This is a genomic window from Clostridium sp. AM27-31LB (assembly GCF_003480745.1).
Classification (GTDB): domain Bacteria; phylum Bacillota; class Clostridia; order Lachnospirales; family Lachnospiraceae; genus Butyribacter; species Butyribacter intestini.
Map to the genome: position 1 here is coordinate 2,964 of NZ_QUJS01000002.1, position 115,343 is coordinate 118,306.

Below are 115,343 nucleotides of genomic sequence, written 5' to 3' on the forward strand. Positions count from 1 at the left end.
ACTGAAAGTCAAGAAGATGAGGTATAGAAATGCTGAAAACTTAATAAATTCGGATTTGTTGAATTAAGAAAATCGGGATTTATATATAATATGGATAAAATCGAAAATTACAGTGCAAAACATTAAATGAAATTAGCCTATTTTTGATTCGTTGATGTAGGTGTATTTTGATTAAATGTAAATAATTTTATAATTTGATATTATATAATTATGGTCAAAAATTAAATATAATGTATATTAGTACAAATTTTTCGTAGTAAAAATACTGAAATTATACTATTTATGATATGCACAAATTTAAAATAACAAAGGAGAAATATGATGGATTATTCAATTTCAATTGGAATAGGAAAATATTTAAATTTGGAATCTACTAAATATGCATGTGAAGATGCAGAAGAATTTCATAAAATTATGCAAGAAGTATATGATGTAAAGAATAGATTTATACTTAAGAATGAGAAAGCTACTGTTGCACAGATACAAGATATGATACAGAAAGTCGTAAAAAGTATGAAGGAAGGGGATAGATTGTTCTTTTACTTTGCTGGTCATGGAATTTCTTTTTATGATGAACCACGATTATCCTGCTATGATTCTTTAGAAGATGTATCAGCTAGTTATAATACATGGTATAGCTTAAGGAATTTGTTGAAAGAAATAGAGAGAGCAAGGATTAATGCTCTTGTATTTGTTGATGCGTGTGAAAGTACTATTTCTTATAAACGTGGAGTTACTGCGCTTGAATCTGAATATATGACTGTTTTTTCGGCGGCAAATTCTAATGAAGAAGCTATGGCAGAAGATGAATTCGGTCATGGAGTATGGAGTCATTATTTATTTTCTGCATTGAAGGGTACAAAAGAGGCATTAGATAAAAACATATTGACATGCACATCTTTACAAAATTTTTTATATGAAATGGTAATAGAGTATTATGAAAAGAAGAATGGATATCATAAACAGACTCCCTATGTATGGGGAAAAATGGTTAGCAATATAGAAATTAAAAATTTTAATGGCTATAAACGGAATAATAATATAAAAATTTCGGATGTTTATTTTGGCATTATTGATGCAGATAATGAATACAAAAAAGACAAAGAGGTATTTATAAATAATTTTTATGACTTAAATAATGCAGTGAAGAAAATTGAGGAACAAGCTAATATACAATATATACTTGGGAAAAAAGGAACTGGGAAAACTTATATTGGTCGCTATCTAGAGGCGAAAAATCCGAGAGAAATAAAATATTTATCATTTAATAAATTCAAATATAAGGCATTTGCAGCATTGGCAAAGGATGGAAAAGGATATGAACCGTTTATGTCTATTTGGCAATATGTAATTTTATCGTTTTTTATGGAATATATAGGAAATGAAGAGAAAAGTGATTTTATAAAAAATTATTTAAAAGAATTATTTGGTTTTAAAGTTACTTTGCAACAAATATTAGATAAGCGATTTAAAAGAGGAATACAAATAGAAAATATTCGGGTGAAAGAATATTTTCCGAAGGATAAAGTAAATTATGAAGTAGAAAGTATAGTCGAATCATTTAAATATATAATTGAACAAGAAAATATGCAACCTCATCAATTGATAATTGATGGATTGGATGAGAAGATGAATGAACATTCTAAATATAAGGAAATAATAAATGCTCTTATTTGGTCGATTCAGGAATTAAATGATTATTTTTTTGAAAATGAAATACAATGTAAATGTATATTATTACTTCGACGGGATGTTTTTGATTATGTTTCAGGTGCTAATATAAATAAAATTGTTACAGGTAGCTCAGTTACTTTAAATTGGATTAATGAATCAAATGAAAAAGATACCTATCCACTATATGATTTTATAAATATTAGGCTTCAGAACAGCATAGGAAAAGAGATTACTTTAAAAGATATTCTTCCAAAATCAATTTCAACAAAGAGTGGAGAATTTTATAATCCGTGGAGTTGGTTGTTAAATTTTACAACATATAAGCCAAGAGATGTCGTGGCATTTTTGGATTTTTGTGTTGTTCATTGCCATAAGGGAGAAAAGGTTTTAACAGAAACAATTTTGTGGAATGCAACGAAAGATTATTCAGAATATTTTTACAAAGAATTGCAAGATGAACTATATGGTTTTTTTACGGACAAACAAATATTCTATTTATTTGATGAAGTGTTTCCTAAAATGGATATGAGATGGATTGATTATCAAGAGTTAATGGGATATATAAATAGAAAAGAATTATTTATGGATATGGACAGTGATCGTATATTGGATCGGTTATATTCAGTGGGGGTGCTAGGAGTAAGATTGGATTCGGGACATGAACATTGGTCATATAGAAGTAAAGTAAATTTGACAGAGTTTTATAAAACTGCAAAGTTTAAGCTTCATCAAGGATTGTGGAAAAAGCTTTCCATTTGGTAATGTAATGTTCAACTATAAATGTTTTATTTTGTATAGGGACTGTAAAAACTTTATTAGGAAAACAGAGGTGCGGTGAAAATATTTCCTAAAATTTTATTTTAACAATCTGATCAGGAGACGGAGAGGAAGTTGTAAGAATATGGCGATGATGATAGAATGATAATGGTGATGCAATATATAGCGAAAAATTGAAATTTGCGGAGGATATTGATATGAAGTACAAATATATGAGAATTCAAGGAAGAGAAGATTCTTATGTTACTAAGTACCCAAAAGGTGTGTTTAGCCTTTGCTGGAATTTGATTAGGGATAATATATTGAAAGAAACAGAAAAAGAGTTGTTTATTTCTATTGATGAATGGTTTAAGGTAAATCTTCCAGAACCAGAGCCTTGTATTAATCACGAAAAAGTAATAACATTTTTTAAATGTGAAAGTACAGAAGAAATGCTTTCTAAACTTGAACCAGCAATAGCATTATTGGATAAGTACGAAAAAGCGTATGATGTGGTTTATACAAATTTTGTTGGAACAATTGTTTATGAAGATAATTGGCAGGTGGCAGTCAAAGTAGAAAATGGCAAAATGGTATAAGTGAGCGACAAATTCCAGTTTGTTGGCATGAAGAACATTTACAGTAAAATTAGATACATAAAACACATATTATTATAAAAAGGATAAAGAGCTATATGTTCTTTATCCTTTTCATATTTTTAAGGAAGTCAAGAAGATGGAAAAATCAGAAGGACAGGAATGGATAATTGAAATGATAAATAATATTTTGATTGAAGTATTGTCTAGCATGGCGGAGCAGGAGAGATTAACAATCAGAAAGCGTCAAAGGCAGGGGATTGATGCAGCAAAGAAGAAAGGAAAACATCTAGGCAGACCATTCATTCAGAAACCGAGTAATTATAGTCAGATAATGGAAATGTGGAAAGCAAATGAAATCACAACTATAGAAGCCAGCAGGCGGTTAGGAGTGTCAAAGACCACATTTTATCAGATGTTAAAAAGAGATGAAGCTAAGTGTACAAAAAAGTAAAGTCATATTTGAGCATGTGCAAAAATAAGACAGTGACTTTTTTGTACATTTTTTGTGTGCAGATTAACCTATACAAAAAGATATACCTTTTTGAATGGTAATAGGGAGGAAAACGAAATGGATGAATTTAAATTTAATGTGGAGACTACAGTAATAGGAACAGCAGACGGAAAAGAAGTATTTGAGGTACGCAAGCAATATAATATAGAGGGGAAATCAGCGATAATATAAAAAGAATTTGTATTCTGTCAGAGAACAGATTAGTAAAAATACAAAATGCAGCTATTCTATTGAACAGGTCAAAACTATATTAAAGCTGATTAAACCAATCATTGAAAAAAGCAAGGTCGAGGAAGTAAGAACACTAATGCATTTGATGATAGAGGAAATAACGATAGATCGCAAAACAAGGTCAGTTGATACAATCAGTATCAAGTTCAACAGGCAACTAACAGAATATTTATGTTTACAGGAGGGTGCTTCGAAAGAGGCATCCTTTTTTTCTGCCTTGAAAGAGGAAGAATTGGCATTTGTGATTCGACTATGATGGAAAAAAAGCAATCAGGTAACAAGGAGATGAAGCAGGGGGATTGTGAGAATATGGTAGTAGTGTTAGAATGATAAAAGAAAATGTAAATCGATATTTGACGGAGGAAAATGCATGAGTAATTTGTATGTTTCAGATTTAGATGGGACATTATTGAGAAGTAACGAAGTAACCTCTAAATACACAAATCAAGTAATCAATTCGTTGGTGGAAAAAGGGATGATTTTTTCCTATGCTACGGCACGTTCTTTAGTTACAGCTAAAAAAGTGACCGAAGGAATAAATGCAAAAATTCCGTTGATTGTATATAACGGAGCATTTGTGATTGATAATATTACGGAAAAAATATTAATTGCTAATTATTTTGATGATTCAGTACATTTAGTACTAGAAGATTTGTTTAGTAATAATGTGTATCCCATTGTTTACGCATACATTGATAATGTGGAAAAATTTTCGTTTGTGCGAAAAATGTGTACAGAGGGTATGAATATGTTCCTCGAAAGTCGTAAAGGCGATGTTCGAACAAATGAGGTGAATTCATTGTCTGAGTTGAAAGAGGGTAATATTTTTTATATTACTTGTATTGATGAGCCAAAAAAACTTATGCCTTTGTATGATAAATATAAGGATAAATATCATTGTGTATATCAGACGGATATTTATACAAATGAACAGTGGTTAGAAATTATGCCGTTAGAAGCATCAAAATCAAATGCTATAAAGCAATTACAAAGCATGTTAAATTGTGAAAAGCTAATTGTGTTTGGTGATGGGAAAAATGATATAGACATGTTTCAAATGGCTGATAAAAGTTATGCTGTTGCAAATGCACATAATGATTTAAAACAATTTGCAACAGAGGTGATTTTGTCGAATGACGAAGATGGTGTTGCTAGATGGCTTGAAGCAAACTATAAACAATAGAAGCGGGTAAAAATTCCAATTTATTCAAGGTAATGATGTTTATTATATAGTAATTGTATGGAAGAGAAGTTGTCATGGCTTCTCTTCTAATCATTTTAGAAGAATATATAGTTTTATTGGTTTGAAATAACAGAAATAATAGGTATAAAAATAGCTTGTATTTATTGTATGATTTGTATATAATATAAGTGAAAGAGAGGTGTATATTATGACAGTAGATACAAATACAATGATTTCTATAACAGAAGCTAATCAGAATTTTTCAAAGGTTGCTCGAGTTGTTGACGAACATGGTACAGCGGTTATTCTTAAAAATAATGTGCCAAAATATCTTGTAATAGACTTTGGCAAAGCAGAACAGGAAAAAATAGCATCCACGGAGGACGTGTTTGCTATATCAGAACGCCTTATTAAGCAGAATATGGAAGCTTATGAGGTACTTGCCAAATGATAAGATTAAGCAAAGGGCAGGTCGTTTTACTTCATAAAAGGCTGATTGAGACTACTGGCGGTAGTAACGGTATTCGTGATGATGGGATGCTTGATTCAGCACTTGCTAATCCATTTCAGTCATTCGGAGATGAAGAGTTATATCCAAGTATACAAGCAAAAGCAGCACAACTTTGTTTTGGAATTGTAAAGAATCATCCTATGATTGATGGAAATAAACGCTTAGGTTCTCATGTGATGCTGGTATTTTTAGCATTAAATGGTTATGAACTTTCATACACGCAAACGGAATTGAGCGATATAATACTTGATTTAGCCTCTGGTAAAATAGGAGCAGAGGATATATTGCAATGGATTATCAGTCATCAAAAATAATGTATAAGATTATTATATATATGTAATACTCAACGGACAAATATACGATACAATAAGCATTAATATAAATATTTGCTGGCTTGGAGGTTAAAAAATGATAACAGATACATTTGATAATTTATCGGAAGAAATAATTAAGGTTAATCGTAACGATAATGCGGTTAAGGTAGATGCCTGCATTCTTACATTTTCTCATGTGATTTTAAAATATGTTTTAGAAAATTTTGAGTGTAAAAAAATTGGAGATTTATTTTCATCTAATGGAGTGAATCCTGTTTATGGATTTGAGTATAAGAATAGGTATTTTGCTGTATATATGTCTTATGTTGGAGCACCGGCATGTGTGGCAGATATAGAAGATACTATGTCGATTATTAACACAGATAAATATGTTGTTTTTGGTGGTTCGGGATGTTTGAATAAAGAGGTTGCACGTGGAAAGGTTATGGTGCCTACTGAGGTTTATCGTGATGAAGGAACTTCATATCATTATGCGCCTGCTTCAGATTATATTAAAATCCAAAATGCAGATGTAGTAGCGAAGTTTATGGAAACAGTCGGTTTGTCTTATGTGAAAGGAAAAACATGGACAACAGATGCGGTGCATAGAGAAACGAGAGCGAATTTTGAAAAACGTAAAGCCGATGGCTGCATTTCTGTCGAAATGGAATGTGCTGCTGTTCAAGCTGTATGTGATTATAGAAAACTTAATGCCTACTTCTTTTTTACTTGTGGTGATTTGTTAGATGCACCTAAATGGGATGAACAGATGAAGAAAGATCAAGTAAAGCATACACAGCATGATGCAGGACATTTTGATATTGCTCTTGAACTGGCTTACTATATTACGGAATAGAAATATTGGAAGGAAACTTTTAAAATAACATAGAGAATACAACCATAAGAATAGAATTTGATTTTTATAGTATCAAGTTCAAAAGACAACTAACAGAATATTTATGTTTACAGGAGGGTGCATCGAAAGAGGCATCCTTTTTTCTGCTTTAAAAGAGGAAAAATTGGCATTTGTGATTCGACTATGATGGAGAAAATGTAATCAAGAGATGAAAGGGGGTGCGTTGTAAGAATATGATATTTATGGTAGAATGATAATGGTAATGCAAATAGAAACTGTAAATTGGAGTATTGTTATGGAAATAAAAAAAGCTGAAATCAAAGATTTAGATGTCGTAGTTAAAATGAAAATGGAAATGTTTATAGAAGTAGGTTCAATATCTTTATTACAGGATAATGCTGAAAAAAAGATATATGAGAAATATAAAGAATTATATCAGGATGGGAAAGGTTGTCATTATTTAATATATGAAAATGATACTGTTATTGCGTGCGGAGGTGCTGTGATCAAAGAAGATGTTCCGTTTTGTTTTTTCAAAACTCCAACGTATGGCTATATAATTGATATATATTGTGTTCCGGAAAAGAGGAGAAGTGGTTATGCTTCAAAGATAATGGCGGAGCTGATTAAATGGTTGCAAAATAAAGGGGTACACAATATAAAACTAAAGCCATCATCGGCAGGACGACATTTATATGAAAAATTTGGATTTGGTGATTCAGGAGAAATGGAAACTTGGTTATAATATTTGGGGTTAATAAATAGTAAAAGAGAGTATGCAGTGAATTAAAAATTGAAATAGCAGTATAGTGAAAGTATATAGGAGAACATAATGAAGAAAGAAATAGCAGTTAAATTTGATGATTTGGAATGGCTGTATTCCCCAAATTGGGAATATTTTGATTATGGAAATTGTAAACGCCATTTGCAAGTTATTATGCCATATAGTAAAAAAGGACTTGAAAAGAAATATCCAGTTATTTTTTATATTACTGGTGCAGCATGGCACAAACAAGAAATGTATAATGATATTCCAAAACTCGTAGAGTTAGCGAAAAAGGGGGCTGCAATTGTATCAATTGAGGTTCGTGAGTCTGATATTGCAATTTTTCCAGCGCAGATAGAGGATATTAAAAATGCGATGGAGTGCGTTGTAGAAAAAATAACAAAATTTAACCTTCCGTTTGATATAAAAGAAGCTTACCTTATGGGACATTCTTCAGGGGGGCATTTAGCTATGATGGCAGTGTTACATAACGCTTGTGGAATGATTGAAATGCCGAATGTAAAAGGAGTTATTTTAGAGAGTGCATCCTCTGATATTTTGATTTGTTCCAATGAGCCATTACCACCTTGGATGTCTGTTCGCCCATCAACAGTTCTTTTGGGAATTGATAGTATTGAGGGAAATGAAGAAATTGCATATAAAGCATCATGTACATCTTTAATTAGTGAGGATATAATATTGCCACCTGTATTGATGTTTCATTGTATAAACGATCCCGTTGTTTCTGTTGAAAATAGCAGAACTTTATATGAAAAATTGGAAGAGAAAAATCACAGCGTGGAGTATTATGAGATAAAGGATTGGGACGAACATGGAGGAAATATATATTTTTCTGAAACTGTTCTAACTATTATTCAAGATTTTATAAAAAAGACTAAGTAACAGCTTGACTTACACATGTAATCCTCAATGGACAAAATTTTCTTGATTCCATTGAGGATTACTGTATTACAAAAGTAAACTACGACAAATTCCATTGAGGAATCAAACCTCACTGGATGCAAAAGTACCTGATTACGCTGAGGAATGAAAATCCGAAATGGTGTTACGGTGAACCATACCATAAATGAGGGTGCAGGACATCCGGTGGATGTCCGTTTTGCACCGACCGAAGCGGAGCGGAGACATTAAAACTTCAAAGATATAGAAAGCATAAGGAAGAGTGGCTGATTTTGCTGCTCTTTCAATCTTTTGCGCGAAGGCAAAGTGAAGATGCGTCGAGTTTGCTCGTAAGTATCTGAGCGCGCCCGCGAACCTTGTATCTTTGATGCAAGGTTGCACAGAGATGTGGTTCTGGTGTAAACAGCAATGTTTACATTGCTGTAGGAAAATAGAGCTGCGATGGAAAATGTACGAATGGATATATTTTTTGATGTGGTGAACAGAAGCAGTGGTAAGTGATTACTTGTGATATGGTTGTTTCTGGTGAGGGATTGCATCTGTTTATAGGGAGATTTTGAGGGTGCATTGAGGAAGGTAATCTGTGTTATACCAGATGATGTATGATAAGAGGGTGGGAAGGACGAAATATAGTGTCCGAAGATTAGTTTCCTCAGTGGATGGGTGAAAAATAAGTGATTGTGGGAAAGATGAATGTGTGATAGAATATGTATAAATCGGAATTTGCAGATGAGATTTTGTTTGATAATGGTTTGGGATTATTTATACTAATTTATTCATGAATTTATCAAGGGAGAAGTAAAATGCAAGAAGTTATAAACGACTTTATTATTTTAATGAAAGCAATAGGAGCATGGTTATCTAGTAATAGAGATTCAATAATATCCGGTATAGTTGCAACAGTTATTTTAGGAATAGTAGTAAGAGTTGTATCCTATGTAATAAAAAAGCCCAAAGAATTAAATGAGTTATTAAAGACAAATAATTTTAATGATTTAAATATGATAGAAGAGTTAGATAAGTTACTGCAAATTAAAGATACAATGAAAAGGAATTTCCCTGAATACTCGGATTATTTGTTAATTCAATATGGTTCCTCTGTTGATGCAAATAATCAATTGCCACAAGACTATGACTTTATTGTATTGATGTTAGGTTTTCCAAAAGAAGGAAGGAGATATTTGCATAATAAAGGGACTAACGGATTAGATGATGTATCATCAAAAGGAAATATGTTTGATGTTGATATTGTTTACAGAGATTATCTTTCATTTCTGTATGCTGCAACTGCTGGGATGCCTTATGAAAATAGTGTTATAGTAAATGGTAAACTTCTTAAGGGACATCAAGGGTATTTTTTATGGCTGAAAAATATTACACAAAACCATTTATATGATAGGGACTTTTTGATAAGAAGATTTGAAGATAAAATTACAACGGAAAAGCAAGAATTTAATAAATGTCTTTTTGAGAATGAAAAATTTGAGAATGAAAAGTATTATGTTATAAGGGCTGGATATTATTACATAACCTCATTGTTGCAACTAAAACATATAAAGAAATTTGAAAAAGTTATCTTTCAAGACGATTTAATCAAATTGTCAAAAGTAAGAATGTTTTACAAAGATTTTAAAAATGAAACTATAAAAAATAAATATAGTATGTTAGTTGAATGCCTAAAGAGAAATAGTTCAGTAAACGATATATCAATTGATGATATACAGAGTATTCTACATGAAATAGAGAATATGGAGATATGAAAAATGTTTGAAAAGATAAAGTTAAAAATGGAAAATAAACTTAATAGAGGAATTTTTTCAGAAAGTACATTAAAAACCAGTTTTTATGAAGAATTACAAAAGAATGGCTGGTGCGATATTGTAGATGATAAACCAGATAATTTAACTAAAATGGTTCAAATCAAAATAAAGAAAACAGTACGTGTATAAAGAAAAGAGGAGAGATGCATCTGCATATTCCAGTATGTAGAGCTACATAGAAAATGCAGAGTAGTTACCATACGTAAAAAACTAATAAAATTACATATAAAACTAACAAAAGACTAATATTCTGCCTCTTTTTTTCTATTTTAGGGTGTGATAATATTATCATAGACAAACGAGGCAAGAAACAGAGAAAAAACAGTTTGTAGAATTAAGAAAATTGGGAGTTGTGAAGGTATAGTATGGAATTCATAAGTAAAGAGAAGATAGTTGAATTATCAAATCCAGGAGTTGTTTCAAGACAACTATTAAATCCTGAAAATTCATCAAGTGAAAGGGTGACAATTACAGAGGTTCATCTTGAAATAGGTGCTTGCCAACCAAGACATACACATGATGCGTCAGAACAAATTTGGTATGCAACAAAAGGAACGGGTAAACTATTACTTGCAGATGAACAAGAAAAAGTGTTTACTGCTGGGGATGTTGTAAGATTTGCAGATAAAGATGTTCATGGTTTATTGAATGATGGTAATGAGGAATTTGTGTATGTATCAGTGACTGCACCACCAATAAACTTTGGATATGCATATAAGGATAAAAGATAGACAAATTCAAGTTTGTTTGTATGAAGAACATTTACAGTAAAATTAAATATTTAAAACACATATTATTATAAAGAGGATAAAGAGCTATATGTTCTTTATCCTTTTCATATTTTTAATGAAGGAGAGTGCGAGAAGTGAGTGAAATATCACAGGGAAGAATATTTGGCTATGCCAGAGTATCATCAACCGAACAAAATTTAGATAGGCAACTGGCAGAGTTAGCAAAGTATGTTCTAGAGGAAAATGTTGTTACTAATAAACAGTCAGAAAAAGGCAAAGGCAGGGGATTGATGCTGCAAAGAAGAAAGGAAAACGAAATGGACGAATTTAAATTTAATGTGGAGACTATAGTAATGGGAACGACAGACGAAAAAGAAAGAATGGAATTGAGGTGACGAGATTAGATTTGAAAATGATATTGAGAACTATATTAAACTATGATATGATTAAAAAAAGTTAAAGGAATTTTAATGTGGAAAAGGATTTTATAATGAGTGAATATCTTGAATTTCAAAGGTATGGAAGAAATAAATCGACATTAGTAAATATATATCTAGTGGGAAATATCGTAAGAAATTTGATAAGATTACGAATAATGCGGATTTAAGTAGATTATTATATTCAAAAGCAAAAATAATGTATGATTTGTATTTTGCCGATTCTTATAAAAAATTGCATGATGAGTATTTAGCTCAGTATGAAGTATTAAAAAATTGTCAGAAACTTATGATATTTATGATATCGAATTTCGAGAGGTGATTTAATATGGAACGAATTGTATATGTACAGGATGATCATTTTGAAATACCTGAAGATTTATTGAAATTATCTCATGAAGAACTTCGAGAGAGAATCAATGAAGAAAGAAAAAAAGAGATAGAAAAAAAGAAAAGACAACTTGCAAAATTGGAAAAAAGTATTAGTTAATAGTAGGAATGCTAAACGCTATTGAGAAATCAAACCTCACTGGATGCAAAAGTACTTGATTCCACTGAGGAATGAAAATCCGAAATGGCGTTACGGTGAACCATATCACAAATGAGGGATTGCATTTGTTTATAGGGAGATTTTGAAGGTGCATTGAGGAAAGTAATCTGTGTTATACCGGATGATGTATGATAAGAGAGTGAAAAGGACAAGATATAGTGTCCTGATATTAGTTTCCTCAGTGGATAGGTGAAAAATAAGTGATTGTTGGAAAGATAAATGTATGATAGAATATGTACAAATCAGAATTGACCGAGCTCTTTAGAGCGAGGGATACTTCTTGTCCGAAGGGCAAGAAGGTGTAACTGAGAAAACTTAGAGCAATCAGAATTGACCGAGCTCTTTAGAGCGAGGGATGCTTCTTGTCCGAAGGGCAAGAAGGTGTAACTGAGAAAACTTAGAGCAATCAGAATTTGTTGAATTAGTAAATCTCAAGTTTTGGAGGTATAAAGAATGATAAATTTAGTGGCACTTCCGTGCCTCTGTGTAGATGTTTTTGATGGAACGGATGAACTGCGTGCTGGTGGTGAAGCCCTCAATTTTGCAGTTCATGCATCAAAATTTGAGGAGTTCAATGTTTCGATATTGGGTGCGGTTGGGCAGGATTTCTACGCAAAATTTATTATGGATTCTATTTCTGATAAGAGAATTGATGTAAGTCATGTAAGAGTTGAAAAGGATAAAGTAACTGCAAATAATCGTACATATCTTACAGCTGACGGTGACAGATATTACAAAGATGATTCATGGACGGGCGATATTGTTGATAAAATGATATTGAATCAAGATGAATTGGATTTTATCAAAAATTCGGAGGTTGTATTTATACATTTTTGGGCAGGCTGTTTTGGACAAATTATAGATTTAAAAAAGAACAATAACTTCAGATTGGCAGTGGATTTTGTAGAATATCGTAATTTTAATGAGATGGAAAAATATGCACCATATATAGATTATTTCATGATTAGTGGAGAGGAATCAATTCTCCCGATATTTGAAGCGTTTTCAAAGAAGTATAAAGGACTATTTAATGTGTCTTTAGCTGATAAAGGAAGTGTTACATATTGTGATGGTGAAAAGTATTTTGTCAAAGCTAATGAAGTTAAAGAAGTGATTGATACTACAGGATGTGGGGATAGCTACCATGCAGGATTGGTATGCTCTCATTTGATAAAGGGGGATATTTACGAGGCTATGAGAGTTGGTACAGGATTTGCAACAGAGACGCTGTCTCATTATGGTGGATTTTAACAACTTTCGGTTTGACAAAAATATGTGTAAAGAACTAAAAATTAATTTGCAGGATACCGGATGGAAATATGATTATATTGACCGTGATAGGAATATTGCGAGAGCATATAAAAACAGCGGAGGAATATTATAATGTCAAAAGATGAATATTTAATCACAGATGTGCCTCTTAAAGCACTGACGTTTTTTGCACTGCCGATGATTCTTGGCAGTTTTTTTCAGCAAATATATAATATGGCCGACTCAGTTATCGTCGGCAGGTTTGTGGGTTCCTCAGCACTTGCAGCTGTTGGTGCTAGTGCGGCACTGACAAATGTATTTATTTGCGTGGCATTGGGGGGAGGTGTTGGTGCCGGTGTGTTTGTGAGCCGCTATTTCGGTGCCGGAGAGTACGGAAAAATGAAAACAGTCGTGTCAACATCCTTACTTAGTTTTTTGATTCTAAGTATAGTTCTTGGTGTTTTTGGCTTTTGCTTTTCCAACCCGATGATGAGGGCATTACAAACCCCTGCTGATATACTGGATGATGCAGTGTTGTATTTGCGAGTTTATTTTGTGGGATTTCCGTTTTTGTTTATGTACAATATCCTTTCAACGATGTTCAATTCCATAGGCGAATCAAAAATTCCGTTAGGACTCCTGATATTTTCATCAATCTTAAATATCGTTATGGATCTTTGGATGGTAGCCGGTCTGAGGCTTGGCGTGTTCGGTGCGGCACTTGCAACTTTGATTGCACAGGGCATTTCCGCCGTATTATCTCTTTTACTTTTTTTGAATCGGATGCGGCAATATGAGAGTAACTTTCAACTATTTGATTGGTGCGAGCTTCATTCTATGTTTAGAATAGCTGTTCCGTCAGTGCTCCAGCAGTCAACAGTGTCTATTGGTATGATGATTGTACAGGCAGTTGTAAATCCTTTTGGTACACAGGCACTTGCGGGTTATGCGGCGACGATGCGGGTAGAGAATGTTTTTTCTCTGATTTTTGTATCAATCGGCAATGCAGTTTCGCCGTATGTTTCCCAAAACCTTGGTGCAAACAAACCCCGGCGAATCAAAAAAGGCTACAAAGCTGCATTGGTATTGGATATGTGCTTTGCAGCCATTGCTTTCATCGTCATTGAAACGCTGCACACGCAAATTTCCTCGCTATTTCTTGGCAAAGATGGAACAGCCTTGGCATATCAGGTATCCGGGGATTATATGAGATGGCTTGGATATTTTTTCATTTTTATGGGGATCAAAATGGCAACTGATGGAGTTCTTCGAGGTCTTGGAATCATGCGGCCATTCCTTATTGCAAACATGGTAAACCTGGCAATCCGCCTGTCAGTTGCATTGATTTTTGCACCGCGTTTTGGTATTGCTTTTGTCTGGCTTGCTGTACCGGCCGGTTGGTTTGCAAATTTTTTAATATCATATGCAGCTCTCAGAAACTCATGGCCGACTGATAAATTGGAAACATCCCGATAATCTAAATCAAATTATCGGAATAAATTTTCAGAATTGCTAAAGCACAGGATTATTATGGCAATTGATATTATAGGAACATGGTGTATTGGAGTGCCATTGTGTCTGATTGCTGCATATGTATTTAAGTGGGGGATTGCAGGTGTGTATAGGTTACTCACAACAGAAGAAATATTCAGGCTGATTGTGTCACTGGTTATTTTTAAAAAAAGAAAATGGATGATCAGTTTATCATAGCAGAAAGTGCCGGATGAGAATTTTGATTCCGGTATTTAAATATATGTGGAAGTATGGTAGTATATAAACAGACAATGAGGGAATAGGAGGTATATATGGAGTTTGTTTTTGTTTTTTTGAATGCCGGCAACGGCTTTATGGGATTTTATGGTTTTCCGGGAATGTTTTACCGTATGGATCCTACTTATTCATTGGTTGTAATAGGTGCAGTTATATGTATGATAGCATCGGCTAATGTGAACAGATCATTTAGTAAATACAGCAGATACGGCTGCAAGAGAGGAACAACAGGTGCACAGGCGGCTGAAAAAATTCTTCACGATGCCGGTATATATGATGTGCAGATACGACATATTTCAGGTGACTTGACTGATAATTATAATCCTGGAAATAAAACACTTAATTTATCAGATAGTGTTTATGGTTCTTCGTCAATAGCAGCAGTCGGGGTTGCGGCACATGAATGTGGTCATGCAATACAACACAATGTAGGCTATATTCCTATTAAGATAAGAAGTGCGATAGTTCCGGTTGTAAACTTAGGTTCAAAACTTTCATGGCCCATTATCATACTTGGTGTGATACTAGGCTCATTTAACATGTTAAATATAGGCATTTTATTATTTGCCATGACACTTGTGTTTCAGATAGTGACACTTCCGGTAGAATTTAATGCATCTTCCCGTGCATTAAAGATACTTGATAAAAGTGGAATGTTGTATAAAGATGAAGTGAGAGGTGCAAGGAAAGTTCTCACGGCAGCAGCAATGACATATATAACGGCAACGGTATCTACACTTCTTCAACTGTTAAGACTTATTCTGCTGTTTGGAAGAAGAGATGATGATTAATGTTTAGTGATTACAATACATTTGTGTTGTAATTGGAATATCTGTAGTGGGAAAAGTGATATATGTTTATATAAGCGGGAATATGTCATGAAAGTTGGTTGACATTTCAATCATATGACTGATAATATAATATTAAGTATGTGTATATGTAGAAATAAATAATATGATAAAGATAATAGTTTAAACTAAAAATACACATAGGATTATATATTATTAAATTATGGAGGATAAAATGGACGACTCAGCTTTAAAAGGTGAATTGATAAACGGGCTTGCAGAGGCATTTAATGAGAATCATTCACAGAAACCGGAAGGTTCAAGATTTAATAAGGCGACAGGTACACTTGTGGCATCAAATACATTTGTAAATCTTGCACTTAGTTTTGTGGATGGTGACGGCTACATTAAAGGAAAGGTATATAAGTGTAGTCATGTAGAGAATGACCATGTAAGGATAATAGGGGAAAATGGCAAAGAAATACAGATAAATATAAATGATCCTGATTTTTCATTTAAGATAAATCCGAGAAAAGTAGAAAAATAGTTTTAAAACAGAAATGTACTCTCGGAATCTTCCAAATGAAGAATTTTGAGATGGATTTTTAAAATCTGCCAAAATGATTCATTTTGAGAAGATACCGAGAGTACATCAGAATAAGAATGGAGAAAAAATGGCAGAAAACAGACATAGTATAGAAGAGAGAGTTGAACTCTCTCTTTTGTATGATTTTTATGGGGCATTGCTTAAGGAAAACCAGCGTCGTATGTTTGAAGCGAGTATTCTTGATGATTACAATCTTGCTGAGATAGCCGAAGATGAAAATATCACAAGACAGGGTGTACATGATGCGATAAAAAGAGCCTGTAAACAGTTGCGTGAATATGAACAAAAGCTTGGTCTTATCGAGAAGTTTGAAAAGCAGAAAGAACTTGTAAAAAAACTTCATATCATTCTTAAAGGGATGAACATAGGTGACGAGGGTGAACTTGAGGAAGTCTATTCTATCATAGACGAGATACTCGACGAAGAATAAGAGTGTTGGCATAATTGTAACAGTTCAGCCTTTTATTTCTTACATTCATAAACCTGCCAGCGAGCTGTCAGTCGCTGCTTTGCAGCTTTTGTTTATTTCATTTCAGAAATGAAAGGCTATTCTACCATAAAAAGGTACTTAACAATACAATGAACAAGCTCATTGTATTGCCAATTATCTTTTTATGGCTGAACTGTTACCCATAATTTAAAAAATGTCAAGAAAAATACTTGACATATTTTTTTTGCTGTATTATACTGTTCAAGGTGTCAGAGAAAGTGCTGTGTGTGCAGATATTATATATTAGTATATGTTGCAGTGTTTTTATAAATAAGTATATTTGTTCAAAGGGAGGTTGTTATGGCATTCGATAGTTTAACTGAAAAATTACAAAATGTTTTTAAGAACCTTCGCAGTAAGGGAAGACTTACGGAAGAAGATGTAAAAGCAGCTTTAAAAGAAGTTAAGATGGCTCTCTTAGAGGCTGATGTAAACTTCAAGGTTGTAAAGAATTTTGTCAAGACTGTTCAGGAAAGAGCTGTCGGACAAGATGTTTTAAATAGTCTTACACCGGGACAGATGGTAGTCAAACTTGTTAATGAAGAGCTTGTAAACCTTATGGGAAGTGACACTACAGAGATAGCACTCAAGCCATCAAGTGAGATTTCAGTGATACTCATGTGTGGTTTGCAAGGTGCCGGTAAAACGACAACAACAGCAAAGATTGCAGGCAAGCTTAAGAAGAAAGGCAGGAGACCTTTGCTTGCAGCCTGTGATATATATCGTCCGGCAGCTATAGAGCAGTTGCAGAAAAATGGCGAGAAACAGGGTGTTGAAGTTTTCACTATGGGAACGAACCACAAACCTGTTGATATAGTAAAAGCGGCTATAGAGCACGCTTCTAAGAACAATCTTAATGTTGTTATTCTTGATACGGCTGGTCGTCTTCACATAGATGAAGATATGATGGCTGAACTTCAGGAGATAAAAGAAAATGTAGAGATAGATGATACTATTCTTGTGGTCGATGCCATGACAGGTCAGGACGCAGTAAATGTTGCGACTACCTTCAATGAAAAGATTGGTGTTGACGGAGTCATTCTCACAAAGCTTGACGGTGATACAAGAGGTGGTGCTGCACTTTCTATCAGAGCAGTCACAGGTAAGCCTATTCTCTATGTAGGTATGGGTGAAAAGTTATCAGATCTTGAACAGTTTTACCCTGACCGCATGGCTTCAAGAATTCTTGGAATGGGTGATGTACTTACACTTATCGAGAAAGCGGAAGCTGAGATAGATCAGGACAAGGCAAAAGAGATGGAGCGAAAGTTCCGCAAAGCTGAGTTTGATTTTAATGATTTCCTTGATCAGATGGCACAGATGAAGAAAATGGGTGGCATCCAAAGTATTTTAAGTATGCTTCCCGGAATGGGGCTGCCTGCTGATCTTGAGATAGATGACAATATCTTTAAGGGCATAGAAGCTATCATTTATTCTATGACACCTGAGGAAAGAGGAAACCCTGCTATTATAAATCCATCAAGAAAACGCCGTATCGCAAAAGGTGCAGGTGTGAATATTGCTGAGGTAAATAAACTTATGAAGCAGTATGAGCAGTCAAAGAAGATGATGAAACAGATGTCAGGAATGATGGGTGGCAAGGGAAAGAAAAAAGGTAAGTTTTCAATGCCGAAATTGCCTTTTGGTTTTTAAAAAGTTTTCAGGTTTTACATATGTGCATTGCATAAGATATGTGAAATTTGATATAGATGATTATTTCAAGGAGGTGAAAACATGGCAGTAAAGATCAGATTAAGAAGAATGGGTAAGAAGAAAGCACCTTTCTATAGAGTAGTTGTTGCTGATTCAAGAAGTCCTAGAGACGGAAAGTTCATCGAGGAGATTGGTACTTATGATCCAAATCAGGATCCTAGCGTATTCAAATTCGATGAGGAAAGTGCTAAGAAGTGGCTCGCAAATGGTGCAAAGCCAACTGAGACAGTAGGCAAGCTTTTAAAAGAGGCAGGTATCATGGAGTAATTTCCGGATATGGTGCAGGACGGACAGACAGTTTAAAGACTGTCTTTTCGTCGTTTATAAACTGATTGCCAAAAAGGAGGTTTCAGGTTTATGAAAGAATTAGTAGAAGTTCTTGCAAAATCCCTTGTTGATTATCCGGAACAGGTCACTGTTACAGAGACTGAACAGGATAATGAAATTCTCTTGGTTTTGAAGGTTGCTTCAGATGACATGGGAAAAGTTATTGGAAAACAGGGACGCATTGCAAAAGCAATACGTGCTATGGTGAAAGCAGCAGCTTCACGAACTGATAAGAAAGTTATTGTTGAGATAGAGCAGTAATCGTTGCAGTGAAAATCTATTGAGGATATAAACTGCGGCATATATATTTGCCTGTACCATCTGGGTATGGGCTTATTTTATATAGATAATTTTTATGGAAAATCATATGGAGGAAATATGACGGATTTATTCAGAGTAGGAGTTATAGCGAATACGCATGGAGTGAGGGGAGAGGTCAAGGTTTTTCCGACTACACAGGAGCCGGAGAGATTTAAAAAATTGAAAGATGTAATACTTGATACCGGAAAAGAAAAAATAGACCTTGAAGTAAAGAGTGTAAGGTTTTTTAAAAATCTTGTTATCGTGAAGTTTAAGGGAATTGATAATATAAATGATATAGAAAAATACAAAGGCTGTGACCTCTATGTCACGAGAGAAAACGCCATACCTTTAGAGGAAGGTGAGGTTTATCTTGCAGACATTATAAATTCAAAAGTAATAACTGAGGACGGCGAGGAATTTGGTGAACTTGTTGATATTTTGGAAACAGGTGCAAATCTTGTATTTGTCGTAAAACACGATGGAAAAGAGGTGCTTTTGCCGGATATACCTGACTGTGTAAAAGAAGTAGACGACAAAAATAAGGTGGTAACGGTTCATATAATGAAAGGATTACTTGATCTATGATGAATTTTCATGTGATGACATTATTTCCTGATATGATAAACAATGCGATGGCAGAAAGTATAACAGGCAGGGCAATAAAGGCAGGTCATATAACTGTAAATGCCGTAAATATAAGGGATTTTGCAGGAAATAAGCATAACAGTGTTGATGATTATCCTTATGGCGGAGGTGCAGGAATGGTTATGCAGGCGGCACCGGTTTACAGATGTTATAAGGCGATAGAAAAAGAGATTTCAAATGGAAGTGTTGCAAAAGATAAAGGCTGTTGTGGGAAGAAAGCTAATGTCAGCGGGGATTTGAAGGATATTTGTAATGCAGATACTGGAGAGAATTTAACAGATAAAAAGAAAACGAAAGTAATATATCTGTCACCACAGGGAAAAACATTTAATCAGGAAATGGCAAGAGAGTTTGCAAAAGAAGAAAATCTTATTTTCCTTTGCGGGCACTATGAGGGCATAGATGAGAGAGTTCTTGAAGAGATAGTCAGTGATTATGTTTCGATAGGAGATTATGTGCTTACGGGCGGAGAACTTCCGGCTCTTGTCATGATGGACACTATCTCAAGACTTGTTCCGAGTGTCTTAAACAATGATATGTCGGCACAGACAGAGTCATTTTCAGACAATCTTCTGGAATACCCTCAATACACAAGACCGGAAAACTGGGAGGGAAAACTTGTACCGCCAGTGCTTTTGTCCGGAAATCATAAAAAACTTGCCGAATGGTATAGGGAGCAGTCTGTTATAAGAACTGCAAAAAGGAGACCAGACCTTATAGAAAGGGCAGAGCTTACACAAAAAGAGCGAGAACTTGCCGAGAGGATAATGGCAGGAGAGGAAGAGGGTACTGATAAAAAATAAAAGGTTTTGTTTAAAGTTATATGATACAAATATTTGCACACAATGAATTTTATATTTTTTCAGATGGTGGATATATAGAATGTTAAAAGAAAAGTATTTGAATGCAGATGAAAAATTTGAGAAATTACTCTATAAAACCGGGATGGTTATCGGAGTCCTTTTAATAGCCGTACTTTGTATAATAGAGATTTTACATATAAATGTTTTACATATTGTGAAATGTTCGTTTCATACATTGACAGGACTTTACTGTCCGGGGTGTGGTGGAACGAGAGCTGTTGTATTTCTGTTAAAAGGAGATTTATTAAAATCATTTTTATATCATCCATTTGTGTTATATTGTGTTATATTTTACATATTATTTATGGCAAAGGGAACATTGGCATATATCTTCAATAACGGCATAGGGTATATGAAATTTAGGATGTGGTATGTATATGTCGGAGTTGCTTTGCTTTTAGGACAGTTTGTGGTAAAAAATTATCTTTTGATAGTTTGTGGAATTGATATACTTAAGAGTTTATGAGAATAGTGTGAGAAATCCACATATGCAAGATTTGTACTTTACTTTGCAATTTGTTTCTGAGCATAATAAATTGTTTTATAACAAGTTATGCAAGAGTGGAAATTAGTATTTTAAATATGTACTCTCGAAATTCTTCGTTTAGAAGATACCTAGAGTACATTAAATTAAGAATGGAGGAATGACTATGGAGAACGAAGAAAATAAAATTTCTTTAGAGAAAAACGATAATCAAGTAAATAATGAGACAAATGCTTCATCTTATCAGAATGAGAATTATGGGCAGCAGGAACAGCAAAATGTTGGAAATACAAATCCGTATGGCAATACGGATAATTCATGGAACAATGCAGGATACCAGGATGTAAACGGACAGGGAGCAAGCCAGAGTACATTTAGTCCGTCAGGGTTTGCGATAGCATCTCTTGTACTTGGAATTTTGTCACTTGTATGCTGCTGTTTCTGGTATGTTTCAGGTATATTTGCGGTACTTGGACTTGCATTTTCGATAATCGTTCTTGTGAAACATAAACCTGGCAGAGGTATGGCAATAGCAGGTCTTATCTGTTCGGCAATAGGACTTATCATAGCGGTGATTATGGGAATTATGGTTATCTATATCGGAATGAATATGTCTGCTGATGATTATAAGAAGATAATCGATCAGATAAATAGTATGGAGTAGGGAAAGTAAATAAAATATAAGAATAGTTGCAAATAAAATGAGCAAAATATATTTTTTGCTCATTTTTTTCTTCAGTGTTTCATATATATAATTAGATAATGTGACTATGGGTAATAGTTAAACCTGCATAACAGTCATAAAAAATATATATGGGAGCGGTATATATGGAAGAATATAGTGTATATAATGATATTTCAAAGCGTACGAACGGCGAGTTTTATCTTGGAGTCTGCGGTCCGGTCAGAACAGGAAAGTCAACATTTATAAAGAAGTTTATGGAAATGTTTGTACTTCCGGGCATCAGGGATGAAAATGACAGAAAGCGTGCAATGGATGAACTTCCTCAGTCGGCAGAGGGAAAGACTATAATGACTACTGAGCCGAAGTTTATTCCTAAAGAAGCAGTAAAGATAAACCTTTTTGAGGGAAATGATATAAAAGTCAGGATGGTTGACTGCGTCGGCTATATCGTGGAAGATGCAGGAGGACTTATGGAGGGCGAGCGTGAGCGAATGGTGATGACTCCGTGGTCGGAGGAGCCGATGCCTTTTGCAAAGGCGGCTGAGTATGGGACGAAAAAAGTGATACATGACCATTCAACGATAGGAATAGTTATAACAACCGACGGTAGTTTTGGAGATATTTCAAGACAAAGCTATAAAGCCGCAGAAGATAAAACTATTTCTGAATTAAAAAGCATAGGAAAACCATTTATAGTAATAGTAAATTCGGCAAATCCTTTTGGCGAAAAGGCGAAAGATGTGATAAATGAGATAAAAGAAAGAACCGGAGTAACTCCTGTAGCACTTAACTGTATGCAGCTTAGCCGTGAGGATGTAAGCAGGATAATGAAAAAAATTCTTGATTCATTTCCTGTAAGTCAGGTTTCGTTTTATCTGCCAAAATGGGTTGAGATGCTTAAAACAAGTCATTGGCTCAAACAGGAACTTGTGGCAAAGGTAAGGGATATTCTTGCAAAAGTAAGCTGCATAGGTGACATAAATAAGGAAAATATGCTATCAGACAGTGAATATATCAGACAGTTTGACATAAACAGTGTTGATATGACAAACGGAAATGTAAGTATCTCGGTTAAATTTGATGAGGAAAAATATTATCAGATATTGAGTGAACTTGTCGGTATGGATATTAAGGGAGAGTATGAACTTATACATATATTAAAGGAATTTGCAAAAAAAGGACAGGAGATAGAAAAGATAAGTGATTCGCTTGCCGAGGTAAAAAGGAAAGGTTACGGAGTAATAACTCCATCAGTAGAAGATATAAAGATAGACGAACCGGAACTTATACATCATGGAAATAAATTTGGTGTAAAATTAAGAGCAACAAGTCCGTCAATCCACTTAATACAGGCTGATATTGAAACGGAGATAGCACCGATAGTCGGAACAAAGGAGCAGGCGGAGGATCTTGTCAGATATATCGCAGGCGGAGAGAATATAGTTTCAGAGGACGGACAGTCAGGCATATGGGATACCAACATATTTGGAAAGACAGTACGACAGCTTGTTGAGGAGGGAATAGAATCGAAAGTAAATAAGCTGACTGACGAAAGTCAGGTAAAACTTCAGGATACGATACAAAAAGTAATAAATGACAGCAACGGCGGACTTGTATGCATTATCATATGACATAACAACGAATGCAATTTTCCAAAGAAAAGCAATGCCTGCTTGCAGGAAATTGATTTTCTGGAAAATTATATGAGTGAAACGACCAGCGAGAAAACGGAGTTTTCGAGCTGAGCATTCGTTGTTATATAAAAATAACAGTTCAGCCTTTTATTTCCTCAATTCATAAACCTGCCAGCAAGCTGTCAGTGGCAGCTAAGCAGGTATGGTTTATTTGATTTTAGAAATGAAAGGCTATTCTACCATAAAAAGATAATCAACAATACAATGAGCAAGCTCAAGTATTGTCAATTATTTTTTATGGCTGAACTGTTACATATAAAAATGCAATTTTCCAAAAACAGGTTGACAAATGTGTCAACCTGTTTTAATATATCAACTGTATTAAGAATGTTAATACAGTTGATAATGATAATACGGTTGTGGGAGACTTTGTTATCAGGAAGGATTGGGGCTATGGCAGCAGGCAAATGTTTTGCGGGATGAACATAGGCTGCAAATAAGCGTTAGAAGCGTATATGACGGGAGGTGAGAGAAAGTGATTCAGATAAATTACCGTGATTCAAGACCAATTTATGAACAGATTAAAGATGGGATAAGAAAACTTATCGTGCAAGGGATTATGCAGAATAATGAAAAGCTGCCGTCAGTCAGGGAACTGGCAACATCGCTTACTATCAACCCAAACACGATACAGAGAGCGTATAGGGAGCTGGAAGCAGAAGGTTATGTATATACAGTGAAAGGAAAGGGTTGTTTTGTGGCGGGTGTTCCGGAAGAAAACACAGCGAGGAAAAAGGAGCTTTTAAAAGAAATCGCAGATGCTTCGGAGGAACTTAAATTTATGGGGATACAAAAAGACGAGGTGATTGCTGTTATAGACAAAGCGTGGAAGATTTAAAAATCATTAGATTTATCTATAAATTATTTTGCGATATTAACATTAACAGATAGGGTGCAACAGGATTTGAAAATGATTTGATAGTTTTGTTTGTCATTTGGTGATGATAGTTAAGATGCAGCAGGCGGGATGTATGGCAGCAAAATTGCATAACAGAAATGTGTGCATAATATGTAGTGCAAAAAACAGCACGGAAATGAGGTAAATATGATAGTTGGAAAAGATGTATGTAAAAGTTTTGAGGGGTTTAAAGCTCTGGATAATGCGTCGTTTCATGTCAGAAAAGGTTCGGTATATGGGCTTGTAGGACCAAACGGTGCCGGAAAATCTACACTTATCAGACACATAACGGGTGTGTTTGAACCTGACAGCGGAAGTATAAATGTGGCAGGTGAAAATGTTTTTGAAAATTCTGTCATAAAAGAGAAAATAGCATATATTCCAGATGACATATTTTATTTTAAACAGGCAAGTCTTGATGACATGATGAAATATTATGCGGGAATTTATAAAAATTTTGACAGGGATTTATATGAAAAACTTTGTGGAGGATTTCCGGCACTTGACAGAAAGATGCGTGTCAGGAGAATGTCCAAAGGTATGCAGAAACAGTCGGCATTTTTACTTGCGGTCAGCATGAGACCGGAAATACTTGTGCTTGATGAGCCGGTTGACGGACTTGACCCGGTTATGAGAAAACAGATATGGAACATTCTCTTAAATGAGGTGACTAAGTACGGAGTGACGGTGCTTGTGTCTTCACATAACCTCAGGGAACTTGAGGATGTATGCGATTATGTGGGGATTATGAATAAGGGAAAAGTTATAATAGAGCGTTCACTCGCTGAACTTCAGGGAAGTGTATCAAAGATTCAGATAGCGTTTGCAGATGAAGTTCCTGATTTTGGAAAATATGTAAATGTAGTAAATCATTCAGTTATGGGTAAGGTTCATACACTTATTGTAAAAGGAGACTCCGAAACAGTGGAAGATAAGCTTATGGGTTTAAATCCAATACTTATGGATCTTTTGCCGCTTACGCTTGAGGAAATATTTATTTATGAGTTAGGAGGAGAAAATTATGAAGTCAAAGATATCTTATTTTAATAAGGCTGTGTTTAAAAAAGATATGACACAATTCTGGTCATTGTGGGCGGTTGAGATAGTTATATCTCTGCTAATCTTTATAATGCCTCTTATGAGCAGTGTAAATGGAATAATACGGGAATATACGGGCAATACATTAAATGCAAGAAGTGATATAAAAGAATCTCTGATATCATTTACCGCAGTATTGGCAAATCCGATATTTATATTTGTAATGGCAATAGTAGTAGCAGTAGTAGTATTTCAATATACTTTCAATTCAAGAGAAATGTATATGATACATTCATTGCCGGTCAAAAGGGAAACATTATTTATATCACATTATATTGCAGGTGTTGTTATGCTGCTGATACCGTATGTGATAGGATTTGCCGGATATATTATAGTTGGAAAGATGTATTGTGCCGGACTTACGATAAGTATGCTGCTTTTGGCATTTGAAGTGTTTGCAATGATACTGCTGTTTTATGGCATTGCTTGTATGGTAGTGATGGTAAGTGGAAATAGTATGATGTCAATATCTATTTATTGTGTATTAAATGTACTTTATATAGGATTTTATATGATGTTCATGTCGGTAAACCAGATGTTTTCATATGCAGGTAGAACTGTTGATATGGAAAACATCCTGACTGGAAGATATGCATGGCTTAGTCCAATAGTTTTTTTATATAGAAAAACAGGTTTTAAATGGACTGGTGTGAAAAGATGGTCAGACAGCACTTCTTTAAAATCGGAGATAATAAGATGGTCAGAAATATTGCCGTTTGTATGTGCATTTGCAGCAGCTATAATCATTTTTATTGTCGCTCTTTTGTTATATAAATATCGCAAATCTGAAACAGTAGGTGATATGATAGCATTTAGTTGGGGAAAACCGGTTTACAGGACGGTATTTGCGATAGCAGGAGGAATGTTTTTTGCACTTATAAGCTGGACCATATATTTTCAGCAGGGTGTTGCGGATACAATGAACGGAGAGGGTGCATATGATATTGAAAGACTTATGGATATTGTCATGCTGATGATGATATGCGTGATAATATGTTATTTTGTCAGTGAGATGATGTTAAAAAGGACATTTTTTATCTGGAAAAGTTTCAGCAGAAAAAATTTCCTGATTGTTGTCGGAGGAATGTTAATGTTTCTGGTTTTGGAGGTGACAGGTGTTATTGGCATAAAAATTCCAAAATTAAATAATATCAGTGAACTTGAAATTACATCAGAAAATAATATTTTATATACGGATAAAGATGATATAAGTAAGTTTATTAAATTGAATAAAGAAATAGAAGAAAAACGATTAAAGCCAAATGGAGATTCAACTAGCGGTGTCAGCTTTTGTTACAGATTAAAAAATGGAACTAAGAGAGAATTTTCGTATGAACTTCCGACAGGTCAGGGGACAATATCTGATAAGATAGTCCAGTGTGCAAACAGAAGTAAGCAAAAATATGAGGCGGTTTTTTCAAAGGCATATAAAGACGGAGACTATAAATTACAAAATGTAGAGGTGCAGGATTGTGATGGAAATTCTGAAAGTACAACATATGCTTCAACAGAAGAAGCAAGAGAGAAAATATATGAAGCCGTCTTAAAAGACATTGAAGAAGGAAATATAAATATATTAGATTTGTCATATCAGGGGGAGTCTGATGACAAGAGGCTGAACTTTAGGACATATGTAAATGAGAAGATGGCAGACAAATATAAAATGGGGGCTTATGAAAGAAAAAGTTTTTATGTAAATAATAAAAATCAATTTACGGAAAAAAAGATGTTAAATATAAGTTTTAAAGCAAAACACACACGGAGAGTAATAGAAGAACTGACGAATGACGGCAAGCTTAAGTTATTAGACTCAAAAGAACAATATTATGAATAATAAAAAATCCGCATGATTGTCTGGATTAAATGCAGTTATAAAGAACAGGCAGTAAAAAATATAAAATATAAAACCAATGATTTATTGACAGACTAAATTTCATAACTTATAATTATTTATTAGACTTCAACCTTTTATGGTCGGTCTGCAAACAGATATGGGTTTTGCAAAAGATTCTGACGCTATATGCGATAGCAGCTAATAGTGTTATGAGCAGGCAGTGGTGTGGATTGAGAATATCCGCTTAGTGACTCATGCAGACTGGCATAGGTTATGGAAATAGAGGGATGGTAAATGTCCCAATTTTAGCTGGAGGAATATAATCATGAAAAAATACGGTGTTAATGAACTTCGTAGAATGTACTTAGAGTTCTTCGAGAGCAAAGGTCATCTTGCAATGAAAAGCTTTTCTCTCGTTCCACACAATGATAACAGTTTATTACTTATAAATGCAGGTATGGCACCACTTAAGCCATATTTCACAGGTCAGGAGATACCGCCGAGAAGACGAGTTACAACTTGCCAGAAATGTGTCCGCACGGGTGATATTGAAAATGTAGGAAAGACGGCACGCCACCTTACATTTTTTGAAATGCTCGGAAATTTCTCTTTCGGTGATTACTTCAAGCATGAAGCTATCGCATGGTCATGGGAGTTTTTGACAAAAGTTATAGGGATGGAGCCTGACAGACTTTATCCGTCAATCTATGGCGAGGACGATGAGGCATATGCTATCTGGACAAAAGAGATAGGTGTTCCGGGGGATAGGATTACACGCTTTTACCGTGATGAAAACGGCGAGTGTGACAACTTCTGGGAGCATGGTGCAGGTCCTTGTGGTCCATGTTCAGAGATTTATTATGACAGAGGAGAGAAATATGGCTGTGGAAAACCTGATTGTAAGGTAGGTTGTGACTGTGACCGTTTCATGGAAGTATGGAACAATGTATTTACACAGTTTAATGGTGACGGACATGGTGGATATGAAGAACTTGAAAATAAGAACATAGATACAGGTATGGGACTTGAGCGTCTTGCTGTTGTAGTACAGGATGTTGATTCTGTATTTGATGTAGATACTATGAAAGCTATCAGAGATAAAATATGTGAGATGGCAGGAACGACATACCAGAAAGATGAAGCACAAGATGTTTCAATAAGACTTATTACAGACCATATCCGTTCATCGACATTTATGGTTTCGGATGGAATCATGCCGTCAAATGAGGGACGAGGTTATGTCCTCCGTCGTCTTATAAGAAGAGCGGTTCGCCACGGTCGTATGCTTGGTATAAATAAGCAGTTCATGGCAGAGCTTGCAAAGACTGTTATAAATGAGTCGAAAGACGGTTATCCTGAACTTGAGGAAAAGAAAGAATTTATATTAAATGTTCTTTCGCAGGAAGAAAACAAATTTGATAAGACTATAGACCAGGGATTAAATATTCTTAATCAGATGCAGGAGAAACTGGCAAAGTCAGGAAAGAAAGAGCTTGCAGGCGAAGATGCATTTAAATTGTATGACACTTACGGATTCCCTGTAGATCTCACAACTGAAATTCTCGAAGAAAAAGGATATACGGTTGATGAAAAAGGGTTTGAGGCTGCTATGGAAGAACAGAAGCAGAAAGCCCGCAGTGCAAGAAAGACAACAAACTATATGGGAGCAGAGGAAACTGTTTACCAGCAGCTTGATCCGGCACTTACAACAGAGTTTATTGGATATGACAGACTTGAAGCTGACGCAAAAGTTATTGCGCTTACAACGGATAGCGATGTAGTCGCAGCTTTAACAGACGGTCAGAAAGGAACTATCATTGTTGACAAGACACCATTTTATGCAACAATGGGTGGTCAGCAGGCTGATATAGGAACTATCGTATGTGCTGACAGTGAATTTAAGGTAAAAGATACAGTTAAACTTCTCGGTGGAAAAGTAGCCCATATAGGTGAAGTAGTTAAGGGAATGTTTAAAGATGGAGATACCGTTACACTTAAAGTTGATGCCGTAAATCGTGCGGCAACCTGCAAAAACCACAGTGCTACACATCTTTTACAGGAAGCACTTCGTAAGGTTTTAGGTTCTCATGTAGAGCAGGCAGGTTCATACAATGATGCAAACAGACTCAGATTTGACTTTACACATTTCTCAGCTATGACTCCTGAGGAGATAGAGAAAGTTGAAGCTATCGTAAATGAGCAGGTAGCAGCAAATCTTCCTGTAGTTACGGAAGTTATGTCGCTTGATGAAGCTAAAAAGACAGGTGCGATGGCACTCTTTGGAGAGAAATACGGTGAGAAAGTCCGTGTTGTAAAGATGGGTGATTTCAGCACAGAGCTTTGTGGTGGTACTCATGTTGCAAATACAGGAGTTATCGGATACTTTAAGATTGTGTCTGAGAGTGGTGTTGCGGCAGGAACACGCCGTATTGAAGCACTTACCGGTGACGGACTTATGAAATATTATGCTGAAATTGAAAAACAGCTTAACGAGGTAGCAAAGGCAGCAAAGGCAGAGCCGTCAAAACTCGTGAATAAAATAAATGCAATGCACGATGAGATAAAGGAACTTTCGAGCGAGAATGAAAAACTCAAAGCAAAGCTCGCAAATGATGCAGTAGGTGATGTTGACAGTCAGATAAAAGAAGTAAAGGGCATTAAAGTCCTTGCAATGGCTGTACCTGATGTAGACATGAACGGTCTTAGGAATCTCGGTGATCAGATGAAAGAAAAGATTGGAAGCGGTGTGGTAGTCCTTGCATCGGCAGTTGACGGAAAAGTCACACTCCTTGCTATGGCAACAGATGATGCAGTTAAGAAAGGGGCACATGCCGGAAATCTTATCAAGGGAATCGCAGCACTCGTCGGAGGTGGCGGCGGCGGTCGTCCGAACATGGCTCAGGCAGGTGGAAAAAATCCTGATGGAATACCGGCAGCAATCGAAAAAGTATATGAGGTTGTAGAGAGTCAGTTATAAAATAAAAATAATAAAAATGAAAAATAAAACACCATATATTCATAGGAAAAATGAATATATGGTGTTTTTGTTTATATGCTGTATGATCTTAGCAGGTGATAACAGTACCTGTCTTGCCTGAGATTCCCTCAAGAGCCGTATCAATACTTGTGATGATTGCTTTGTGTTCTTTTGATGAAGACGCAAATGAAACAGCGGCTTCAACTTTTGGAAGCATTCCGCCCTCGTTGAACTGCTTGTCAGCGATATATTTTGTCGCATCATCTACTGACATTGTGTCGAGAGCCTGTTCTTTGTCTGTGCCAAAGTTGAGGGAAACTTTTTCAACTCCGGTGAGAAGAAGAAGAACTTCTGCACCGAGTTCTTCGGCGAGACAGGCACTTGTAACATCCTTTTCTATAACGGCACTTGCACCTTTAAGTCTTGTTCCCTGCTGTAAAACAGGAATACCGCCGCCGCCTGCTGCGATAACTATCTGACCGGCATCGACAAGTGTTTTTATGGCATCTATCTCATAAATCTCCATTGGGCGTGGAGCGGCAATGATTCGCCTGAAACCTTTGCCCTCTATTTCTACGACATGGTTTCCTTTTTCTTCCTCTGCTTTAGCCTCCTCTGCTGTCATGTATCTTCCGATTTCTTTAGTAGGATATGAAAAAGCAGTGTCAAAAGGATCAACTCTTACCTGTGTGATAATTGTAGACACCGGCTTGTAGATGCCTCTGTTTAAAAGTTCTGTTCTTATTTCATTCTGGAGGTCATAACCTATGTACCCCTGACTCATGGCACTGCATATAGACATAGGAGCGACAGTGTTTGTAGGCTCAAGACGGCTGTACTCTCTCATTGCAGAATGTATCATACCGACCTGGGTACCGTTGCTGTGAGTAATGACTATATCATATTTTGCTTCCACAAGATCAGCTATAGCTGATGCAGCGTTTTTAACTGCTTCTTTCTGTTCCGGAAATGTTTTTCCAAGTGCACTGTGTCCGAGTGCTACAACAATTTTTTTTCCCATAATAAAGTCTCCAATCTTGTATTTATTTTTAATATTTTTTATTATTCAAGTGGATGTTCACAATCCGCTCTACTATTTGATCATAACACAAATCAATATTATACTATATGATTTTACCATGACGGAAAAATAAATTCAAGCAAGTAATCGCTGATGTCGAATTACAGATGTGAACGATAATATATAAGGCAGAATGTGTCATGTAAAAAGTATGATACAGTATATATAGAAATTGCAATTTGAATATACAGAGAAACTAAAATGCTTTGATATACAGTGGGGAGTATATCAAAGCATATAGCTGAAAGTATAATGTAATATGTGGCTGAAAGTATATGTTGTATAAATATTAAAAATGTGAGAAAATTTATTTTGTTATGCTACGAGCAGGCAGCAGAGAGGATTACTAATATCTGCTTGACACATAAAGCACCGTCAATAGGATTATAGGTGTTTGCAGGTGTGTGTCACAGCTGCTTTATTTGTAAATAAATATAAAAGCTTAATGTGCTCTCGGAATTTTTTGTTTTGAGAAAGTGCCGGGAGTATATCTTAAAGGAAGTGAGGAAAAAGATATGGAGTATGTAAATCCGATAATTTCAGGGTTTTATCCTGACCCAAGTATATGCAGAGTGGGTGATGATTTCTATCTTGTGAACAGTTCATTTGAGTATTTTCCGGGGATTCCGGTATTCCACAGCAAAGATTTGATAAACTGGGAGCAGACAGGTCACTGTATATCAAGACCCGGACAACTTGCATTGAGACAGGGAGTGCAAAACTGCGTTGGCATATATGCACCGACAATAAGATACCATGACGGTATTTTTTATGTTATCTCAACAAATGTTACATATGGCAGTAAGGACGAGGGAAATTTTATCGTATGGACTGATGATCCGTACGGTGAATGGTCGGACCCGGTTTTTATCGATTTACCGGGAATAGACTCTTCACTTTTCTTTGACGATGACGGAAAGGTATATTATACGGGTGCATTTGATAATGGGATTTTTATGAGCGAACTTGAATTTTCATATAAGTATGATGAAAATGGAAAAGTTGTTGATATTTCATGCAAAACGGTTTCCGAGAAAAAATTTATATGGTATGGTACAGGCGGGAATGACCCTGAAGGACCGCATCTTTATAAGATAAATGGCTGGTATTATCTGCTTATATCGGAGGGCGGTACGGAATTTTGCCATATGATAACAGTAGCAAGAAGCAGAAATATATGGGGAGAATATGAGTCGTGTCCGAGAAATCCGGTTTTTAGTAATAGGTCTACATCACTTCCAATAAAAGGAACGGGTCATATGGATATAGTCTGTGACCAATATGGTGATTGGTGGGGAGTGTGTCTTGCAAACCGTCCTATCACATATCCGTTTAAACATAATCTTGGGAGAGAAACATTTCTTGTGCCTGTAGAGTGGGATGATAAGGATTGGCCTGTTATAGGAAGAAATGGTCTGCTCGATGAGAGAATATCATCTGACAGAAAACTGCATGAAGGAGTAATGCAGAAATCTCAGACTGATGAGGGAAAACATTTTCATGATGAATTTGATGGTGATGCATTGAAAAAAGATTGGAATTTTATCTATAACACGACATCTAAATATGCGGCATTGGATAAGACAAAAGGTCTTTTATTATACGGAACAAAAGAGCCGATAATCTCAAGTGGTGAGATTGCATGGGTTGGTTACCGGCAAAAGCATCACGAGTTTATGGCAGAAACACATATTGATTTTGCCAATATGGAGGATGGCAGTGAAGCAGGCTTTACAATATATATGAACAACAAACATCACTATGAACTTTTTACATCTGTACTTGATGGAGAAAGATGGCTTATGTTCAGAAGAAGGATAGGTTCGCTTATCAGAGAGGACAGAATATCAATACTCGCCGATGACAGCATTTACATGAGACTTGAAGCGTTAAAGGGTGAAAATGGAGAAAATATTTACTGCTTTAGCTATAAGGAGAATGGAGAGTGGCTCGAAGCAGGAGAGGGTGAAGCTGATTATCTCACAACGGAAGTCGGAGGAAGATTTACGGGAAATTATATTGCACTGTATGCAAGCGGTGATGGAAAAGACTGTAGGAATGCGGTGCGGTTCGATATGTTTGATTATATAGGTGTATAGAATTTAGGTATTTATCTTTGGAAACTTTAAACTAAATAAGCCGATGCCTGCTGTACAGTAGGTAGAAGGAGCGATAATATATTTGAGAGATACTGTTTAGCAGATAAATGTCAAAAATTGTAGGATTATTACAAAAGTTTACTGCGTTTTTGAAAATGGAATATGCAATATGTCAAAAAAGTAAAAATATGCAATAAAAGTCTTTTCAAATCAAAGTTAGTGTGATATACTTCAAAACAGTTGATAAAGAAGTACAGAACAAGGGCGTTCTCAATTAAAATAATTGAGTGCGCCTTTTTTACTAGAATGAATGACATAAGCTGTACAGCAACTTATATGGTGTCCGGGTGACAGCATAGGAATGACATAATTATTCCGGACGCTTTATATAATGATGCAAGGGTCAAAATGATTTTTGTTCCAGACATCATATAAAAATAGTTTTAAGGAAAAACCTTTTGACTGTTATATGAATATTAAAATATTAATATGAAAGGAAGGTAACGAAATGGAAAATAATGTTATCGAACAGGTTTTTGGGAAAGATGTATTTAATGATGAAGTAATGCAGGCTAAACTTCCAAAAGATGTATATAAATCTTGGAAGAAAACGCTTGAGAGTGGAGCAGATCTTGATATTGAGATTGCGAATGTCGTTGCTCATGCGATGAAAGAGTGGGCACTTGAGCATGGTGCTACACATTATACACATTGGTTCCAGCCTATGACAGGTGTTACCGCTGAGAAGCATGACTCATTCCTCAGTCCTGCATCAGAGAGCAAACCTGTTCTTGAATTTTCGGGAAAGGAGCTTATTAAAGGGGAGCCGGATGCTTCTTCATTCCCATCAGGTGGTCTTCGTGCAACATTTGAAGCCAGAGGATATACAGCTTGGGATTGTACATCACCTGCATTCCTTCAGGAGGATGCAGCAGGTGTAACACTTTGTATTCCGACAGCATTTTGTTCGTACACAGGTGAGGCACTTGATAAAAAGACACCGCTTCTTCGCTCAATGGAAGCTATCAGCAAACAGGCAGTTCGTATCGTAAAGTTGTTTGGTATGGATGATGTAAAAAAGGTTTCCTGCTCGGTAGGACCTGAGCAGGAGTATTTCCTTGTTGACAGAGATAAATATTTACAGCGTAAAGACCTTATTTTTACAGGACGTACATTATTTGGTGCATCTGCTCCTAAGGGACAGGAACTTGATGACCATTACTTTGGTGCTATCAAAGAGCGTATCGCTTCATTTATGAAAGACCTTAACATAGAACTTTGGAAACTTGGAATCCTTTCTAAGACACAGCATAACGAGGTTGCTCCGGCTCAGCACGAGATGGCACCTATCTTCACAACGGCAAATATCTCAACAGACCATAACCAGCTTGTAATGGAGATTATGAAAAAAGTTGCAAAGAGACATAACCTTGAGTGTCTGCTCCATGAGAAACCATTTGCAGGAGTAAACGGTTCAGGTAAACATAACAACTGGTCAATTGTTACAGATACAGGAGTAAATCTTCTTGACCCTGGCAAGAAACCACATGAGAATAAGATATTCCTTCTCTTCCTTGCATCTATCATCAAGGCAGTAGATGAGAATGCAGAACTTCTCAGACTTTCGGCTTCAAATCCCGGAAATGATCACAGACTCGGTGCAAATGAGGCACCTCCTGCAATTATTTCTATTTTCCTCGGTGAGCAGCTTGAAGATGTTGTTGAGCAGATTGTAAGAGGTGATGTTTCATCTTCAATTCAGGGCAGCAAGCTTGATACAGGTGTTCATGTACTTCCTGTACTTAAGAAAGATGCAACAGACAGAAACCGTACATCACCATTTGCATTTACAGGAAATAAATTTGAGTTCAGAATGTTAGGTTCATCAATGTCTATCGCAGGTGCAAATTTTGTACTTAACACTATCGTTGCTGATACATTACAGCAGTTTGCAGATGAACTTGAAAAGGCTGATGATTTCAATAAAGCAGTAAAAGAGGTTATCAAGAAAGCTATTACAGAGCACCAGAGAGTTATCTTTAACGGTGACGGATATTCTGATGAGTGGGTTGCAGAAGCCGAGAAACGCGGACTTCCAAATGTTAAATCTATGGTAGAAGCTGTTCCTTATCTTGTGACAGACAAGACAGTTGAACTCTTTGAGAGACAGAATGTACTTTCAAAAGCTGAGCTTGAATCAAGAGCTGAGATTAATTATGAGAATTACTCAAAGACAATAAACATCGAGGCAAAGACAATGATAGATATGGCTGGAAAACAGTTTATTCCGGCTGTTATCTCATATGTAACAAGTCTTGCAGATTCAGTAAACACGGTGACTGCAGCTTGTGCAGCGGCAGATGTGTCAGTACAGACTGAGCTTCTTACAAAGTGTTCTTCACTTCTTGCTAAAGCACAGAAAGCTCTTGCAAATCTTGAAAAAGTTACTGCTGAGGCAGCAGAAAAAGAAGAGGGACAGGAGCAGGCATTATTCTTTAAGAATACTGTATTTGTTGCAATGGAAGAACTTCGTGCACCAATTGATGAGTTAGAGATGATAGTAGATCAGGAATTTTGGCCTGTACCATCATATGGTGATTTATTATTTGAAGTATAATAAGTAACAACTAAATTTTGCTTTCATATTAATATTTTCCCAAATATATATTAAAGACTTAAGCGGCCATTCTTTACAGGATGGTCGCTTTTGTGTCATAACAATAGCGGCTTGGCATTTGATTTATTCTTTCACTGATTAAGGCTATTCTGCCGTAAAGTAACAGTTCAGCCTCTCATTTATTACATTCGTAAACCTGCCAGCAAGCTGTCAGTCGCTGCTATGCAGCTTGTGTTTACTTCATTTCATAAATGAAAGGCTATTCTGCCCAAAAAAACAAGCCAATAATACATCGAGCAAGCTCGTGTATTATTGACTTATCTTTTTTATGGCTGAACTGTTACGTAAAAAAGACTTCCGTTGTGAATAATACTTGAATGAAGGCGTAATATTGTGTTAAAATAAAATGAATTAAACGAATTATGAAAATGTAAATATTGATAATGACTGTCTTATGATGTCAGTTGGGCAGTTTTATCAAAGTATCAGGAGGAATATCGTGTCTCAGAATGATAATGAAGAAAACGGAAGAATAACAATAAAAGAAGCATTCGGAAAATGGTTTGGTCTTTTTCTGGTGCTTATATCGGCAGCCGTAGTTTATCTGCTTATTATAAATCTTGATGATATTTTTTCGGGAATCACATATATATTCGGCATAGTAAAGCCGGTTATATATGGTGCTATCATAGCATATCTGTTAAACCCACTCACAAAGATGTATTACCGTCTTCTGTTAAAGGGTTATGAGAAGAAAGGAAAAAAGCCATCGGCAAAAACGGTCAGTGTTATTGAAAGTCTTACGATATTGTTTGCACTTCTTACCGGGGTGCTAATAATTGCGATACTCTGCTGGCTGGTGATTCCACAACTTATCACAACTGTTATCTCACTTGTTGAAACAGTTCCATCACAGGCAAATGATTATTACAATTATTTAACAGAGAAGATACAGAGTAATAAATATCTTGCATCAAGGATGCAGGATACGGCTTTAAATTTTACAAAATACATGGATAGCATCATGAACCATGATTTATTTCCTTGGCTTAAAAGTGTGCTCCTTCCAAATTTGAATTTATATGCAAAGCAGTTTGCAAACGGTGTTATAAGCTTTCTGAATGTATTATACAATCTTTTTATAGGAATGATAGTTGCTATTTATATATTAAATGGCAAGAGAGTATTTATAGCACAGGCTAAAAAGATAATATATGGTGTGTGCAAAAAAAAGACCGCAGATACACTTATTCATTATGTCCGCATATCAAATGATATGTTCAGCGGTTTTATCTTAGGAAAAATAGTTGATTCCGCTATTATTGGTATTATATGTTTTGTCCTTATGACGATTTTTAGTCTGCCATATGCTCTGCTTGTAAGTGTGATAGTAGGTGTTACCAATATCATACCGGTGTTCGGACCATATATTGGAGCTATACCTAGTGCTATGCTGATACTTCTTGTAAGTCCGGTGCAGGCATTATATTTTATTATACTTGTCGCAATACTTCAGCAGGTTGACGGAAATATCATCGGACCAGCGATACTCGGTGATTCAACAGGTCTGTCAGCATTCTGGGTGCTTTTTTCGATACTGTTCTTCGGAGGGTTCTGGGGCATAGCCGGAATGCTCATTGGTTGTCCGTTGTTTGCTGTTATATATACGATTATCAAGGATTTTGTTAATTACTGCCTTAAGAGAAGAAAGCTGTCAACTGATACGCAGACATATATAGACCTTAAAAGTATCGAGGACAGAAAAGATGGTTATGAATATATAACATATTCTCCATCAGAGCTTATGGGAAAGAAAAAGAATAAAAACAAAGAAGATAGTAAAAACAAACAAAAAATATTGTCGGACATAATCAGGAAAATGGCAAAAAAGACCACAGATATGCAATCAGACAATAAAAAGAAAAAAATGTGAAATAATGTAACAAATGAAAGGCTGAACTGTTACGAAATAATAGAAGAGTTATTTATATCGAACTTGACGAAATGCAGATTTTAATATACAATTATTTAGTTGTATTATAATTTGGCATGGTTTTTATGCTAAAACAGAAATAGAAGATGTTTCAGAAACTATTAAATAGGAACGGGGAATATTATGATAAAAAGTATGACCGGATATGGCAGACATGAAACGGTTACTGATGATTATAAGATTTTGATAGAAATAAAATCGGTAAATCACAGATATTGTGATCTGAATATTAAATTACCTAAAAAGTTTAATGCTTACGAGAATGAACTTAGAGGTATTCTTAAAGGATATGCGGCAAGAGGAAAGATAGATGCATATATTTCATATGAGGATTACTCAGAAAAAAATGTTGAGGTGAGGTATCACGATAATATTGCGGGCGGATATATGGAAGCGATTGAAAAAGCGGAAGAACTGTACAGTACAAAATTTCCCGGTGCTTCACTTAAATATCCAGCAGCAACGGATTTTTTGAAACTTCCTGAAGTTATTTCTTTAGAGACTAAAGAGGTTGAGGATGAATCACTTCAAAATGATTTAAAGGAAACTTTTGAGGAAGCTTGCAAAATGTTCAGGGAGTCAAGGGAGAGAGAAGGAGAACATTTAAAAACGGACATTCTTTCAAAGCTTGATTATATTTTGAAACTCGTCAAAAAGATAGAGGAAAGATCTCCTGAAATTCTTGCTGAGTACAGGCAGAAGATTATGACAAAAGTAGAAGAACTGCTTGGAGATAAACAGATAGATGATACAATCCTTGCCACAGAACTTACTGTTTTTGCTGATAAGGTATGTGTGGATGAGGAAACGGTAAGACTTCATAGTCATATAAAAAATATGAGAGATACTTTATCAAAAGATGAGTCGATAGGAAGAAAGCTTGACTTTCTTGCACAGGAGATGAACAGGGAAGCAAATACTATACTTTCAAAAGCAAATGATATGAAACTTTCTGCGGACGCTATAGATTTAAAGACAGAAATAGAAAAAATACGTGAGCAGATACAGAATATTGAATAGATATGAGGTGGTTTCATGCTTATAAATGTAGGATATGGTAATATCGTAAACATGGATAAGGTTGTCAGTATTGTAAGGACAGAAGCAGCACCGATAAAAAGGATGATACAGGTAGCAAAAGACAGCAATATGGCTATAGATGCCACTTGTGGCCGCAAAACCAAATGTATTCTTATAATGGACAGTGGGCATATTGTTCTGTCTGCACTTCTGCCGGATACAATAGAAAACCGTGTGAACGAAAATCAGAACAGAGAGGAGCAGAGCCAATGAGTAAAAAAGGCATTCTTGCAATAATTTCGGGATTTTCCGGGGCAGGCAAAGGAACTGTAGTAAACAGACTGTTAGAAAAAGAAAGTTATGCTGTTTCGATTTCAGCAACGACACGCAAGCCAAGAACAGGTGAAGTTGACGGACAAAATTATTTTTTTAGGACAAAAGATGAATTTGAAAAGATGATTGCAAATGATCAGCTTATAGAGTATGCTGAGTATGTAGGCAATTATTATGGAACACCTAAGGATTATGTTTTTAAGAAGCTTGATGAGGGCTTTGATGTGATACTTGAGATTGAAATGCAAGGAGCATTAAAAGTTAAAGAAAAATTTCCTGAGACAGCGTTGATATTTATCACACCGCCATCAGCAGATGAGTTGAAGAAAAGACTTGTCGGCAGAGGGACAGAAACAGCAGAGCAGATAGAAAAGCGAATGTCAAGAGCAGTTGATGAGTGTCCATATATGAATCAGTATGACTATATCGTTGTGAATGATGATCTTGATGAATGTGTTGACGAGATACACAGACTGCTTCAGTCTATACATAATGCAAAAGAAAATCAGCAGGAACTCATCAATATGATAACTGAGGATTTAAAGAAATATAAATAAATTCAAATAAATATGAAAGGAAGGAATAGTTATGTTACATCCATCTTATACAGATCTTATGAAAGTTATAAATAGTGAGGTAGAAACAGGTGAAGCTCCGGTAGTAAACAGCCGTTATTCAATCGTTCTTGCAAGTGCAAAGAGGGCACGCCAGCTTATTGCGGGAGCAGATCCACTTATTGGCATAAGGTGTCCAAAACCGCTCTCAATTGCGGTAGACGAATTATACAATTCAAAAATTAGAATTTTGAGTGAAGAAGAAGCAGCAGAGGCAGAGGCAAAAAAGCTTGCTGAGGAAGAAGAAAAAAAAGCTATGAATGAGATGACATTCTCATTTGAAGAAGAGGAAGAGGAAGAGGAAGAAGAGTAGCAGAGGTTTTAAAATGGATAATGAATACAAAAACGAAGACAGGAAAGAATCACTAAAAACTTCTGATGAACAAAAGGCTGAAGAAGAAACAGCAACAGAAGAAAGAAATGTTGATTCATATGGTGAACCCATAGAAAATCCGGAAAGTGATGAAGTGCCAAAGAAAAAGAAAGTCAGCAATGCAGTTATTGAGCTTCTTTTATATGCGGCTATAATTGTGATGTGTGTATGTGTTGTTCCAAAGTATGTTCTTCAAAGAACGATAGTTGATGGAACATCAATGATGAATACACTTAAGGATGGCGATAATCTTTTGGTAGAAAAGGTTACATACCGTTTTTCTGAACCAAAGAGATTTGATGTAATAGTGTTCTATCCTCATGGACGAGAGAGCAATGATTATTACATCAAGAGGGTCATAGGTCTTCCGGGAGAAACTATACAGATAAAAGGTAATACCATTTATATAAACGGAAAGGCCATTAAAGAAAATTATGGCAAGGATCCGATGACAGAATCAGGGATTGCAGAAGAACCGTTAAAACTGGCAAAAGATGAATTTTTTGTGCTTGGAGACAACAGAGAGATAAGCGATGACAGCAGATATCCGGATGTTGGACCGGTCAAGAAAAAGAATATTGCCGGAAGAGCGATTTTGAGAATTTCGCCATTGTCTGAGTTTGGTACATTTAAGTAATGCAATAAAAGATAAAGTATTAGATTTAAACAAGGGCAGATATTTATCTGTCCTTGTTTTGCAAATAATGTACTTTCAAAATTCTTCGTTCAGAAGATACTGAGAGAACATAATATATAAAAGGGGGATAAAATAACATGAAAAGACAGTTGAAAAAGGTAGTATGTCTTGCACTCATCACATCAATGATATTAGGGCAGAAAACTTTAAAAACAACTAAAAATGTCACAGCAAAAGAAAAAAAGGATATTAAGATTGCCATTGATGCAGGACATCAGGCAAGAGGCAACTTCGCAACGGAGCCGGTAGGACCGGGTTCAAGTACAAGAAAAGCAAAAGTGGCAGGAGGAGCAACGGGAGTTGCATCACATGTTCCTGAGTATAAACTGACGCTTGCCGTTTCAAAAAAGCTTCAGAAAGAGCTTAAAGCCAGAGGTTACAAGGTTTATATGATTAGAACAAAGAATAATGTAAATATTAGTAATAAAAAGCGTGCACAGCTTGCAAATAAGAGTGGTGCAGATATTTACATAAGAATACATGCAGATAGTTCAAACTCAAGAGCTGTTACTGGTGCGAGTGGGTTATATCCGTCAAAAGCAAACAGATATGTTTCAAAGCTTAGTGCAAAATCCAAAAAATTATCTTCATGTCTGCTCAAGTCTTATTGTAAAAAAACAAAGATACGCAACAGAGGTTTGGTTGCAAGAGATGACCTTACAGGAACAAACTGGAGCAAGATACCGGTTTCTCTTATTGAAATGGGATTTTTGAGTAATCCGTCAGAGGACAGAAAGATGCAGAAGTCAAACTTTCAGACAAAGATGGCAAAAGGAATTGCAGATGGAATCGACGCATACTTTAAATAATACAATATTAGTGTTATAAGTAAGCAGCAGAGCGGATTGTGAATAACCGCCTGACTATAATCGTATGAATTATTTAAGGTGTTGGTATGAATGGAGGAGAAAGATGGAAGGTTTAGTCAACATGATGGAGGAAACTGTATTAAAGAAGATTGATAAGTTATGGGAAACAACAGACGGATGCAAATGTCAAAAATGTAAATTAGATATAGCAGCATATGCACTTAACAGACTTCCACCCAGATATGTTCACTCACTTCAGGGAAAACTTATTCACAGGTTTAATGCATCTACGACACAATCAGATGCAGAGATAACATCCTGTGTTTATCAAGCTGTAAAAAAAGTGGAGAAAAATCCAAATCATCCTAGAGAAGAGTCTATATATACTAGATAATATTATATACATTTCAGGACGGAGTATGGTTATGTCACTGGTAGTATTACAGGGCAGACTGTAGTCCTGTCCTGTGTTATCATGGTGAAAATATATGTTGTTGGCGGTAATAAAAATATATAATTAATGAGGGGCTTGAAAAAAAACAGAAAAAATTGAAAAAAATGCTTGCATTTTGTAATTAAATGATGTATAGTATTGCTTGTCGGCACGACGGGGAAGATTAAAAGGTCATCGCCGGTAAATGATAAAAGTAAATATGGTCTGTTGGTCAAGCGGCTAAGACGTCGCCCTCTCACGGCGAAAACAGGGGTTCGATTCCCCTACAGACTGCTCCGATGTAATGTCGGTCATAAAGTATCAAATGACGGTTTGATATGTTAATATTTGACAAAAGTAAATATATGGTCTGTTGGTCAAGCGGCTAAGACGTCGCCCTCTCACGGCGAAAACAGGGGTTCGATTCCCCTACAGACTGCTTCGGTGTATATGCCGGCTGTAAAGTATCAAATGACGGTTTGATTTATGTTAATGTTTGATAAAAGTAAATATATGGTCTGTTGGTCAAGCGGCTAAGACGTCGCCCTCTCACGGCGAAAACAGGGGTTCGATTCCCCTACAGACTGCTCTGATGAAAATCAGCCCAACCCGAAAGAACTTGTAGGTCATTTATGGCTTACAGGTTTTTTGTTTATAAAACAGGAAAGAACTGCATTATTGCTGCTATGAAATTATTATAATCTGTTGTATAGCTGATTATTCTTTAAGTGTAAATAGTAACGCTGTTACGGCTTTCCTATATGGTAATGATATTAAATGGAGGGAAAACAAATGAAAGTATCAAAATTAGTTGGATTGAGATTTAAAGAAAAACCTGCTGATTGTGTCATTGACAGTCACGCACTTATGGTAAGGGGCGGCTACATGAAATATGTAGGAAACGGAATTTATTCTGAGTTCCCTACTCTTAGGAGAGTGACTGCAAAGATTGAAAATATCATTCGTGAAGAAATGAACATGATAGACGGTCAGGAAGTTTTGTTTCCGGTTGTTATGCCTGCTGAACTCTGGGAGGAGTCAGGAAGGTATGAAAGTGTAGGAAATGAGCTTGTAAGACTTAAGGATAGAAACGGCTCTAAACTTGTTCTTGGTATGACACATGAGGAAGCATCAGTTCAGCTTGTCCGTGAGTATGGACAGTCATACAACAATTATCCTTTTATGATATATCAGTTCCAGCGTAAGTTCAGGGATGAGGCAAGACCGAGAGCGGGAATGATTCGTGTTCGTGAATTTACAATGAAAGATGCCTATTCGTTCCATACATCACAGGAAGACCTTGAAAAGTATTATGATGTATGTTATCAGGCATACAACAGAATATTCCAGAGAGTTGGTGTTCCTGAAGTTGTGACTGTTGCATCTGATTCAGGTATGATGGGAGGAAATGTGTCACATGAGTATATGCTCCTTACTCCGGTAGGAGAGGACTCAATCGTTACTTGTACTGAGTGCGATTACAGAGCCAACATGGAAGCAGCAGAGAATATAATGCCGGATGAAAAGATTGGAGAAGTTTCAGAGTTAGAGTGCATTGAGACACCTGACTGCAAGACTATCGAGGATGTTTGCAAGTATCTTCACAGTTCAGTGGAGACTTCATGTAAGGCAGTTGTATATCAGAGAAATTCGGATGATACATTTGTTGTAGCGTTTGTCCGTGGTGATTATGAAGTTAATGAGACAAAACTCCGCAACATTGTCGGAGAACCAATCCATGTTGCACTGATAACGGCAGATGATCCGCTTGTTGCAGGATATATTGGACCTTATAATATATCAAAAGATGTTACGGTATATATTGATTCTTCGCTTAAAGGTGTTGAGGGCATGGTTGCCGGAGCAAATAAAGAGGGATGCCATTATAAAGGACTTAATCTTGAAAGAGATCTTGGAAAGGTTGAGTATGTTGATATTGCCAAGATAAAAGAGGGAGGAATATGTCCATGTTGTAAAAAACACTCAATAAGCATAAAGCGTGGTATTGAGGTAGGAAACATCTTCCAGCTTGGCACAAAATATACAAAATCAATGAATATGACATACACCGATGAGAATGGTGAGACAAAAAATCCTATCATGGGATGCTACGGTATCGGAGTTGGAAGACTTGCCGCATCAGTATGTGAGGCAAAGCATGATGAATATGGTCCTATTTGGCCTATATCTATTGCACCGTGGGAAGTTGAAGTATGCTGCCTTCGTGTTGATGACGAGCAGACAAAAGAAGTTGCAGACAAGCTTTATAAGGATTTACAGTCAGCCTCAGTTGAGACACTTTATGATGACAGGGATGTTCGTCCGGGTGCAATGTTCTCAGATGCAGATCTTCTCGGTGCACCGATAAGAGTTGTAGTAAGTCCTAGAAATCTCAAGGAGTCATGTGTAGAGGTAACAACGAGAGATAAGTCAGTTAAAGAAATGATTCCGGTTGATGAAGCATTTGAGTATATAAAGGGACTTAAAGAAAAGATGTTTGCAGATATAAATGCTAAAGTTGAGCCATATAAATAATTAAAGACGATAAACAGATGAAATTAATGACAGTATTTATCAATAACAATATTATTGATAAATACTGTCATTTTCTTTGTTGACTTTTATATTTTTGTACTATATGATGTAAAATAGTTAGAATAAACTAACCTAAGTGAGGGGTGCAAAAAATGAAATGATATTGCATCATATGACAAAAACATAGAAGCATGATAATAGTGTGAAAAATCCATATATGCAGAATTTTAGCGTGGAAAATCCGATTTTTCACACACAAGATTTGTGTCTGTGCACACTTGACACAAACCTGGTATGCCAAAAAATGTGTGCAGAAATGAGGATTAACATGAGTGTAGTTATAGTAGGAGGACATGACCGCATGGTCTGTAGATACAAGAAGATATGTAAGGAGCATAATTGCAAGGCAAAAGTTTTTACCCAGATGTCGGCAAGACTCAGTGAGCAGATAGGAAGTCCTGATCTTCTCATATTGTTCACAAATACGGTATCTCACAAGATGGTGAAGTGTGCGATAACTGAAGCCGAAAAATGCAATGCAGATATAGTAAGATGTCATACAAGCAGTGGAACGGCATTAAATGAGATACTTACAAATGCGTGCAATGCGTAAGAGAATGGAGTGTTACTAAATATGTAACAGTTCAGCCTTCCATTTATTACATTCATAAACCTGCCAGCAAACTGTCAGTCGCTGCTAAGCAGCTTATGTTTACCTCATATAATAAATGAAAGGCTATTCTACCATAAAAAGATAATCAACAATACAATGAGCAAGCTCAAGTATTGTCAATTATTTTTTATGGCTGAACTGTTACCTGAATATAATATTTTATAAAAACATATACTTGCCAATCAGGTGAAATTACATTATACTTAATATAGTTGTTTATAAGTTACTGTCTGTAGATTTATGGACAGTAATTTTATTTCATTGACATAGTAACAAAAGGGGAACTGATAGCACTGTAAGTGTGAACGGTAAACAAAAATTATGCTTTATATATTAAGTGATTTGCGTATGTAACATATATATGCAGTATAATATATATAGCAGTGGGATATGGAGGTAGTGAAATGTCAAATGACTATGTGATAGTTACGGATTCGACCGCAAATCTGCCGGAAGATATGATTGAAAAGTATGGACTTGAGATTCTGTCGTTAAATTATTATGTAGACGGAGAGGAATACAAAGGATACATTAAAGGTCAAAAGACTGATTTGGCACATTTTTACAGCATGATGCGTCAGAAAAAAGAAATAACCACATCTTTGGTTACGGTCGGTGATGCCATGGATATGCTTGAGGAAATAGTAAAGCAGGGAAAGGATTATCTTTATGTGGGATTTTCTTCGGGACTTAGCGGAACTTTTCAGGCAGTATCACTTGTCACGAACTCATTATCGCAGAAATATCCTGATAGAAAGCTTTATGCAGTCGATTCACTGGCGGCGGCACTCGGCGAAGGGCTTCTGGTAAAATATGTTATTGACAATAAAGAAAAGGGTATGTCGATTTCTGAAAATGCAGACTGGATAATAGCACACAGAAACAATATATGCCATTGGTTTACTGTTGATGATTTATTTTTCCTGAAGCGGGGTGGCAGGATATCTGCCACGACCGCCGTTGTAGGTACAGCATTAAGTATAAAGCCGGTTTTGCATGTTGATGATAATGGACATCTAATTCCTATGGAAAATGCCAGAGGCAGAAAAAAATCTCTTGATGCACTTGTGAAGCATATGAAAAGCAGTATTATAGTACCTGACGGTCAGTCGGTATATATAAGTCATGGAGACTGCATTGAAGATGCAGAGTATGTTGCAAAGAAAGTCAGAGAAAATTTCAATATCGGAGAAGTTGTGATCAGGATGTTAGATCCGGTTATAGCATCACATTCAGGACCCGGTACGGTGGCATTATTCTTTTATGGAGAGCACAAGTAAATTATTATACGGAGGAAACAGAAAATGAATATTTTAGTAGTAAATTGCGGAAGTTCATCACTTAAATTTCAGCTTATCGATTCAGAGACAGAGCAGGTAAGTGCATCAGGAAATTGTGAGAGAATCGGTCTTGACGGAAAGATTACATATAAGGCTCATGGAGATAAGTTTGTTACGGAGACAGATCTTCCGGAGCATGGTATTGCGATTAAGAAGGTGCTTGAACTTCTTGTAGATAAAGAGAGAGGTGTTATAAATTCACTTGATGAGATTCATGCAGTGGGACATCGTATGGTACATGGTGGCGAGAAATTTTCGTCATCAGTTGTCATAACTGAAGATGTTATCAAGGATATTGAGAGCTGTAATGATCTTGCACCACTTCATAATCCTGCAAATATATTAGGTGTGCGTGCATGTCAGGAAGCAATGCCGGGTGTGAAGCATGTTGCAGTATTTGATACAGCATTTCATCAGACAATGCCGGCAAAAGCATATTTATATGGTCTTCCAAAAGAGTATTATGAGAAATACGGAGTTCGCCGTTATGGTTTCCACGGAACAAGCCACAGTTTTGTATCAAAGAGACTTGCAGAACTTGCAGGACTTGATTATAACAATTCAAAGATGATTGTCTGCCATATCGGAAGCGGAGCAAGTATCTCAGCTATCAAAGACGGCAAATCAATCGATACAAGCATGGGAATGACACCGCTTGAGGGTCTTGTAATGGGAACGCGTTCAGGAGATATTGACCCTGCTATCATAGAGTTCATATGTCAGAAAGAAAACATTTCAGTAAGTGAGATGACAACTATCTTGAATAAAAAGTCAGGTGTGCTTGGTCTTTCAGGTGTATCAAATGACTTCAGAGATCTTGTAGACGCAAGAGAAAGCGGAAATAAAGATGCAGCAAATGCCCTTGATGTACTTGTTTACCGCATTGTAAAGTATATTGGTGCTTACTATATGGCACTTGGCGGATTAGATGCTATAGCACTTACGGCAGGAGCAGGAGAAAACAACAAAGAAGTTCGTGAGATGATCATGGAGGGAATCAGTGCACTTGGTGTAAAGATTGATGAGAAAGCAAACCAGACACGCGGAGAAGAAATACTTCTTTCAACAAAAGACAGCAAAGTACCTGTATGGATAGTTCCTACAAACGAAGAACTTGCTATTGCAAGAGAGACAGCAAGACTCGTGAAATAATAAAAAAGCAAAACCAGCGTTTTGCTCCTGGTGTTACACTGCTTTACGAGCATTTTCCTATACAGTAACAGTTCAGCCTTTCATTTCTTACATTCATAAACCTGCCAGCGAGCTGTCAGTCGCTGCTTTGCAGCTTTTGTTTATTTCATTTCAGAAATGAAAGGCTATTCTACCATAAAAAGGTACTTAACAATACGATGAACAAGCTCATTGTATTGCCAATTATCTTTTTATGGCTGAACTGTTACTAATACAATAAAAAAAGTTTGAAAATATATTGACAAATCTCCGAAAGTTAGGTATAATCGGAGGAGTGTTGTAAAGGAAAAGGCTAGGAGGTGGAATGTAATGTCTATTTGTCCAAAGAATAAATCTTCAAAATCAAGAAGAGATAAAAGAAGAGCAAATTGGAAGATGTCAGCACCAAATTTGGTAAAATGCAGCAAATGTGGAGCTTTAATGATGTCTCATAGAGTATGTAAGTCTTGCGGTTCTTACAATAAGAAAGAGATACTTGCAGAAGCAGCTGAATAATCAATTTGAGAATTTAAAATGATTTTGATTTAGAAAAATGTCTGGTTTGGCATAAAGTAAATAATTATTTTATTGAAGTATATGCTGACATCAGACACTGGATTTAACAGAGATGTACATATATTTAGAGCTATGTCATCTCTGTTTTTTTGATTTACATATGCAGACTTTCAAAATGTTTGAGTTGAAAAGTATTTTATCTTGATTTGATGTCATAGATTGATATATTGCAATGTAATTTTTGCAATCCTGCAGTCACACCTGGTCTTGTTGACAAAGTGGCAGGGCAGGTCAACATATATTAATTTGTAAGCAAACAAAATATATCGGATTGGAGAAAAATATTTAAGAATGAAAAATGTTAATAAAAAAATAATATTTTTATTGAGTTTTATAATGTTATTATGCATATTTAGCATTATTTTTGGAAAATTCATCAATGCAAAACAAGGGAATAACAAAAAAATCATTTATGTATCTCAGAAAAGAAATAAAAAATCGACAGGCAGCAAAAAATATCCGTTAGCTTCTCTGCAAAAAGCCATAGATAAAGCTGATGCGGGAACAGTAATTTATATAAGAGAGGGAAATTATAAAGGACCGTTTATATTTCGCAAATCAGGGAATAAAAAAAGAGGATATATTACAATAGCTGCATATAAAAATGAAAAAGTGAACATATCAAATAAAGATAATATAAGTGCGGCAGTATTTGATATGGGAGGACAGAGTTATATCAAAATACAAAAACTTCATATTGGAAATATTAAAGCTGAAAATGTATGCGGTATATTGATGAAAAACAGTGAAAGCAGTATTGTGATAGAAAAATGTGAGTTCAGAAATATAATTACTACAAGACCTGGAAGTATTGAAAAGCCAGGTGGTGAAGCAAATGCTGTACTATTACTTGGAGAGAAGAAAAACAGTATTCATCATGTTTATATTTTGGGAAATAAAGTGCATGATAATATAAACGGATGGTCTGAAAATATATCCGTGGCAGGTAATTGTACAAATATATATGTTCAAAACAATAAGGTTTACAATAATACGAATATTGGAATAGATTTTTACGGAAATGCAGGATATTGTAATGATTTAACAATGGACCAGCCAAGAAATTGTAAGTGTATTGACAATACGGTTTATAATTGCAAAAGTTCATTTGCAGAAAATGCCGGAATTTATATAGATGGTGCTAAAGATATTTTGGTAAAAGGAAATAAGACATTTAAAAATCACTATGGAATAGAAGTAGGCTCTGAAGAGTGGAAAAGTTATTATACAAAAGAAAATTATGTAAGAGGCATAAAAATCAGTGAGAATATCATGTATAATAATTTGTATTGTGGGCTTCGTATTGGAGGGTGGAGTAATGATAAAACTACTGGTACGGTTTATGATTGCAAAGTTATAAATAATGATTTTTCAAAAGGTAATAAAAAAGATGAAATAATACTGGCAAAATGTGACGGTATCCTGTTTAAGGATAACAGGTTTAAAAATAATTCAAAGTGCCCTGAAAATATTAAATATGATGACGGGATAAGCAGGAATAAAATAAAAAATATTGTTTTTAAATGATTATTTTTATTGTATATGAAAATGCTGTAAAATAGTGTGACACCAACGAGAATTGCGAAGCAATTCTTGGAGGGCAAAACGCTGTTTTGCCCTTTTAATAAAAAACAGCATATGTTAGCATATGCGGAAATGAGGGAAAATGCGTTTTATAATTCAAAGAGTATCAAATTCAAAAGTGACGATTGATAATGAGATAAGAGGTCAGATAGGAAAAGGTTTTATGGTGCTTATAGGTGTGGGAGAGAGTGACACGAAAGAAATTGCAGATAAGATGATACATAAAATGATAAATCTGCGTATCTTTGAGGATGAGCACGGTAAGACAAACCTTGGTTTAAAGGATGTGGATGGCAGCCTGCTGCTTATATCGCAGTTTACATTGTATGCTGACTGCAAGAGAGGAAACAGACCATCATTTGTCAAAGCGGGAGCACCTGATATGGCGAAAGAATTGTATGAATATATAATATCAAAATGCAAAGAGGAGATTGAAATAGTAGAGCAGGGAGAATTTGGTGCAGATATGAAAGTTGAACTTTTAAATGATGGTCCTTTCACCGTGCTGTTGGATAGCGATGAACTGTAGAGTAAATAGGAGAAAAAATGGATTTTAAAGTGTATGATTATCTCCCTGAGTCAGCTAAGTTTGTAAGGCAGACAGTTTTTGTTGACGAGCAGGGATTTGTGAATGAATTAGACGAAACAGATAATATTGCAACGCATATTGTTTTATATGATGAAAAAAAGCCTGCGGCAGCCTGTAGGATTTTTGCCGGTGAAAAATCAGGCGAATTTATTTTAGGCAGATTAGCTGTTATGAAAGATTACCGTGGGAAAAATATAGGAAGTATGATGCTTGCCGAAGCTGAAAAATGTGCATCTGATAAAGGCGGAAATGTTCTTATGCTTCATTCTCAGTGCAGGGCAAAAGATTTTTATGCAAAGTCAGGATATACTGAATTTGGAGAAATCGGCTATGATGAGGGTTGCCCTCATATATGGATGAAAAAGCAGTTAGGCTAGAGGATGGCTATAAGATTTTTAATGTTTCCGTACACAAATAAAGTAGAGTGTACGGGAACAATCAAGCGGATTGTGAATATCCGCTTCAAATAGCTAAAGATGAGGTGGTTTATTTGACGCAGACAACTCTCAATGATATTTATGCGATACTTTCTGAATATGATAAAAGAAAACGGGAAAACAAAAATTATAATATTTTTAAAGTCTTAGAAATTACTAACCGTGAAATTTTGATGTGTCGTGTATTGGCTGATTTTTTAAATCCAAGAGGAGAGCATGGAAAAGGTGATAAATATCTAAAGATTTTTCTGGAGAAAATACTTCACCGGGATGATTATGAAAAAATATGTGAGTCTGCATATGTTTTTAAGGAATATCCGATAGCCGGGGACAGAAGAATTGATATTGTTATTGAGTCTGTCGATGTGTTTATTCCGATAGAAGTAAAAATTTATGCCGCAGACCAGAAAGCACAGTGTTACGATTACTATATGTATGCGGCTCAAAGGGATAGTGCGGCAAAGGTGATATATCTGACAAAGTGGGGTGATATGCCGAGTAGATGCAGCATTTCTTCAGTCGATGGCAGGAATATTATTTTGCAGGAAAATATACAATGTATTTCTTTTACAAAGGATATTATAAACTTTATGGATATGATAATTGAGAGTGAAGAAGAAGTTATTATTCGTGAAACGGCACAACAGTATAAAGATGCAATAAAGGAATTTACAGTGTCTTTGGATGAGGAATTGAAAGTGGAGATTGCAAATAGATTATGTGAAAACAAGCAGAATTTTAGAAGTATGCTTGCTATAGAACAGGCGGCTGACAAAGCTAAGGCTAAGCTGATGTATAGCCTATTTGAGGAATTTGAAACCAGCTTTTTTTCAATTAAGGACAAATACAGTTTAAAAGATGAATTGAGATTTGATTGGTTTGATTATAAAACTCAGGCGGTGGAACAGTATTATGCTCAAAATGACTCTACATATCCGGGGATAAATTATGTTTTTTCTGATATTTTATTACCAAAAGGCATTGAATTATGGTTCAGAATAGAAATTGACAACAATTTATTTGCAGGGATATGCTTGTTTGATACGATTAACGGACAGGAACTTTGCATAAGTGAGCAGAATAAATTATCACAGGAGATAATAGAAACATTACATAAGTATATTAATTTCACAGAAAATAGGCATAAGGACTGGTGGGTTCAATATTGGTATCTTCCAACGGCATATGACAATACAAAACTTGCAGGAAACGAAGTGCCAAATTTTAAGGCAATGAATGAAGCTGCGGTAGCATTGGCAGATAGAGAAAACAGGAAAAAATTTGTTAAAGACTGTATGGTTGTCATTGAGAGAATACTTAACCGGATTTGCATAAAAGATAAAAATTATAAATAGCTTATATAATGTATTATAATAGTGTTATGAGCAGGCAATAGAGTTCATTACGAATATCTGCCTGACTTTATATCGTTTTTTACAATACAACTGAATATTTTAATGATAAAGTCTAATCAACAAATGATTAAGACAAAGGCGTCTGTTAGAGATAACAGGCGTCTTTTGTTTTTCTTATATAAATGGCATATATGTGTTCTTTGTATAAGAAAAAGTTTTGACACAGGATTTTTATTTCTGGATTTTTTTCAGGGGCAGAAAAGTGTATTAATGAGATTAAGGAGGTCTGATATATATGGAAAGAATAGAAAATCATCCAATCTTAGGGGAGACACCTAAGCGTAAGAAAGTCACTTTTAGTTATGACGGAAAACTTCTTGAGGGATATGAGGGTGAACCGATTGCTGCAGCGTTAAAGGCAGCGGGTGTTATGGCTCACAGATATACGGCGAAAAAACATGAGCCAAGAGGAATTTTTTGTGCAATAGGCAGGTGCACGGATTGTGTAATGATAGTTGACGGTAAACCAAATATCAGGACTTGCATTACACCTCTTGAAGCAGGAATGGTCGTGCAGACACAGTATGGTGTTTCGGCAAAACCCGATGCATAAATTATCTGGATATTATCAGGAATAAAGCTGTTGACAGATATAAAAGATATGGATAAAGATAGAATAAACGGCAAGAATATTTAAATAACAGTTGATAGTTATTTTTGAAGAAAAGTAAGTGGTGTTTTGGCACAGATAAAATTGAGCTTTTGAGTTTGGTATTGGATAAGAGATCGCAAGAAAAGAGGTAGAGTTATGAAGATAGAACGATATGACATGATAGTTATCGGTGCAGGTCCGGCTGGTTTATCGGCAGCGATAGAGGCGGCAAAGAAAGGTTTAAAACCTATTGTGTTTGATGAAAATGCAAAGCCGGGCGGACAGCTTTTTAAACAGATACATAAATTTTTCGGTTCAAAGGAACACAAAGCTAAAGTGAGAGGATTTAAGATTGGTGAGGAGCTTCTTAGTGAAGCTGAGAAATACGGTGTTGAGGTTATCTTAGATGCAACAGTCGTAGGTCTTTATCCTGAAAAGGAAGTTACGGTAAAAGTTGGCGGGAGCGTCAGGCATTATAAAGGAGATGCAGTTTTAGTCGCAACCGGAGCAAGTGAAAATATGGTCAATTTTGAAGGATGGACTAAGCCGGGGGTTATTGGTGCGGGAGCTGCACAGACAATGATGAACCTTCATCACATTAAACCGGGAAACAGGATTTTGATGCTCGGTTCGGGAAATGTCGGTCTTGTTGTAAGTTATCAGCTTTTGCAGGCGGGATGCGAGGTCGTAGCACTTGCAGATGCAGCTCCGAGAGTCGGAGGATACGGAGTTCATGCAGCTAAAATTGCAAGATGTGGCGTGCCGTTCTATCTTTCACATACTATTGTAAGAGTTGAGGGTGAAGATGCCGTCACGGGAGTAGTTATAGGTCAGGTAGGAGCTGACTGGAAGATAATACCCGGCACTGAAAAACATTTTGATGTTGACACGGTCTGCCTTGCTGTCGGTTTGTCGCCGATGTCACAGCTTTTAAAGCAGGCTGAAGTAAAGATGAATGATACTAAAGGCGGTCATGTCCCTGAGATTGACAGGTACGGTGCAACAAGTGTTCCGGGAATATATGCGGCAGGTGATGTTTCAGGCATTGAGGAAGCAAGTTCAGCAATGATAGAGGGAAGAATGTCAGGAGCTTCTATTGCGTGCTATCTCGGATATATGACGGAAGAAGAAAGAGATGCCAGAATAGAGGAACTTGAAAATCAGCTTGAAACATTAAGACAGGGTATGTTTGCTCCAAAGAACAGAGGTAAACTTGTCGAAAAGACAGATGAGGGAATTGATGTTTCTATGAATCTTTTAAATAAAGGTTTTGTGGCTGATGATGAGATAGAAAGATTTCCGGGAGTCACACACCAGAAAGGAATCCATCCGGTCATCGAGTGTACGCAGAATATTCCTTGTAATCCGTGTCAGGATGCCTGTAAGATGGGCTGCATCCGTATAGGAAAAAATATTACATCACTTCCGGCCATTGATGAGGAGAAAAAATGTATCGGTTGCGGAATGTGCGTGGCATCATGTTCAGGTCAGTCAATTTTCTTAGTTGAGGAAGATGTTGAACCGGGATTTGGAGAAGTCACAATGCCATATGAATTTTTACCTGTTCCTGAGGTTGGCGATAAGGGTATTGCACTTGGCAGGGACGGAAAAGAAGTATGTAAGGCGGAAGTCACAAAAGTGAGATGTGCACCTGTATTTGACCACACGAATCTGCTTACAATAAAAGTTCCTAACGATATGGTAATGAAAGCAAGATTTTATAAGAAAGAAGCATAAGGAGGGTTTAACTATGACAGACATTCAGGCAAAATTAAAAGAAATAGGACCATTTGTTGAGGGTGCTGACGACAACCTTCTGGTATGCCGTTGTGAAGAAGTGACTAAGGGACAGATAAGAAAAGCTGTCCATGAGGGAATATTTACATTGGAAGAAATGAGAAGATATTTGAGATCGGGAATGGGACTTTGTCAGGGGCAGACCTGTGGGAAAATGGTAAAATCAATTATTGCATCTGAACTTAAAGTAGCTCCGTCAGAGGTTGTACCTGCAAGTTCAAGAGCACCAATGAGACCGATTGAGATGTGTATATTAGCAGAGGATGGAGGTGCAAGCCATGAATAAAACAGCAGAGGTAGTTATCATAGGTGGTGGAGTAAACGGATGTGCAGCTGCTTATTATCTTGCAAAAAAAGGTGTTAAGGATGTAGTTGTACTTGAGGCGACAAACAGTATAGGACATGGAGGTTCATCAAGAAACGGCGGCGGTGTCCGTCAGTCAGGCCGTGATGTAAGAGAACTGCCATATGCAATGTATGGTATTAAAAATATGTGGCCTACATTGTCGGAGGAGCTTGGTGTAGATACTGAATATACCCAGAAAGGAAATTTGCGAATGGGTAAGACAGAAGAACATCTTAAAAAGCTCCGGACACTTGCAGACAGTGCAAAATCAGTAGGTCTTGATGTGAGAATGATAGATGAAAAAGAAGTCAAAGAGATATGTCCTTATCTTTCAGATGAAGTTATAGGAGCAAGCTGGTGTCCTACGGACGGTCATGCAAATCCTCTCACAACAACACTCGGATATTATAAGAGAGCACTTGAGATGGGAGTAAGATTTTATACTGATGCACCGGTAAAAGCATTGCAGAAAGTCAAGGGAAAAGTAAGAAAAGTAATCTTAAATGACGGCACTGTATTTGAGGGCGAAACAGTAATTCTTGTGGCAGGTTATGAAAGCAGGGAGATAGCAAGAACCATAGGCATAGATATACCAATGACAAGACTTATAGATGAATGTCTTGTGACAGAAATGCAGCCGCATATGATAGATGTAATGTTTGGCTGTGCTACGGCGGATTTTTACGGACATCAGACACATCATGGTTCATTTGTATTTGGTTCAGACTCCGGATGGGAGGTAGTAGACGAGATGGTAGACCCGTCAACAAACACGGCAGACCCGTCAAAACTTATCACAAATTCAATGACATTATCGGCAAGCTGCAGGGCGATTCAGAGTTATATACCTGCACTCAGGGACGCAAAAATAGTAAGAAGCTGGTGCGGATGGCTTGACGAAGCATTTGACGGAGTACCTTTTTTAAGTCCGGTAGAAGAAGCACCGGGACTGATACTTGCGTGCGGATTTACGGGACATGGATTTGGAACTGCACCGGCAGTCGGACTAATGCTTGCACAGATGGTAGTCGGCGAGAAAACAGTGGTTGATATAAGTGCACTTAATTATAACAGGTTTAAGCCGGTGAGATAATTTTGATAAAAATATGATTATTGTAAAAAGTAACTTACGAGTTAGGGACTTGTGGGTTACTTTTTATTTTTAAAATCATTTAACACTATTAAGAAAGTCTTACATAATAAGTGGTTGTGTGGACTTTATTTTGACTGATTTTGTTTTATAAGGATTATTATATTCATAAAATTAATGATAGAATATGGGCAAAGAGAATGATATAAAAAAGGGTGTAAATGTTATATGATAAAATAAAGAAAAACTTTGAGAACTCGAACGATTATTTCCGGTTTTCATTGATTTGTACACTGCTTTATGGTATTATACTTATCATGTTGTAATTTGATTTATACAGGTAGGTTGGATAAAATCTAATTGATGATATGATGATATTTAATATTGTGAGGTAGAGCAGATGTCGATTTCATATAACGGATTATGGAAACTGTTGATTGACAAAAACCTGAAGAAGGTTGATTTGATAGAAAGATTAGAGATTAGCAGCAGTACAATCGCAAAAATGACAAAGAACGAGGCAGTTTCTTTACGGGTACTTGAGAAAATTTGTCGGGAGCTGGACTGTGATTTCGGAGATATTATTCACTATGTGAAAGAGGAGGAGGCGTGAATGATTATGGAATACAGTGCGGGATTAACATCCAAATTGTTTTGGCTGCAGGAGGCAAGAAAGACTGCATCATATATTGCGGATGGTTTTAGCAAGTCTGAGATTAGAGCGATTGCATGGGAGGAGAATATATACCGGGTAAGAGCCGAGTATCGGGCTTACGAGGTGTTGAATGGCACATACCGCCGGGTTTCTCTGTTTTCAATGGATTTATTAAAAGTATTTTTGTCCTGCGATATTGAGACAGCGAAAGTTTTAAATTTGATTTCTATATTGATGGACAGTCGTTTGTTTTTTGAATTTATACATGAAATGTATGATGAAAAGCTTAGAATTGGGGAGACAGAAATTACAGACCGTGATTTGAATGTATTTTTTGCAAATAAGGCAATGCAGAGTGAAGTGGTTGCCGGATGGACAGATACAGCAGTAAAAAAACTTAAACAGTGTTTTTGTCGTATGATGTATGAGGCAGGCTTGCTTGAAAGCAGTGCAAAGCCTAGGATTATGAGACGGATACACATTGATTATCGAACGGAAGAATTATTGAAAAGGAATGGATTAGAAGCATATCTGAATGTAGTGAAGGGAGTGCGTTGATGGTAAAGTTATCATTGGATGAAAGGTTGAATCAGATAGAGAAGAAAATATCGGATCAGAGCTTTCTCCACAATAAAGGATTGGGAAATGAAGTCGGATATTATATATTTGATTATGATCCGAGAGAAGAACTTCATGTAAGAAATCATATACAGTATCTAAAGAAAAGAATCAATGAGAGCAGCTTGGGCTTTCAGATTATAGAACTCGATCTGTTTCACCTGATGATAGAAGTGCTAGAGGAGGAAGGTTATCTGGAAGCATTCTTTGATTTGGAAAGAGAGAATGGATTTTTTGAGATGGCAGACAGTTTAGTAGAAACATTGGGACTAGATGAGACCAATGAGCTGAATCTAATCATATCCGGAATATTGAGGGAAGATTTAACAGACAGTGTGGTATTTCTTACGGGAGTTGGCAAATGTCATCCAATCATTGCCAGTCACAATATCCTTAATAACCTGCATCAGGTACTGGATAGTGTTCCGGTGGTAATGTTTTATCCGGGTGAATATAGTGGACAGGATCTGAAGCTATTTGGAACGATGGATTCACATAATTATTATAGAGCATTACCTTTGGTGTAGAGGTGGCAGCAGTATTTTCTGAAAGGAAACAGTTTTTCGTAAAAAATAGGAGAATTAACAATGCAGATTAAAAATATGTTTGAAAAGCAGATTGACCGTGACATAAAAGGCGTTATTAAAGTAGGTCAGTCGGACGAAGAAAATATTTATCAGGAATTGGATGAGTATGTTGTTACGAAAGAGTTGTTAAAGCATTTTCGTGTTTTTTTTGAAAATTATGAAAAGGGTATAGACGGATATACAGATAAGATGGGGGTATGGATTTCCGGATTCTTTGGAAGTGGTAAATCACATTTTTTAAAGATTTTGTCCTATTTGTTAAAAAACAGCACAGTAGAAGGCAAAAGAGCCATTGAGTATTTTACCGGATGTGAGTCTGATGCAGGCATCAGACCCAAAATCGAAGATACTATGCTTATCGCAGAGATGACAAAAGCCGGAGAAACAGATTCAGATGTTGTGCTTTTTAATATTGATTCAAAGGGTTCTGCAAAAATTGGTTCCGGGAAAGAGGCTATTGTTGAAGTATTTATGAAGGTGTTCAATGAGATGCAGGGATATTGTGGTTCTGTTCCTTATCTTGCAGACTTTGAACGCCAGTTGGATGGTGAAGGCAGATTTGAGGAGTTTAAAGAAAAGTTTGAACAGATTGCCGGAGCACCATGGGAGAAGAAGAGACAGGCATTTGCCGTGATTCAGGACAAAGTTGTAAAGACACTTGTTGAAATGGATTTTATGAGTGAGGAGGCAGCACGAAACTGGTGCAAAAATGCAAAAGGCAATTATGACCTTAGTATTGAAAAGTTTGTGTCTTTGGTGCAGCAATATTGTGCAAAGAAAGGACCGAATCATCATGTGATTTTTTTAGTAGATGAGATTGGTCAGTATATTGCGGATGATACACAACTGATGCTTAATCTCCAGACAATTGTAGAAGACCTGGGAACTGCCTGCCGTGGAAAAGCATGGGTTATCGTAACAAGTCAGGAGGACATTGACTCTATCACCAAGACAAAAGGAAATGATTTTTCTAAGATTCAGGGACGATTTGATACAAGACTTTCATTATCGGCATCAAATGTGGATGAGGTTATTCGTAAGCGTGTACTTGCAAAGAATGATACAGCAGCACAGGCTCTCAGACTCCTCTATGAGCAGAAAGAGTCAATTATCAAGAATCTTATTACATTTACAGTGGATACGGCAGATAAAAAGCTGTATGCAGATAAAGCTGATTTTGCAGATTGCTATCCTTTTATTCCGTATCAGTTCAGTCTTTTAGGACAGGTGCTTACTGCCGTCAGAACACATGGTGCAAGTGGAAAACATCTGTCTGACCAGTCACGCTCTATGCTTGCATTGTTTCAGGAGTCGGCAATTAGAGTAATGGATAAAGAGGATGGAGTATTAGTCCCATTCAGCTATTTCTATAATCCATTACATAAGTTTATTGATCACCAGCATAGCCAGGTAATCTCAGATGCAGAGGATAACAGTAAACTGGATGAGTTTGATGTAGAGCTGTTGAAAGTTCTTTTTATGATTAAGTATGTCAAGGAAATCAAGGCAAATGCAGATAATCTCACTACACTTATGATTTCAAATATTGATGATGACAGAATTGAAGTTCGTTCTAAGATTGAGGAGTCATTAAAGAAACTGATTAAAGAGACGCTTGTACAGAAGAATGGTGAGATATACATTTTCCTGACAAATGAAGAGCAGGAAATCAACAATGCCATCAATAATGAGTCTGTAGAGATGGGAGAAATCATAGGAGAAGCTTCAACAGTTATATTTGAGGAAATCTATACGGAAAAAAAATATAGATATAGTAATAGATATATGTTTGCATTTAATCAGAAGGTGGATGATCGATTTTTCAAAAGTAATCAGTCTAACGATATCGGAGTGACAATTATAACACCTTATGGTGGGGATTATGCAGATTCTGCACTTCGTCTGCTCTCGGCACAGGAAAGCAGTATAATTGTGAAATTGCCAAATGACGGTACATTTCTTGATGAAATTACAGAATCAATAAAAATATATAAATTTCTTAATAAAAATGCTTCCGGTGCCAGAGGCAGCTTTGACAGCATCCGTAGGGCAAAAGAGGATGAGCGTATTGAAAAAAAGGATAGAATCAGAATCTTTATTGAGGATGCATTAAAGAATGCGGACATTTATGTAAATGGCGATAAGGCAGTCATTTCGGCTAAGGAGCCTGCGGCAAGGATCAACGAGGCACTTGGTAAGCTTGTAGCTATGAAATACAATAAGCTCACTTATATGGAGACAGCACCTGAACTGTCAGATATTAGTGCTATCTTTAAGCGTAGCGATGGTCAGATGAGTTTTCTTGGCACGAGTGATACAACACCGAATAAACTTGCATTAGAGGAGGTAGTGCAGGTAATTGGATTAAATAATGCCAGACATATGAAGACTTCTCTCAAATCATTACAGGATAAATTTGGTGCAGCACCTTATGGATTTGATACAAAAGATGTGCAGTGGCTTGTTGCAATGCTGTTCAAGCTGGGAAGGGTTTCTCTTACACTTAACAGCCGGAATCTTTCATTGCTTTCAACAAATCCTGATGAATTAGTCAGATACATTACAAAGCGTGAATATGTAGAAAAACTTTTAATTGATATTAGAGAGAGAGCGACTGACGGACAGATTCGTTCTGTCAAAGAAGTTATGAAGGATTACTTCGGATTCACGGTAACAAGCGATGATGATGATAAAATCATGAGCATTTTTAAGGATAGAGCAGAAGATAAAGTGGAAGTATATGATGACATTCTTGTAGAGTACCGAATTAATCCAAAATATCCTTGCAAGAGACTGATGGAAGATGCAAGAAACAGACTTGCAAAAATCCTTAATATAAATGAGGCAGCAGAGTTTTTTAAGACTGTAGATAAAAAGAGGGATGACTTGCTTGACGACGCAGAAGATACGGCACCTGTATTTGATTTCTTTAAGGGCGAACAGAGAAAGATTTTTGAAGAATCAGTAAAGAACCTTGCTTATTTTGAAAACAGTAAGACTTATGTAAGTGACCGGGAGCTGTTAAAAGTAGTTGAAGAGATAGAGGATGTTGTAAAGACCGGTAAGCCATTTGGTAAGATTCAGAGATTGCCGGAGTTGAACATGAAGTTTGAAGACCTTCACATGGGATTGCTTGAAAAAGAAGCTGCAATAATGGAACCGTTAGTACACGATGACTTTCTTAAAGTAAAAGAAGTATTGGATAGTAAACCTTTTGCAGAAGTGCTCCGTCACCGTATCAATCAAAGATTTGATGAAATACGGGAGAAACTTACAACATCCGGTGATATAGCTGCGATTAAGAATATCAGGCTGGAAAGCGATGCTCTTAAAATAAAGTGCCTGGATGAGATAGATGAATATGAGAGAGTGCATCAACCGGTATCAGAACCGCCTGTTACACCGGTAGTTTCCGGTAAAGAGCCGGTTAATGATGTTGAGACACCAATTAAAGTAAAGACGAAAAGACGCAAAAATATTTCCATCAGCAATGTGGCTGGGGCAAGAACATATTCGATTGAGACAGAGCAGGATATTGATAAATTCCTTGCTCAGATGAAGCAGAAACTGATGCAGGAGCTGGAAGAAGACACAATAATTACATTGAGCTAGAAGGAGGATTGTATAATGATTAAGTGTTTTACATTTGATAATTTCAAAAGCTTTGAGAAGGCTGAATTAAATCTTGAAGCACTGACAACTCTGATAGGAACAAATTCTTCTGGAAAAAGTAATGCTATAGAGGGAATTGCAATATTAGCAAAGGCAGCAACAGGAATTGAGTTAAATACAATATTGGATGGAACAAAGAGCACAGGAGCTGTAGTTCGTGGTGGCAGCCGGGGATGTGCAAGATTCAAAACCAATGCCTTTAAGCTAGGGTGCTTAATAGATTTAGATGAAACTAATGATTTACTATATGAAATAAAAATTGGAGTTGGAGATCGTATAGGAATTGAAGAAGAAGGATTATATATTGTAAAGAGTGATACATTTGGTCCAAAAACTAATAAAATATTTAAGACAAAAAAAGCGGAAACTGGTCGTGTTGAAATAAAAGTACAATATAATAACGGAATGAGAGGAAATGATCCAGATACAATTTGTACACGTTCTTCGGCAATTTTACCACAGATGGTAATTAAGATGGGAAGAAATACAAAGGAGGAAAAAACAATAATATCTTATATGGATAGAGTTATAAGTCATTTAAAGAATATTAGTATGTTAGACCCAGTTCCTTCAGTTATTCGTGATTATGTTCGTACATCAGATGTTGAACTGAGACAGAATTGCGATAATCTTTCAGCAGCATTAAATGAAATGTGCAAAGACGCATTAAAAAAGGATAGATTATTAGAATTCGTAAGAGAACTTCCAGAAAATGATGTAGAGGATATAGAATTTATCGAAACCAAGATAGGCGATGTGATTTTCGCATTGAGAGAAAGAAATCTTAATTCTACAGAGTTAGTAGATGCTCGGCAGTTATCGGATGGTACATTGCGTTGTATTGCGGTATTAACTGTAGCATTAATAGGAGAACCAGGCAGTTTGATAATGATTGAAGAGATAGATAATGGTATTCACCCGGCCTGTGTATATAAATTAATCGAACAATTAATTGCGATAGGAAAAGAAAGAAAAATCGATATTATTATTACTACTCACAATGCTACTCTTTTAAATTCATATAAAAAAGCTGAACTTTTAGGAGTTTCAGTTGTGTATCGGGATAAGGAGAGGGGAACAAGTAAAATAAAATCATTTGTTGATATTGAAGATTTTCCAGCTATGCTTGCATCAGGTGGATTGGGAAATGCAATGATTGATGATAGTTTGTTGAAATCTCTAAAGAGAACAAATGAAAAAAAAGACTATTCATGGCTGGGGGTATAGTAGATGAATATTAGATTTATAGATACATCTGTTATGATGAATTTGTTGGAAGTTCCGGGAAGATGCGCCGATTCACAGATGATAAAAGAAGAATTCAGGCAGGTATTAGATAATAAAGAGGTTCTGATTCTTCCAATAGCAACAATTATAGAAACAGGAAACCATATTGCACATATAAATAATGGAAACAGTAGACGAACTATAGCATCTAAGTTTGGAGAGTTTTTGAGGAAAACAGCAGAGGGAAAGGCTCCATGGCAGTTATATGGTATAGAATTAGACAAAGAAGGTCTCTTATATCTGGCAGACAATATAGTGGAGAATGCGATGCAACAGGTAGGTGTGGGAGATATGTCTATTATTCATGCATATGAGCAATATAAGTCTAATACTCCGGGAATTGGCAGAATAATGATATGGAGTACAGATAGACATCTGCAGGGATATATAGAGGAAAATGTATCAGAAACTACATACAGGAGACGAAGAAAATTGTAAACATAAACGATTAGTTTGGAGGATATAGCACATGAACAAAAATGCAATTAAGAAATTTGCAATAGATGCAAGAAATAAACTGATAGCATCTGTTACGGATAAAGCAGGTATGCTTGGAATCACACCGGATAATTGCAGTGAAGCAATCACAAAAGGTATTGATTTTGAAGTATATAAGACGGCAGCAGGAACAGAAGTAACACTTAACAAAAAACAGTGCGAGCAGAGAAGAAAACTGGTAGACCAGATTAATGCAAAAGGTTTTGAGGTAGTAGTGGAAGAAGTAGCATATACATGGTTTAATCGTATCTGTGCTATCCGATTTATGGAAGTTAATGACTATATGTATCCTGTAAGAGTTCGTGTGCTTTCTTCTGAAAAAAAATCCACTGTAAGTGGCTTAGTAAAGAATGAGCCAGATGTGGTGACAATGGCTCCGGATATTGACTGGGATTTCACGGATAAAGAGAGAGAAGAAATCATTGATGCCAAGATGAATAACAGGCTTGATGATTTATTCAGAATGCTGTTTATCAAGCAGTGTAATCTGCTTCATGAGGTACTACCGGGACTTTTTGAAGAGACAGAAGACTATACAGAAATGCTTCTTAACATCTCATTTACAAATGAAGATGATGTAATTCGTATGCTTGTAGATGGTATAGATGAAAAAGAATTTAATATCACTACTGTTGGTGAAGATGGCAAGGCAGCAGGACAGGTGGAAATCATCGGCTGGTTATATCAATATTATAATACAGAGCCTAAAAATAAGGCATTTGCAAAAAAAGGAAAAATCACAAAAGAGGAAGTTCCGGCAGTTACCCAGCTTTTTACTCCAGACTGGATTGTAAGATATATGGTAGAAAACAGCCTTGGTAGAATGTGGGTAGAAGGACATCCGGATGATGAACTGAAGAACAAATGGAAATATTATCTGGATGAGGCAGAGCAGGAAGAGGCTGTACAACAGGAACTTGATAAGATAAAGGCAGAATATGCGACATTAAAACCTGAAGATATAAAGCTCATTGATCCTTGTATGGGTTCCGGACATATTTTGGTGTATGCGTTTGATGTATTTATGCAGATATATGAAAATGTGGGATGGTCTCAGAGAGATGCAGCACAGAGCATTATCAAAAATAATATTTATGGACTTGATATAGATGACAGAGCAGCGCAGTTAAGCTATTTTGCAGTGCTGATGAAAGCAAGACAGTATGACAGGCGAATTCTGACGAGAGGAATAGAGCCTAATGTATATGCCGTGCAGGAGAGCAATGGCATCAATCGCAGTCAGCTTAAATATTTTGGTGAAAGACTGACAGAGGAAGAGAAACAGACCGCATTATTGCAAATGGACGGACTTCTTAATACATTAAATGATGCAAAGGAATATGGTTCTTTGCTTAATGTGGAAAGCTATGATTGGGAGCTGTTAGATAGATTTGTAGAGAGTAGCAATATTGAAGGTCAGATTTCTTTTGATACATATGGATTAGAAGAGACTGCAGAGAAGCTGAAGCGATTGATTAGAATTGGCAGGGTTATGGCGTGGAAGTATGAGGTAGTTGTTACTAATCCGCCATATGCTGGTACGAGTAATCTTAGTGCAAAAGTAAATAATTTTGTTAAGAAAAATTATCCTGATAGTAAGGCTGATTTATTTGCTGTGTTTATTGAGCGTTGCGGGGAGATGCTTAAGAAGAACGGGTATCAGGCGATGATAACACAGCATTCGTGGATGTTTTTGTCAAGTTATGAAAAGCTGCGTGTTAAGCTGCAACAAAAAACGATTATAAATATGGCACATTTAGGAGCTAGGGCTTTTGAGGAAATTGGGGGAGAGGTTGTACAGACCACGAGTTTTGTTTTTTTGAAAAAGCATGTGAATGCATACAAAGGGGTATATCAAAGGCTGATAGAGGAAAAGTCTGAGTACAGAAAAAAAGAGCGTTTTCTAAAAAAAACAAATTGCTTTTATTCTGTTCAGAGTGATTTCTTAAAGATACCAGGAAGACCTGTTGCATATTGGGTTAGCGATAAATTAATAGGAAAATTTAAGTACAAATCATTAGCAGAATATGCTGAGACAAGAAGGGGGTTACAGACTGGAAATTCACCGAGATTTGTAAGAAATTGGTATGAAGTATCTATAGATAATATGGATTTATCATTGAATGATAAATGCAAAGAATCATCAAAAAGGTGGTTTTTATTTAATAGTGGTGGATCATTTAGAAAATGGTATGGAAATATAGTTAATATAGTTAATTGGTGGCATGAGGGAGAAGATATTAAGGCAACTGGAAAAGCAATTATTCCATCTGAAGATAAGTATTTTCAAGAGATTGTTAGTTGGAATAAAATATCATCAGGAAATATTTCAGTACGATATCAACCAAGTGGTATTATTCCAGGCGATGCAAGCCCTTTTTTGCATACGATGAATAAAAATGTATTATTTTATTCAATGGCATTAATGAATAGCAAAATAGCTGGAGAAATGATTCAGGTTTTAAGTCCAACATTGAATTTTGAAGTGGGCAATATAGCAAAAATTCCTATGATTATCAAAGAGGAAGAAAAGGTATTATCATACACTAAAAAATGCATACAAATATCAAAGAATGATTGGGATTCATTTGAAACCTCATGGAATTATAAACAACATCCGTTAATATCTGTGATCTCTCAGAATAGAGCATTATTTGATGATACATCAGGCATTGATTTAGCAGAATGTTACTCATGCTGGGAAGATGAGTGCAACGAGCGTTTCAATCATCTCAAGGTCAATGAGGAGGAGTTAAATCGCATTTTTATTGATATTTACGGTTTACAAGATGAACTTACACCAGAGGTAGAAGATAAAGATGTTACAGTCCGCAAAGCAGACTTACAGCGAGATATTAAGAGCCTGATTTCTTATGCTGTTGGCTGTATGTTTGGACGCTATTCAATTTATGAAGATGGTTTGATGTATGCCGGAGGGGAATGGGATTATAACAAGTACGAAAATGCCGCATGGCGTGCTGATGGAAAAACGGAAACTCTTAAATTTTATCAGAATACTTGCTTTATGCCGGATGAAGATAATATTATTCCAATCACAGATGAAGAATATTTCTCGGATGATATTGTTTCAAGATTTTGTGAATGGATAAAGATTGTATATGGTGAGAAATCATTGGAGAAAAATCTCAATTTTATAGCAAAAGCACTTGGTAACAAAGGAAATACAAGCAGAGAAGTAATCAGAAATTATTTTTTAAATAATTTTTTTAAGGATCATTGTAATACTTATTCTGTTACGGGTTCCGGTAAGCGACCTATCTACTGGCTTTTTGATAGTGGTAAGCAAAATGGATTTAAAGCACTTATCTATATGCACCGATATGATGCTGACACAGTCGGCAGAGTGAGAACAGATTATCTTCATAAGGCACAGAAGTATGTGGAAAATGCAATGCAGAGTGCACAATATACGATTGACAATGCTAAATCTGCATCAGAAAAATCAAAAGCTACAAAAGCAGTAACAAAGTACACAAAGCAGTTTGCAGAGATGAAGATATATGATGAAGCAATTGCTCATGTTGCTAATCAGAGGATAGAGATTGATCTGGATGATGGCGTAAAGGTAAATTATGCAAAATTCCAGGGTGTGGAAGTCGCTCAGGAAGGTAAGAAAACATTGAAAGTCGATTTGTTGGCGAAGATATAGGTAATATTGTTTTAAAAGATATATAGATTAAAGGTGGTGCATATTAGACATGATAAGTCGTAACACAGATAATTTTACAGGATTTGTAATTCAAGATGAAGAGAAAATATATTTTCATGCACAGGATAAAGTGTTTAATTTTATAACAAAGGGAGTGGGTATATTTGCTGAGTTCTCAGAAAGTGTAATGAAATCGCCAGATTATTTTTTACATGGGTATTCAACGGATGGTTATCAGATTGCTTTATATACTGGGTATGATGAAAGGATAATATCGTCAAACTATAAATTACGACCAGGAATTTATCTTGTGAGTACAGCTAATTTGTGTAGCTATGATATGTCTAAAATGCAAGCAATAGAGTTTATTGGTGGAACTCTTAACAATTTGTATCAGCAACCCCAAATCGTTACAAAATATGACAAAGAAAGGAAGTACTATATTAAAACTTATCCTGAATTTAAGAAAGAGTATTCTGTAAGAATAAATGGTATTGAATGCAAGTTTATTTTGAAAAATATACCATCAAAGAATAATCCATCAATCATGAACTTGATTGCGAGATATGAATTTCCAAAGGAAATGCCTATAAAAACCATAAGACTTACCTATAATGTTTTAATGAAAATATGCAGGTTTATGACAAATAGAGAAAATGTCGGATTCGATGAGGTGTGTCTCTATCAGATTGATGACAAAACAGGTAAGTGGTTTAAATTTGCTGATGGATTCCTAGATTACCAGTATGATAAGTTTACAGAAAAGAAATATCAACAGAATATTTTATTTGATGATGTTGATGAATGCATAGCTAATTTACACTCTGTAATGTCTGCCGATACTGAGGGAAAGGCAACCTATTTATTTGATTTTTATGCAGATAACGATAAGGATTATAGCATATTGTCTAATGATAAGATTAAAAGTATATGTTCATCTATTGAATGTGAATTAGATTTTGTAACGGATCTTAAAGATGATGAAAATAATAATTTGACAGATTTAATTAAAAATGTGAAAACGGTAATTAAACAGCATAAAAAGTCAGATAAAAAATTAGAAGACAAAACTTATGATATGATTTTTAGCAGTATATCTCATTGGGGGATGGCTAATAGTAGAAAGATACATTTGCTTTATAAAAGACAAGATTATTATATGAAAATACTCAAAGAAAAAGCTCAATTATCATGTACAGAAGAAGATATTGCGACATTTGTAAAATATAGGAATGATATTACACATGGAAGATATAGGACATTAGATTCGGTGGTTGCTGAGACAGCATATACTTTGATGGCATTAGCATATTGTTGTTTCTTACTTAGAATAGGAATAAAAGACGATAAACTGAAATTTTTATTTGAAAGCAATAGAATTGCGTCTTGAGTAATTTATGAAATATTCAAGTCATAAGCAGGAGGATTTTATTATAAATGAAACAGAAAATATTAAATGAATTGAACCTTGGCGAAAATCATGAGCGAGAATGTAAGCTGGAAACGGGTGGAGCTCCTGAGAACATATGGGAAACATATTCTTCTTTTGCTAGATATTGGTGGCTACCTACTGGATATAAATATCCGATAAGTATCTGGTAGTGGTCACTTAGTATTCATCTACTGGATACTTATCACTGATTGAATAAAATAATTTGTACAGACCATCTGCACAAACTGATTAGAGGGTGAAAAATAAATGAAATTAAAAAAAATAAGAATCACAAATTATAGATGTTTCAAAGAAGCAGAGATTGACTTTGATAATCATACAACATTAATTGTCGGGAAGAATGGAGCAGGTAAGACTGCAATATTAGATGCAGTTGCAGTTGCAGTCAGTACATTTTTACTTGGAATTGATGGTGGAGTTAGCAGAAGCATTTCAAAAGATGATGCCAGATATGAGTTCCATGATCTTGATGGTACAGTTGATCCGCAGCATCAGTTTCCTGTAAGTATTGAAAGTACAGGTGACTGTCTGGACAACCATGATATGAAATGGGTGCGTTCTCTTAATTCTGAAAGTGGAAATACAACAGTCAAAGAAGCAAAAGAATTAACTAATATATCAAAGGATGTACAAAAGAGAATTATGACAGGAGACAAGTCATTAATTCTTCCGTTGATATCTTATTATGGTACAGGTCGCTTATATGCACAGAAGAAAGAGAAGAAAAACATGAAATCACTGACTGAATTTAAACGTCAGGTTGGTTATGTGGATTGTATGGTAGCGGAATCCAATGAAAAGCTGATGCTTAATTGGTTTCAGATTCAGACATTAAAAAGTCTTCAAAAGCAGCAACGGACAGGTAAGGTGGAAAAGCCTTTATTGTTGAGGACAGTTGAAGCAGCTATTTGCAAATGTTTTGAGAGAATTAGCAGCTCAAAAAATGCCAGCATCGTATTTGATCTTGATACACATAGATTGGTTTTGAATTTTGAGAGTTCAGATGGCAGTTTACAGAAATTTGCAATGGATGAAATGAGTGATGGTTATAAAAATACACTCAGCATGATTGGAGATATTGCATATCGTATGGCTGTATTGAATCCAATGCTTGGAGATAAAGTGTTAGAAGAGACATCTGGAGTTGTCGTGATTGATGAGATAGACTTACATTTGCATCCACAGTGGCAGCAGACAATTATAAGCGATTTAAATACTATTTTCCCAAAATTACAATTTATTGTCAGCTCACACGCACCGGCAGTAATTAATTCAGTTAGAAAAGAACAGATTCGCATTTTGGACAATGGAAAAATCTATATGCCGGCAGCACAAACCTATGGAAGAGATGCAAATTCTATATTAAGAGAAGTGATGAAGGTATCTGAGCGTCCAGCAGACATCAAGCGGCGTATGGACTTATTCTATGCATATATGGATGAAAATAATTATGAAGAAGCAGATAAGCTTTTGACAGAGATTGAGGCAATCGTTGGAACATCAGATCCTGATATTGCAGCAGCAAGAACATCGCTTGATTTAGAAAAGATACTGGGAGAATAGCATATGATAGTTGTGAGAAGAGGAAAAGAACCAAACAGTCTATTACAATTTCGTAAGCAGTATCCGTATGCAGAGTATGAGGATACACCGTCATATGTACTTAAGGATATTAGAGAGCAGATGTGGGAAGAACAAAAGCATTTGTGTGCATATTGTATGAGAAAAATTGACAGCCCAGGTGTAGAAAGAATTGAGCATTGCAGACCAAGACATCCGCATGATGAAGTGGAGCATGATAAGAAAGCAACTTTAGATTATAAATGGATGCTTGGTGTATGCTATGGTAACAGCCTGACTAAAGGTGTAAATCAAGAGGATACAACTTGCGATGCTCATAGAGGAAACACAGAACTTACGATAAATCCATTTGATGAATTGTCGGTCAGAAAGATAAAGTATAAAGCAGATGGAAGTATTTATTCAGATGATGCGGATATCAACAAGGATATTACAGAAACTCTGAATTTAAACTGTGAAGCGGTCTCTCTTCCCGAAACTCGTAAAAGAGTTTTGATGGAAGAAAAATGCAGAATTATGAAAAAATGCAAAGGAAAATCTCAAGATGCATTTATACATGAATTAGAGCGTACATATGAAAGTCTGGTACAGGAACGAAATTTGACACCATATTGTGGAATAATTATTTCATGGCTTGAAAGCAAATTGAAGAAATAATGATTGGACAATTACATTTTGGCTTATCGAACACTTATTAACATAGGTTGAATAAAAATAATTTGTGCAGCTCATCTGCACAAATGGACTAGAGGGTGAAACAAAAGTAAGAACGCGATTTTTCTTTGGTCAAAATAAAAAAAGGTTTTTGATAACAAACAGTTTGTCGAAATTATGGTGGTGTGGTAGACTTACATATGATGAACAAAGGAAAGATCCATTTGAATTGACAAAATATCTCATTGATGATTATGCTACTAAAATGTTGATTATATTTTCTAATAATTATATAAGTAATCATGATATTACTGTAGGACTGTTTTCAGCGTTAAAATATCTTGAAGATATCGGATATAAAATAAAAGGAAAAAACCATAGAGATGTATATTATGAAGTAACTAAGTATCTAAATGTTTTGGGTGGGACATACATATTAGCTTATTTTACATCAGAAGAATTAGAACAAAAGATTATAAAATATATGATGTCAATTAAAGGGGTAATTTGTACAGAGTAGAAATATAGTTGACGATATTATAAGTTATGTAGATAGTGTGTCATAATTAGAGATGGGAGTAAATAAATGGATTTATAAAATATACAATTGAGATTCATCTGAATAATGATGATGGCGTAAAGGTAAATTATGCAAAATTCCAGGGTGTGGAAGTCGCTCAGTAAGGTAAGAAAACATTGAAAGTTGATTTGTTGGCGAAGCTTTAATGTGAAAGGAGAACAAATATTATGAATTTACAAAACAAATTAATAAAATTATACAATGAAATTGATGAGTTAAAAAATAAAAGTAGTTCTAAAGATAGCGATTTTAAAGCATGGAGAACTGATGTACAATTATGTCTTTCTAGTCTTTATGGTGAAAAGAGCATTCAACTTAAAAATTTTAATAATCGATTATTTTCACCAATAGTAAGTGTGACAGGTACTGATCTTCATGGACCATATGTACAGGATTTGGAGACTACAAAGAAAGAGTTTGAAAGATATATTGGTGATTTTGAGGATGAAAACTCAAATGCCAATGTGGAAAAGAACGGTCTATTAAATAATAAGGTGTTTGTTGTTCATGGACATGATGGTGAGCTAAAAGAAAAGGTCGCGAGAAGATTAGAGCAACAAGATATTGAAGCGATAATCTTAAGTGAACAGGTGAATCGAGGAAGAACTATTATTGAAAAAATAGAAGCATATTCAGATGTACATATAGCAATCGCATTATTTACACAAGATGATATCGGAGCCGCTAAGGAAGAAAAAGAAAATCAAAAATATAGAGCTAGGCAGAATGTTGTTTTTGAAGCAGGCTATTTTATGGGATATTTAGGGAGAGAGAATGTAATTTTGATTGCGGATGAAAATGTAGAAATTCCAGGTGATTTATCAGGAATGGTATATACAACAAAAGATAATTGGGAACTTGAAATGTTAAAGGAACTTAATGCAGCAGGAATGAAAATTGATATGAATAAACTTCTTGGTTAAATAATATGAAGAATTATTTGCAAGGGTACAGGTCTATGAAGCTATTGTTTTAAGTCAGGTAGATTGTCTGCATAATTAGGAAGGAGACATAAAATATGTTGCAAATTATATCCGGTAAATTTTTTGGAAATGGTGAAATAGTACATAATGAATGTAATGGAATTTTATATTCTAATGTCACCTTTCATGCGATGCACCCTATCGAATATGGAAATATTAAAATAAATACAGTGGATTGGAATCCAGGATATCCTTGTTATGTTATGTCATATGATAATTGCATTGAACACATCCCTAAAACAAGTATTCTTGTAAAAACAGGGGATAATGTTGTAATTGAACAGTTAAAATACATTCTATCATTTTCATTAAATGCAATATTTGATGAAAATGAGTCAAAGGTAGAAGAACTTTGTAGACGAGGAAATGTAAATGTTCAAGATAATTATATATCCTCTTATGTGGCAGAAACATTTGAAATGAATCGAAACTTTACTAGAGAAAACTGGGAATATAGCATACAGTTTTATGAGAAGATGATGCATTTGACTCGTGATGAATATAAGGTAGAGATGGGAGTAAATAAATGGATTTATAAAATATACAATTGAGATTCATCTGAATAATGATGATGGCGTAAAGGTAAATTATGCGAAATTCCAGGGTGTGGAAGTCGCTCAGGAAGGTAAGAAAACATTGAAAGTTAATTTGTTGGCAAAGATATAGATAAAGGATGGTGATATATTTGTATTTAGAAAAGATTCATATAGAGAATTATAAAGCAATTGAAAAATTAGATATTAATTTAAAACCTGGGTTGAATCTGCTTATTGGTGATAATGGTTCAGGTAAAACTTCTGTACTTGAAGGAATTGCTGTTGCTCTTGGAGGTTTGTTTGTCAATGTCGCAGGTGTCAGAACTAAGAATATCGTAAAAGATGATGTTCGTATGAATATAAAAGCTCTGGGTGATTCTTCAACGACGATTGAATACTGTGAACCTGTAGTGGCTGGCTGCACACTTCAGGTAATGGAAGAACAGAATTTTACATGGAACAGAATCAAGGAAGAGGTATCTGCTACCCATACAAAGATAGATGATAAAAATGTATGTGTTTGGATGAAGAAACTTGCTAATAATTCAAGTACAATTCTGCCATTGATTAGTTTTCAAAGTGCTGCCAGAGCATGGAGAGTAAGAAGAGGAGATTTTGGAACGGAATTAAAGAAGAAACTGGATGATAGACGATGTGGGTATATCGGATGTCTGGATTCTTCAATGGATGTGAAATCTATTCAGCAGTGGTGCCTCAAACAGGAAATAGTGACCTCGAATAAAGGGATAGTGCGGGAATACGAAATGTTTAAGAATATTGTAGCTTCGTTTATGAAGGAAATCAACGAACTAGATAAGATGCCTTCAATTTATTATTCTCCGCAGTTTGATGAATTAGTTTACAAGGATGATAAGAAAGAAATGCCTATTTCAAAGCTGAGTGCCGGTTACCAGTCTTTATTGTGGATGGTTATGGATTTGGCATATCGTGTTTGTATGCTTAATCCGGAATTAGAAAGTAGAGACCAAATTACGGGTGTAGTGCTTATAGATGAAATTGATTTACACCTTCATCCAAAGTGGCAGTGGAATGTAATTGATGCATTGCGAAAAACATTTTCAGGGGTTCAGTTTATCATTGCAACACATTCACCGATTGTAATTTCAGCGTCAAAAGAGGTAAACCTGATTCTTTTAGACAATGTCAAAGCAGTGAGTTATTTACCAGATTGTTATGGATATGAAGTAGAGGATGTACTGAGCTACCGTCAGGAGAGTGTATCAAGACCAAAGAAGGTAAAATACCTGGTTGATGAGATAGAGAATGCGATTGACGATATAGCATTTGACAAAGCAGATGCTGCATTGGAAAGATTAAAAGATGTGCTTGGTGCAGATAATTTAGAGTACAAGAAAATGGCAGGAATGATTTCGGATGCAAAGCTGATAGAGGAGTGCTGATATGCTGTATATAGAAAAGGAAGGTTTGCCAAATGATATAAACAGAAAAATTATAGAGTTGAGCAAAAGCGAGAAATGGAAAAGCATCGGCGAAGACGACACAACAGCAATACGCAATGCATTCGATAATGATTTTCCGAAAAATGAGGTTAAAGAGATTTTACTTCATGAACAACATGGTATCTGTGCATATTGTATGAGACGTATTCGTATGGACAATCATTCAAGAGTGGAGCATTTTGTACCATTGAGTAGAAACAAGGACATGGCAATTGATTATAACAATATGCTTGGAGTATGTGATGGTGGGGAGAAAGTTACTGGGGATAAGGGACATATTCTTTGTTGTGATGCGCATAAAAAAGAGATAGAAATCACAATTAGTCCTCTTAATAGGTCTCAGATGGATAAGATTGCATATGACTCAAAAGGTAAAATCTACACGAAGCCGAAAGATGAAGATATGGAAAGAGATATAAATGAAGTTCTCTTGTTGAACGGTATTCAGAAAAAAGATGGGACAGTAAGAGATACCTCTACGGAACTGTTAAAGGGCAGAAAAGATGCCTATGACAGAGCAAAGAAAATGATGGCGGCATTGAATACAAAAGGAAAATGTACATCAGTAACGCTTAAAAAGATAATGGATGAATTGTACAACAGAGAAGAAAGAGATGAGTTTGTAGGAGTTCAGATATATTATTTTAGAAAACATTACAATTCGCTGATTCGCAGAGGAAAATAATTTGTGCAAACCATCTGCACAAATGGATTAGAAGGTGAAATATGGATTTACAGAACATACAGGAACAATTAAATACAGAATTTGCCAAGTCAGATACAAGAATCATATTTTGGTTTGATGATAAGGGTGAATACGAGGATGAGGTATCGGAACTGCAGCTTGGTGATGTAAAGCTGCATATTCTTGATGGTTTAAACTGGTTTTATTCTAAGTATTTATTGAATGAAGCAGATACAGAGAGTAAATATCTTGTTTATGCAGCATTTGCAAAGCCAAGTGATGCCAAAAATCCTCTTGCAGATATGTATTATTACTCAATACATTATTATACAGACAGAGTGTCACAGATGTCTCAGGAGATTGGTATTGATAATCGTTTTAAGGAGCATTTGTCGCAGTATGGCAATTTCTGGAAAAATAAGCATCGTATTGAGAAGTTTAAGGAACTTGGAATTGACTATTACAATGCACAGACGATTGATATTGGTTTGATTGCCGTGCTTACAGATGTGAAAACTCCGAATTTTGAGGAGGTCGTTAAACAGATGATGCTAGGTGACAGTGGAAAATACTTTAAGGCATTGGCTGATAATGGATTGACTGATAAATTCTGGGAGCTTTGTGAAAAATTCTTCGGTTATAAGTCTGAAAAGCCAAACATAGATGATTTGTCTGCTTGTATGATATTAACTTATGCATCGTCTACATTAAAGTCTGCTGTTCCGGAAACAATGAGGTCTTATATTCTTAAGAAGCGTAATGATGTTGTGATTTTTATCCGTAATATCATGGACAATGTGAATTATCAGGATGCCTATGACAAACTGGTAGAAAGAATAGATAAGTCATTACATTTTGTGGCAAAAATACAGGGTGGACTAAAGAAAGATGTGGAAAATAAAAAGGACAGTTCTCTCCAAGTGTCTGACATATTTGCCTGTGATGCGTTTGCCGGGTTAGATGACATTATTATTGATTGGGCATTGGAACAGCTAAATGATGAGATTTTAGATGCACAGATTGATGGACTGAGTATTGCCGAGGCAGCAGACCAGAGAATGTCTAAGGCATATCACTATAGTGACAGATACAAGAATGAATATACAACTATCAAGTATGCATATTTGATGATGAAGTCTATATCACTTATGGAGTTATCAAGTGATATTAAGTCATTAGCTGCAAATTACCGGAAAGAATACTACCTGATAGATTCGTATTACAGATGGTTTTATTATGCATATGATCAGATTGAAGATAACACCAAATTCTCTGATATAAGACAGAAGATAGAGAATATTTATGCGAATATATACTTGCAGAAGATAACATCAAAGTGGAATGAGAATTTCACAAATGAGTTAATGAATACTATTGATTTGCCTAAGCAGGAAGATTTCTACAAGCATTATATTAGAGGTTACGATGGAAAGCAGAGAGTTATTGTAATTATCTCGGATGCTTTTAGGTATGAGTGTGCAAAGGAACTTTTTGGCAGACTGGAATTGGATGAGAAGTGTACACCAAAGATGGAATGTATGCTTAGCTGTCTGCCTTCTGTGACATCGGTTGGAATGGCAAGCCTGCTCCCACATAAAGATATGCAGGTAGATGGCTGCATGAATGTAACTGTTGATGGACAAGTATGTGCAAGTATGGAGCAGAGGGATAAGATATTGAAATCTTATAATGAAAATAATGTGGCTTTATCGTTTGATGAAGTTGCAAATGCAAATCAGACTCGAATCAGGGAATTGATTCAGGGCAGGAATATCGTGTACATCTACCACAATCAGGTGGATGCAAGAGGAGACAAGCCTGCAAGTGAAAATGAGGTATTTAACGCTTGTGCTGAGGCTATAGAAGAGATACATAAGTTGGTTAGAAAGCTGACAATATATGTATCTGCACCGAAGTTTTTCATAACAGCAGATCATGGCTTTATATATAAAAGAGACAGATTACAGGAGTTTGATAAGGTTGCATATCCGAAGGATAAATGCTTATATACCAACAAGAGATTTATTATTACAGAAGATGCAGTAAATGAACATGGAATCATGGCAAGAACAATGCCATACCTCAGTGAACTATATGTAGATATTCCGGTAGGAGCAGATATATTCAAAGTTTCTGGAGGTGGACAGAATTATGTACATGGAGGTACATCTCTGCAGGAGATGATAGTTCCGATAATTGAACTGACAACAAATACCAGAGGTGTGGCATACAATTATGTGGATGTTGTCCTTACATCTGTTACCCGTAAGGTGACGAATCTTATCACATATTTTGATTTTATTCAGACAGAGAAAGTTACAGATACTATGAAAGCTAGAAGTATAGTGGCTTACTTTACTACGGAGGATGGAGAAAAGATTTCATTTGATGTGCCGATGATTGCTAATAGCAGAGAAGATGCACCGGAGAAGAGAACTTTCCATGAGAAGTTTACTTTGAAATCAAGAGAATATAAATACGGTGATAAGTATTATCTTGTATTGGCAGATGCTAGTGATGAGAAGAATATTTTACAGCAGTATGAGTTTATGATTGATATTGCATTTATGGATGATTTTGGCAGAGTATAAAAAACATAACCCTTGTATCACTTTTTACAATACAAACAATATAAAAAAGAATAATATGTTTATTGTAAATGTAAGAAATGCAAGGCTGAACTGTTACTTGTAAACAAAAAGTAAGACTAAAAACACTTGTAAAAATTTTACAATTATGGTATTATCAATACATGACAAAGGTGTCAACGGTTAAATTCCGTTGGCACTTTTTTGTTTTATTATGGCATAATTACTGAAAACAGCGGTAATGCATATATAATATAAACTAAATTTATTCCTTTGCCATGTATTGTGAAAGTTGGATAGTGTTTATACTACAGTTATGAACAGTAATGGAAGCGGAGGGATAAAACATGAGTGCAAAAATTGATTTTATTTATTTAAGTGAACCGGACATGATAAAAGCCGGTGTAAAAGATATGGGAAAATGCGTGGAAGTTATGGAGGACATGATGGTTACTTTGAACAAAGGGGATTATGTCATGGGAGGTGAAAATCATAACTCACACGGATGTATGGTGACTTTCCCTGATAATCCGGAGTTTGAAGGGATGCCAAAGAATGGTGAGGACAGAAGATTTATGGCAATGCCTGCATATCTTGGCGGCAGCTTTCAGATGGCAGGAATGAAATGGTATGGTTCAAATATCGAGAATAAAAAGAAAGGACTGCCGCGTTCCATTCTTATGATGATGCTTAATGATAAGGATACAGGTGCTCCACTTGCACTTATGTCCGCTAATCTGTTAAGTGCATACAGAACAGGTGCCATTCCGGGAGTCGGAGCAAAATACCTTGCGAGAAAAGATTCAACAACAGTTGCAATAGTCGGACCGGGTGTTATGGGAAAAACAGCACTTGCAGCATTTATGAGTGTATGTCCTAAGATTGATACGGTAAAGATTAAAGGTCGTGGAAAAAATTCGATAGACTCATTTGTTGAATATGTAAAGAAAGAATTTCCACAGGTAACAACGATAAAAGTATGCGAGACTATGGAAGAAGCTATCAGGGACAGTGATATAATAAACACAGCAACATCCGTAGGTGATAAGGAAAGTCTTTTCCCATACATAGATGAGAAATGGATAAAAGAGGGTGCACTTATCTGTATGCCGTCAGCAGCAAGATTTGATGAAGAATTTTATCTTGACGAAAACACAAAGCTGGTGGTTGACAATTATAAACTTTATGAGGCATGGGCGGATGAATATCCATATCCTAGTTATGACCCGGTACAGGTGGTAGGAGCAAAATTTATGGATCTGCTGCATGACAAAAAGATAACAAGAGAAGAAATTATAGATATAGCAGATGTTATCACAAAGAAGGTTTCGGGAAGGGATAATGATAAGCAGAGGATAATCTATTCAGTAGGCGGTATGCCGGTTGAGGACATAGCATGGGGCGAGACTGTTTATAAAAATGCCTTAAAGCTTGGAATAGGAGTGAATCTTCATTTGTGGGATGAACCTGAACTTCATTGATTGTGAGAATGTCTGCAGGAATGGAGATTACTATGAAGCAGACAGATATTATAAATCCTTTTCAGCCGTACATGACTTTGGAGATGGATGGTTACAGCCAGATTAACAGAACTGATTACGGAATTTCACACTTTTATGAATTTACGATTCATGATGAGAAAAAACATTGTATTAAAGCCGTTCCTGATGCGAGTATAGATTTGCTTTTCAATATAGGCGAAAACAAAGTTTCTACATATATCAGCGGGACGGTGTTCGGTGTAAAGAAGTGGGAACTGGGTACTCAGGACGATTGTTTTGGTGTGAGGTTTCAGCCGGGACAGGGAATACTTCCAAAAGATATTACAATGGAAATGATAGTTAATGATGACATTGAAATAGATGGAGATATTTTTGGGAAAAATCTTACGGAGAAAATTGCATTGGCAAAGACCATGAGTGAGAGAATAGAAATATTCAAAAAGGCATATGAAGATATGGTTTTAGGAAGAAATTCTCTTTCGGATAAGGAAAAGATAAATGAATATCTTGTAAACAGAATAGGCAGGACAAAAGGCATGATAACAATGCGGCAGCTTGAGGATGAGACTAACTATTCAGCCTGTTATCTGAGAAGAATATTTAAGAGCTTTCACGGGATTTCACCAAAGCAGTTTGCTCAGTATATCAGGTTTCAAAATCTCCTGATGCAGGCAGATAAAGAGGGTGTCAGGTATGAACAGGTGGCACTTGATTGTGGATATTACGATGAACCGCATATGATGAAAGAATTTAAAAAATATTCAGGTGTTACTTTAGAGCAATACAGAAAAATGATAAATACTAACAAAAGAGTGAAAAATTAAAATTTATAAGTTGTAAAGGAGAGTAAGACTATGGGAATATCTAAAATAGAAGTAATAACGGGAATGTCGAAACTTACAAATCTTATTAGCGAATTGAGCAAAGTAGGTGTGCGTGGTGTGACTGTCATGCAGGTGCTTGGCTGCGGCATTGAGCTTGGAACAAAAGAGTACGAAGTTGAATTAAATGAAGTCATGGAACTTTTGCCAAAACAGCAGATAAATATTGTAGTTGAGGATGATAAGATAGATAAGATACTCGACCTTGTCAAAAAAGAACTCTATACAGGTCATATCGGTGATGGAAAAATCTTTGTCTATGGAATCGATAATGTAATAAGAGTGCGTACCGGAGACGAGGGTGTGGAGGCTCTATAATAGAAAGGACTTGCTTATGAATAAAAAGAAATTAGGACTTGCAAATGTAGTATCAATATCAGTCGGTCTTGTAGTTGCGACAAGCTGTCTTGTTTCATTGGGAGAAGGCTCTGGAACATTGGGAGTTACATTCATACTTGCAATGGCAATAGCAATGCTTTTAAATATGACTACTGTTGCATCTTTATCAGAATTAAATGCACTCATGCCAAATACGACGGGAGGTCTTGCACAGTACACACTTGCAGCACTTGGACCTCTGCCTACACTTGTATCAATGGTTGGCGGTTACATAATATGCAATACAATGTCATGCGGTGTTGAGGCTTCGATTTTTTCATTTTCACTTGCGGATACGATAGGTGGAAATATACCCAGCATAGTTTACACTTTTATAATGACATTTATAATTCTTCTTGCAAACCTGCGTGGAGTTGATATGTTTGCAAAAATTCAGGATATTGTTGCATTTTTGCTTGTAGGTTCGCTTGTCGTAATGGGATTTATCGGAATGATAGGTGCAGGCATGGGAGCAAAATTAGACCAGCCGTTTGTACTTGAAGCTGATTTTAAAGGTATAGCATCTATGACGGCAGTTGCATTTTGGCTTTTTATCGGAGCAGAGTATGCTATTCCGATTTCTAAAGAAGTAAAAAATGCAAAGAGAAATGTACCTCTTGGAATGATGATAGGACTTTTCCTTATCTTCATAATGCAGTCGGTTATGGTACTTGGATTTCACAATTATGTTGAATGGGGAAAACTTGCTGATTCAGCAGCACCACATCTTCTTTACGGATATGCCATCCTTGGAAAATTCGGTAAGATATGGATGATGTTGGTTGGAGCACTTGCAGTAATAAGCACGCAGAATTCTACAGTAAATTCACTTGCCGTTATATGTCAGGGCATGGCAAAAATGAACATGATGCCAAAGATATTTGCAAAGACAAATAAATATAAGGTTCCATGGTTTGGTCAGGTATTTGTAAGTGCGGCAATATTTTTATTTGCATTTGTCAGCAATAATTCAGCCGACATGATAGATTTCCTTATACTTGCCGGCTCAGTAATATGGATGGTTTCATATATTCTTGCACATATTGATGTACTTGTATTTAGAAAGAGACTGCCAAAAGCACCGAGAAACTTTAAAGTTCCGGGCGGATGGACATTGCCGGTAATAGGAATTTTGGGAACGGCGTATATGATTCTTAACATATCTACAGACCCACATGAAAGAATGATGATATGGCTGTTGACCGGAGTTTCGTTTTTAGTTCTTGGTATCTACTCAGCCATTTGGATAAAAGTTAAGATGAAAATGCCTATTTTTAAACATGTTCCACTTGAAAAAGTAATGGCTATGGAAAACGATCTTTACTATGTAGTCAGAAAGCAGAAAGGAATATGGAAGTAACAACAGATTGATAAATAATGATAAATTGCAAGGATATAATAAATTTATTTGTTATATCCTTGCAATTTATCTGATTTTATTATAGTTTCACAATAGTTCAGTCTTTAATTTATCAGGAAACTTTATTTTTAATTTTTATTGTATCGAGTGTTTTAAATTCATACTTCTTTGATTTCATATATTTAATAATCTTTGGAAGTGCATTTGTATCTGCTTTTGATATAGCATGCAGCAGAGGAATCATTCCTTTGTGGTAATAGCTTTTAAATCTTCCTACAACATAATCTGTGGTAGGCTGGTCAGCAGGATTGTAGTCATACCAGGCAAGGCTCCAGAGGACAGTGGTATATCCCATGTCCTGCATTGTTTTTAATGCAAGCTCACTGTAATTACCCTCCGGCGGGCGGACAAATTTGTCGAGCTTGTAGCCTGTTTTCTTTTTCATACATTTCTCAACACTTTTTAATTCAGAACGGATTTTATCAGTATTACATTCACCAAGCCTTGGATGCGTTGAGGTGTGATTACCAACTAAATGTCCCTCTTTTTTCATGCGTTTAACAAGTTTTGCGTTGCCCTCGATATATGGTTTTGTGACAAAGAAAATTGCCTTGATGTTTTTCTCTTTTAAAATATTGAGTATTTTTTTTGTATGTCCGTTTTCATATCCGCAGTCAAAAGTGAGGTATATGTATTTCTTTTTAGTGTTGCCAGTGAATATGGTGTTGTACTTTTTTAATGAAAATCCGTTATAGGGTAAAGTTCCACCGGGTGTTGCATGATTTTTATTAAGACCTAATCCCCAGTCAACAGATTTTGCCAGGTAATGTTTTTTTGCTGCCGTTGTATTTTGTGTACCTGAACATAAAAGTGAGCAAGTTAAGATAAGGCATATAATTTTTTTAATCTTTTTCATTTGAAATCCCTCCTTATTAGTTGAAATTAAGGCTGCTGTCTGCATAATAGGTTGAATAGCAGTACTTAGTAATATTATTATATATCATGTCAGGCAAAAATGAGTTACAAATTTATTACATTATTGTGTCTTTTAAAGGCTGAACCGTTACTTTAAAGAAGTTTTGATGTTTTATGACTATGGTACAACATTAACAGATAGGCATTGTTATGGTAAATGATAATAAAGTATGTTAAAATAATAAATAATATATTGGAGAAAGAGGTGTAAAGGTATGGGAATGTTTGTTAATCCTGACAATAGTGCTTTTCAGGTGGCATTAAATTCAGAAATCTATGTGGATAAAACGGGGATGTTAGAATATACAAATAAAGTCATAAATACATTGCAGGGGTATATATGTAACAGCCGTCCAAGAAGGTTTGGAAAGTCTGTCACGGCAAATATGCTTGCAGCATATTACAGTAAAGGCTGTGATTCGAGAGAAATGTTTTCAACATTAAAAATAAGTGAAAGTATAGGATTTGAAAAAAATATAAATAAATATGATGTTATACATATTGACATTCAATGGTGCATCGAACCGGCAGGTGGTTCAGAAAATGTAGTGTCATATATAACAGAAAAAACGATATGTGAATTGAGAGAGTATTATCCCAATGAATTGTCTGAAAAAATAAAATCACTTCCCGAAGCGTTATCTGTAATAAATTCGATGAATGGAACGAAATTTATTATTATAATAGATGAATGGGATATTATAATTCGTGATGAGGCAAATAATAAAAAAGTTCAGGAAGAATATATCAATTTTTTAAGAGCAATGTTTAAGGGGGTTGAACCGACAAAATATATAGGGCTTGCTTATCTTACGGGGATTTTACCGATAAAGAAGTTGAAAACACAGTCGGCACTTAATAATTTTAAACAATATACAATGTTAAATCCTGGACCATTGGCAGAATATATCGGTTTTACAGAGGAGGAAGTAAAAAAATTATGTGACAGGTATGAACGGGATTTTTACAAAGTAAAAAAGTGGTATGATGGCTATCAGCTTGGCAAATATCATATTTATAATCCTAATGCGGTAGTAAGTCTTATGATGGAGGGGGAGTTTAGGAGTTATTGGTCGGAAACAGGTTCATACAGGATAATAGTTCCGTTAATAAATATGGATTTTGACGGGTTAAAGAGTGCGATAATAGAGATGTTGGCTGGCGGTTCAGTAGAAACAGATGTAACTTCATTTCAAAATGATACAGTCAATTTTGAAGATAAAGATGATATTTTGACATATCTTATACATCTTGGCTATCTTGCATATGATCAGAAAAGAGAGATGGCATTTGTGCCAAATGAGGAGATAAGGGAAGAATTATTCAGAGCGGTAAAAAAGAAAAAATGGAATGAATTTATAGAATTTCAGCAAAAATCGTTTGAATTACTTGAAGCAACTCTTGAGATGGATGGTGCTAGAGTGGCAGCCGAAATCGAAGTGATTCATACACATTATGCATCAGCAATTAAGTATAATGATGAAAATTTTTTAAGTAGTGTACTGAGCATAGCGTATCTTGGGGCGATGCAGTATTACTTTAAACCTGTAAGGGAATTGCCGACGGGAAAAGGCTTTGCAGACTTTGTCTTTATACCAAAACCGGAACACAGTCTGAATTATCCTGCAATGGTTGTTGAGTTAAAATGGGACAAAAAAGTGGAAACGGCAATAAAACAGATAAAAGATAAAAACTATCCTGATGTTGTAAAAGAATATACAGGAGATATACTTTTAGTTGGGATAAGTTATGACAAAAAAACAAAGCAACATGAATGCATTATTGAAAAATATAAAATGAATGAGTGAGATAAAAAATATGAACATTTTATTTACAGCTTTCATGAGTGGATAAAAGGGTAAAATTTTAGCTTGAAAAATTTTCTGAAAAATTAAAAGAAAATAATGGAATTTATAAGCATATGTTTGATATGCAGTCTGAAATGCAGAACTGGAAATATTGCTAATCTGAATATTGATATATATCAATATTTAGGTTAGTATATAATGCAGCAGGTATCCTAAAACGGGTTTAAAGAGAAGTCCGCAATTACCTGAAATAATTTGATATACGAAAGGAAAAATCATGTACAGTGCAGACAAAAAAAGATATGATAGTATGCAGTATAACAGATGTGGCAAAAGTGGTTTAAAGTTGCCGATAGTATCACTTGGTCTATGGCATAATTTTGGTGATATATCATCTTATGACAATATGAAACAGATGTGTTTTACGGCATTTGATAATGGCATAACACATTTTGACCTTGCAAATAATTATGGACCGGAACCAGGAAGTGCTGAAAAGCATTTTGGTATGATATTAAAAGAGCATTTTGCACCATACCGTGATGAGCTGATAATCAGCACGAAAGCAGGTTTTGATATGTGGGAGGGTCCATATGGTGACTGGGGAAGCCGTAAATATCTGATAGCAAGTCTTGACCAGAGTTTAAAGCGTATGGAGCTTGACTATGTGGATATTTTTTATCATCACAGAATGGATCCGGATACTCCTCTTGAGGAGACAATGGGTGCACTCGACCAAATAGTAAAAAGTGGAAAGGCTTTATATGCAGGTCTTTCAAACTATGACGGAGAGACGATGAAAAAGGCTTGTGAGATATTAAATGACCTTAGATGTCCGTTTATCATAAATCAGAATTCATATAATATTTTTAACCGCACAATAGAAAATAACGGACTTAAAAAGGCGGCAAGGGAAAGCGGGAAGGGAATTATTTCATTTAGCCCGCTTGCACAGGGTATGCTGACGGACAGATACCTAAATGGTATTCCGACAGACAGCCGTGTTATGACAGATGGAAGATTTCTGCATAAAGAACAACTGGGAGAGGACAGGATAAGCGTTATCAGAAAGTTAAACGATTTAGCATCAAAAAGAGGTGAAACACTTGCACAGATGGCACTTAAGTGGGTTGTAAAGGACAGTGATGTTACAAGTGTTCTAATAGGTGCGTCAAAACCGCAGCAGATACTTGAAAACTTAAAGGTTATGCAGGCGGCAGATTTTTCTGATAAGGAGTTAAAACTGATAGATGATATTTGCGGCATCTAAACCAAAATTTAACACTATCAAAGAAGTCCCCCACTTCCATTGCGTAGAGCAATAAGTGGGGGACTTGCTTGTTGACAGACAACAGCAAGTCAAACAGCTTGCCGTTGCCTTTTTTAACAATATACGAAAATGCTCGTATAGTAGTGGTATGCTTTTTACAATTTAAAACTTGCAATCTGTGAATGAAGCGTTCTTGTCTGTGCAGAGAGTTCTTCGCTGGCAGCAGCACATTCCTCACTTGTCGCTGAGTTGGTCTGTGTGATCTGTGATATCTGCATAAGTGCATCATTGATCTGTGAAGCAGATTGAGCCTGTTCGTCTGATACTTTAGCAATGGTATCACCTGATTCAGTAATCCTTTTAACCAATTCGGAAATTATCTGCAATGATTCTTCTGTATCTCTGGCGAGAGCCACGCCCTTTTGTACTCTGCTTATTGAATCCTCTATCATTTCGGCAGTCTGCTTTGAAGCCTCGGCAGAACGACCTGCAAGGTTTCGCACTTCCTCAGCGACCACTACAAATCCTTTGCCATGTTCGCCTGCACGGGAAGCCTCGACGGAAGCGTTAAGAGCAAGAATATTTGTATTAAAGGCGATATCATCTATAACTTTGATTATCTTTTGTATTTCCTCCGAACCTGACTTGATTTCTTTCATTGCATCCATCATTTCAAGCATTTTTTCATTGCCCGATATAATGGCATTGGCGGCATCAGTTATAAGTCCCTGAACATCAGATACCTCTGTTGCATTATTTCTTGATTTGTCTGCAATCTCGGAAACGGAGGTTGATATCTGTTCAATGGCACTTGCCTGCTGTGATGCACCATCTGCGAGATTTTTGCTTGCATCTGCTATCTGAAAACTACCCTGAGCTATCTGGTCAGCGGCAAGGCTCATATTTGAGAAAGCAGTATGATTTTTAGCTACAAGAGTGTTTAAAGCATTTCCAACGACATCATCCTCAGATTTTGGGATGATTGTTACTGACAGATCACCGTCTGACAGCCTGCTTATGGTATCAGCCTGATTTTTAAATGTTTCAAGGAGGTCACAAAAACTGTTTTGCAATGTGCTTATCTCGTTTTTACCTGATATTCTTTGAAGGTTAGTATTTATCCTGCCAAGTGAGATATCTTTTGCAATATCGGCAAGACGGTGGATGGGATTGCAAAGGTATGTTCCAAAAACAGCACCAAGAACACCGATGATTATAAGTATAACGATGGCAACTATCATAAAGCTGCGATGCATATTGGTATAAAGCTGATTGAGATTATCAGTTGTCTGTTTCATCTCGCTTTGCATATCATCAACATAATTTCCGGTTGATATCACCCAGCCCCATGGTTTAAAAATCTGTGAGTATGCAAGCTTTGGAGCAACGGTCTTACCGTCTGATTTTGTAAAATAAAATTCGTTATAGCCGTCCGCATTTTTATCATTTACCGTTGAAAGTATTTCCTGTATTATGTGAACTCCGTTTTTGTCCGTGATATTTTTACGGTTATCCCCCTCCTGTTTAGTGAGGATAGGGTGCATTATCAATATATAATTGGTGTCATCTATCCAGAAGTAACCGCTGCCATCTTCACGATAACGCATATTTCTTACGGTTTCTTTGGCATTTTCTTTAGCCTGTGCTTCTGTGATAGTGCCTGCTTTGTACTTATTATACTCTGCCTGTAATACGGCAATAGCTGTTTCAACCTCTGAGCGTATCTCTGTTTTATAGCCGTCATTCATAGCCGTGGTGTATTTGTCCGTTGCCTGATCGGTAGATTTCTTAATGCTTGTGATAGACAATGCTCCTAAAATAAGAGCCGTTATAATAACGCTTGACAGCAGAAATGTGATAACTGCTGTTTTAATACTTATCTTCTTCATTCTAAACCTCATTTCTGCACACTTTTGGTACATACCTTGTGCCATCGGTATTTGTGACAAGTGTGCATAGACACAAATACTGTGTGTGAAAAAATAAGCAGTCAGGATTATATTTCACACTGTTTCATTTTGTTTATAAATTCATAAAAACGGATTTGAAAAAATATACATATTTAATGATGTTTTATTTATAACCTATTATAGCTTACAGTTTTTATTGGAATATGGCAAGTATTTATAAGTTAAGTGGTGAAAATTGGTTATATTTAGCAGAAAAAAATAAAAATAAAAAAATAATTGACCGTATCGTCATATATTAGTAAAATATAGTTAGTGATAATATTATGTACCCTTGAAATTATTCATTCAGAAAATTCCAAGGGTACAAAAAGGCAGGGAGGAGGAATGGACATGGTAGACTATAGCGAGGGCTCAGGAAAACAGTACCATACGGGCGTTGGAAGGGGCGATGTTGGAAGATATGTTATAATGCCGGGAGATCCCAAAAGATGTGAAAAGATAGCTGCTTTTCTTGATGAGCCAAAATTTATTGCAGACAACCGAGAGTATGTTACATATACCGGAAAACTCGATGGCATTAAGGTTAGTGTCACTTCGACCGGGATAGGCGGACCATCTGCAGCGATAGCACTTCAGGAACTTGTAGCCTGTGGAGCAGACACTTTTTTGAGAGTCGGTACCTGCGGAGGTATGCAGGATGATGTACTCGGTGGTGATATAGTTATCGCAAACGGAGCCATAAGAATGGAGGGCACTTCAAAAGAATATGCACCTATAGAATATCCGGCGGTGGCAGACATAAATGTGATAAACGCCATGATGACTTCGGCAGAAAAATTAAAATTAAAATATCATGTCGGAGTAGTTCAGAGCAAGGATTCTTTTTTCGGTCAGCATGAGCCGGAGCTTATGCCTGTAGGATATGAGCTTCAGAATAAATGGGATGCATGGATAAAGATGGGGTGTCTTGCATCGGAGATGGAAACAGCGGCACTTCTCATTGCAGGAAGTTATCTCAGAGTGAGAGTCGGTGCGTGTTTTTTAGTGCTTGCCAATCAGGAGAGAGCTAAAAAAGGACTTTCAAATGTGCAGGTGCACGACACAAAGACAGCAATAGAAACAGCAGTTGGAGCAGTAAGAGAACTTATTAAAAAGGATAATATTAAAAAAACAATAAACAGATAATTACCTTTAAAACAGGTATAAAATAAAAAAGAAAGTATGAAAAAATGGAGGACTTATAATTATGAACGCAGAAGGACTTTTAGTAATGGCATCGGTGACAAGACATTCAGCATATGCACCATATTCGCATTTTAAGGTGGGAGCAGCACTTTTAACTGAGAGAGGAAAAATATACACAGGATGCAATATTGAAAATGCAGCATACACACCGTCAAACTGTGCGGAGAGAACAGCATTTTTTAAGGCTGTAAGTGATGGAGAGAGAGATTTCAGGGCTATCGCCATTGTCGGTGGAAAAGAGGGTGAAAAAGATTATGATTTTTGCTCGCCATGCGGTGTATGCAGACAGGTTATGATGGAGTTTTGTGACCCTGAGGAGTTTGAGATAGTTCTTGGGAATTCAGCCGGAGACATAAAAGTTATCAAATTAAAAGATATACTTCCGGAGGGATTTGGACCGGAAAATCTTGAGTAGTGCATCATGTCACTGGCTTTCAGGCGGGTAACGCAGAGCAGATTTAATATAATGGCATTATTAAAACATGATTAACTGCTGTCCAAACAACAAATAGTATTTATACAACTTCGTGGTGAGTTGTTCAGAAATGAGGGATAGTATGAGTTTTAAATATAAGAGGATTTTTACGATAGTTATTGATTCAATGGGTATTGGTGAAATGGCAGATGCGGCAAAGTTTGATGATGCAGGAGCAGATACACTTGGACATATTTCACAGTCCGTTGAAACATTTGACATACCTAATTTCAGAAAACTGGGGATTGCCAATCTTAAGATTTTAAAACAGGTCGCACCGGTAAAAGAGCCACTCGGATATTATTTTGCGATGAATGAAAGAAGCAATGGCAAGGATACCATGACAGGACACTGGGAAATGATGGGTATAAACACCACAAAACCGTTTATCACATTTACCGAAACAGGATTTCCAAAGGAACTTATCGCAGAGCTTGAAAAAAGAACAGGCAGAAAGATAATAGGAAATAAAGCCGCAAGCGGCACTGTTATATTGGATGAACTTGGTGAGGAGGAGATAAAGACAGGAGCTTTGATAGTCTACACTTCTGCTGATTCGGTTATGCAGATATGCGGCAATGAAGAAACGATGGGGCTTGACAATCTCTACAGATATTGTGAGATAGCACGAGAACTTACTATGAGAGACGAGTGGCGTGTCGGAAGAGTTATTGCAAGACCATATACAGGCAGTAAAAAAGGTGAGTTTGTGCGAACGAGCAATAGGCATGATTATGCTTTAAAGCCGACAGGACGCACTGTTCTTAACTCACTTAAGGATGCAGGACTTGATGTTATATCAGTGGGTAAGATAAATGACATATTTGCAGGAGAGGGCATCACCGAGAGCAATCGTTCAAAATCAAGTGTTCACGGTATGGAGCAGACCATAGAGATAGCAAAAAGAGATTTTACAGGTCTTTGTTTTGTAAATCTTGTTGACTTTGATGCACTTTGGGGTCATAGGAGAAATCCGGTCGGCTATGCAAAAGAGATAGAAAAGTTTGACAAAAATCTTGGCATATTGCTTGATGAACTCAAGGAAGATGATCTTCTCATAATAACGGCAGACCATGGAAATGACCCGACATATAAGGGGACAGACCACACGAGAGAAAAAGTGCCGTTTGTGGCATATTCCTCATCGTTTAAGGGAAATGGCAGACTGCCTGAGACAGATACATTTGCCGTTATCGGAGCAACAGTCGCAGAGAACTTTGGTGTAGAAATGCCTGAGGGCACTATCGGGACATCGGTGCTTGATAGATTAAAATAGAAAAAGTCAAATTAAATATTGATAACTAATTAAAGTTAGCATATACTAATAGAGTGTTAGTGTATGCTAACTTTTTTGTTGTAATCTATTGACATATGCATAAAAATATGATACATATATTCATATGAACAATTATTCATATGAAAAGGTTCCCAAAATAAAAAATGAAAAAATATACAGAGAGTATCTGTATTGGAAGGAGTGATATTATGTTTCTTGAAATTAAAAATATCAGAAAACATTATGGAGAGGGAGAAAGCAGGGTTGAGGTTTTAAAAGGAATTGACATAGAGATTGAAAAGGGTGAGATATGTGTTCTGCTTGGTCCGTCAGGTTCGGGAAAGTCTACGCTTCTTAATATCATCGGAGGGATAGATTATGCCGATGACGGTTATATAGCCATAAACGGTGATAAGATTGAGGATATGAATGAAAAGCAGCTTACAAGATACAGGAGAAAGCATCTCGGATATGTTTTTCAGATGTATAATCTTATACCAAACCTTAACATAAAGGAAAATGTCGAGACAGGTGCCTATCTTAGCGACAATCCTATGAATACAGATGAGATATTAAAAGGTCTTGGGCTTTACGAGCACAGGCATAAGCTTCCAAATCAACTTTCAGGCGGACAGCAGCAGAGGACATCTATAGGCAGGGCGATAATAAAAAATCCGGATATCCTCCTCTGTGATGAACCGACCGGGGCACTTGATTACAATACATCTAAGGAAATCCTTAAGCTGATAGAGAGTATAAATCAGAAATATGGAAATACCATAATAATCGTAACTCATAATGATGCGATTAAAAATATGGCTGACAGGGTTATCACATTGAGGGATGGCGAGATAAGAAAAAATTATAAAAATGAAAATAAAATTTCGGCTAAGGAACTTGAATGGTAAAGGGGCAGCACGCACAACATTTGTGTCTGTGCACACTTGACACAAACTTAATATGCACAAAAAGTGTGTAGAAAAGAGGCTTAATATGAGAAATCCACTTATAAAAAGACTTCCGAGAGAGTTAAAAGGAGATATAGGCAAGTATCTTGTTATCTTTTTGTTTATGACTATGCTTATCAGTCTTGTGTCTGGTTTTTTGGTGGCTGACAACAGCGTATATGATGCATATGAAAAGGGATTTGAAAAATACAATGTGGAATATGCAGATTTCGTGACGGCAGACGAAATGTCTGACGAAACGATAAAAGAGCTTGAAAACGATAATAAAGTCAGGATTTATGACCAGAGGTATTATAAATTAAAGGAGTCAAAGAGAAATGCGACCATAAGAGTATATGGTGAGAGGAAAGAAGTAAATAAGCTTTGTATAATGTCAGGCAGGCTTGCAAAAACTGATGACGAGATTACACTTGACAGAGTTTTTGCAAAAAACAATGATTATAAAGTTGGTGATAATATAAAAATAGGAGATAAAGATTATAAGATAACAGGTTTTGTGGCAATGCCTGATTATAGTTGTCTGTTTGAAGATAACGCTGATATGATGTTTGATTCAGTAAATTTCGGTGTGGCTTCGATGACGGATTCAGGTATTAAAAAGCTTAAAAAGAGTAAGTTAAATTACTGTTATGCCATGAGATATAACAAGAAGCCAAAAAGTGACAAGGAACAGAAAAATATGTCTGATGATTTTCTCAAAAGTCTGGCGAAAAAAGCTGCAGTCACTTCCTATATACCTCGCTGTGAAAATAAAGCAATAAACTTTACCGGAGATGATATGGGCGGAGATAAGGCAATGTTTATTTTATTTGACTATATCGTAATAGCGATACTTGCATTTGTCTTTGCCATAACGACTTCAAATACAATAGTTAAAGAGGCTGGTGTTATAGGCACTTTAAGGGCATCAGGATATACCAGAGGAGAAATCGTAAGACATTATATGATAAATCCTGTAATAGTTACACTTATATCTTCTATAATAGGAAATGTCGTGGGATATACCGTTATGGTAAAATATATGGCATCAATGTATTATAACAGTTACAGTCTGCCGACATACAATACTTTATGGAATGCTGAGGCATTTATAGATACGACTGTTATTCCGGTGATACTAATGTTTATCATAAATTATTTTGTATTAGCATCAAAATTAAGGATTTCACCGCTTAAATTTTTACGCAGGGAACTTTCTAAAAAGACGAGAAGAAAAGCGGTGAGATTAAACACGAAGATACCATTTATGCACCGATTCAGATTGAGGGTTGTTTTCCAGAATATATCAAACTACATAACACTGTTTGCAGGTATCTTATTTGCGGCGGTAATAGTTATCTTCAGTCTGATGTTCGGACCACTTATTGATGATTATTCAAAACTTGTCGGAAAGAGTATAATAGCTGATTACCAGTATATACTCAAAGCACCTGCTGATACAAAAGTACCAGGGGCAGAAAAATATTGTGTGGAGAGTTTAAAGACACTTCCGGGAAAATATATGGAAGATGATATAACGATTTACGGAATATCAGATAACAGCAAATATGTTAAAGCGGATATACCTGACGAAAAGGTTTATGTGTCAAATGGGTATATGGATAAATTCGGCATAGAAAAAGGAGATAAAATAGAACTTAAAGACCCTTACAGCAACAAGAAATATAAGTTTGAAGTTGCGGGCTCATATAAATATGATGCCGTTATATCGGTGTTTATGAACAGAAATACTTTTATAAAAAAATTTGATAAGGATGATGATTATTATAGTGGGTATTTCAGCAATAAAAAATTAAAGGATATAGACGATGATTATGTTGCGGGAATAATCACAGTAAAGGACTTAAGAAAAGTGTCAACACAGATGAAAGTGTCGATGGGTGATTTTATGGATCTGATAAAGTATTTTGGTGTTATAATGTTTATCCTTCTAATGTATCTGTTATCAAAACAGATAATAGAGAAAAACAGTAATTCAATAGCACTCACAAAGATACTAGGATATTTGGACATGGAGATAGGAGGTCTTTATATCATTACCACTTTTGCGGTGGTGGTTATATCACTGCTTTTGTCGATACCTATAGTAAATGTCATTATGCGTTGGATGTTTAGTTCATATCTATATACGCAGATGACAGGTTATATTCCTTATATCATATCAGACAGTTGTTATGTTAAAATGTTTGTTATGGGTGTTATCAGCTATCTTGCGGTATGTGTCATTCAGATGATAAAAATAAAGAAGATACCAAAGAGTGATGCACTTAAAAATGTAGAATAAGATAAATTCAAAAGGCGGTACTTGTGATGGATGATGCAAAGTGGGGACAGACACTTGAAGGTGACAAAGCAGACGAAACACCTGTATTTGAAGGAAAGAAAATAACATTTATTTCATCGAATGTTAATGTTGCAACTGTAACAGGGGCAGGAAAGGTGACCGGAAAGAAAAAAGGGAAGTGCGTGATTTATTGCATTACACATAATGGCATAAAGAAAAAAGTCAGCGTTAATGTATTAAAAGCTAAATAAAAGTCGGTAAAGGAGCTGTCTGACAAAAATACATTAAAAAACAGTTATTTGTTACTATGAAAATTAGATTTCTCAAATGAAAATAAAGGAGTATAATGCTTTCGGGATAAAATTTTACAATATGCGGATAATGACTATATTGTTTGTAAGTTGTTTCTGCATATTGTATAAAAAATCAGAAGGGAACAAATAGCATTATGAGAAAAAGAGTTTTAGTTGCACAGTCAGGAGGTCCGACAGTGGCAATCAATGCATCGCTTGCAGGAGTTATTGCAGGTGTTGCGAGGTCTGGTGAATATGAGAGGATAATTGGAGCAGCCAATGGGATTTTGGGTGTATTAAATGAAAGGTTTATAGACCTCTCGATATTTGAAAATGATGTAAAAGCAGGCAATGACAGTATCAGTGATATCGTGACATCAGGCAATGATGATGTTCAAAAAGCGTGGTGTCCAAAATCTCAGCTAGACAGGCTTGCAGTCACTCCGTCGATGTATCTTGGTTCATGCCGTTTTAAACTTCCGTTTTATGAAGAAGATTCACGGCTTTATGAGAAGATTTTTGCTATATTGGACAAGAATGATATCGGTATGTTTTTCTATATTGGCGGAAATGATTCCATGGATACCGTAAATAAGCTGTCAGCATATGCAAAAAGCATAAGCTCTGATATAAGATTTGCAGGTATTCCTAAGTCTATTGACAATGATCTTCCGCACACTGACCATACTCCGGGATATGGTTCTGCTGCAAAATATATAGCGGCATCAATAGCGGAGATGGCACATGATGTAAAAATATATGACATTCCGTGTGTGACTATCATAGAGCTGATGGGAAGAAATGCAGGATGGCTTACGGGTGCTGCGGCACTTGCGAGAAATGAATACAACGAGCTGCCGCAGCTTATATATCTCCCCGAAGTGGATTTTGATAAGGATGAATTTATCGAAGATGTAAAAAATGAGCTGAAAAAATCAAATTGCGTTATGGTTGCAGTATCAGAAGGGATACATGACAGTGACGGAAACTATATCAATGCAGGTACTTCAGACACTTTTGGTCATGATCAGCTTGGTGGTGCGGCAAAAACTCTTGAGTTTCTGGTGAAGGAAAAGCTTCATATAAAATGCAGAAGTGTTGAAATCAATATCATGCAACGATGTGCAGCACATATGGCAGCAGGGACGGATATCAGAGAAGCCTATGAGCTTGGAATTGCCGGAGTAAAATATGCGATAGAGGGCAATACAGGTTTTATCCCTGTTTTGAAAAGAATATCCGATGCACCATACAGGTCCGTTATTGAATATGCAGACCTAAAAAGCATTGCGAATGTAGAAAAGAAAGTACCTTTAGAGTGGATAAATAAAGCTCATAATAATGTGACGGACAATATGCTTGAGTATGTTAAGCCGCTTATAAATGGTGAGATAATGCTCCCTTACAAAAACGGACTGCCTGATCATTTGTGGCAGGACACGAAATATATGGATTAACTGAAAAATAATTATAACAACCCCTTTATACTGTGAGAAGGGCATTTCGAGTGAGTTTCTGCGGTATAAGGGGGTTGTTGTGTATGGAAACGGAGCTGGAAATTTTCATTATTGCAAAATAAGGTGTAAAGTATTATACTATTATTATCAATGTTTGCTGTTTCAGCAAGTTTAGAAGCAGGTAGTTGCCTACTGAGTAAATATAGTTCAGAAACTTTAGGATATGTTACGCCGCATAAGTTACAGAACGCTTTCAAATGCTGTAAAAAAGTGAAATTGCCGAAAAAGTATAGAAAATACATGACTTAATACGAAATAAGGAGCAATATGAAAAAAGAGGGATATTATTCATCAGGTGAATTTGCAAAAAAAGCTCATGTTACAAAGAAAACGATAAGGTATTATGACGAACACAATATCCTTAAACCGTCTTTTGTAAGTGACAGTGGAGCCAGATTTTATTCGGATGAAGATTTTGCACGACTACAACAGATATTATTTCTTAAATATCTTGGTTTTTCTCTTGCTGATATAAAGGAAATGACAGTCAGAAATTCAGATAAGCATTTTTTCTCAGAGTCACTTCATATGCAGCTTGGTCTTATCGAGGAAAAAATAGAACAGATGCAGCTTATAAAGACGGTATTAGTTGATGCGTCAAAGGCAGTTAAGCAGGAAAAAAATGTTGACTGGAGCAAGATGATGCAGCTTGTAAATGTAAATGAAATGGAACACAAGCTTAAAGTCCAGTATCAGAACTCATCAAATATCTCGGCAAGGATAAATCTTCATGAGGAATTTTCAAAAAATAAGCAGGGTTGGTTTCCGTGGCTTTTTGAGCAGTGTGAGCTTAAATCAGGTGAAAATGTGCTTGAACTTGGTTGCGGAGATGCCTCGCTGTGGAGGATGAACAGGGAAAAGATACCTGAAAAGATAAATGTTATTTTATCAGATATTTCTGACGGTATGATAAGAGATGTAAGGCGTTCAATGAAAGATATTGAAAATGATTTTTCGTTTGAAGTCATGGATGCACATCATATAAATGCACCAGATGAGAGTTTTGACATAGTTATTGCAAACCATGTACTTTTTTACTGTGAGGATTTAGAAAAGGTGTGCAGTGAGATAAAGCGTGTTTTAAAACCGGGCGGAAGATTTGTTGGCAGCACTTACGGAAATGCTCACATGAAAGAGATAAGTATGCTTGTAAGTGACTTCGACAGCAGGATAGTTTTGTCTGCTGACAGACTTTATGAAAAATTTGGTAAACAAAACGGCGGCAAGATACTTGAAAAGTTTTTTTCAGATGTTTCATGGTCTGAATATGAGGATTATCTTGAGGTGACAAAACCGGAGTCTCTTATCTCGTATGTTCTTTCGTGCCATGGAAACCAGAATAGATTTATAGTTGACAGATACAATGATTTTGTGTCTTTTGTAAAGAAAAAGACAAAGTACGGTTTTGATGTAACGAAAGAGGCGGGGGTTTTTCGTGCCGTGAAAAAATAAATCTGGCTTAAAGTAAGAGATGTTTTTGAAAAAGGCAAGAAGAAAGAAAAAATAAATGATAATATAAGGAATAAACTGTCGAGAAGCTGAAAAAATTAGATAATATATGATAAAAATACATATAAATATAGAAAATTTAGCATATAAAATATAAAAATTATATAAAAAATAAAAAAAGACTTGCATATGCCCTTAGGGCACCTTTTATAATGTAATCACAATTAAAACATTCGTATAATTTACTAATTTAGGAGGAACATTATGAAAGGAATTATTTTAGCAGGCGGTTCAGGTACAAGACTTTATCCGCTTACAAGAGTAACAAGTAAACAGCTTTTACCTATATATGACAAACCGATGATTTATTATCCTATGTCAGTGCTTATGAATGCAGGAATAAGAGATATTCTTATTATCTCAACACCTCAGGACACACCTAGATTTGAAGAACTTTTAGGCGATGGTCATCAGTTTGGCGTAAATCTTTCATATGAGGTACAGCCAAGTCCTGACGGACTCGCACAGGCATTTATAATCGGTGAGAAATTTATCGGTGATGACAATGTTGCTATGGTACTCGGAGACAATATCTTTGCGGGACACGGTCTTAAAAAGCGTCTTAACGAGGCAGTTAAAAATGCTGAGAGAGGAAAGGGTGCGACAGTATTCGGGTATTATGTTGACGACCCTGAGAGATTTGGTATCGTTGAGTTTGACAAAAATGGAAAGGCTGTTTCCATTGAAGAAAAACCTGAGAAACCTAAGAGTAATTACTGCGTGACAGGTCTTTATTTCTATGACAATAAGGTAGTAGAGTATGCAAAGAACCTCAAACCGTCGGCGAGAGGTGAGCTTGAGATAACAGACCTCAACCGTATATATCTTGAAAAAGGCAGCTTAAATGTTGAACTTTTAGGACAGGGATTTACATGGCTTGATACAGGTACACATGAGAGTCTTGTGGAAGCAACAAACTTTGTAAAGACGGTTGAACAGCACCAGCACAGAAAGATTGCCTGCCTTGAGGAAATCGCATATCTTAACGAATGGATTTCAAAAGAGGAAGTCTTAAAAGTATATGAACTTTTAAAGAAAAACCAGTACGGACAGTACCTTAAAGATGTACTTGACGGAAAATACCAGGAAAATTTATATTGATAAAAGGAGAACTAAAATGACTATTATAGTAACAGGTGGAGCAGGATTTATTGGAAGTAACTTTGTTTTTCATATGTTAAATAAATATCCGGATTATCGTATAATCTGTCTTGATTGTCTTACATATGCAGGTAATTTATCAACACTTGCACCGGTTATGGACAATCCTAATTTTAGATTTGTAAAAGAGGATATAACTAACCGTGAGGCAGTTTATAAATTATTTGAGGAAGAAAAGCCTGACATGGTAGTAAACTTTGCGGCTGAGAGCCATGTTGACCGTTCAATCGAGGACCCGGAGGTATTCCTTCGCACAAATATTATGGGTACTGCCGTACTCATGGATGCGTGCCGCAAATACGGTATCAAGAGATACCATCAGGTATCAACAGATGAAGTTTACGGAGATCTTCCGTTGGACAGACCAGATCTTTTCTTTACAGAGGAGACACCGATACATACAAGCAGTCCTTACAGTTCATCTAAGGCTTCAGCAGATCTTCTTGTACTTGCTTATCACAGAACTTATGGACTTCCTGTAACGATAAGCCGTTGCTCAAACAATTATGGACCATACCATTTCCCGGAGAAACTTATACCTCTTATGATTGCAAATGCACTCAATGATAAGCCACTTCCTGTTTACGGAAAAGGTGAAAATGTGCGTGACTGGCTCTATGTTGAGGATCACTGCCGTGCCATCGACCTTATCATTCACAATGGCAGAGTAGGAGAGGTTTACAATGTTGGTGGTCATAATGAGATGACAAATATTGATATTGTTAAGATAATCTGTAAAGAACTTGGAAAGCCTGAGAGCCTTATCACATATGTTGCTGACCGTAAAGGACATGATATGCGTTATGCCATCGATCCTACAAAGATTCACAATGAGCTTGGCTGGCTTCCTGAAACAAAATTTGCAGATGGAATAAAGAAGACAATAAAATGGTATCTTGATAACAAAGAGTGGTGGGAGACTATCATTTCAGGCGAATATCAGAATTACTACGAGAAGATGTACGGAAACAGACAGTAAAAAAAGCTGAAAGTGAAGGATACTTTTTGGATTAAGGTTAAGAAAATAATCAAAAGCTGAAAATAAAGGTAGCTTTTTGAAATAGTGTCAGGAAAATAATCAAAGGCTGAAAGAGTAAAATGTTTCTTGGCTGAAATTCAAGAGGATGAGAATTTACAAAGAGCTTGATAAAAAATAAGACAGGGATGTGTGATATTAAGCATACATCCCTGTAAATAAATATAAAGTGATGCAGTATGTTAGGAAACAGATAGAAATGTATTTTTACATATAAATTGTCATCTATTGGAAAAACAGTGATGATTGCATAATAATGCAGCAATTTTAAGTACCGGTTGAGTCTGGGTAAACATTATAAAAAATGAAAATGTAATATTATAAAGTGAGGTAACAGACATGAAAATTTTAGTTACAGGTGTCGGTGGACAGCTCGGCTTTGATGTGATGAATGAACTTGCAAAGCGTGGTCATGAAGGCATTGGAAGTGATATTTTAGCTGAGGTTACATCTATTGATGCACCTTATGTGCAGATGGATATAACAGATGGTGATGCAGTTTCAAAAAATATCAAAGAAATCAAACCCGATGCGGTTATCCATTGTGCGGCATGGACAGCGGTTGATGCGGCAGAAGATGAGGACAAGCAGGAAAAAGTTTTTGCAATCAATTCAACAGGAACAGAAAATATAGCAAAAGTATGTAAAGAGATTGATGTTCCTATGATGTATATAAGCACTGATTATGTGTTTGACGGTCAGGGAGAAAAACCGTGGGAGCCTGACTGCAAGGATTATAAGCCTTTAAATGTTTACGGAAGTTCAAAACTTAAGGGTGAACTTGCCGTATCAGGCATCTTAGATAAATATTTTATAGTAAGAATAGCATGGGTATTTGGAAAAAACGGTTCAAACTTTATAAAGACAATGCTCAATGTCGCAAAGACACATGACAAACTTACTGTTGTGAATGACCAGATAGGTACACCAACTTATACATTTGACCTTGCAAGGCTTCTTGTCGATATGATAGAAACTGACAAGTATGGTTATTATCATGCTACAAATGAGGGCGGTTATATAAGCTGGTATGATTTTACAAAGGAGATATTCAGACAGGCAGTAAAACTTGGCAGAACTGAGTACAGCGAAGAAAAAGTTCAGGTAAGTCCTGTTACAACGGCAGAGTACGGTGTATCAAAAGCCGCAAGACCATTTAACAGCAGACTTGACAAGAGCAAACTTGTTAAGAATGGATTTAAGCCGCTTCCGACATGGCAGGATGCAGTTGAGCGTTATTTAAAGGAAATCGAATTTTAATACGAGAGGAGAAAATGATGCCTGTATTTGATTTTAACAGTGTACCTGATGAAGAAAAGAAAAATGCGGTATGCACATACGAGATATTTATGTCAAGCGAGGAGAGTGCCACGCCGGAAAAACCGATATTAGTTATTGATAATAAAAATAAACAGTGGAAACATCATTCATTTGGTATGTTTACCAATCCTATAAAGCGTACAACATTTGAATTTAACGAGGAAAACGGAGTTGAAGTTTCAGATATATTAAAGGTTGATGCAAGATTTGTAAGTCTGCTCAAATGGCTTGGAGAGAGCCATATCAATGTAAGGCTTTCAGGCGAAAATACGGCTGAGGGATATGCTGTTTATAAGATAAGCGAAGTTGCACACGGAAATACTTCAAAGTTATCTGCGGAGGATGGTTTCCTCCAATATATGATAGAAAGACTTTTTGCGAGTGATGCTCCTTCAAAGGTCGTAAATGACGAGGAGGAAGACGAGAGCGGAGATGGAATGAAGCTGACAAGCCTTCAGAGTATTACCGATTTTATCAACTGTGCGGGGGCAACACTTCCTGATAATATCAGACTGTGGGCGAGAAGAAACCTTGCGGTAGCAAAATCGCACGAAGTATCTCCGGAGGAAAGACGGCACGCACAGAGAGCATTATCTATCATGATGAACATAAAGTGGAAAAGCAATTACTTTGAAACGATAGATATTGTCGAGGCAAGAAAGATACTCGATGAAGAACTCTATGGAATGGAGAGAGTAAAACAGCGTATCATAGAAACGATAGTACAGATAAACCGTACGCATACACTTCCGGCATACGGAATATTGCTTGTAGGACCTGCCGGAACAGGTAAATCACAGATTGCATATGCGGTTGCAAGAATACTCAAACTTCCATGGACAACACTTGATATGAGTTCGATAAGTGACCCGGAACAGCTTACGGGAAGTTCAAGAATATATTCAAATGCAAAATCAGGTATCATTATAGATGCGTTTGAGATGGCAGGAGAGTCAAATCTTGTATTTATCATAAACGAGCTTGACAAGGCAACATCAAACAAAGGTCATGGAAATCCGGCGGATGTACTTCTCACGCTCCTTGACAATATCGGATTTACTGACAATTACATAGAATGTATGGTTCCGACAGTCGGTGTCTATCCGATAGCCACGGCAAATGACAAATCAAAGATAAGTGCACCTTTGATGTCGAGATTTGCAGTAATAGATATACCTGATTATACGGCAGAGGAGAAACAGGTTATCTTCAAGAATTTCTGTATGCCAAAGGTTCTTAAAAGAATGGGTATGAGAAACGAAGAATGTATAGTTACACCTGAGGCAGTAGCAGCAGTGGTTGATAAGTTCTCAAACACGACAGGAATACGAGATCTTGAACAGGCAGCAGAGCATATTGCAGCAAATACACTTTATCAGATAGAGGTCGATAAGGTGGAGAGCGTTACTGTTACTAAAGAGATGGTTGACGGATTGTTTTAGGATGTTTTAAAATAAGGCTGTATGGAAATTTTATGTTTCCATACAGTCTTATTTTTTGAACTCCAGCGTGTATTATATCAATCCGAGTTATATTTATTATTCATATATGGAAGGGATGTTGTTAGATTGAAAAGCAAAAATATATTGATAGCGGAGGATGATTTAAATATAAACAATCTGCTCAAAGAGGCTCTTGAGCGTGAGGGGTATGTGTGCATACAGGCATTTTCAGGGACTGAGGCTTTGTTGCAGCTTGAAAGAACAGATGCGGCACTCGTACTTCTGGATCTTATGCTTCCGGGAATGTCAGGGGAGGAAGTGCTTGCAGGAATAAGGGAAGATAGAGATATACCTGTTATAATTCTTACTGCAAAGGACGGAATGGACGAAAAGCTTGAACTCTTAACAAATGGAGCAGACGATTATATAACGAAGCCTTTTAATATCGACGAGGTTTTGGCGAGGGTGAAGATACAGCTTCGTCATGCAGGAAATGAAAAAGAGGATGAGAAAATAAAAATTGATGGATTTGAACTGGATATAAAAACACATCAGATATGGATAGAGGGAAAAGAACTTAAAAAATTAACAAGGCAGGAGTTTGAAATTTTAAGGCTGCTTGCACAAAATCCTAAAAGAGTATTCAGCAAAGAAGCAATTTTTACATATGCGTGGCAGGAAGAATACATGGGAGAGACAAAAACACTCGATGTGCATATAAGTAACATTCGCAAAAAGATAAAAAAGATAACTGACAAAGAGTTTATCCGGACGGTATGGGGTATCGGATATCGCTTTGCTGACTAAATATATGTGCAGAAACAAACAGATCAAAGCATTAGCCGGCAGATTTACGGCTTATTGCTTTGATTTTACTGTTTTATGGGAAAATATAAATTCTTTACTTTTTCTTTACTTTTTCTTAGCGTTTTATTATGAAATGGCTCTTAAAATAAATGTTGTAAAATAAAAATAGAAAGGAAAAACTATTATGAGTGATATTTTATTAGAAACACACGCATTAACGAAACAGTTTCGGAAACATAAGGCAGTTGATGAAATCAATATGCATATAAAACGGGGAGGTATCTATGGTTTTATTGGGAGGAATGGTGCCGGTAAGACCACTTTTTTAAAAATGATAAGTGGTCTGACTACTCCGTCATCGGGTGATTATTCGTTATTTGGATATTCAGGAAAAGAGTTGTCAAAGGTAAGGTCAAGGGTAGGCTGTCTTATTGAAGAACCGGGACTTTATATAAATATGTCAGCATATGACAATCTTATGATAAAGGCAAAGCTTTTTGGGATAAGTGATAAAAAATATGTTTCTGAGCTTCTTGATATGGTAGGCTTGGCAGATGTCGGAAAGAAAAAAACAAAGAATTTTTCTCTTGGTATGAAACAGCGTCTTGGCATAGCTCTTGCAATGGTTGGAAATCCTGATTTTCTGGTACTTGATGAGCCGATAAACGGACTTGATCCGCAGGGAATTGTGGAAGTCAGGGATATGCTTGCAGGACTTGCTAAGGAAAGGAACATTACCATTCTTATATCAAGTCATATATTAGAGGAACTTTCAAAAGTATGTACGGATTTTGGCATAATACATAAAGGAAATCTTTTACAGGAGCTTTCGCAGGAACAGCTTATGCAGCAGTGCAGTAAGCGTATTGAACTGGTGCTTGATGAGCCTAAAAAGGCAGTTGTCACACTTGATGAAATAGGAGTTCACGATTATGAAGTCATTGATAAGTCACATATTTACATTTATGAAAGACTTGAGGAGAGTGCTTATATAAATGAAAGACTTGTAAATTCAGGAGTGTGTCCGAGAGAGATAAAAGTAAATCAGGAAGAACTTGAAAGTTATTTTTTGAATATGACGGCGGATTAGAAAGCCGTTGATAAACAGTGGTGTGGGAAGTAAAAGTGTTACTATACAGGCTTTGTGTCTGTGCATACCTGACGCAAAGTTATATAGCATAAAAGATAAAAATATGTGTAACACAAAATATGTGTAACACAAAATTTGTGCAGAAATGGAGATTATTATGTTTAATATAATAAAAATGGATTTATATAAAATGTTTAAAATGAGGTCGTTTTATGTTGTAAATATAATTGCAATGGTATCTGTTGCAATCATGCTGTTGTCTGCAGCACCGGTTGATTTCGGCAAAACAGATACGAAAGAGGACAACAATACTGTTGTCTATGAAAACAAAGAACAAAGTGTTAAACTAGGGGTAGCTGTTGATGATTCACAGCTTATTGGAACTGAACAGAATGTTTTAACGATATACAGCTGTTTTATGTCATCGGGAATCTATCTCTTTTTTAGTGTTATTTTCACAATGATATTTGCGTTAAGTGAAAATAAAAACGGGTATATTAAAAACATCGGAGGACAGGTCAGACACCGCTGGCAGCTTTTTGTTTCCAAATTGACAGCTATATTTATATATATTTTTATGTTTGACCTTATATTGCTGGTTGTTCAGTCAGTAATATGGTTTATTGCAAAAGGAAATTTTGGGGCAGGCAGCTTTAGCGAATATATTACTTTTATTATTTCGCAGTTTTTGTTACAATATGTATTTGTAATCGTTTGTACGGCAATCGCAATAATAACAAAAAGCAGGGTTTTCAGCATGACGGCAGCGGTATGCCTGTCATTTGGAATGGGCAAGCTGGCGTGTATGGGAATTGACGCCGGAATATATAAGCTTTTAAACCGTGAGGTTTCTTTGGAAAAATATCTAATTACAACAAAAATAAGCACCATGCTTCCAAATATGGACATGGCACAGATAAGGAACATCATAGTATTTGCGGCTGTATATTTCATTGTTTCCGTATTTGTGGGAATAATTAGCGTGGAAAAGAGAGATATGGTATGATATACAGGTGGTTGTGAAACTCAGTATATGTTTTGTTGTTTGCGAATATCTGCTTGACTTATTTAAAGAACGACTGAGTTTTGAAAATGTCTGATTGTGTTAATGGAGGGAGGAGTCGGAAATAAATGGAAAAAATAATAATTATAATGCTCATCATTACATTAGGTATATTTATATATATGTACTTTACATTACGCAGTCAGATTAAGGATATCACCGCTCAGCTTGATTTTATTGAAAAAAACAGGAGTAATGCATTGATAACGATACGGGTGAAAGCAGGCGGATCAAAAGCACTTGCAGCTGCACTTAATGAAATGCTTGAGAATCACAGGGCTGAGCGTGTGATGTGGAAGAAAAAAGAAAATGAAATTTCATGTATATATACAAATCTTTCACATGATATAAGAACTCCGCTTACATCACTTGACGGATATTTTCAGCTTTTGTCAGAATCAGAAGATAAGGAGAAAAACAAACGGTATATTTCAGTGATAAAAGGCAGGATAAAAGCTCTTTCAGATATGCTTGAGGAATTATTTATGTTTACAAAACTGGAGAATAAGACTTATAATATTAAATTGTACAAATGTGACATGAGTGAGATAGTCAGGGAAACATTATTTTCTTATTTTGACGAGTGGGAGAAAAAAGCTATTGTACCTGAGCTGAAGCTGACCGAAGAAAAATTGTATTTTTATGGAAATGAGCAGATGATGCACCGTATTTTGCAAAATATAATAAAAAATGTATTGGAACATGGTGAGAAGAAGGTTGAGATATGTTTAAACTCAATTAAAAATGAGATAAGACTTACGATTAAAAATGAGGTGACAAAACCTGATGAAATTGATATATCCCGAATTTTTGAGAGGTTTTATAAGGCGGAGGTGGCAAGGAGCAAAACTTCAACAGGACTTGGGATGGCAATCGCAAAAGAAATGACAGAGGAAATGGGTGGAAAAATAGAAGCAGAACTTAATGATAACATATTTAAGGTAAGTTTGTTTTTTAAAAGGTTGTGATGTTATCAGGTCAAAACTACCTGTATGCTGTGTCAAAGTGACAGTATTGCGGGACTGCCTGTGCATAATCTGATAAAAGAGAGGTGTTAAATGAGGATGAGTTTTGAGGGCTTTGATAAAGGCGGATCAGACAAAAATAATAATCGCATTTATATAGCAATAGATTTAAAATCATTTTATGCATCTGTTGAGTGTGTCGAGAGGGGGCTTGATCCTCTTACGACAAATCTGGTGGTAGCGGATGAGTCTAGAACCGAAAAAACAATTTGTCTGGCAGTCTCACCTTCCCTGAAAGCATATGGAATTTCGGGGAGGGCGAGGCTTTTTGAAGTTGTGCAGAAAGTGAAAGAGATAAAGGCGGCTACAGGAGAGCAGGTAGAATATATCGTGGCAAAGCCGAGAATGGCATATTATATGGAGTACAGCACAAAAATTTATAATATTTATCTTAAATATATAGCACCTGAGGATATTCATGTCTATTCAGTGGACGAGGTTTTTATTGATGTCACATCTTATCTTAAGGCTTATGAAAAAACACCGAGAGAACTTGCCATGATGCTTATCAGGGAAGTTTTAAAGGAAACAGGCATTACCGCAACGGCAGGGATTGGAACAAATCTTTATCTTTGCAAAGTCGCAATGGATATAGTTGCAAAGCATATCAAACCCGATGAGGATGGTGTGAGGATTGCCGAGTTAAATGAGATAAGCTACAGGAGGATATTGTGGACGCACAAGCCTATAACTGATTTCTGGCGGGTCGGCAGGGGATATGCGAAAAAACTTGCGGAGTGCGGCATTTACACAATGGGAGATGTGGCGATGTGTTCTGTCGGAAAAGCAGGTGATTTTTATAATGAGGAGCTTCTTTATAAATTGTTTGGGATAAATGCAGAACTTCTTATAGACCATGCGTGGGGGTATGAACCATGCACCATTGCTGATATAAAAGCATATAAACCTGAGAACAACAGTATAAGTTCGGGGCAGGTGCTTACCTGTCCGTATGATGCAAAAAAAGCTAAACTCGTCGTTATGGAAATGACAGATATGCTTGTACTTGATTTGGTGGAAAAGGATCTTGTGACCGACCAGATGGTGCTTACAGTGGGGTATGATATAGAAAATCTGAAAAATCCTGAGATAAGAAAAAAATACAAAGGCGAATATATTGTAGACAGATATGGAAGAAAGATACCAAAGCACGCACATGGTACGACAAATCTCGGAAAAATGACTTCATCAACAAAAATTATAATGGAGCATATCGAAAAATTATATGATGATATAATAAATAAAGACCTTCTTGTAAGACGAATGAATGTAGTTGCAAATCACATTATAAGGCAGGAAGATGTAGTCGAAAAGAAAGACTTTGAACAGCTTGACCTTTTTACTGATTATGGAGAGTTAGAAAAGCAGAAACAGGAAGAAAAGTTAAGGCTTGAAAAAGAAAAGAGATTGCAAAAAGCGATGATAGATGTAAAGAAAAAATACGGCAAAAATGCTATATTAAAAGGTATGAACCTTGAGGAAGGTGCGACGGCTATGGAAAGAAACAGGCAGATAGGAGGTCACAGGGCATGATGCTTGAAAATGGTGACTGGAAAAAATATGAGGATATAATAGACTTAGAAAGACCCTTATCAAAGAAACATATGCCGATGAGCATACATGACAGGGCGGCACAGTTTGCTTCATTTGCGGCATTGAAAGGCTATGATGAGGCGGTCAGGAATAAGGCTCTGGAGGTGGAAAAAAATTATGATGAGGAAAATAGATAAAAGGTTTGTTTATTATATTGACAGGAAATAAAAAAATAAAAAGTTTGTTAAGGATTTTGAAAAAGGATAATAAAAAACTATGAGGATTGTTAATGAAATTGAAAAACAAGAAAACTAAAAAGTTTATTAAGGATTTTGATAAGGAATAGAAAAGACGGTTAAAAGATTTGTTGATAAAATAGGATGGAAATAGAAAGATGAGGTACAGATATGACTACAGATAGAGATGAAGTGATTAAGACAATGAAAAGTATGGATGGATATAAGAGCGGATATGAAAAATTTCCGTCAGAGCTATCACTTAAAGCACAAAAATCATGCCATGAATACAATAAAACAGCACCAGATGAAACAGAAAAATATCATAAGATAGTAGGAAAGTTTTATTTTAAACTTGGTGGGATTTTTTTGCTCACATTATGTATTGCTGCATTTACCGCCTGCCAGAACAGTGATGAGAATAAAAAAGCATCAAAAGATATATTTGCGATGGATACATATATGACGGTGACAGCATATGGTAAAAATGCTGAAAATGCTGTGGATGAAGCAGTGGATGAGATAAACAGGCTTGAAACGGTGCTTAGTGCACAGAAAAAAGAAAGTGATATATATAAACTTAATCAGACAGGCAGCGGTACACTTTCGGAAGACACAAAAGACATTGTCTCAGAAGCACTTAAGATAAATAAAACAACAAATGGGGCATTTGACATAAGCATATATCCTCTGATGGTAAAGTGGGGATTTACAACACAAAAATATAATGTGCCGTTAAAAAGAGAGATTTCTAAACTTCTCAAAAATGTAGACTCATCTAAGATAGAATTTGATGAAAAAAGCAGCAGTATAAAACTTGGCAAAAATATGAAAATCGACCTCGGTGGCATAGCAAAAGGCTATACTTCAAGCCGTGTAATGCAGATTTTTAAGGATTGTGGTGTGACTTCCGGTCTTGTATCGCTTGGTGGAAATGTTCAGGCGCTCGGTACAAAAACTGACGGAACAGATTGGCAGATAGCAATCGAAAATCCCGACAAATCATCGGATTATATCGGAGTGGTATCGGTAAAAGACAAGGCGGTCATCACATCGGGGGGATATGAGAGATATTTTGAAAAGAACGGAAAGACATATCATCATATATTAGACCCTAAAACAGGGTATCCGGCAGAGTCAGGTCTTAAGAGTGTGACGATAGTAAGCGATAACGGAACGCTTGCCGATGCATTGTCCACATCATTATTTGTCATGGGAAAAGAAAAAGCGTTGGATTATTGGCGGGAGCATAAAAATGAATTTGATACCGTACTCGTGGAGGATAATGGAAATATAACGATAACAGACGGGTTAAAAAAAGTATTTAAGTCGAATTTTAAATTTGATATTGCAAAATGAAAAACAAAGAATAAAAATCAGAGTTTAAAATTGAGAAATTGATGTATGATTAAAATGAAAGGCTATCTGTCATAAAAAGAAAATCAATAATACCATATCCATATACAAGCACATTGTATTGTTAATTATCTTTTTATGACTAAAATGTTGCACAGGGATTGATACTTTATTTCGTATTTGCAGGGAAAACAACAGAATAACAGAAAATATTATAAAATACAAAACCATAAGATACAAAATTATAAAATAAATAACAATATAAAAAAGAAAGTAGGATAAAAATGGTAGCAACAGAAAAAACATTCTGGGACAAAAGATATGGAAGAAACTTTTTAAAAATAACAGCTTTACTGACAATGCTTATCGATCATATAGGCTGTGTATTCTTAATGGAGAGGGGCGATATAATATATAAAGCGTTCAGAGCGGTAGGCAGAATATCATTTCCTATTATATGCTTTTTGCTCGTGGAGGGATTTATACACACCCGCAGCAGGGAAAAATATATGATAAATCTGCTGATATTTGCTGTTATATCGGAGATACCATATGACCTTGCATTTGGACATAAGTTAATAGATGTAGGCGAACAGAATGTAATGTGGACATTATTACTCGGAGTGATAATGATGTATTTTGTAGCAAAATGGGAATACAGTTTTGCAGTAAAAATGGCACTCGTATTTCTTGCAGGATTTGTTGCAGTTGTATTAAAAACAGACTATAGCATATGGGGAATATTATTAATAGCCATATTTTATATGCAGAGAAATGACAGAAGAAATGCTTTGTTATATACCTGCTTTTTGATGTTTGTACAGGGCAGGATGCAGTCATTCGGGGTGCTTGCAATACCGTTTATAATGGCATATGATGACACAAAAAATGATGTAAAAATGCCTAAGTATTTCTTTTATGCATTTTATCCGGTACATATACTTGTACTGTGGGGGATATCGTTGTTAGTGTGATGAAATTAAAGGAAGTAACAGTTCAGCCCCTCATTTATTACATTCGTAAACTTGCCAGCAAGCTGTCAGTCGCTGCTATGCAGCTTGTGTTTACTTCATTTCATAAATGAAAGGCTGTTCCACCCCAAAAAACAAGTCAATAATACATTGAGCAAGCTCATGTATTATTGACTTATCTTTTTTGGGGCTGAACTGTTACTAAAGGAATTATAAATAGCGGTGCACAGCTTTACATAAAGTTACTTCAATGTTAAAATAAAGCTACTAAATACGGAGTTTGATTTTTGGAATATAAACAGGAGGGGTGCATATGGCAAAGGTTATAAGTATAGGAAATCAGAGTTTTGAGTCAATACGGGAAAAAGATAATTTTTATATAGACAAGACAAATTTCATAAGAGAATGGTGGGATAATGACGATACAGTAACACTTATAACACGCCCACGTCGTTTTGGAAAAACATTAAACATGAGTATGCTTGAATGTTTTTTCTCAAACAAATACAAAGACAGAGGGGATTTATTTGAGGGGCTTGAAATATGGAACGATGAAAAGTATCGCAAATTGCAGGGGACATATCCGGTGATATTTCTTAGTTTTGCTGAGATAAAACAAAATAACTATAATGATGCAGTTGAGAAAATTAAAAGAATAGTATGTGAAGTATGCCAGCAGTTTGAATTTTTGAAAAACTGGGATGGATTAACGGAAATAGAAAAGAAAAATATAAGTAATATTAGTTATAATATGAGTGATGTTATGGCACAGGATTTGATAAAAAATATGTCAAATTATCTAAGTAGATATTATGGAAAAAAAGTAATTATACTTCTTGATGAATACGATACGCCTATGCAAGAAGCATATGTAAACGGTTACTGGGAGGAACTTGTAGCATTTACAAGAAGTCTTTTTAATTCTACTTTTAAGACAAACCCATATCTTGAAAGAGCTATAATGACAGGAATTACGAGAGTATCAAAAGAGAGCATATTTTCCGACCTGAATAATTTAAAAGTTATTACAGTAACAAGTGACGAGTATTCAAAATGCTTCGGCTTTACGGAAGATGAAGTTTTTGCAGCACTTGATGAACAGGGACTTTCAAGTGAAAAAGAAAAAGTAAAATTGTGGTATGACGGATTTACTTTTGGGGATGAAAAAGATGTTTATAATCCGTGGTCTATAATCAACTTTCTTGATGAAAAGAAATATAAGACATATTGGGCTGACTCAAGTTCAAATGGGTTGGTAAATGAGCTTATAAGGACGGGGTCAGCAGAGATAAAAAAGACGATGGAAACATTAATTGCAGGCGGCACTGTTGAAAAAAATATAGATGAGCAGATAGTATTTGAACAATTAAAAACAAATAAGGATGCTGTCTGGAGTTTGTTACTTGCAAGTGGTTATCTTCGTGTAGAGACATTTCGTACAGAGGGAAGGTTAAATAAAAAAATATATAGTCTGAAGCTGACAAATTATGAAGTAGAGCAAATGTTTGGGACAATGATAGAGAGATGGTTTGGAGGAGCAGATGTTCCATATAATGAATTTATAAACGCGATGCTCAATGGTGATATTGAAAGCATGAACGAATACATGAACAGGGTAACAAGAGGAGTTATAAGTTACTTTGATACAGGAAAAACCCCATCTGATGAAGAACCGGAGCGTTTTTATCATGGACTCGTGCTTGGTCTGATGGTCGAACAGGTAGATAATTATATTTTAAATTCAAACCGTGAAAGCGGCTATGGAAGATATGATATAATGCTGGAGCCGATAGACAAAACAAATGAAAAATATCCTGGTATAGTAATAGAATTTAAAGTAATAAATCCTAGAAAAGAAAACACACTTGAAGAAACAGTTGCAGCGGCATTAAAACAGATAGAAGAAAAAAACTATGATGCAGAGCTTGTTAAACGAGGAGTGAAAGAAGAAAACATTCATCACTATGGTTTTGCGTTTAGAGGTAAAGAGGTGTTGATAGATGGCAGGTAGATATTTTTGGAACCGAAAATATCGTAAGAAAAAGTTTCGTGTGAGGATTTTGGCAATTTAGGATGCGAAGCATTGCCAAAATCTGTTGCAGTTTGTTTTTTAAACTGCGACAAAGAGGTGCTGATAGATGGCAGGTAGTAACGGTTCAATCTTTTATGAATGTAATAAATGAACGGTTACTTTTTCAATCCAAAAAATTCAAAAAACGCTTGACAACCCGTAAAAATATATGTATGATATATGAGATGCCGCTTAACGAGGCTCCTTGAAGATGACTTTTGTCACGCCAAAGTTAGCGAGTAATGATAAATAGGAGGTGCGATTATGTACGCAATTATTGCAACAGGTGGAAAGCAGTACAAAGTATCCGAAGGTGATATCATTAACGTAGAAAAACTTGCTGTTTCCGCAGGAGAGACAGTTACTTTTGATCAGGTTGTTGCTGTAAATGATGGAACTATGAAGGCTGGAGACGATGTAGCAAACGCAACAGTTACTGCTTCTGTAGTTAAGGAAGGCCGTGCAAAGAAGGTTATCGTTTACAGATATAAGAGAAAATCTGGATATCATAAGAAAAACGGTCACAGACAGTCTTTCACACAGGTAAAGATTGAAAAAATCAACGCTTAGTTGATGAAAAGGTGACAGTATATGATAGATGTGACATTATTTCAGAATGATAGTGGAGACTATGTCGGTTTTCGTATGACAGGACATGCTGAGTATGCTGAGTATGGCAGTGATATAGTTTGTGCGGCTGTTTCCGTACTTGTTATAAACACGATAAACAGTGTTGAAAAATTCACGGATGACGAATTTAACAGTGCAGTCCATGAGGAAAAAGACATAGTGTTATTTGGTATAAAATCTGAAAAGGTTAGCGAATCTGCTAAACTGTTACTTAATTCGCTTGTACTTGGTCTTGAAGGCATACAGGCGGAATATGGAAAAAAGTATATTAAGATTAGAAAAAAGAGAAAGCAGGAGGTGTAAGGCTATGTTAAACATGAACCTTCAGTTATTTGCTCATAAAAAAGGAATGGGTTCTACAAAGAATGGTAGAGACTCAGAGTCAAAGAGACTTGGAGCAAAGAGAGCAGACGGTCAGTTTGTACTTGCAGGTAACATTATCTACAGACAGCGTGGAACAAAGATTCTTCCGGGTGTTAATGTAGGTCGTGGTGGCGATGATACATTGTTCGCATTAGTTGACGGTGTTGTTCGTTTCGAGAGAAAAGGTAGAGACAAGAAGCAGGCTTCAGTATATCCTGTAGAAGCTAAATAGTCTATAATCGGTATTTAACCGGCTGTTGCCGGAACTGATAAACCTATACAAAGAGAGGCTTTCTAAGACAGTCTCTCTTTGTTTTATATAGAGAGAAATTATGATAAAAGTTGACTTTAGAAAGAAGGTGGAATGATGTTTGCAGATAGTGCCAAAATATATATTCGTTCCGGAAAAGGTGGGGACGGTCATGTAAGTTTCAGGCGTGAGCTTTATGTTGCCGCCGGAGGACCTGACGGAGGTGACGGAGGACGCGGCGGGGATGTTATATTTCAGGTGGACAAAGGTATAAACACTCTGAATGATTTTAGACACCGCAGAAAGTTCTGTGCCGGAGACGGTGAGCAGGGCGGAAGAAGAAGATGCCATGGTGCAGATGGTGAGGATATTATCCTTAAAGTGCCTGAGGGAACGGTCATAAAGGAAGCAAGTACCGGAAAAGTCATTGTTGATATGTCTTTCGGACACGAGAGAGAAATTGTATTAAAGGGCGGCAGAGGTGGCAAAGGAAATATGAACTATGCCACACCTACAATGCAGGTGCCAAAGTATGCACAGCCGGGAAAACCTGCGAGGGAGCTTGAAGTCATACTTGAGTTAAAGACTATTGCTGATGTGGGACTTGTGGGATTTCCGAATGTTGGGAAATCAACATTTCTTTCAAGAGTGAGCAATGCAAAGCCAAAGATTGCAAATTATCATTTCACTACATTACAGCCTATCTTGGGTGTTGTAGATCTTGAGGGTGCAGATGGATTTGTTATTGCTGATATACCTGGACTTATCGAAGGTGCGGCAGACGGAATCGGTCTTGGTGACGAGTTTTTAAAGCATATCGAGAGAACAAAAGTTTTTATTCATATGGTGGATGCAGCTTCGACAGAGGGCAGAGATCCTCTCAATGATATAAATGTAATAAACAACGAGCTTGCAAGATACAATGATGAACTTATAAAAAGACCACAGGTTATCGCAGCAAACAAGTGTGATGTATTTTACGGTACGGAAGAAGATACTGTTATCTCTCTTCTAAAAGAGGAGTTTGAGCCAAGGGGAATAAAAGTATTTCCTATATCTGCCGTTAGCGGCAAAGGTGTCAAAGAACTTCTTTATTATGTCAAATCACTTCTTGACGAGATGCCTGATGAACCGACTGTATTTGAAAAAGAATTTTCATTTGATGAGATGGAATTTGAGGATGAACCATACACAGTAACTTATGATGAGAAAAATAAGGTTTACAATGTTGAGGGACCTCGTATTGAGAAAATGCTTGGATATACAAATCTTGATTCTGAGAAAGGTTTCCAGTTCTTCCAAAAATTCCT

At 36.0% G+C, this 115,343-nt stretch carries 106 protein-coding genes and 3 tRNA genes (1 of these 109 only partly in view); 106 read left to right on the forward strand and 3 right to left on the reverse strand.

What is annotated here, in order from left to right; all coding sequences use genetic code 11:
• Positions 1-321: 321 nt before the first annotated feature.
• From DW721_RS03575 to alaS, 32 genes are all read left to right on the forward strand, one after another.
• Positions 322-2,436 carry a caspase family protein gene (locus DW721_RS03575; protein WP_182436191.1) on the forward strand — a complete coding sequence of 705 codons (2,115 nt, stop codon included), beginning with the start codon at positions 322-324 and terminating at the stop codon, positions 2,434-2,436.
• Between the two features lie 212 nt (positions 2,437-2,648).
• A complete protein-coding gene (locus DW721_RS03580) occupies positions 2,649-3,029 on the forward strand; it encodes a hypothetical protein (protein ID WP_118744852.1) in 381 nt (126 codons plus the stop codon).
• A 136-nt stretch (positions 3,030-3,165) separates the two neighbouring features.
• Entirely contained in the window at positions 3,166-3,480 is a 315-nt protein-coding gene (locus DW721_RS03585; protein WP_118744853.1) for a recombinase family protein, read from the forward strand.
• A gap of 661 nt (positions 3,481-4,141) precedes the next feature.
• Positions 4,142-4,954 carry an HAD family hydrolase gene (locus DW721_RS03595; RefSeq protein ID WP_118744855.1) on the forward strand — a complete coding sequence of 271 codons (813 nt, stop codon included), beginning with the start codon at positions 4,142-4,144 and terminating at the stop codon, positions 4,952-4,954.
• A 208-nt stretch (positions 4,955-5,162) separates the two neighbouring features.
• Positions 5,163-5,405, forward strand: a complete 243-nt coding sequence (locus DW721_RS03600; RefSeq protein WP_118498533.1) for a type II toxin-antitoxin system Phd/YefM family antitoxin — start codon at positions 5,163-5,165, stop codon at positions 5,403-5,405.
• Complete coding sequence (locus tag DW721_RS03605) at positions 5,402-5,779, forward strand: type II toxin-antitoxin system death-on-curing family toxin (RefSeq protein WP_118744856.1); 378 nt, start codon at positions 5,402-5,404, stop codon at positions 5,777-5,779. The genes DW721_RS03600 and DW721_RS03605 overlap by 4 nt, the downstream gene beginning before the upstream one ends.
• A 94-nt stretch (positions 5,780-5,873) precedes the next feature.
• Positions 5,874-6,635: a nucleoside phosphorylase gene (locus DW721_RS03610; protein ID WP_118744857.1), complete on the forward strand. Its 762-nt coding sequence runs from the start codon at positions 5,874-5,876 to the stop codon at positions 6,633-6,635.
• Positions 6,636-6,930: 295 nt separating this feature from the next.
• Positions 6,931-7,380 (forward strand): GNAT family N-acetyltransferase, encoded by a 450-nt coding sequence (locus tag DW721_RS03615; protein ID WP_182431416.1) that lies wholly within the window; start codon positions 6,931-6,933, stop codon positions 7,378-7,380.
• 87 nt (positions 7,381-7,467) lie between these two features.
• Entirely contained in the window at positions 7,468-8,304 is an 837-nt protein-coding gene (locus tag DW721_RS03620; RefSeq protein ID WP_118498526.1) for an alpha/beta hydrolase fold domain-containing protein, read from the forward strand.
• An 821-nt stretch (positions 8,305-9,125) separates the two neighbouring features.
• The gene (locus DW721_RS03625) at positions 9,126-10,082 is read left to right on the forward strand and encodes a hypothetical protein (RefSeq protein ID WP_118744858.1); all 957 of its coding nucleotides are present in this window, start codon (positions 9,126-9,128) and stop codon (positions 10,080-10,082) included.
• Between the two features lie 3 nt (positions 10,083-10,085).
• Positions 10,086-10,271: a hypothetical protein gene (locus tag DW721_RS03630; RefSeq protein ID WP_118744859.1), complete on the forward strand. Its 186-nt coding sequence runs from the start codon at positions 10,086-10,088 to the stop codon at positions 10,269-10,271.
• Positions 10,272-10,507: 236 nt separating this feature from the next.
• Entirely contained in the window at positions 10,508-10,873 is a 366-nt protein-coding gene (locus DW721_RS03635) for a cupin domain-containing protein (protein WP_118671975.1), read from the forward strand.
• Positions 10,874-11,007: 134 nt separating this feature from the next.
• Positions 11,008-11,268: a recombinase family protein gene (locus DW721_RS03640; RefSeq protein WP_243035934.1), complete on the forward strand. Its 261-nt coding sequence runs from the start codon at positions 11,008-11,010 to the stop codon at positions 11,266-11,268.
• Positions 11,269-11,638: 370 nt separating this feature from the next.
• Positions 11,639-11,800 carry a hypothetical protein gene (locus DW721_RS15990; protein WP_182436192.1) on the forward strand — a complete coding sequence of 54 codons (162 nt, stop codon included), beginning with the start codon at positions 11,639-11,641 and terminating at the stop codon, positions 11,798-11,800.
• A 513-nt stretch (positions 11,801-12,313) separates the two neighbouring features.
• Entirely contained in the window at positions 12,314-13,111 is a 798-nt protein-coding gene (locus DW721_RS03645) for a PfkB family carbohydrate kinase (protein WP_118744860.1), read from the forward strand.
• 132 nt (positions 13,112-13,243) lie between these two features.
• The gene (locus tag DW721_RS03650; protein ID WP_182436193.1) at positions 13,244-14,587 is read left to right on the forward strand and encodes an MATE family efflux transporter; all 1,344 of its coding nucleotides are present in this window, start codon (positions 13,244-13,246) and stop codon (positions 14,585-14,587) included.
• A gap of 54 nt (positions 14,588-14,641) precedes the next feature.
• The gene (locus DW721_RS03655) at positions 14,642-14,821 is read left to right on the forward strand and encodes a hypothetical protein (protein WP_243035935.1); all 180 of its coding nucleotides are present in this window, start codon (positions 14,642-14,644) and stop codon (positions 14,819-14,821) included.
• A gap of 95 nt (positions 14,822-14,916) precedes the next feature.
• Positions 14,917-15,672, forward strand: a complete 756-nt coding sequence (locus DW721_RS03660) for a zinc metallopeptidase (RefSeq protein ID WP_347560352.1) — start codon at positions 14,917-14,919, stop codon at positions 15,670-15,672.
• Between the two features lie 232 nt (positions 15,673-15,904).
• Positions 15,905-16,216 (forward strand): hypothetical protein, encoded by a 312-nt coding sequence (locus tag DW721_RS03665; protein ID WP_022013945.1) that lies wholly within the window; start codon positions 15,905-15,907, stop codon positions 16,214-16,216.
• 127 nt (positions 16,217-16,343) lie between these two features.
• Positions 16,344-16,706: a YlxM family DNA-binding protein gene (gene ylxM, locus DW721_RS03670; RefSeq protein ID WP_243035936.1), complete on the forward strand. Its 363-nt coding sequence runs from the start codon at positions 16,344-16,346 to the stop codon at positions 16,704-16,706.
• A gap of 360 nt (positions 16,707-17,066) precedes the next feature.
• Positions 17,067-18,419, forward strand: coding sequence for a signal recognition particle protein (ffh, locus tag DW721_RS03675; protein ID WP_118744862.1), 1,353 nt, complete (start codon positions 17,067-17,069; stop codon positions 18,417-18,419).
• 81 nt (positions 18,420-18,500) lie between these two features.
• Positions 18,501-18,746 carry a 30S ribosomal protein S16 gene (gene rpsP, locus DW721_RS03680; RefSeq protein ID WP_022013948.1) on the forward strand — a complete coding sequence of 82 codons (246 nt, stop codon included), beginning with the start codon at positions 18,501-18,503 and terminating at the stop codon, positions 18,744-18,746.
• Positions 18,747-18,836: 90 nt separating this feature from the next.
• A complete protein-coding gene (locus DW721_RS03685) occupies positions 18,837-19,067 on the forward strand; it encodes a KH domain-containing protein (protein WP_022013949.1) in 231 nt (76 codons plus the stop codon).
• Between the two features lie 117 nt (positions 19,068-19,184).
• Positions 19,185-19,694 carry a ribosome maturation factor RimM gene (rimM, locus tag DW721_RS03690; protein WP_118744863.1) on the forward strand — a complete coding sequence of 170 codons (510 nt, stop codon included), beginning with the start codon at positions 19,185-19,187 and terminating at the stop codon, positions 19,692-19,694.
• A complete protein-coding gene (gene trmD, locus DW721_RS03695) occupies positions 19,694-20,557 on the forward strand; it encodes a tRNA (guanosine(37)-N1)-methyltransferase TrmD (RefSeq protein ID WP_118745108.1) in 864 nt (287 codons plus the stop codon). The genes rimM and trmD overlap by 1 nt, the downstream gene beginning before the upstream one ends.
• Before the next feature lie 79 nt (positions 20,558-20,636).
• A complete protein-coding gene (locus tag DW721_RS03700; protein WP_118744864.1) occupies positions 20,637-21,083 on the forward strand; it encodes a DUF2752 domain-containing protein in 447 nt (148 codons plus the stop codon).
• A gap of 184 nt (positions 21,084-21,267) precedes the next feature.
• Positions 21,268-21,765 (forward strand): DUF4190 domain-containing protein, encoded by a 498-nt coding sequence (locus tag DW721_RS03705; protein WP_118744865.1) that lies wholly within the window; start codon positions 21,268-21,270, stop codon positions 21,763-21,765.
• 164 nt (positions 21,766-21,929) lie between these two features.
• The gene (gene spoIVA / locus DW721_RS03710) at positions 21,930-23,417 is read left to right on the forward strand and encodes a stage IV sporulation protein A (protein WP_118744866.1); all 1,488 of its coding nucleotides are present in this window, start codon (positions 21,930-21,932) and stop codon (positions 23,415-23,417) included.
• A 538-nt stretch (positions 23,418-23,955) separates the two neighbouring features.
• Positions 23,956-24,318 carry a GntR family transcriptional regulator gene (locus tag DW721_RS03715; protein ID WP_055942284.1) on the forward strand — a complete coding sequence of 121 codons (363 nt, stop codon included), beginning with the start codon at positions 23,956-23,958 and terminating at the stop codon, positions 24,316-24,318.
• Between the two features lie 207 nt (positions 24,319-24,525).
• The gene (locus tag DW721_RS03720; protein WP_055942281.1) at positions 24,526-25,425 is read left to right on the forward strand and encodes an ABC transporter ATP-binding protein; all 900 of its coding nucleotides are present in this window, start codon (positions 24,526-24,528) and stop codon (positions 25,423-25,425) included.
• A complete protein-coding gene (locus tag DW721_RS03725) occupies positions 25,400-27,310 on the forward strand; it encodes a hypothetical protein (RefSeq protein WP_118744867.1) in 1,911 nt (636 codons plus the stop codon). Before DW721_RS03720 ends, DW721_RS03725 begins: the two co-directional genes overlap by 26 nt.
• A 325-nt stretch (positions 27,311-27,635) precedes the next feature.
• Positions 27,636-30,287 (forward strand): alanine--tRNA ligase, encoded by a 2,652-nt coding sequence (gene alaS, locus DW721_RS03730; RefSeq protein WP_182436194.1) that lies wholly within the window; start codon positions 27,636-27,638, stop codon positions 30,285-30,287.
• Positions 30,288-30,375: 88 nt separating this feature from the next.
• Here alaS and arcC read toward each other — a convergent pair whose 3' ends face one another.
• Positions 30,376-31,311, reverse strand: coding sequence for a carbamate kinase (gene arcC, locus DW721_RS03735; protein WP_118744869.1), 936 nt, complete (start codon positions 31,309-31,311; stop codon positions 30,376-30,378).
• A 572-nt stretch (positions 31,312-31,883) separates the two neighbouring features.
• On the opposite strand from arcC, the gene DW721_RS03740 reads away from it, so the two are divergent.
• The 47 genes from DW721_RS03740 (at position 31,884) to DW721_RS03970 (ending at position 82,149) form a co-directional block, all read left to right on the forward strand.
• Positions 31,884-33,467 carry a glycoside hydrolase family 43 protein gene (locus DW721_RS03740; protein ID WP_147355378.1) on the forward strand — a complete coding sequence of 528 codons (1,584 nt, stop codon included), beginning with the start codon at positions 31,884-31,886 and terminating at the stop codon, positions 33,465-33,467.
• Positions 33,468-33,975: 508 nt separating this feature from the next.
• Positions 33,976-36,084 (forward strand): glutamine synthetase III, encoded by a 2,109-nt coding sequence (locus DW721_RS03745; protein ID WP_118744871.1) that lies wholly within the window; start codon positions 33,976-33,978, stop codon positions 36,082-36,084.
• Positions 36,085-36,583: 499 nt separating this feature from the next.
• Entirely contained in the window at positions 36,584-38,017 is a 1,434-nt protein-coding gene (locus DW721_RS03750) for an AI-2E family transporter (protein WP_182436195.1), read from the forward strand.
• 183 nt (positions 38,018-38,200) lie between these two features.
• Positions 38,201-39,097, forward strand: a complete 897-nt coding sequence (locus DW721_RS03755; RefSeq protein WP_022015296.1) for a YicC/YloC family endoribonuclease — start codon at positions 38,201-38,203, stop codon at positions 39,095-39,097.
• A 15-nt stretch (positions 39,098-39,112) separates the two neighbouring features.
• The gene (locus DW721_RS03760) at positions 39,113-39,370 is read left to right on the forward strand and encodes a DUF370 domain-containing protein (RefSeq protein WP_022015295.1); all 258 of its coding nucleotides are present in this window, start codon (positions 39,113-39,115) and stop codon (positions 39,368-39,370) included.
• Entirely contained in the window at positions 39,367-39,987 is a 621-nt protein-coding gene (gene gmk / locus DW721_RS03765; RefSeq protein WP_118744873.1) for a guanylate kinase, read from the forward strand. Before DW721_RS03760 ends, gmk begins: the two co-directional genes overlap by 4 nt.
• 31 nt (positions 39,988-40,018) lie before the next feature.
• Positions 40,019-40,357: a DNA-directed RNA polymerase subunit omega gene (rpoZ, locus tag DW721_RS03770; protein ID WP_118744874.1), complete on the forward strand. Its 339-nt coding sequence runs from the start codon at positions 40,019-40,021 to the stop codon at positions 40,355-40,357.
• Positions 40,358-40,370: 13 nt separating this feature from the next.
• On the forward strand, positions 40,371-41,054 hold the full coding sequence (gene lepB, locus DW721_RS03775; protein ID WP_118744875.1) for a signal peptidase I: 684 nt from the start codon (positions 40,371-40,373) through the stop codon (positions 41,052-41,054).
• 137 nt (positions 41,055-41,191) lie between these two features.
• Entirely contained in the window at positions 41,192-41,923 is a 732-nt protein-coding gene (locus tag DW721_RS03780) for an N-acetylmuramoyl-L-alanine amidase (protein WP_118744876.1), read from the forward strand.
• Between the two features lie 103 nt (positions 41,924-42,026).
• Positions 42,027-42,317, forward strand: a complete 291-nt coding sequence (locus tag DW721_RS03785) for a late competence development ComFB family protein (protein ID WP_022015290.1) — start codon at positions 42,027-42,029, stop codon at positions 42,315-42,317.
• A gap of 261 nt (positions 42,318-42,578) precedes the next feature.
• Positions 42,579-42,650, forward strand: a tRNA-Glu gene (locus DW721_RS03790).
• 73 nt (positions 42,651-42,723) lie between these two features.
• Positions 42,724-42,795 (forward strand) — tRNA-Glu (locus DW721_RS03795).
• A 76-nt stretch (positions 42,796-42,871) separates the two neighbouring features.
• A tRNA-Glu gene (locus DW721_RS03800) sits at positions 42,872-42,943 on the forward strand.
• 205 nt (positions 42,944-43,148) lie between these two features.
• Positions 43,149-44,891: a proline--tRNA ligase gene (locus tag DW721_RS03805; protein WP_022015289.1), complete on the forward strand. Its 1,743-nt coding sequence runs from the start codon at positions 43,149-43,151 to the stop codon at positions 44,889-44,891.
• Positions 44,892-45,219: 328 nt separating this feature from the next.
• Positions 45,220-45,504 (forward strand): DUF2325 domain-containing protein, encoded by a 285-nt coding sequence (locus DW721_RS03810; protein WP_022015288.1) that lies wholly within the window; start codon positions 45,220-45,222, stop codon positions 45,502-45,504.
• Positions 45,505-45,968: 464 nt separating this feature from the next.
• On the forward strand, positions 45,969-46,844 hold the full coding sequence (locus DW721_RS03815; protein ID WP_055942248.1) for a DegV family protein: 876 nt from the start codon (positions 45,969-45,971) through the stop codon (positions 46,842-46,844).
• Positions 46,845-46,868: 24 nt separating this feature from the next.
• A complete protein-coding gene (locus DW721_RS03820; RefSeq protein WP_118744878.1) occupies positions 46,869-48,056 on the forward strand; it encodes an acetate kinase in 1,188 nt (395 codons plus the stop codon).
• A 348-nt stretch (positions 48,057-48,404) separates the two neighbouring features.
• Positions 48,405-48,590 carry a 50S ribosomal protein L32 gene (gene rpmF, locus DW721_RS03825; RefSeq protein WP_022015076.1) on the forward strand — a complete coding sequence of 62 codons (186 nt, stop codon included), beginning with the start codon at positions 48,405-48,407 and terminating at the stop codon, positions 48,588-48,590.
• 396 nt (positions 48,591-48,986) lie between these two features.
• Positions 48,987-50,177: a right-handed parallel beta-helix repeat-containing protein gene (locus DW721_RS03830; protein WP_182436196.1), complete on the forward strand. Its 1,191-nt coding sequence runs from the start codon at positions 48,987-48,989 to the stop codon at positions 50,175-50,177.
• Between the two features lie 139 nt (positions 50,178-50,316).
• Positions 50,317-50,763: a D-aminoacyl-tRNA deacylase gene (gene dtd, locus DW721_RS03835; protein ID WP_118744880.1), complete on the forward strand. Its 447-nt coding sequence runs from the start codon at positions 50,317-50,319 to the stop codon at positions 50,761-50,763.
• Between the two features lie 17 nt (positions 50,764-50,780).
• Entirely contained in the window at positions 50,781-51,200 is a 420-nt protein-coding gene (locus DW721_RS03840) for a GNAT family N-acetyltransferase (RefSeq protein ID WP_118744881.1), read from the forward strand.
• A gap of 113 nt (positions 51,201-51,313) precedes the next feature.
• Positions 51,314-52,615 carry a PD-(D/E)XK nuclease family protein gene (locus tag DW721_RS03845; protein WP_118744882.1) on the forward strand — a complete coding sequence of 434 codons (1,302 nt, stop codon included), beginning with the start codon at positions 51,314-51,316 and terminating at the stop codon, positions 52,613-52,615.
• Between the two features lie 295 nt (positions 52,616-52,910).
• The gene (locus DW721_RS03850; RefSeq protein WP_022015072.1) at positions 52,911-53,228 is read left to right on the forward strand and encodes a (2Fe-2S)-binding protein; all 318 of its coding nucleotides are present in this window, start codon (positions 52,911-52,913) and stop codon (positions 53,226-53,228) included.
• A gap of 201 nt (positions 53,229-53,429) precedes the next feature.
• A complete protein-coding gene (locus DW721_RS03855) occupies positions 53,430-55,004 on the forward strand; it encodes an FAD-dependent oxidoreductase (RefSeq protein WP_118745109.1) in 1,575 nt (524 codons plus the stop codon).
• 13 nt (positions 55,005-55,017) lie between these two features.
• Complete coding sequence (locus tag DW721_RS03860) at positions 55,018-55,350, forward strand: (2Fe-2S)-binding protein (protein ID WP_118744883.1); 333 nt, start codon at positions 55,018-55,020, stop codon at positions 55,348-55,350.
• Positions 55,343-56,503, forward strand: coding sequence for an FAD-binding oxidoreductase (locus DW721_RS03865; protein ID WP_022015069.1), 1,161 nt, complete (start codon positions 55,343-55,345; stop codon positions 56,501-56,503). Before DW721_RS03860 ends, DW721_RS03865 begins: the two co-directional genes overlap by 8 nt.
• A gap of 397 nt (positions 56,504-56,900) precedes the next feature.
• Positions 56,901-57,113 carry a helix-turn-helix transcriptional regulator gene (locus DW721_RS03870; protein ID WP_118744884.1) on the forward strand — a complete coding sequence of 71 codons (213 nt, stop codon included), beginning with the start codon at positions 56,901-56,903 and terminating at the stop codon, positions 57,111-57,113.
• On the forward strand, positions 57,114-57,713 hold the full coding sequence (locus DW721_RS03875; protein WP_022015067.1) for a DUF1819 family protein: 600 nt from the start codon (positions 57,114-57,116) through the stop codon (positions 57,711-57,713).
• Positions 57,713-58,300, forward strand: coding sequence for a DUF1788 domain-containing protein (locus tag DW721_RS03880; protein WP_022015066.1), 588 nt, complete (start codon positions 57,713-57,715; stop codon positions 58,298-58,300). Before DW721_RS03875 ends, DW721_RS03880 begins: the two co-directional genes overlap by 1 nt.
• 60 nt (positions 58,301-58,360) lie before the next feature.
• Positions 58,361-61,972 (forward strand): BREX system P-loop protein BrxC, encoded by a 3,612-nt coding sequence (gene brxC / locus DW721_RS03885; RefSeq protein ID WP_118744885.1) that lies wholly within the window; start codon positions 58,361-58,363, stop codon positions 61,970-61,972.
• 15 nt (positions 61,973-61,987) lie between these two features.
• A complete protein-coding gene (locus DW721_RS03890) occupies positions 61,988-63,259 on the forward strand; it encodes an ATP-binding protein (protein WP_118744886.1) in 1,272 nt (423 codons plus the stop codon).
• A 3-nt stretch (positions 63,260-63,262) separates the two neighbouring features.
• Positions 63,263-63,757, forward strand: a complete 495-nt coding sequence (locus tag DW721_RS03895; protein ID WP_118744887.1) for a hypothetical protein — start codon at positions 63,263-63,265, stop codon at positions 63,755-63,757.
• A 31-nt stretch (positions 63,758-63,788) separates the two neighbouring features.
• Positions 63,789-67,487, forward strand: coding sequence for a BREX-1 system adenine-specific DNA-methyltransferase PglX (gene pglX / locus DW721_RS03900; protein WP_118744888.1), 3,699 nt, complete (start codon positions 63,789-63,791; stop codon positions 67,485-67,487).
• A 49-nt stretch (positions 67,488-67,536) separates the two neighbouring features.
• The gene (locus DW721_RS03905; RefSeq protein WP_118744889.1) at positions 67,537-68,877 is read left to right on the forward strand and encodes a hypothetical protein; all 1,341 of its coding nucleotides are present in this window, start codon (positions 67,537-67,539) and stop codon (positions 68,875-68,877) included.
• A 47-nt stretch (positions 68,878-68,924) separates the two neighbouring features.
• Positions 68,925-69,089 carry an ATP-binding protein gene (locus DW721_RS03910; protein ID WP_118744890.1) on the forward strand — a complete coding sequence of 55 codons (165 nt, stop codon included), beginning with the start codon at positions 68,925-68,927 and terminating at the stop codon, positions 69,087-69,089.
• A gap of 97 nt (positions 69,090-69,186) precedes the next feature.
• Positions 69,187-70,503, forward strand: a complete 1,317-nt coding sequence (locus tag DW721_RS03915) for an AAA family ATPase (protein ID WP_118744891.1) — start codon at positions 69,187-69,189, stop codon at positions 70,501-70,503.
• Positions 70,504-70,506: 3 nt separating this feature from the next.
• The gene (locus tag DW721_RS03920) at positions 70,507-71,178 is read left to right on the forward strand and encodes a hypothetical protein (RefSeq protein WP_118744892.1); all 672 of its coding nucleotides are present in this window, start codon (positions 70,507-70,509) and stop codon (positions 71,176-71,178) included.
• Positions 71,179-71,242: 64 nt separating this feature from the next.
• Positions 71,243-71,695, forward strand: coding sequence for a DUF6339 family protein (locus DW721_RS03925; protein WP_118744893.1), 453 nt, complete (start codon positions 71,243-71,245; stop codon positions 71,693-71,695).
• A gap of 227 nt (positions 71,696-71,922) precedes the next feature.
• On the forward strand, positions 71,923-72,678 hold the full coding sequence (locus DW721_RS03930) for a nucleotide-binding protein (protein ID WP_118744894.1): 756 nt from the start codon (positions 71,923-71,925) through the stop codon (positions 72,676-72,678).
• 95 nt (positions 72,679-72,773) lie between these two features.
• A complete protein-coding gene (locus DW721_RS03935; protein WP_118744895.1) occupies positions 72,774-73,289 on the forward strand; it encodes a hypothetical protein in 516 nt (171 codons plus the stop codon).
• A 134-nt stretch (positions 73,290-73,423) separates the two neighbouring features.
• Entirely contained in the window at positions 73,424-74,695 is a 1,272-nt protein-coding gene (locus DW721_RS03940; RefSeq protein WP_182436198.1) for an AAA family ATPase, read from the forward strand.
• A gap of 1 nt (position 74,696) precedes the next feature.
• Positions 74,697-75,440 (forward strand): retron system putative HNH endonuclease, encoded by a 744-nt coding sequence (locus DW721_RS03945; RefSeq protein ID WP_118744897.1) that lies wholly within the window; start codon positions 74,697-74,699, stop codon positions 75,438-75,440.
• Positions 75,441-75,481: 41 nt separating this feature from the next.
• Positions 75,482-78,031 (forward strand): BREX-1 system phosphatase PglZ type A, encoded by a 2,550-nt coding sequence (gene pglZ / locus DW721_RS03950; protein WP_118744898.1) that lies wholly within the window; start codon positions 75,482-75,484, stop codon positions 78,029-78,031.
• A 344-nt stretch (positions 78,032-78,375) separates the two neighbouring features.
• Positions 78,376-79,509, forward strand: coding sequence for a tyramine oxidase subunit B (locus tag DW721_RS03955; protein WP_118744899.1), 1,134 nt, complete (start codon positions 78,376-78,378; stop codon positions 79,507-79,509).
• A 32-nt stretch (positions 79,510-79,541) separates the two neighbouring features.
• On the forward strand, positions 79,542-80,354 hold the full coding sequence (locus DW721_RS03960; protein ID WP_182436199.1) for an AraC family transcriptional regulator: 813 nt from the start codon (positions 79,542-79,544) through the stop codon (positions 80,352-80,354).
• A gap of 30 nt (positions 80,355-80,384) precedes the next feature.
• The gene (locus tag DW721_RS03965) at positions 80,385-80,729 is read left to right on the forward strand and encodes a P-II family nitrogen regulator (protein ID WP_022013360.1); all 345 of its coding nucleotides are present in this window, start codon (positions 80,385-80,387) and stop codon (positions 80,727-80,729) included.
• 16 nt (positions 80,730-80,745) lie between these two features.
• Entirely contained in the window at positions 80,746-82,149 is a 1,404-nt protein-coding gene (locus DW721_RS03970) for an APC family permease (RefSeq protein ID WP_118744901.1), read from the forward strand.
• A gap of 112 nt (positions 82,150-82,261) precedes the next feature.
• On the opposite strand, the gene DW721_RS03975 is transcribed toward DW721_RS03970, so the two are convergent.
• Positions 82,262-83,065, reverse strand: a complete 804-nt coding sequence (locus DW721_RS03975; RefSeq protein WP_055942223.1) for a polysaccharide deacetylase family protein — start codon at positions 83,063-83,065, stop codon at positions 82,262-82,264.
• 274 nt (positions 83,066-83,339) lie between these two features.
• On the opposite strand from DW721_RS03975, the gene DW721_RS03980 reads away from it, so the two are divergent.
• Positions 83,340-84,932 carry an AAA family ATPase gene (locus tag DW721_RS03980; RefSeq protein WP_118744902.1) on the forward strand — a complete coding sequence of 531 codons (1,593 nt, stop codon included), beginning with the start codon at positions 83,340-83,342 and terminating at the stop codon, positions 84,930-84,932.
• Between the two features lie 277 nt (positions 84,933-85,209).
• A complete protein-coding gene (locus DW721_RS03985) occupies positions 85,210-86,202 on the forward strand; it encodes an aldo/keto reductase (RefSeq protein ID WP_118744903.1) in 993 nt (330 codons plus the stop codon).
• 155 nt (positions 86,203-86,357) lie between these two features.
• On the opposite strand, the gene DW721_RS03990 is transcribed toward DW721_RS03985, so the two are convergent.
• Positions 86,358-88,091, reverse strand: a complete 1,734-nt coding sequence (locus DW721_RS03990) for a cache domain-containing protein (RefSeq protein ID WP_182436200.1) — start codon at positions 88,089-88,091, stop codon at positions 86,358-86,360.
• A gap of 411 nt (positions 88,092-88,502) precedes the next feature.
• Between DW721_RS03990 and udp the strand changes: the two genes are divergently transcribed.
• The 25 genes from udp to obgE all read left to right on the forward strand — a co-directional run.
• Complete coding sequence (gene udp, locus DW721_RS03995) at positions 88,503-89,297, forward strand: uridine phosphorylase (RefSeq protein ID WP_118744905.1); 795 nt, start codon at positions 88,503-88,505, stop codon at positions 89,295-89,297.
• Between the two features lie 61 nt (positions 89,298-89,358).
• Entirely contained in the window at positions 89,359-89,772 is a 414-nt protein-coding gene (cdd, locus tag DW721_RS04000) for a cytidine deaminase (RefSeq protein WP_118744906.1), read from the forward strand.
• A gap of 142 nt (positions 89,773-89,914) precedes the next feature.
• Entirely contained in the window at positions 89,915-91,108 is a 1,194-nt protein-coding gene (locus DW721_RS04005) for a phosphopentomutase (RefSeq protein ID WP_118744907.1), read from the forward strand.
• Positions 91,109-91,317: 209 nt separating this feature from the next.
• Complete coding sequence (locus tag DW721_RS04010; RefSeq protein WP_022013367.1) at positions 91,318-92,016, forward strand: ABC transporter ATP-binding protein; 699 nt, start codon at positions 91,318-91,320, stop codon at positions 92,014-92,016.
• 85 nt (positions 92,017-92,101) lie between these two features.
• Positions 92,102-94,360 carry an ABC transporter permease gene (locus DW721_RS04015; protein ID WP_118744908.1) on the forward strand — a complete coding sequence of 753 codons (2,259 nt, stop codon included), beginning with the start codon at positions 92,102-92,104 and terminating at the stop codon, positions 94,358-94,360.
• A 26-nt stretch (positions 94,361-94,386) separates the two neighbouring features.
• The gene (locus DW721_RS04020; protein ID WP_118744909.1) at positions 94,387-94,611 is read left to right on the forward strand and encodes an Ig-like domain-containing protein; all 225 of its coding nucleotides are present in this window, start codon (positions 94,387-94,389) and stop codon (positions 94,609-94,611) included.
• A 197-nt stretch (positions 94,612-94,808) separates the two neighbouring features.
• On the forward strand, positions 94,809-96,110 hold the full coding sequence (locus DW721_RS04025) for a 6-phosphofructokinase (protein ID WP_118744910.1): 1,302 nt from the start codon (positions 94,809-94,811) through the stop codon (positions 96,108-96,110).
• Positions 96,111-96,437: 327 nt separating this feature from the next.
• On the forward strand, positions 96,438-97,622 hold the full coding sequence (locus DW721_RS04030; RefSeq protein WP_118744911.1) for a methyltransferase domain-containing protein: 1,185 nt from the start codon (positions 96,438-96,440) through the stop codon (positions 97,620-97,622).
• A gap of 261 nt (positions 97,623-97,883) precedes the next feature.
• Entirely contained in the window at positions 97,884-98,780 is an 897-nt protein-coding gene (rfbA, locus tag DW721_RS04035) for a glucose-1-phosphate thymidylyltransferase RfbA (protein WP_118744912.1), read from the forward strand.
• Positions 98,781-98,796: 16 nt separating this feature from the next.
• Positions 98,797-99,819 (forward strand): dTDP-glucose 4,6-dehydratase, encoded by a 1,023-nt coding sequence (gene rfbB / locus DW721_RS04040; protein WP_022014226.1) that lies wholly within the window; start codon positions 98,797-98,799, stop codon positions 99,817-99,819.
• A gap of 396 nt (positions 99,820-100,215) precedes the next feature.
• Positions 100,216-101,136 (forward strand): dTDP-4-dehydrorhamnose reductase, encoded by a 921-nt coding sequence (rfbD, locus tag DW721_RS04045; RefSeq protein WP_055942186.1) that lies wholly within the window; start codon positions 100,216-100,218, stop codon positions 101,134-101,136.
• A 17-nt stretch (positions 101,137-101,153) separates the two neighbouring features.
• Complete coding sequence (locus DW721_RS04050) at positions 101,154-102,638, forward strand: AAA family ATPase (protein WP_118744913.1); 1,485 nt, start codon at positions 101,154-101,156, stop codon at positions 102,636-102,638.
• A gap of 126 nt (positions 102,639-102,764) precedes the next feature.
• Positions 102,765-103,445, forward strand: a complete 681-nt coding sequence (locus DW721_RS04055; protein WP_243035937.1) for a response regulator transcription factor — start codon at positions 102,765-102,767, stop codon at positions 103,443-103,445.
• A gap of 184 nt (positions 103,446-103,629) precedes the next feature.
• Positions 103,630-104,535 carry an ABC transporter ATP-binding protein gene (locus tag DW721_RS04060; protein ID WP_118744915.1) on the forward strand — a complete coding sequence of 302 codons (906 nt, stop codon included), beginning with the start codon at positions 103,630-103,632 and terminating at the stop codon, positions 104,533-104,535.
• A gap of 157 nt (positions 104,536-104,692) precedes the next feature.
• Positions 104,693-105,541, forward strand: a complete 849-nt coding sequence (locus tag DW721_RS04065; RefSeq protein ID WP_118744916.1) for a hypothetical protein — start codon at positions 104,693-104,695, stop codon at positions 105,539-105,541.
• 125 nt (positions 105,542-105,666) lie between these two features.
• Positions 105,667-106,566: a HAMP domain-containing sensor histidine kinase gene (locus DW721_RS04070; protein WP_118744917.1), complete on the forward strand. Its 900-nt coding sequence runs from the start codon at positions 105,667-105,669 to the stop codon at positions 106,564-106,566.
• A gap of 90 nt (positions 106,567-106,656) precedes the next feature.
• Positions 106,657-108,156 (forward strand): DNA methylase, encoded by a 1,500-nt coding sequence (locus DW721_RS04075; RefSeq protein WP_243035938.1) that lies wholly within the window; start codon positions 106,657-106,659, stop codon positions 108,154-108,156.
• Positions 108,153-108,353, forward strand: a complete 201-nt coding sequence (locus DW721_RS04080; protein ID WP_022014218.1) for a hypothetical protein — start codon at positions 108,153-108,155, stop codon at positions 108,351-108,353. The genes DW721_RS04075 and DW721_RS04080 overlap by 4 nt, the downstream gene beginning before the upstream one ends.
• Positions 108,354-108,563: 210 nt before the next feature.
• On the forward strand, positions 108,564-109,751 hold the full coding sequence (locus tag DW721_RS04085) for an FAD:protein FMN transferase (protein ID WP_243035939.1): 1,188 nt from the start codon (positions 108,564-108,566) through the stop codon (positions 109,749-109,751).
• A 281-nt stretch (positions 109,752-110,032) separates the two neighbouring features.
• Positions 110,033-110,722, forward strand: a complete 690-nt coding sequence (locus DW721_RS04090; protein ID WP_118744918.1) for a TraX family protein — start codon at positions 110,033-110,035, stop codon at positions 110,720-110,722.
• A gap of 310 nt (positions 110,723-111,032) precedes the next feature.
• Positions 111,033-112,730: an AAA family ATPase gene (locus tag DW721_RS04095; RefSeq protein WP_118744919.1), complete on the forward strand. Its 1,698-nt coding sequence runs from the start codon at positions 111,033-111,035 to the stop codon at positions 112,728-112,730.
• 324 nt (positions 112,731-113,054) lie between these two features.
• A complete protein-coding gene (gene rplU / locus DW721_RS04100) occupies positions 113,055-113,360 on the forward strand; it encodes a 50S ribosomal protein L21 (protein ID WP_022015281.1) in 306 nt (101 codons plus the stop codon).
• A gap of 21 nt (positions 113,361-113,381) precedes the next feature.
• Complete coding sequence (locus tag DW721_RS04105; RefSeq protein WP_022015280.1) at positions 113,382-113,723, forward strand: ribosomal-processing cysteine protease Prp; 342 nt, start codon at positions 113,382-113,384, stop codon at positions 113,721-113,723.
• 4 nt (positions 113,724-113,727) lie between these two features.
• Positions 113,728-114,015 (forward strand): 50S ribosomal protein L27, encoded by a 288-nt coding sequence (gene rpmA, locus DW721_RS04110; protein WP_022015279.1) that lies wholly within the window; start codon positions 113,728-113,730, stop codon positions 114,013-114,015.
• 135 nt (positions 114,016-114,150) lie between these two features.
• Positions 114,151-115,343, forward strand: partial view of a GTPase ObgE gene (gene obgE / locus DW721_RS04115; protein WP_118744920.1) — the 5' portion only. It continues 97 nt past the right edge of the window; only the first 1,193 of its 1,290 coding nucleotides appear in the window; it begins with the start codon at positions 114,151-114,153; its stop codon lies off the right edge, out of view.

What these genes read in the sequence shown, in the direction of transcription:
- DW721_RS03575 (WP_182436191.1), top strand. Translation starts at nt 322, where the DNA reads ATGGATTATTCAATTTCAATTGGAATAGGAAAATATTTAAATTTGGAA.
- DW721_RS03580 (WP_118744852.1), top strand. Translation starts at nt 2,649, where the DNA reads ATGAAGTACAAATATATGAGAATTCAAGGAAGAGAAGATTCTTATGTT.
- DW721_RS03585 (WP_118744853.1), top strand. Translation starts at nt 3,166, where the DNA reads ATGGAAAAATCAGAAGGACAGGAATGGATAATTGAAATGATAAATAAT.
- DW721_RS03595 (WP_118744855.1), top strand. Translation starts at nt 4,142, where the DNA reads ATGAGTAATTTGTATGTTTCAGATTTAGATGGGACATTATTGAGAAGT.
- DW721_RS03600 (WP_118498533.1), top strand. Translation starts at nt 5,163, where the DNA reads ATGACAGTAGATACAAATACAATGATTTCTATAACAGAAGCTAATCAG.
- DW721_RS03605 (WP_118744856.1), top strand. Translation starts at nt 5,402, where the DNA reads ATGATAAGATTAAGCAAAGGGCAGGTCGTTTTACTTCATAAAAGGCTG.
- DW721_RS03610 (WP_118744857.1), top strand. Translation starts at nt 5,874, where the DNA reads ATGATAACAGATACATTTGATAATTTATCGGAAGAAATAATTAAGGTT.
- DW721_RS03615 (WP_182431416.1), top strand. Translation starts at nt 6,931, where the DNA reads ATGGAAATAAAAAAAGCTGAAATCAAAGATTTAGATGTCGTAGTTAAA.
- DW721_RS03620 (WP_118498526.1), top strand. Translation starts at nt 7,468, where the DNA reads ATGAAGAAAGAAATAGCAGTTAAATTTGATGATTTGGAATGGCTGTAT.
- DW721_RS03625 (WP_118744858.1), top strand. Translation starts at nt 9,126, where the DNA reads ATGCAAGAAGTTATAAACGACTTTATTATTTTAATGAAAGCAATAGGA.
- DW721_RS03630 (WP_118744859.1), top strand. Translation starts at nt 10,086, where the DNA reads ATGTTTGAAAAGATAAAGTTAAAAATGGAAAATAAACTTAATAGAGGA.
- DW721_RS03635 (WP_118671975.1), top strand. Translation starts at nt 10,508, where the DNA reads ATGGAATTCATAAGTAAAGAGAAGATAGTTGAATTATCAAATCCAGGA.
- DW721_RS15990 (WP_182436192.1), top strand. Translation starts at nt 11,639, where the DNA reads ATGGAACGAATTGTATATGTACAGGATGATCATTTTGAAATACCTGAA.
- DW721_RS03645 (WP_118744860.1), top strand. Translation starts at nt 12,314, where the DNA reads ATGATAAATTTAGTGGCACTTCCGTGCCTCTGTGTAGATGTTTTTGAT.
- DW721_RS03650 (WP_182436193.1), top strand. Translation starts at nt 13,244, where the DNA reads ATGTCAAAAGATGAATATTTAATCACAGATGTGCCTCTTAAAGCACTG.
- DW721_RS03655 (WP_243035935.1), top strand. Translation starts at nt 14,642, where the DNA reads ATGGCAATTGATATTATAGGAACATGGTGTATTGGAGTGCCATTGTGT.
- DW721_RS03660 (WP_347560352.1), top strand. Translation starts at nt 14,917, where the DNA reads ATGGAGTTTGTTTTTGTTTTTTTGAATGCCGGCAACGGCTTTATGGGA.
- DW721_RS03665 (WP_022013945.1), top strand. Translation starts at nt 15,905, where the DNA reads ATGGACGACTCAGCTTTAAAAGGTGAATTGATAAACGGGCTTGCAGAG.
- ylxM (WP_243035936.1), top strand. Translation starts at nt 16,344, where the DNA reads ATGGCAGAAAACAGACATAGTATAGAAGAGAGAGTTGAACTCTCTCTT.
- ffh (WP_118744862.1), top strand. Translation starts at nt 17,067, where the DNA reads ATGGCATTCGATAGTTTAACTGAAAAATTACAAAATGTTTTTAAGAAC.
- rpsP (WP_022013948.1), top strand. Translation starts at nt 18,501, where the DNA reads ATGGCAGTAAAGATCAGATTAAGAAGAATGGGTAAGAAGAAAGCACCT.
- DW721_RS03685 (WP_022013949.1), top strand. Translation starts at nt 18,837, where the DNA reads ATGAAAGAATTAGTAGAAGTTCTTGCAAAATCCCTTGTTGATTATCCG.
- rimM (WP_118744863.1), top strand. Translation starts at nt 19,185, where the DNA reads ATGACGGATTTATTCAGAGTAGGAGTTATAGCGAATACGCATGGAGTG.
- trmD (WP_118745108.1), top strand. Translation starts at nt 19,694, where the DNA reads ATGAATTTTCATGTGATGACATTATTTCCTGATATGATAAACAATGCG.
- DW721_RS03700 (WP_118744864.1), top strand. Translation starts at nt 20,637, where the DNA reads ATGTTAAAAGAAAAGTATTTGAATGCAGATGAAAAATTTGAGAAATTA.
- DW721_RS03705 (WP_118744865.1), top strand. Translation starts at nt 21,268, where the DNA reads ATGGAGAACGAAGAAAATAAAATTTCTTTAGAGAAAAACGATAATCAA.
- spoIVA (WP_118744866.1), top strand. Translation starts at nt 21,930, where the DNA reads ATGGAAGAATATAGTGTATATAATGATATTTCAAAGCGTACGAACGGC.
- DW721_RS03720 (WP_055942281.1), top strand. Translation starts at nt 24,526, where the DNA reads ATGATAGTTGGAAAAGATGTATGTAAAAGTTTTGAGGGGTTTAAAGCT.
- DW721_RS03725 (WP_118744867.1), top strand. Translation starts at nt 25,400, where the DNA reads ATGAAGTCAAAGATATCTTATTTTAATAAGGCTGTGTTTAAAAAAGAT.
- alaS (WP_182436194.1), top strand. Translation starts at nt 27,636, where the DNA reads ATGAAAAAATACGGTGTTAATGAACTTCGTAGAATGTACTTAGAGTTC.
- DW721_RS03740 (WP_147355378.1), top strand. Translation starts at nt 31,884, where the DNA reads ATGGAGTATGTAAATCCGATAATTTCAGGGTTTTATCCTGACCCAAGT.
- DW721_RS03745 (WP_118744871.1), top strand. Translation starts at nt 33,976, where the DNA reads ATGGAAAATAATGTTATCGAACAGGTTTTTGGGAAAGATGTATTTAAT.
- DW721_RS03755 (WP_022015296.1), top strand. Translation starts at nt 38,201, where the DNA reads ATGATAAAAAGTATGACCGGATATGGCAGACATGAAACGGTTACTGAT.
- DW721_RS03760 (WP_022015295.1), top strand. Translation starts at nt 39,113, where the DNA reads ATGCTTATAAATGTAGGATATGGTAATATCGTAAACATGGATAAGGTT.
- gmk (WP_118744873.1), top strand. Translation starts at nt 39,367, where the DNA reads ATGAGTAAAAAAGGCATTCTTGCAATAATTTCGGGATTTTCCGGGGCA.
- rpoZ (WP_118744874.1), top strand. Translation starts at nt 40,019, where the DNA reads ATGTTACATCCATCTTATACAGATCTTATGAAAGTTATAAATAGTGAG.
- lepB (WP_118744875.1), top strand. Translation starts at nt 40,371, where the DNA reads ATGGATAATGAATACAAAAACGAAGACAGGAAAGAATCACTAAAAACT.
- DW721_RS03780 (WP_118744876.1), top strand. Translation starts at nt 41,192, where the DNA reads ATGAAAAGACAGTTGAAAAAGGTAGTATGTCTTGCACTCATCACATCA.
- DW721_RS03785 (WP_022015290.1), top strand. Translation starts at nt 42,027, where the DNA reads ATGGAAGGTTTAGTCAACATGATGGAGGAAACTGTATTAAAGAAGATT.
- DW721_RS03805 (WP_022015289.1), top strand. Translation starts at nt 43,149, where the DNA reads ATGAAAGTATCAAAATTAGTTGGATTGAGATTTAAAGAAAAACCTGCT.
- DW721_RS03810 (WP_022015288.1), top strand. Translation starts at nt 45,220, where the DNA reads ATGAGTGTAGTTATAGTAGGAGGACATGACCGCATGGTCTGTAGATAC.
- DW721_RS03815 (WP_055942248.1), top strand. Translation starts at nt 45,969, where the DNA reads ATGTCAAATGACTATGTGATAGTTACGGATTCGACCGCAAATCTGCCG.
- DW721_RS03820 (WP_118744878.1), top strand. Translation starts at nt 46,869, where the DNA reads ATGAATATTTTAGTAGTAAATTGCGGAAGTTCATCACTTAAATTTCAG.
- rpmF (WP_022015076.1), top strand. Translation starts at nt 48,405, where the DNA reads ATGTCTATTTGTCCAAAGAATAAATCTTCAAAATCAAGAAGAGATAAA.
- DW721_RS03830 (WP_182436196.1), top strand. Translation starts at nt 48,987, where the DNA reads ATGTTATTATGCATATTTAGCATTATTTTTGGAAAATTCATCAATGCA.
- dtd (WP_118744880.1), top strand. Translation starts at nt 50,317, where the DNA reads ATGCGTTTTATAATTCAAAGAGTATCAAATTCAAAAGTGACGATTGAT.
- DW721_RS03840 (WP_118744881.1), top strand. Translation starts at nt 50,781, where the DNA reads ATGGATTTTAAAGTGTATGATTATCTCCCTGAGTCAGCTAAGTTTGTA.
- DW721_RS03850 (WP_022015072.1), top strand. Translation starts at nt 52,911, where the DNA reads ATGGAAAGAATAGAAAATCATCCAATCTTAGGGGAGACACCTAAGCGT.
- DW721_RS03860 (WP_118744883.1), top strand. Translation starts at nt 55,018, where the DNA reads ATGACAGACATTCAGGCAAAATTAAAAGAAATAGGACCATTTGTTGAG.
- DW721_RS03865 (WP_022015069.1), top strand. Translation starts at nt 55,343, where the DNA reads ATGAATAAAACAGCAGAGGTAGTTATCATAGGTGGTGGAGTAAACGGA.
- DW721_RS03870 (WP_118744884.1), top strand. Translation starts at nt 56,901, where the DNA reads ATGTCGATTTCATATAACGGATTATGGAAACTGTTGATTGACAAAAAC.
- DW721_RS03875 (WP_022015067.1), top strand. Translation starts at nt 57,114, where the DNA reads ATGATTATGGAATACAGTGCGGGATTAACATCCAAATTGTTTTGGCTG.
- DW721_RS03880 (WP_022015066.1), top strand. Translation starts at nt 57,713, where the DNA reads ATGGTAAAGTTATCATTGGATGAAAGGTTGAATCAGATAGAGAAGAAA.
- brxC (WP_118744885.1), top strand. Translation starts at nt 58,361, where the DNA reads ATGCAGATTAAAAATATGTTTGAAAAGCAGATTGACCGTGACATAAAA.
- DW721_RS03890 (WP_118744886.1), top strand. Translation starts at nt 61,988, where the DNA reads ATGATTAAGTGTTTTACATTTGATAATTTCAAAAGCTTTGAGAAGGCT.
- DW721_RS03895 (WP_118744887.1), top strand. Translation starts at nt 63,263, where the DNA reads ATGAATATTAGATTTATAGATACATCTGTTATGATGAATTTGTTGGAA.
- pglX (WP_118744888.1), top strand. Translation starts at nt 63,789, where the DNA reads ATGAACAAAAATGCAATTAAGAAATTTGCAATAGATGCAAGAAATAAA.
- DW721_RS03905 (WP_118744889.1), top strand. Translation starts at nt 67,537, where the DNA reads ATGATAAGTCGTAACACAGATAATTTTACAGGATTTGTAATTCAAGAT.
- DW721_RS03910 (WP_118744890.1), top strand. Translation starts at nt 68,925, where the DNA reads ATGAAACAGAAAATATTAAATGAATTGAACCTTGGCGAAAATCATGAG.
- DW721_RS03915 (WP_118744891.1), top strand. Translation starts at nt 69,187, where the DNA reads ATGAAATTAAAAAAAATAAGAATCACAAATTATAGATGTTTCAAAGAA.
- DW721_RS03920 (WP_118744892.1), top strand. Translation starts at nt 70,507, where the DNA reads ATGATAGTTGTGAGAAGAGGAAAAGAACCAAACAGTCTATTACAATTT.
- DW721_RS03930 (WP_118744894.1), top strand. Translation starts at nt 71,923, where the DNA reads ATGAATTTACAAAACAAATTAATAAAATTATACAATGAAATTGATGAG.
- DW721_RS03935 (WP_118744895.1), top strand. Translation starts at nt 72,774, where the DNA reads ATGTTGCAAATTATATCCGGTAAATTTTTTGGAAATGGTGAAATAGTA.
- DW721_RS03945 (WP_118744897.1), top strand. Translation starts at nt 74,697, where the DNA reads ATGCTGTATATAGAAAAGGAAGGTTTGCCAAATGATATAAACAGAAAA.
- pglZ (WP_118744898.1), top strand. Translation starts at nt 75,482, where the DNA reads ATGGATTTACAGAACATACAGGAACAATTAAATACAGAATTTGCCAAG.
- DW721_RS03955 (WP_118744899.1), top strand. Translation starts at nt 78,376, where the DNA reads ATGAGTGCAAAAATTGATTTTATTTATTTAAGTGAACCGGACATGATA.
- DW721_RS03960 (WP_182436199.1), top strand. Translation starts at nt 79,542, where the DNA reads ATGAAGCAGACAGATATTATAAATCCTTTTCAGCCGTACATGACTTTG.
- DW721_RS03965 (WP_022013360.1), top strand. Translation starts at nt 80,385, where the DNA reads ATGGGAATATCTAAAATAGAAGTAATAACGGGAATGTCGAAACTTACA.
- DW721_RS03970 (WP_118744901.1), top strand. Translation starts at nt 80,746, where the DNA reads ATGAATAAAAAGAAATTAGGACTTGCAAATGTAGTATCAATATCAGTC.
- DW721_RS03975 (WP_055942223.1), bottom strand. Translation starts at nt 83,065, where the DNA reads ATGAAAAAGATTAAAAAAATTATATGCCTTATCTTAACTTGCTCACTT.
- DW721_RS03980 (WP_118744902.1), top strand. Translation starts at nt 83,340, where the DNA reads ATGGGAATGTTTGTTAATCCTGACAATAGTGCTTTTCAGGTGGCATTA.
- DW721_RS03985 (WP_118744903.1), top strand. Translation starts at nt 85,210, where the DNA reads ATGTACAGTGCAGACAAAAAAAGATATGATAGTATGCAGTATAACAGA.
- DW721_RS03990 (WP_182436200.1), bottom strand. Translation starts at nt 88,091, where the DNA reads ATGAAGAAGATAAGTATTAAAACAGCAGTTATCACATTTCTGCTGTCA.
- udp (WP_118744905.1), top strand. Translation starts at nt 88,503, where the DNA reads ATGGTAGACTATAGCGAGGGCTCAGGAAAACAGTACCATACGGGCGTT.
- cdd (WP_118744906.1), top strand. Translation starts at nt 89,359, where the DNA reads ATGAACGCAGAAGGACTTTTAGTAATGGCATCGGTGACAAGACATTCA.
- DW721_RS04005 (WP_118744907.1), top strand. Translation starts at nt 89,915, where the DNA reads ATGAGTTTTAAATATAAGAGGATTTTTACGATAGTTATTGATTCAATG.
- DW721_RS04010 (WP_022013367.1), top strand. Translation starts at nt 91,318, where the DNA reads ATGTTTCTTGAAATTAAAAATATCAGAAAACATTATGGAGAGGGAGAA.
- DW721_RS04015 (WP_118744908.1), top strand. Translation starts at nt 92,102, where the DNA reads ATGAGAAATCCACTTATAAAAAGACTTCCGAGAGAGTTAAAAGGAGAT.
- DW721_RS04020 (WP_118744909.1), top strand. Translation starts at nt 94,387, where the DNA reads ATGGATGATGCAAAGTGGGGACAGACACTTGAAGGTGACAAAGCAGAC.
- DW721_RS04025 (WP_118744910.1), top strand. Translation starts at nt 94,809, where the DNA reads ATGAGAAAAAGAGTTTTAGTTGCACAGTCAGGAGGTCCGACAGTGGCA.
- DW721_RS04030 (WP_118744911.1), top strand. Translation starts at nt 96,438, where the DNA reads ATGAAAAAAGAGGGATATTATTCATCAGGTGAATTTGCAAAAAAAGCT.
- rfbA (WP_118744912.1), top strand. Translation starts at nt 97,884, where the DNA reads ATGAAAGGAATTATTTTAGCAGGCGGTTCAGGTACAAGACTTTATCCG.
- rfbB (WP_022014226.1), top strand. Translation starts at nt 98,797, where the DNA reads ATGACTATTATAGTAACAGGTGGAGCAGGATTTATTGGAAGTAACTTT.
- rfbD (WP_055942186.1), top strand. Translation starts at nt 100,216, where the DNA reads ATGAAAATTTTAGTTACAGGTGTCGGTGGACAGCTCGGCTTTGATGTG.
- DW721_RS04050 (WP_118744913.1), top strand. Translation starts at nt 101,154, where the DNA reads ATGCCTGTATTTGATTTTAACAGTGTACCTGATGAAGAAAAGAAAAAT.
- DW721_RS04060 (WP_118744915.1), top strand. Translation starts at nt 103,630, where the DNA reads ATGAGTGATATTTTATTAGAAACACACGCATTAACGAAACAGTTTCGG.
- DW721_RS04065 (WP_118744916.1), top strand. Translation starts at nt 104,693, where the DNA reads ATGTTTAATATAATAAAAATGGATTTATATAAAATGTTTAAAATGAGG.
- DW721_RS04070 (WP_118744917.1), top strand. Translation starts at nt 105,667, where the DNA reads ATGGAAAAAATAATAATTATAATGCTCATCATTACATTAGGTATATTT.
- DW721_RS04075 (WP_243035938.1), top strand. Translation starts at nt 106,657, where the DNA reads ATGAGGATGAGTTTTGAGGGCTTTGATAAAGGCGGATCAGACAAAAAT.
- DW721_RS04080 (WP_022014218.1), top strand. Translation starts at nt 108,153, where the DNA reads ATGATGCTTGAAAATGGTGACTGGAAAAAATATGAGGATATAATAGAC.
- DW721_RS04085 (WP_243035939.1), top strand. Translation starts at nt 108,564, where the DNA reads ATGACTACAGATAGAGATGAAGTGATTAAGACAATGAAAAGTATGGAT.
- DW721_RS04090 (WP_118744918.1), top strand. Translation starts at nt 110,033, where the DNA reads ATGGTAGCAACAGAAAAAACATTCTGGGACAAAAGATATGGAAGAAAC.
- DW721_RS04095 (WP_118744919.1), top strand. Translation starts at nt 111,033, where the DNA reads ATGGCAAAGGTTATAAGTATAGGAAATCAGAGTTTTGAGTCAATACGG.
- rplU (WP_022015281.1), top strand. Translation starts at nt 113,055, where the DNA reads ATGTACGCAATTATTGCAACAGGTGGAAAGCAGTACAAAGTATCCGAA.
- DW721_RS04105 (WP_022015280.1), top strand. Translation starts at nt 113,382, where the DNA reads ATGATAGATGTGACATTATTTCAGAATGATAGTGGAGACTATGTCGGT.
- rpmA (WP_022015279.1), top strand. Translation starts at nt 113,728, where the DNA reads ATGTTAAACATGAACCTTCAGTTATTTGCTCATAAAAAAGGAATGGGT.